Source organism: Cellulomonas pakistanensis, assembly GCF_016862755.1.
GTDB classification, from domain to species: Bacteria; Actinomycetota; Actinomycetes; order Actinomycetales; family Cellulomonadaceae; genus Cellulomonas; species Cellulomonas pakistanensis.
Genome location: NZ_BONO01000002.1, coordinates 1 through 108,132 on the forward strand (window position 1 = coordinate 1; position 108,132 = coordinate 108,132).

The window sequence follows — 108,132 nt, forward strand, 5'->3', positions numbered from 1 at the left end:
GGTGCGGCGGACGCCGGCGCCGCGGCGCAGGCCGACGCCCCGGCGCCGGCCCCCGCTCCCGCGGACGGCTCGGCCGCCGGTGCCCCCGACGCCGCGGTCCCGACCCCCACGGACGGCTCCGCGGTCACCGCACCCGCCGACACGCCTGGCATGCTGGGCGCATGAGCGACGAGACCTCGCCGATCACCGTCCCCCACGGCATCCCCGCGATCGAGGCGGCCACCGAGGCCCCCCGGGTCCGGCAGCCCCACGTCCTGATCATCACCGGCATGTCCGGCGCGGGCCGCACCCGCGCGGGCGCCGTGCTGGAGGACATGGGCTGGTACGTCGTCGACAACCTGCCCGCGCAGATGCTCACGCACCTCGTCGGCATGCTGACCCACGGGGGGCCGCCGAGCGCCGACCTGCGGATCGCCGCGGTGGTCGACGTGCGCGGCCGGGAGTTCTTCGCCGACCTGCTGGCCGTGCTCGCGCAGCTCCGCGAGTCGGGCATCGACTACCGGATCCTGTTCCTCGACGCCTCGGACGAGGTGCTGGTCCGCCGGTACGAGCAGGTCCGCCGCCCGCACCCGCTGCAGGGCGAGGGCCGGATCCTCGACGGCATCGCCGCCGAGCGCACGCTGCTGGCGGACATCCGCGAGCGGGCGGACGTGCTGATCGACTCCTCCGAGACGAACGTGCACGAGCTCGGCCGGATCGTCCGCGCGGCCGTGTCGTCCGAGCAGGAGGCGGACGCGCTGCGCGTGAACGTGCTGTCGTTCGGGTTCAAGTACGGCATCCCGCTGGACGCCGACCACGTCGTCGACGTGCGGTTCCTCGCGAACCCGTACTGGATCACGGAGCTGCGGCACATGTCGGGCCGGGACGCCCCGGTGCGCGAGTACGTGCTCGGCCTGCCCGGCGCGGTCGACTTCGTGGACCGGTACGTCGACGCCCTGGAGCCCGTGCTCGCGGGCTACGTCGCCGAGGAGAAGCGCTACGTGACGATCGCGGTCGGCTGCACCGGCGGCAAGCACCGGTCGGTCGCGATCAGCGAGGCCATCGCTGAGCGGCTCCGGAGCAGGGGCCAGCGCGTGACCGTGGCCGCGCGCGACCTCGGCAAGGAATGAGCCCGTCCCGCGACGGGCACCCCGCGTTCGTCGCCCTGGGCGGCGGTCACGGGCTGTCCGCCTCCCTGTCGGCCCTGCGCCGGGTGACCGACCGGCTCACGGCGGTCGTGACCGTCGCGGACGACGGCGGGTCCTCGGGCCGGCTGCGCGACGAGCTCGACGTGCTGCCGCCCGGCGACCTGCGCATGGCGCTGTCCGCGCTGTGCGACGACTCCGACTGGGGCCGCACCTGGCGCGACGTGCTGCAGCACCGGTTCACCTCGAGCGGCGACCTCGACAACCACGCGGTGGGGAACCTGCTGATCGTGGCGCTCTGGGAGCTGCTGGGCGACACCGTCGACGGCCTCGACTGGGTCGGCCGGCTGCTCGGCGCGCGGGGGCGGGTGCTGCCGATGGCGGCCGTCCCGCTGGGCATCGAGGCGGACGTGCGGCGGCCGGACGGCCGGGTCGAGCTGGTCCGCGGCCAGAGCCACGTCGCCGTCGCGCGCGACCCGATCGAGGCGGTGCGGCTGGTGCCGGACCGCCCGCCGGCGCTCCCGGAGGCGGTGCTCGCCGTCGAGCGCGCGGACTGGGTCGTGCTCGGGCCGGGGTCCTGGTACACCTCCGTGATCCCGCACCTGCTGGTCCCGGACCTCGCCGACGCGCTGCACCACACCTCCGCGCGCCGCATCGCCCTGCTGAACCTCGACCCCGACGACGAGACGGCCGGGATGGGCCCGTGCGAGCACCTGGACGCCCTGCGGCAGCACGCGCCCGGGCTGCGCCTGGACGCGGTGATCGCCGACCCCGGCTCGGTGGAGGACGTCGACGAGCTCGAGGAGCGCACCCGCACCCAGGGCGGCCGGCTGCTGCTGCGCCAGGTGCGCCGCGGGGACGGCACGCCGCGGCACGACCCGCTGCGGCTGGCCGCGGCGATCAGCGACGTGGTCGAGGGCTATCTCGGCGACGTCGGCGCCCCTGACGGGATGGCAGGATGACCGCATGGCTCTGACGGCACAGGTGAAGGACGAGCTTGCGCGGCTCCAGGTCGACAAGACGTCGTGCCGGAAGGCGGAGGTGTCGGCGACGCTCCGGTTCGCGGGCGGGCTGCACATCATCTCGGGGCGGATCGTCATCGAGGCCGAGCTGGACACCGGGATGGCCGCGCGCCGGCTGCGCACGGCCATCGCCGAGGTCTACGGCCACCAGTCCGAGGTGATCGTCGTGTCCGGCGGCGGCCTGCGACGCGGCAACCGGTACGTGGTGCGGGTCGTCAAGGACGGGGAGTCGCTCGCGCGGCAGACCGGCCTGCTCGACAACCGCGGCCGCCCGGTGCGCGGCCTGCCCCCGCAGATCGTGTCCGCGGGCGTCCAGGAGGCCGAGGCGGCGTGGCGCGGGGCGTTCCTCGCGCACGGCTCGCTCACGGAGCCCGGGCGGTCGTCCGCGCTCGAGGTGACCTGCCCGGGTCCCGAGGCCGCGCTGGCGCTGGTCGGCGCGGCGCGGCGGATGCAGATCCCGGCGAAGGCGCGCGAGGTGCGCAACGTCGACCGCGTGGTGATCCGCGACGGCGACGCGATCGCCGCGATGCTCGCCCGGCTCGGCGCGCACGAGACGCTGCTGGTCTGGGAGGAGCGCCGGGTGCGGCGCGAGGTGCGCGGCACCGCGAACCGCCTGGCCAACTTCGACGACGCCAACCTGCGCCGGTCCGCCCGCGCGGCGGTGGCGGCGGGCGCCCGGGTCGAGCGCGCGTTCGAGATCCTCGGCCCCGACGTGCCCGAGCACCTGCGCGAGGCGGGGGAGCTGCGGCTCGCCCACAAGGAGGCCTCGCTGGAGGAGCTCGGCAAGCTCGCCGACCCCGTGCTCACCAAGGACGCCGTGGCCGGCCGGATCCGCCGCCTGCTGGCGACGGCCGACAAGAAGGCGGCCGACCTGGGCATCCCGGACACCGAGTCCGGGCTGAGCCCCGACCTGCTGGACCTCTAGCAGCCGTCGGGGCGGGGGAGCGGCCGCCCGCACCACGGACCACGGTCCCCCCGGCCTGACCTAGGTCCCTGCGCCACCCTGCGCTCGGGTATAGGCTCTAGGCCATCCGGAGATGTTCTGAGGGTCAAGATCGTGTGACCGCGGCGTTTCCGGAGCGCACACCGGCGTGCGCAGTCCATCACCGCAACAGTGTGCGCTGGCCTGTGCCGGCGCGTGCCGAGGAGGGCAAGTGACCATCAAGGTCGGCATCAACGGCTTCGGCCGCATCGGGCGCAACTTCTACCGGGCCATCGTGGCGTCGGGCGCCGACATCGAGATCGTCGGCGTCAACGACCTGACGGACAACCAGACGCTGGCTCACCTGCTCAAGTACGACACCGTGCTGGGCCGCTTCCCGCTGAGCGTCGACTTCGACGACGACAACATCATCGTCGACGGCAAGAACATCCGCGCCCTCGCGGAGCGCGACCCGGCCAACCTCCCCTGGGCCGAGCTCGGCGCCGACATCGTCATCGAGTCGACCGGCTTCTTCACGGACGCCGAGAAGGCCAAGGCGCACATCACCGCCGGTGCCAAGAAGGTCATCATCTCCGCCCCGGCGAAGAACGAGGACGGCACGTTCGTCGTCGGCGTGAACCACGAGTCGTACGACCCGGCCACGCAGCACATCATCTCGAACGCGTCGTGCACCACGAACTGCCTCGCCCCGCTCGCGAAGGCGCTCAACGACTCGATCGGCATCGAGCGTGGCCTCATGACCACGATCCACGCCTACACGGGTGACCAGAACCTGCAGGACGGCCCGCACCGCGACCTCCGCCGTGCCCGCGCCGCCGCGCAGAACATCGTCCCGACCTCGACCGGCGCCGCCAAGGCCGTCGCGCTCGTGCTGCCGGAGCTCAAGGGCAAGCTGGACGGCTACGCCCTGCGCGTCCCGACCATCACCGGCTCGGCCACCGACCTCACCTTCACCGCCTCCCGCGAGGTCACGGTGGACGAGGTCAACGCCGCGGTGAAGGCCGCCGCCGAGGGCCCGCTCAAGGGCGTCCTGGCGTACGTCACCGACGAGATCGTGTCCTCGGACATCGTCACCGACCCGCACCAGAGCATCTTCGACTCGAAGCTGACCAAGGTGATCGGCGACCAGGTGAAGGTCGTCTCCTGGTACGACAACGAGTGGGGCTACTCCAACTCGCTCGTCACCCTCACCTCCTACGTCGGCGAGCGTCTCTGACACCCGTCCGTCCGTAGCGACGGTCATGCGTCCGCGCACCGCCGGGGTCGGTCACTCGACCCCGGCGTGGCGCGGACGCTGCCATGTGGAGACCCTGACGCAAGCGAGGTAGGAGACGTTATGAAGACCATCGAGGACCTCGGCGACCTGCGCGGCAAGCGCGTGCTCGTCCGTTCCGACTTCAACGTGCCGCTCGACGGCACGACCATCACCGACGACGGCCGCATCCGCGCGGCGCTGCCGACGCTGCAGCGGCTCACGCAGGCCGGCGCCCGCGTCGTCGTGACCGCGCACCTCGGCCGCCCCAAGGGCGAGCCGGACGCGAAGTACTCCCTGGCGCCCGTCGCCGCCCGCCTCGGCGAGCTGCTCGGCCAGGACGTGACGCTGGCGGAGGACGTCGTCGGCGAGTCCGCCAAGGCGACCGTCGCCGCGCTCGAGGACGGCCAGGTGGCCCTGCTCGAGAACATCCGGTTCGACGCCCGCGAGACCTCCAAGGACGACGCCGTGCGCGGCGAGCTCGCGGACGAGCTGGCCCAGCTCGCCGACGCGTTCGTCTCCGACGGCTTCGGCGTCGTGCACCGCAAGCAGGCGTCGGTCTACGACGTCGCGCTGCGCCTGCCGCACGCCGCGGGCACGCTCGTGCTCGCCGAGGTCGAGGCCCTGCGCAAGGCCGTCGAGGACCCGGAGCGCCCCTACGTCGTCGTGCTCGGCGGCTCGAAGGTCTCCGACAAGCTCGGCGTGATCGCGAACCTGCTGACCAAGGCCGACAAGCTGCTCATCGGCGGCGGCATGGTCTTCACGTTCCTCAAGGCCCAGGGCCACGAGGTCGGCTCCTCGCTGCTCGAGGAGGACCAGGTCGAGACGGTCAAGGGCTACCTCGCCCAGGCGCAGGAGTCCGGCGTCGAGATCGTGCTGCCCGTCGACATCGTCGCGGCCGACGGCTTCGCCGCCGACGCCCCGCACGAGACCGTCGACGCGGACCAGATCCCGGCCGGCAAGATGGGCCTGGACATCGGCCCGCGGTCGGGCGAGCTGTTCCGCGACGCCATCCTCGGCGCGAAGACCATCGCCTGGAACGGCCCCATGGGCGTGTTCGAGTTCCCGGCGTTCGCCGAGGGCACCAAGGCCGTCGCGCAGGCGCTCGTCGACACCGACGGCTTCTCCATCGTCGGCGGCGGCGACTCGGCCGCGGCGGTCCGCCGCCTCGGCTTCGACGAGGCCGGCTTCGGCCACATCTCGACCGGCGGCGGCGCGTCGCTGGAGCTCCTCGAGGGCAAGACCCTCCCCGGCATCGCGGTCCTGGAGGACTGATCCACATGGCACGTACCCCCCTCATCGCGGGCAACTGGAAGCTCAACCTCGACCACCACGAGGCCGTGCACCTGGTGCAGAAGCTCGCGTGGACCCTGAAGGACGCCAAGCACGACTTCGGCACCGCCGAGGTCGTCGTCCTGCCGTCGTTCACCAACATCCGCTCCGTGCAGACCCTGGTCGACGCGGACAAGCTGGAGATCGGCTACGGCGCGCAGGACGTGTCCGCGCACGCCTCCGGCGCGTACACCGGCGAGGTCTCGGCGGCGCAGCTCGCCAAGCTCGGCGTCACCTACGTCGCGACCGGCCACTCGGAGCGCCGGGAGTACCACGGCGAGTCCGACGCGGTCGTGGCCGCCAAGACGGTCGCCGCGCTCGGCGCGGGCATCACCCCGATCGTCTGCGTCGGCGAGGGCCTGGAGATCCGCAAGGCGGGCACCCACGTCGAGTACACGCTGACCCAGCTCGAGGGCTCCCTGGCCGGCGTCACCGCCGAGCAGGCGCCGACCGTCGTCATCGCCTACGAGCCCGTCTGGGCCATCGGCACCGGCGAGGTCGCGACCCCCGAGGACGCGCAGGAGGTCTGCGAGGCCATCCGCGGCAAGCTCGCCGAGCTGTACTCGGCCGAGGTCGCCGACGCCGTCCGCGTGCTCTACGGCGGCTCGGTGAAGTCCGGCAACGCCGCGCAGATCATCGGCAAGCCCGACGTCGACGGCGCGCTCGTCGGCGGCGCCTCGCTCGACGCCGAGGAGTTCGCGAAGATCGCGCGCTTCCAGGAGCACGCCGGCGCCTGAGCCGGGCCCGGGGCGGGGCGCGCGGCGGCAGCACGCCGGCGCGCGCCCGGCCGACCGGGTGACGCGCCGCGGCGATCCGGCCTGTCGTGCTGGATTCCTGCGCCGCGCGTCGCCTACCCTGGACCGCGGTCCACCCGACGGACCCCGGCCGGGGTCCCCGACAGCTGAGAAGAGCCAGACACGCCGTGACAGCCCTCACCATCGCCCTCCAGGTCCTCCTGGTGGTCACGAGCCTGCTGCTCGTCCCGCTCGTCCTGCTGCACAAGGGCAAGGGTGGCGGCCTCTCCGACATGTTCGGCGGCGGCATCACCAGCAGCGCCGGGTCCTCCGGCGTGGCCGAGCGGAACCTGAACCGCATCACCGTGGGCGTCGCCCTGGTGTGGGCGGTCATCATCGTCCTGCTCGGTCTCATCGAGCGCGTGAGCTGAGGGAGACGACCTCATGGCGAGCGGAAGTGCGATCCGGGGGTCCCGCGTCGGCGCGGGCCCCATGGGCGAGGCCGAGCGCGGCGACGCCGCGCCCCGGGTGTGGATCTCCTACTGGTGCGCGAACGGCCACGAGACCCGTCCGAGCTTCGCGGAGGAGGCCGCTGCTGAGGCCCCCGAGACCTGGGACTGCCCGCGCTGCGGGTTCCCGGCCGGGCAGGACCAGGAGAACCCGCCGTCCCCGATGCGGAACGAGCCCTACAAGACCCACCTGGCCTACGTGAAGGAGCGCCGGTCCGCCGAGGACGGCGAGGCGATCCTGGACGAGGCGCTGGCCGCGCTCCGCGCCCGCCGGCGCGGCGGGGTGCGCTGACCCGCACCCGCACGCACGCACGACCCGCGAGGGCCCCGCAGCACGCGCTGCGGGGCCCTCGGCGCGTGAGCGCCCGCCCGGGCGCGCGGTGCAGCGCCCCGCGGCGAGGTCGAGGGCTTCCGCCGAGGTCGAGGGTTTCGAACCGCCTCGGACCGGTAAACCCTCGACCTCGGCGAGCGCGCGGGGCGCACTCCCGCCCGGCAGCCGCGCGAGGTCTCGGTTCCGCCCGAGGTCGACGGTTCCGCCGACCCTCTGGTGGCCGGAACCGACGACGTCGGCGGTACTGGTCCGCGGTTGGCGAGAGGGGCCGCGGGCGAAGCAGGGAGCGGGGGAGGCGGAGATGCGCGAGGGCCCCGCAGCCGGCGGCTGCGGGGCCCTCGCGCGTGCGGGTCGGAGCGCCCGGCTACGCCGCCCCGGGGGTGGCGCCGACCTCGGCCACCGCCGCGGCGTCGACCAGCCAGAGCGTCGCCTCCGTGCCGCGGGCGCCCGCGGCCGGGGTGGTCGACACGGGCGCGTCGGACAGCGCCGACGCGACCGCCGGGGCCTTCTCGGCGCCGGCCGCGACCACCCACACCTCGCGCGCCGCGCGGATCGACTCGAACGTGAGCGACACGCGCTCCGGCGGCGGCTTGGGGGAGCCGTGGATCCCGACGGTGGGGACGCCGGTGACGTCCACGCCCTCGTGCCCGGGGAACAGCGAGGCCACGTGCCCGTCCGGGCCCATGCCGAGCACGAGCACGTCGAACGTCGGGACGTCGGCCCCCTCGGGCGCGAACGCGGCGAGCTCGGCGGCGTAGGCCGCGGCCGAGTCCTCCGGGGTCGCGATGCCCGCGGCGGGGTCGAGCGGCCGCATCGGGTGCACGTTGGCCGCGGGGAGGGCGTCGCCGAGCGCGTCGATCAGCGCCTCGCGTGCCTGTGTCTCGTTCCGGTCGGCGTCGCCGTCGGCGAGGAACCGCTCGTCGCCCCACCACAGGTGCACGCCGGTCCAGTCGACGGCCCCGCGCGCGGGCGACCCCGCGACGGCGGCGAGCGTCTTGATGCCCACCGTCCCGCCGGTCAGCACGACGTGCACCGGAGCGGCGGCGGACTGCAGGTCGACGAGCCGGGTGATCAGCCGCGCGGCCGTGGCCTCCGCCAGGGTGTCCGCGTCCGGGTGCACGAGCACCGTGCGCGGGGCGCCGGTCACGCGCCCACCTTGGTCAGGCCCTTGCGCAGGACCTCGCCGTACACCTCGTCGGCGTCGAGCCGGCGGAGCTCCTCGGCCAGGCACTCCCGCAGCTGGCGGATCGGCAGCGCGATCCGGTGCTCGGGCTGGTCGGGCTGGCGCAGCGCGGCGGTCTTGCCGTCGGGCCGGTCCAGCACGATCGGGCCGGACCGGCGCTCGAGCCGGACCTGGGTGATCGCCGGGGCGTCGGCCTGCCGCTCGATGTCGACCGGGCAGTTGAGCGCCCAGCCCAGCCACGCCGCCATGAGGTCGACGGACGGGTGGGTGCTCTCGCCGGACACGACCGCGCGGGTGACGGGCTCGAACGGCGGCTGGTCCAGCGTCGCCGCGATGAGCCCGCGCCACAGGGTGGTCCGGGTCCACGCCAGGTCGGTGTCGCCCTCGGCGTAGCCGCCGGCGAGCCGGTGCAGGGCGTCGGACGGGTCGGTGCACTCGGTGCTGTCGGTGATCCGGCGGCGCGCGAGCTGGCCCAGCGGGTGCTGCGACGGGTCGTCGGGCACCTGGTACGGCCACCACGCCACGATCGGCGCGTCCGGCAGCAGCAGGGGGAGCACCAGGGTGTCCAGGTGCGCGGCCTGCGCGGCCGACGGGTGCAGGAGCACGACCTCGCTCGCGCCGGCGTCGCCGCCGAGCCGGATCTGCGCGTCGAGCTCGGAGTCGTCGCCCGAGGGGCGGGACTCGGTGAGCACGATCACGCGGCACGGGTGCTCGCGGCTGGCGTCGTTCGCCGCCTCGATCGCCGCCTCGGGGTCGTTGCTGCCGACGTCGATGATGAGGGTGAGCACGCGCCCGAGGGCGACGGCGCCGCCCTCCTCGCGCTCGGTGACCAGCCGCTTGTTGATGTCGCGGGTGGTCGTCTTGGGCAGGTCGATGATCACGGTCGCCTCCAGGTCCGTCCGTCGCGCTCCATCATGCGGTCGGCCGAATCCGGCCCCCAGGTCCCGGCGCGGTACGGCTCCGGCTTGCCCTTCGACGCCCAGTACTGGGTGATCGGGTCGAGGATCTTCCAGGAGAGCTCGACCTCCTCGTGCCGCGGGAAGAGCGGCGGGTCGCCGAGCAGGACGTCGAGGATGAGGCGCTCGTAGGCCTCCGGGGACGCCTCGGTGAACGAGTGGCCGTAGCCGAAGTCCATCGTGACGTCGCGGACCTCCATCGCCGTGCCCGGCACCTTGGCGCCGAACCGGAGGGTGACGCCCTCGTCGGGCTGCACGCGGATGACGAGCGCGTTCTTGCCGAGCTCCTCGGTCGCGGTCGACTCGAACGGCAGGTGCGGCGCCTTCTTGAACACGACGGCGATCTCGGTGACGCGGCGGCCGAGGCGCTTGCCGGTGCGCAGGTAGAACGGGACGCCGGCCCAGCGGCGGGTGTCCACGTCCACGCGGATGGCGGCGTAGGTCTCGGTGGTGGAGTTCGGGTCGAAGCCGCCCTCGTCCAGGTAGCCGACGACCTTCTCGCCGCCCTGCCAGCCCTCGGCGTACTGCCCGCGGGCGGTGTGCTTGCCGATGTCCTTGGGCACGCGCACCGCGGAGAGGACCTTGATCTTCTCGGCGGTGAGGTCCTGGGCGTCGAACGTGACCGGCTCCTCCATGGCCGTGAGGGCCAGGAGCTGCAGCAGGTGGTTCTGGATGACGTCGCGCGCGGCGCCGATCCCGTCGTAGTACCCGGCGCGGCCGCCGACGCCGATGTCCTCGGCCATCGTGATCTGCACGTGGTCGACGTAGTTCGCGTTCCAGATCGGCTCGAACATCTGGTTGGCGAACCGGAGGGCCAGCAGGTTCTGGACCGTCTCCTTGCCGAGGTAGTGGTCGATGCGGAACACGTCGTCCGGGTGGAACACCGAGGACACGACGTCGTTCAGCTCGCGCGCCGACTTCAGGTCGTGCCCGAACGGCTTCTCGATGACGACGCGGCGCCAGGCGTCCTCGACCGACTCGGACAGGCCGGAGCGGGCGAGCTGCTTGCAGACGACGGGGAACGCGCTCGGCGGGACCGACAGGTAGAACGCGTGGTTGCCGCCGGTGCCGCGCGACACGTCGAGGTCCTCGACGGTCTGCCGCAGCCGGTCGAACGCGTCGTCGTCGTCGAAGGTGCCCTGGACGAACCGGATGCCCTCGGACAGCTGGCGCCAGGTCGACTCGCGGAACGGGGTGCGCGCGTGCTCCTTCACGGAGTCGTGCACGATCTGCGCGAAGTCCTGGTCCTCCCAGTCGCGCCGGGCGAACCCGGTGAGCGCGAAGCCGGGCGGGAGCAGGCCGCGGTTGGTGAGGTCGTACACCGCGGGCATGAGCTTCTTGCGGGCGAGGTCGCCGGTCACCCCGAAGATCACCAGGCCCGAGGGCCCGGCGATCCGGGGGAGCCGGCGGTCGCGCGGGTCGCGGAGCGGGTTGTGCTCCGCGGTGACCTTCGCCGGCCTCACTCGCCCACCTGCTCCAGGCCGCCGCGGACGGTGTCGAGGAGCTCGGCCCAGGACTTCTCGAACTTGTCGACGCCCTCGCGCTCGAGCGCGTCGGTGACCTCGTCGATGTGGATGCCCAGGCCGGCCAGGCGGTCGATGACGTCCTGCGCCTCGGCCTGCGTGCCCGTGACGGTGTCGCCGCGGAAGTCGCCGTGGTCGAACACCGCCTGCAGCGTGGCCTCGGGCATCGTGTTGACGACGCCGGCGACGACGAGCTCGTCGACGTACCGGGTGTCGGGGTACGCCTTGTCCTTGACGCCGGTGGACGCCCAGAGCGGGCGCTGCGGCTTGGCGCCGGCGGCGGCGAGGGCCTGCCAGCGCTCGCCGGCGACGACCTCCTCGTAGACGCGGTAGGCGAGGCGGGCGTTGGCGATGGCCGCCTTGCCGCGCAGCTCGGCGGCCTCGGGCGAGCCGATCTCGTCCAGGCGCGGGTCGATCGCCGCGTCCACGCGGGACACGAAGAACGACGCGACCGAGGCGATCGGGGCGAGGTCGTGGCCGTTGGCCCGCGCCCGCTCGAGGCCCTCGACGAACGCGTCCAGCACGGCGCGGTACCGCTCGAGCGAGAAGATCAGCGTGACGTTGACGCTGATGCCGTCCGCGAGCACCTCGGTGATGGCCTGCAGGCCGTCGAGGGTCGCGGGGATCTTGATGAACAGGTTCGGGCGGTCGATGGTCGACCACAGCGCGCGCGCCGAGTCGACGGTGGCCTGCGCGTCGCGGGCGAGGCGCGGGTCGACCTCGATCGACACCCGGCCGTCCACGCCGTCGGTGGCGTCGTACACGGGGCGCAGCACGTCGGCCGCCTCGCGCACGTCGTCGGTCGTGATCGCGAAGACCGCGCCGTCCACGTCGGTGCCCTGCGCCCGCAGCTGCGCCAGCTGCTCGTCGTAGGACTCGCCCTTGGCCAGCGCGCTCGCGAAGATCGTCGGGTTGGTCGTGACCCCGACCACGCGGCGCTCGGCCACGAGGTCCTTCAGGTTCCCGGTGCGCAGCCGCTCCCGGGACAGGTCGTCCAGCCATACGGCGACGCCCGCGTCGGCCACCTGGTCGAGCGGCGTGATGCCCTCTGTCATCGTCGTGCCACCTCACTTCTCGCCCCGGACTCCGGGCCGGGACGTCGACGGTCGGGCCCGTCCTGACCAGGGCGGGCGCCGCTCACGCCCGGTCCTGTCTCCCCCGGAACCGGGCGTGCCGTTCGAGCCTAGACCCGCGGGGCGGGGGAGCGCCGGTCGGTCCGGCCCGCGACGCGCCGGGGCGACGGACGTCACACGACCGGGACCACGGTCCCAGGCGGTTCACGGCCGCATCTGCCGTCGAGGGGGCCGTACGATGGTCACCGATCATCCGCGGGGCCGTCGGGCCGGCGCGGCCGAGCGACGGGCGGAGGACCGGAGCGTGCGCACGATGAGCCCAGCCGCTCCCGCCGGGGCCTCGTCGCGACCCCGGTCCCAGGCCGGCACCCCGGCCGAGGGCGGCCGGAGCCCGTGGCGCCGTCGGCTCGCGGCGTACGTCGCGCTCACCAAGCCGCGCGTCATCGAGCTGCTGCTCGTCACCACGCTGCCGACGATGATCCTGGCCGAGGGCGGCTTCCCGTCCATCGGACTCGTGCTCGCCACGCTCGTCGGCGGCGCGGCCGCGGCCGGCTCGGCGAACGTCCTCAACTGCTACCTGGACCGCGACATCGACCAGGTGATGAACCGCACCAAGCGCCGGCCGCTCGTCACGGGGGAGATCACCCCGCGCGCCGCGCTGCTGTTCGGGCTCGGGCTGGGCGTCGCGTCGCTGCTGTGGCTCGCGCTGGTCGTGAACGTGCCGTCCGCCCTGCTGACCGGCGGCGCCATCCTCATCTACGTCGTCGGCTACACGATGATCCTCAAGCGGCGCACGCCGCAGAACATCGTGTGGGGCGGCGCGGCCGGCTGCATGCCCGTCCTGATCGGGTGGTCGTCGGTGACCGGCGGGCTGTCCTGGTCCGCGGTGCTGCTGTTCGGCGTGATCTTCTTCTGGACGCCGCCGCACTACTGGCCGCTGTCGATGAAGTTCCGCAAGGACTACGCCGCCGCCGGCGTGCCGATGCTGCCGGTCGTCGAGGCCGACACGAAGGTCGCGCGGCAGATGATCGCCTACACGCTGGCGATGATCGCGTGCTCGCTCCTGCTGGTCCCCGTCGCCGGGATGACCTGGGTGTACGCGCTCGTCGCGACCGTCCTCGGCGTGTGGTTCCTCTGGTCGAACATCGCGCTGTACCGTCGCGCCCAGGACCCGAGCCGCGGCAAGCTCCGCGCGATGTCGGTGTTCCACGGGTCGATCACGTACCTGTCGCTGCTGTCGGTCGCGGTGGCGGTCGACGTGTTCCTCCCGCTCTGACCCACCGAGCCGGCCGCGGGGAGGCGCCCGCATGACGGACGAGCAGCCGTCCGCGCCCGCGCTGCGCGCCGCCCTGGACGGGTACCTCGCGCACCTCGCCGTCGAGCGCGGGCTGTCCGCGAACACGCTGGCCGCCTACCGGCGGGACCTGACCCGGTACGTCGAGCACCTGGCCGCCGCCGGCCGCGCGTCCGTCGCCGACGTCGCGGAAGCCGACGTCGAGGACTTCCTCACCGCGGTGCGCACCGGCTCGGACGGCCGGGCGGTGCTGTCGGCGTCCTCCGCGAAGCGCGCCGTCGTCGCGGTGCGCGGGTGGCACAGGTTCGCCGTGCTGGAGGGCCTCACGGCCGCCGACCCCGCCCGCGCCGTGCGCCCGCCCAAGCAGTCCCAGGTGCTGCCCAAGGCCATCGGCACCGCCGAGGTGGAGCGGCTGCTCGAGGCCGCGTCGCTCGGCGACGGGCCCGTGCCGCTGCGGGACCGCGCGCTGCTCGAGCTCGTGTACTCGACGGGGGCTCGGATCTCCGAGGCGGTCGGGCTCGACGTCGACGACCTGGACCTGACCGAGGGCCGCGCCGCCGTCCGGCTGTTCGGCAAGGGCAGCAAGGAGCGGGTCGTCCCGGTCGGCGCGTACGCCGTCGAGGCGCTGGAGGCCTACCTGGTCCGCGCGCGCCCGGCGCTCGCCGCCGCGGGTCGCGGGGGAGCGGCGGTGTTCCTCAACAGCCGCGGCGCGCGGCTGTCGCGGCAGAGCGCCTGGGCGGTGCTGCGCACGGCCGCCGAGCGCGCCGGGCTGCCGGGCGCCGAGCACGTGTCGCCGCACACTCTGCGGCACTCGTTCGCCACCCACCTGCTGGCCGGCGGCGCGGACGTCCGGGTGGTCCAGGAGCTGCTCGGGCACGCCTCGGTGACGACCACGCAGATCTACACGAAGGTGACGCCGGACACGCTGCGGGAGGTCTACGCGACCAGCCACCCGCGCGCCAGGCGGGCCGGTGCCGCGCGGGCCGTCGCGGGCGCCGCGCGCACCGGCGCGGGAGACGGCTGACCGCCGCGCCGCTCCGGTAGGTTGTGCGGGTGGCACGCGAGGAGACGACCGAGATCGCAACCGACCCGGTGGGCAGGCCCCTGCCCGACTTCCCCGTCCCCGCGCCGCTCGCCGCCCACGGTCCTGCCCGCGTCATCGCGATGTGCAACCAGAAGGGCGGCGTCGGCAAGACGACCACCACGATCAACCTCGCCGCGGCCCTGGCCGAGTACGGCCGCCGGGTCCTGATCGTCGACTTCGACCCGCAGGGCGCGGCGTCGGTCGGCCTCGGCGCGAACCCGCACGAGCTCGACCGCACGGTCTACGACCTGCTCGTCGACCGGCACGCGCGCGTCCAGGACCTGATCCGGGCGACCGAGATCCCCGGGCTCGACCTGCTGCCGGCCAACATCGACCTGTCGGCCGCCGAGGTGCAGCTGGTCAGCGAGGTGGCGCGCGAGTCGATCCTGTCCCGCGTGCTGCGCCCGGTGCTCGACGACTACGACGTCGTGCTGGTCGACTGCCAGCCGTCGCTCGGCCTGCTGACGGTCAACGCGCTCACCGCGGCGCACGGCGTGCTCATCCCGCTGGAGTGCGAGTTCTTCGCGCTGCGCGGCGTGGCGCTGCTCGTCGAGACCATCGAGAAGGTCCGCGACCGGCTGAACCCCCGCCTCGAGGTCGACGGCATCCTGGCGACCATGTACGACCCCCGCACGCTGCACGCCCGCGAGGTCGTCGCCCGCGTGTACGAGGCGTTCGGCGACACGCTGCTGCACACGGTCATCGGCCGCACGGTGAAGTTCCCGGACGCGTCCGTCGCCGCGGAGCCGATCACCACGTACGCGCCGACGCACGCCGGGGCGCACGCGTACCGGCAGCTCGCGCGGGAGCTCGTCGCCCGTGGCGACGCCGCCTGAGACGGCGCCGACCGCCGGGGCCGACGCCGTCGCTGCCGCGCCCGAGGGAGCGCCCGCCGGGGACGCGCCCCGGGCCGGGTCGGGCGCGTTCGAGGTGCACCTGGAGAACTTCTCCGGGCCGTTCGACCTGCTGCTGGGGCTGATCTCCAAGCACAAGCTCGACATCACCGAGGTCGCGCTGGCCGCGGTGACGGACGAGTTCATCGCCTACATCCGCGCCGCCGAGCGCGCCGAGGCCGAGGGCGGCCGCCCGTGGGACCTCGGGCAGGCCTCGGAGTTCCTGCTGGTGGCCGCGACGCTGCTCGACCTCAAGGCCGCGCGGCTGCTGCCCGCCGGCGAGGTCGAGGACGCCGAGGACCTGGAGCTGCTCGAGGCGCGCGACCTGCTGTTCGCGCGGCTGCTGCAGTACCGGGCGTACAAGGTCGTGGCCGGCGACATCGGCACCCGGCTCACCGAGCAGGGCCGGCGGCTGCCGCGCACCGTGCAGCTGGAGCCGCACCTGGCCGCGATGCTGCCGGAGCTCATCTGGCAGATCGGGCCCCAGGAGCTCGCCGCGCTGGCCGCGAAGGCGCTCGCGCCGCCGCCGCCTCCGCCGGGGGTGGACATCAGCCACCTGCACGCACCCGCCGTCAGCGTGCGCGAGCAGGCCGCGGTGCTCGCGGACCGGCTGCGGCACGGCGGGGCGGCGTCGTTCCGCGCGCTCACGGCCGACGCGGACACCACGCTGCTGGTCGTGGCCCGGTTCCTCGCGCTGCTCGAGCTGTTCCGGGAGGGCGCTGTGGCGTTCGACCAGGTCACGCCGCTCGGTGAGCTGACCGTGCGGTGGACCGGGGCCGAGGTCGGGGACGTGGCGGTGGCGTCGGACTTCGACGAGGCGGACGACGGGGCAGGGCCGGTGCTGCCGGCGACGCCGGAGGACGAGGGGGACGGGGCATGACCGACGACACGACGGCCGCGGCACCCGCGGACCTGGCGCCGGACGACCTGGCGCCGGACGACCTGGCGCCCGACGGGCTCGGCGAGGGCGAGCTGCCCCCGGAGCCCGAGGCCGACGCGCCCGACGTGCACGACCTCCCCGGCGGCGCCCTCGCCGCGCTGGAGGCCGTGCTGATGGTGGCCGACGAGCCGATCCCGGCTGTGCGCCTCGCCACGGTGCTGGGCCTGCCGACCGGCGAGGTCGTCGACCTGCTGCGCACCCTCGCGGAGGAGTACCGCGGCGAGCACGGCGGCCGACCGCGCGGGTTCGAGCTGCGCCAGGCCGGGGAGGGCTGGCGGATCTACTCGGCGCCGGCGTTCCACCAGGTCGTCGGGCAGTTCGTGCTGGACGGGCAGACCGCCCGGCTCACCCAGGCGGCGCTGGAGACCCTGGCCGTGATCGCGTACCGGCAGCCGGTCACGCGCGGGCAGGTCTCGGGCGTGCGCGGGGTCAACGTGGACGGCGTGGTGCGCACGCTCACGGCCCGCGGTCTGGTCGCCGAGGCCGGCACCGACCCGGGGTCGGGTGCGCTGCTGTACCGGACCACGGGATACTTCCTCGAGCGGATGGGCCTCACGAGCCTCGACGAGCTGCCCCCGCTCGCCCCGTACCTGCCCGAGATCGACGCGTTCGACGGGCTGGACGGGGCCGCAGTGACGACAGGAGACGTGTGATGAGTGCAGCAGGGCAGGGCGGCCGCGGCCGCGGCGGCGCCGGTGGTGGCGGCCGCGGGACCGGCGGGGCCGGCGGTCGGTCGGGGGCCGGGCGCGGCGGCGCCGGGCGGTCCGGCGGCGGCGCCGGCCAGGGCGGTGGCCGCTCGGGCGGCGCCGGGTACGGCGGCGGGCGCTCCGGGTCCGGCGGCCAGGGCGGCGGCTACGGCGGCGGGCGCGCCGGGTCGGGTGGCCCGGGCCAGGGCGGCGGCCGGCCGTCCTCCGGCGGCGGCTACGGCCAGGGTGGCGGGCGCCCCGGCGCGGGTCGCCCCGGCGCGGCATCGGGTCGCCCTGGCGCGTCCTCGTCGGGTCGTCCCGGCGGCGGCTCGTCCGGCCGCGTCGCGGGCGCGTCCCGCCCGGGCGCGTCGCGCTCCGGCACCGGCGGCACGCGCGCACCTCGCGGCGCGGACCTCGGCCGCCCGGGCTCGGCCTGGCCGTCCCGGCCGCCGCAGTCGCGCCGGACGCCCCCGCGCGGCCCGCAGCCGACCGACCTCGACGTGCACGACCCCGAGGGCGTCCGGCTGCAGAAGGTGCTCGCGCAGGCGGGCCTCGGGTCGCGCCGCGCGTGCGAGGAGCTGATCTCGTCCGGTCGCGTGACGGTCGACGAGCAGGTGGTGCTGGAGCTCGGCGTGCGCGTGGACCCGCGTAGCGCGGTCATCCACGTCGACGGCCTGCGGCTGCAGCTCGACAAGGACGTCATCACGTTGGCGCTGAACAAGCCGCTGGGCGTCGTGTCGACCATGCACGACCCCGAGGGCCGCCCGTCGCTCGAGCAGTTCGTGCAGAACCGCGAGGAGCGCCTGTTCCACGTCGGCCGCCTGGACGCCGACTCGGAGGGCCTGCTGCTGCTCACGAACGACGGCGAGCTGGCCAACCGGCTGTCGCACCCGTCGCACGGCGTGACGAAGACCTACCTGGCCACGGTCGACGGCCGCGTCGCGCCCGGCGTCGGCACGCGCCTCAAGAAGGGCGTCGAGCTCGAGGACGGCGTCGTGGCGGTGGACGCGTTCCGCGTCGTCGACGCGACCCCGCAGCAGAGCATGATCGAGATCGTGATCCACGAGGGCCGCAACCGCGTCGTCCGCCGGCTGCTGGAGGAGGTCGGGCACCCCGTGACCCGGCTGCTCCGCACCCAGATCGGCCCGATCAAGCTCGGCGACCTGCGCCCGGGGCGCACCCGCGTGCTGGGGAAGGCGGAGGTCGGCTCGCTGATGACGTCGGTGGGCATGTGAGCACGAACGGCACGGCCGCGGTGGTGACCCGCGGCCCCGTCCGCGTCGTCGGCACGGGCCTGCTGGGCGCGTCGGTCGGCCTCGCGCTCACCGCGCGGGGCGTCGACGTGACGCTGCACGACCCGTCCCGCACGGCGCTCGCGCTCGCGCGCGACGTCGGCGCGGGCCGGCCCGCGGCGGACGGCGACCACGAGCCCGCGCTGGTCGTGGTCGCCGCGCCGCCGGACGTCACGGCCGACGTGGTGCGCGCGGAGCTGGCCGCGCACCCGGGCGCCGTCGTCACGGACGTGGCGAGCGTGAAGGGCTACGTGCTGAACGAGCTGCGGGCCGCGGGCGCGGACCTCGCCCGGTACGTCGGGTCGCACCCGATGGCCGGGCGGGAGCGCTCCGGCCCGGCCGCGGCGGTGCCGGACCTGTTCGTCGGGCGGCCCTGGGTGGTCGTCGACTCGGGGGAGTCCCGGCCGGACGCGCTGCTCGCGGTGCGGGCGCTGGCGACGGACCTCGGCAGCCTGCCGGTGACGATGGACGCCGCGGAGCACGACGCCGCGGTGGCGGTGGTGTCGCACGTGCCGCAGGTCGCCGCCAGCCTGGTGGCCGCCCGGCTGCGCGGCGCCGAGCCGGACGCGCTCGGCCTCGCGGGCCAGGGCCTGCGCGACGTGACCCGCATCGCGTCGTCGGACCCCGCGCTGTGGACCTCGATCCTCGCGGCGAACGCCGCGGCGGTGCGCGGGGTGCTTGCGGGGCTGCGGGACGACCTGGACGAGGTCCTGGGCGCGCTGGACAGCGCCGCCCGGGCGAGCGGGCCGGAGGACGTCGAGCTCGGCGCCCTGGCCCGCGTGGCGCGGCTGATCGCGGACGGCAACGCCGGCGTGGCGCTCGTGCCCGGCAAGCACGGCGGGGCCCCCCGCGCCTACGCCGTCGTGACGGCGCTGGTGCCGGACCGGCCCGGCGAGCTCGCGCGGCTGCTGACGGACGTCGGCGCGGCGGGCGTGAACCTGGAGGATCTGCAGCTCGAGCACGCGGCGGGGCGACCCGTCGGCATGGCGTCGGTGTCCGTCGACCCCGCCCGCTCGGCGCACCTGGAGGCGGAGCTGACGGCCCGCGGTTGGAGGTTGGTCCGGTGACTGCGACTGGCACGCGCCGTTCCGTGGTGGTGGCGATCGACGGGCCCTCGGGCTCGGGGAAGTCGACGGTGTCCCGGCGGGTCGCCGAGCGGCTCGGGCTCGCCTACCTGGACACGGGGGCGATGTACCGCGCCGCGACCTGGTGGGCGCTGCACCGCGGGGTCGACCTCACGGACACCGGCGCGGTCGCCGCGCTGGTCCGGGACATGCCGCTCGTCATGGGCGTCGACCCGCGGGAGCCCGGGGTCCACGTGGACGGGCAGGACATCGGCGAGGCCATCCGCGAGACCGCCATCTCGGCGGCGGTGAGCGCCGTCGCGACCAACCTCGAGGTCCGCGCCGAGCTCGGCCGCCGGCAGCGCGCGGAGATCGCGGCGCAGGAGGCGTCCTCGGCGTTCTCGCAGGGCCGCGGCATCGTCGCGGAGGGCCGGGACATCACGACCGTGATCGCGCCCGACGCCGACGTGCGGTTGCTGCTCACCGCCAGCGAGCAGGCCCGGCTGGCCCGGCGCGCCCGCGAGGTGCACGGCTCCGACGACGCCGCCGCCGTCGAGGCGACCCGGGACCAGGTCGTGCGCCGCGACGCCGACGACTCGACGGTGTCGCAGTTCCTCGTGGCCGCCGACGGCGTGGTGACGATCGACTCCTCGGACCTCGATCTCGAGCAGACCGTGCAGGCGGTGCTCGACGTCGTCGCGCGCACCGCGGACCTGCACGCGTGACCGGCCGGGGCCGCGGGGACGCTCCCGCCACGGCCGTCGCCGGGCGGCCGGTGCCCGGCTGGGCGCGCGCGCTCGGGAAGACGATCGCGCACGGGATCTGGGACGCCCGGGTCGTCGGCGCGGAGCACGCGCCGGCCACGGGCCCGGTGCTGTTCGCGGCCAACCACACGAGCATCGTCGACGGGCCGCTGCTGCAGGGCGTCACCCCGCGGCCGGTGCACATCCTCGTCAAGCACGAGATGTTCGTCGGCCCGCTGGGGGCGCTGCTGCGCGCGGCCCAGCAGATCCCCGTCGACCGGTCGGGCGGGCGCGAGGCGCTCGTCACCGCCCTCGCGGTGCTGCACCGCGGCGACGCGGTCGGCGTGTTCCCCGAGGGCAACCGGGGACGTGGCGACGCGGCGTCCGCGCGCGCCGGGGTGGCGTGGCTGGCCGTCCACGGCGGCGCGCCGGTGGTCCCGGTGGCGATCCTCGGGACCCGGCGCACGGGCGAGTCGGTGGGGCACATCCCGTTCCCGCGACGCCGGCTGCACGTGGAGCTCGGGGCGCCGCTGGACCTGTCGCCGGCGCCGGGGCGGTCCCGGCGCGAGGCGATCGGCGCGGGCACGGAGGCGGTGCGCGTGGCGCTCTCGGCGCTCGTGCGCGACGCCGCGGCCCGCACCGGCGCGGCCCTGCCGACGGACTGACCGCGGGGCGCGGCGGGGCGCGGTTCGTCGCCGGGCGCTCGGTCAGGGAGAATGGTGCCCATGCGTGACAGCGAGCCGGCCCAGCCGACCACCTCCGAGCCCGACGGCGTGGAGCTCGACGACCTCGAGTCCGACGGCGTCGAGGCCGAGCCCTTCGACGGCACCGACGTGACCGCGGAGGCGGAGGACGACGAGGCGCGTGAGCGCGCCCTGCGGGCCGGCCTCGACGACTACGAGCTCGAGGACGAGGACGTCGCCCTGCTCTCGGGCGACGCCGACGACCTCGACGAGGACGGCTCGCACCTGGCGCTGCCGGTGCTCGCCGTCGTCGGGCGCCCGAACGTCGGCAAGTCGACGCTGGTCAACCGCATCCTCGGCCGCCGCGAGGCCGTCGTCGAGGACAAGCCGGGCGTGACCCGCGACCGCGTCTCGTACCCGGCCGAGTGGGCCGGCCGGCGGTTCACGCTGGTCGACACCGGCGGCTGGGAGGTCGACGTCGCCGGCATCGAGGCGCGGGTCGCCGAGCAGGCCGAGGTGGCGATCTCCCTGGCCGACGCCGTGCTGTTCGTCGTGGACGCCACGGTCGGCCCGACGGCCACGGACGAGCGCGTCGTCCGCCTGCTCCGCAAGTCGGGCAAGCCGGTCGTCCTGTGCGCCAACAAGGTGGACGGGCCCCGGGTGGAGGCGGACGCCGCCGAGCTCTGGAGCCTCGGCCTGGGCGAGCCGCACCCCGTCTCGGCCCTGCACGGCCGCGGCACCGGCGACCTGCTGGACGCCGCGGTCGCCGCGCTGCCGACCGTCTCGCAGCACGCCACCGCCCGGCCCGGCGGCCCCCGCCGCGTCGCGCTCGTCGGCCGGCCGAACGTCGGCAAGTCGTCCCTGCTGAACAAGGTGCTCGGCACCGAGCGCGTCGTCGTGGACGACACCGCCGGCACCACCCGCGACCCGGTCGACGAGCTCGTCGAGCTCAAGGGCGTGCCGTGGTGGTTCGTCGACACCGCCGGCATCCGCCGCCGCGTGCACCAGACGTCCGGCGCCGACTTCTACGCGTCCCTGCGCACGCAGGCCGCGATCGAGAAGGCCGAGGTCGCCGTCGTGCTGCTCGACGCGTCCCAGCCGCTCACCGAGCAGGACACGCGCGTCATCCAGCAGGTCATCGACGCGGGCCGCGCGCTGGTCATCGCGTACAACAAGTGGGACCTCATGGACGAGGACCGCCGCCCCTACCTCGAGCGCGAGATCGAGAAGGAGCTCGTCCAGATCCAGTGGGCGCCGCGGGTGAACATCTCCGCGCGCACCGGCTGGCACACGGACCGGCTCGTCCCGGCGCTCACCCGGTCGCTCGAGTCGTGGGACACCCGCGTCCCGACCGGCAAGCTCAACGCGTTCCTCGGCGAGCTCGTCGCGGCGCACCCGCACCCGCTGCGCGGCGGCAAGCAGCCCCGCATCCTGTTCGCGACCCAGGCGTCGACGCGCCCGCCGCGGTTCGTCATCTTCGCGACCGGGTTCCTCGAGGCCGGCTACCGCCGGTTCATCGAGCGCCGCCTGCGCGAGACGTTCGGCTTCGAGGGCTCGCCGATCTCGATCTCCGTCCGGGTGCGGGAGAAGCGCAAGCGGTGACCCGCGGGGCGGAGGTCGAGCGACGGGGCGACCGGACGGCCGCGGCGGAGCGGCACCACGTGCGGCGTCGTTCGCCCGTGCTGGTCCTGGGGCTGCCGCGCGACCCCGCCGGCCCGCGGCACGTCGCGGGGTTCCTCGCGGTCACCGTGCTGACGGTGCTGGTGACCCGCGGCGCGCTCGCGCTGACCGGGTTCCCGCAGCTGGGCGGCGGCGGCCTGCACATCGCGCACGTCCTGTGGGGCGGGCTGCTCATGGCGGTCGCCGTCGTGGGCGTCCTGTCCTGGGCGGGGCCCGTCGTGCGGCCGCTCGCCGCGCTGGTGGGCGGCATCGGGTTCGGCCTGTTCATCGACGAGATCGGCAAGTTCGTCACGTCGGACAACGACTACTTCTACGAGCCGACCGCGTCGCTGATCTACGTCGTGGTCGTCGTGCTCGTCCTGGTGGGCGAGGCCATCCACGGCCGGCGCCGCGACCCGCACGAGACGCTCGCCGCCGCCGCGGACCTGGCTGTCGCGGGCCTGGCGGGCGGCTTCTCGTCGCGCGCCCGGCGGCAGGCGCGGGAGCTGGTCGACGGGGCCGGGGACGTGCGCGGTGCGGCCGAGGTGCGGGCGCTGCTCGACGTGGTCGAGGACGACGCGCGCGAGCTGCCCGACCCGATCAGCGCGGTGTCCCGCGCGGTCGTGACCGCGTCGCGGCGGGTCGCGCGGGTGCGCTGGCTGCCGCGGCTGACCGTCGGCCTGCTCGCCGTGGTCACCGTGTACACGGTCGTGCGCGCGACCGTCCTGGTGGCGACCGGTGCCGACCTGCCGTGGTGGGCGATGGTCGGGCTGCTGGCGAGCGGCGCCGCGTCGCTGGTGTGCTCACTGGTCGGCCTGCGGCTCGTGGGGCGGGACCGGCGGCGCGGGTACGAGTGGTTCCGGCGCGCGGTGCTGGTCAACCTGCTGCTCAGCCAGATCTTCCTGTTCCGGATCGACCAGTGGAGCGCGGTCACGGGGCTCGTCGTCGACCTCGTGCTGCTCGGCGTCGTGGCGGCGGAGCTCGACGTGCTCCGCGGGCGCTCCGGGGCCGACGACCTCGCGCGCGACGCTGCGGAGGACACGGCCCCGGCGCGCTGACGCGGGTCGGCGCAGCCCTCCGGATACGGTAGAGTTTCCGAGGCTCCTGCGGGGGCCGCCGAGGTCCCTCGTCGGGACCATCGGGCTGTGGCGCAGCTTGGTAGCGCACTTGACTGGGGGTCAAGGGGTCGCAGGTTCAAATCCTGTCAGCCCGACGTGGAAGCCCTGGTGGGAGAGCATCCCACCAGGGCTTCGTCGTTCCCGGGTCGCCCGGGTCACTCCAGGACGGCCGTCGCCTCGATCTCCACGACGAACTCCGGCGAGAACAGCGCCTGCACGCCGATGATCGTCAGCGGCGGGACGGGCGAGGGCAGCCCCTCGGACTCCTGCGCCCGGGCGATGCCCGCCAGGACGTCGTCCCACTTCTCCGGGACCCAGTCCACGACGTAGCAGGTCAGCCGCGCGAGGTTCCCGACGTCGCCGCCGGCGCCCCGGACGCCGACGACGATGTTGCGCAGGGCGGCGTGCACCTGGCCGGCGAGGTCGGGTGCGGCCGGTCGGAAGTCCGGGGTGACGCCGGCCTGGCCGGCCAGCAGGACCAACCGGGACCCGGTCGCCACGGCGACGGGGGCGTAGTCGGTCTGCCGGAGCATCCCGTCGGGGTGGGTGAGGCGGACGGTCATCGGGTCTCCCTGTCGGCTCACGGGCTCGGCCCGTCGGCGGACCGTCGTCCCGCGAGGATCGTCGCCCGACCGCGCGGTGCGTGTCCACGGTCCGTCCAGGGTTTACGCCGGCAGCCGCGCGAGCCGCCGCAGCGCGGCCAGCCCGTCCGCCGTCCCGGGCCAGTGCCGGTCCAGCGCCGCCGGCCCGGCGTGCCGGACCACCGACCGCAGGACGAGCACCACGACCACCGCGTCGTCCGCCCACCCGAGCACCGGGATGACGTCCGGCACGAGGTCGAACGGCAGCGCCAGGTAGCCGAGCAGCAGCCACAGCCGCACCCGAGCGCCGCGCGGGGTGGCCCGGTCGGCTGCGAGCCGGCGGACCAGGCGCACGACGTCGGGCAGGAGGCGGACCACCTCGCGCAGGCGGACGGCGTCGGGACGGGTGGCCCACAGCGCGACGACGAGCCCGGCCCAGAGCAGCAGGACGCCAGCCGCCATGCCGACGACCGCCCAGGCCCAGTCCGGCACGTGCCCGCCTCCCGTCGCCGAGCGACTCGGGGGCTCGGACGGGGCCCGACGCTACCGGCCCGGTACGGACGACGGAGGCGCGCCACCGGCGGTTGCCTTAGTGTTCGCTGGGTCTCGCCTGTGCATGCACCAGGCACTCGTCTCCCCGGAAGGTCGTCCTCGTGCGCCTGCAGTCCCTCGCCGTGCCCGCCACCACCCTCGCGATCGCGATGGTCCTGACCGGCTGCTCCGGCGGTGCGGGCGGGTCGGGCGGTGAGGTCAAGGAGCGCAAGGGCTCGGACGCGGCGGCGCCGACCCAGGCGACCGAGACGGGACCGCTCGAGGTCGACTACGAGGTCGAGGCCGTCGACTTCGGCGCCCCGGGCGCGGTCACCGGCCCCGGCACGGCCCTCGCGCTCGGCCAGCCCGCGTGGCTGAACCAGACCGAGACGTACGGGGAGGAGGAGGTCAGCGGTGGCGTGGGCGTCGCCGTGCTCCAGGTGAGCGAGCTCGACGCGTCGCTGTTCGACCAGTTCAGCAACGCCTCGGAGTTCGAGGGCTACACCCCCTACGCGGTGATCACCCAGCACCAGTGGCTGTACGACACCCCCGAGGGCTACGACCCGGCCACCGTGGACCTGTTCCCGCTCGACGCGGCCGGCGCCGACACCGAGTACCTGACGAGCGGCTTCTCGCTGAACTCGCCCGGCGACTCCTGCGGCCTGCTGCTGCCCGAGTACGACGAGGAGGCCCGCGTGCTGGTGTCCTGCTTCGTCGCGCTCGCCAAGGACGGCGCCGTCGTCACGTCCGCCGAGTACAACGGCGAGTCGTACCAGTCGTTCATCGCGTCCTCCGACAACCCCTACTTCCCGTCGCCGGTCGTCTGGAAGTGACCCGGCGGAACGGGTCCGGGGTCGTAGCGTGAGGCCGTGACCCCGGACCCGGCCGCCGCGCCCGCCGCCCTGCTGCTCACCGGCACCGTCGGAGCCGGCAAGAGCACCACCGCCGCGCACGTGGGCGAGCTGCTCGCCGGACGCGGCGTCCCGCACGCGGTCGTCGACCTCGACGAGCTGCGCCGGTCGTGGCCCGCGCCGCCCGGCGACCCGTTCCAGCAGGACCTCGAGCTGGAGAACCTGGCCGCCGTCGCGGCGGTCTACCGGCGGCGGGGCGCGGTGCGGTTCGTGCTCGCGGGGGTGCTGGAGGACGCCGCCTCCCGTGCCGCCTACGCGGCGGCGGTCGGCGTCCCGCTCGTCGTCTGCCGGCTGCGGCTCGCGGTCCCCGCCGTGCGCGACCGCCTGAACGCGCGGCACGCCGGGTACCCGTCGGTGCTGGAGTGGCACCGGCACCGGGCCGGCGAGCTGCACGACATCCTCGAGCGGGCCAGGGTCGAGGACCACGTGGTCGACGTCGCCGGGCTCGCTCCGGCGGCGGTGGCGGCGGCGGTGCTGCGGGCCGTGGGTTGGGACGCGTAGCCGGGCGGCGCGGGCGCGGCTCGGGTCGCCGGCGCGCCGACCCGGCCGGTCCGTGGTCGACTGGCCAGGTCAGCACCCGCCGACCGAGAGGACGCAGCACCGTGGCCGAGTCGATCCACGTCGGGGACCGGGTGTCCTGGAACACCTCGCAGGGCCGCACGCAGGGGAAGGTCGTCGAGCGGAAGACGTCCGACTTCCAGCACGACGGCCAGAAGTTCACCGCGTCCGAGGACGAGCCCGCCTACCTGGTGGAGTCCGAGAAGACCGGGGCCCGCGCGGCGCACAAGGGCTCGGCGCTCCGCCGGCTCGCGTCGGACTGACGCGCGGGCCGGTGCACCCGCGGGCGGCGACGCCCCTGCCCCGGCGACCTGCTCGCGGTGTCAGACGGCGGGGCGGTGCTGGTCCGCGAGGCCGAGCGGCTCGCGGGGAAGGGCTAGCCCCCGTCGAGCGGGCTACCGGCACGTCGGGCGAGGGTTCGGCGGACGCTCTCTCGCCGTGTCGGTTGCACGGTCGGCGCTGAGAGGGACGCGGCGCGCGTCAGCGGCGCAGGCGGCGCTGCTGCGACGCGACGTAGGCCCGCGCCCGACGCTGGCCGCCACGCTCCGCGATCGCCTCCTCCAGGGCGTCGAGCGCGCGCTCCACCGCGCCGGCGTCCGGGTCCCAGCCGCGCCGGCCGCACTCCTCGAGCCACTCGACGACCCCGCGGTGGCCGCGCTCGGCGTTGCACCGGCGGCAGGCGGGCACCTCGTTCTCCAGCCACGACGGCCCGCCCTTGACGCGGGGGACCAGGTGGTCGCGCGTCGGCGGCACGAGCGGTCCGAACGCGCGCCCGCACCACACGCACCGCGCGCCGTCCCGCTCGACGGCGAGGCGCAGCCGCTCGGCGCGGGGCGCCCGGCGCGGGCCGGCGGTGGTCATGCGCCGACGCTACGTCGGCCGGCGCGCCGCGGCGCGGGCGGCAGCGGAGGCAGCGGGGCGTGGTGCGACCCGCGCGTCAGGCTCGGCCGCCCAGCCCCTCGACGATCGCGTGCACGGTCGCGGCGACCAGCGCCCGGTCCGTCGGGGCCGCGTCGAAGCTGCGGTGGATCGGCCACCCCTCGACGAGCACGTCGAGCGCCCGGCACACGTCGTCGGGGAAGTGCCGGGACAGGGTCTCCCGGCTGCGGAGCACCCAGTCCCGGGCCAGCGCCCGGACCGCCGCGTCGTGGTTCGCGTACGCGTACATCTCGAAGATCAGCGTCATCTCGCGGTCGGTCGCGTACGCCGGGCCGCAGATCAGGTCGACGACCGCGGCCTCCGCCTCGTCGCGGCTCCGCGCGTCCGCGAGGGTGCGCCGGTAGGACGCGGACATGCCGTCCGCGAGCCGGGCGAACGCCTCCGCGAGGATCTCGTCGATCCCGGAGAAGTAGTACGTGAGCGACCCGAGGGGCACACCCGCGCGTGCGGCGATCCGCCGGTGCGTCGTGCCGTGCACGCCCTGCTCGGCGACCACGTCGAGGGCCGCGTCCAGGATGCGCTCGCGCCGCCCGGGGTCGTTCGGCACCTCCCGCCGCGTTCCGCTCATGCGCCCATCCTGCCCGGCGGCGCGAACGGGAGTGTGTACGCTCGTACAGACTCGTCAGCCGCCCCACCGAGGAGCCCCTGTGCCCGCCGACCTCCGCGCGCGCCGGAACGCCCTGTTCCTGCTGTTCTTCCTACCCGGCCTCACCATCGCGTCCTGGGTGACCCGCACCCCGGACGTCCGGGACCTGGTGGGCGCGTCGACCGCCGAGATGGGCCTGATCCTGTTCGGCCTGTCCGCGGGGTCGATGGTCGGCATCCTGTCGTCGGGCGCCCTGGTGGCCCGCCGGGGGACCCGCCCCGTGATGCTCGCGGGCACGCTGGCGGTGGCGGCCGGCGCCGCGGTGATCGGCACCGGCGCGGCCCTCGGCTCCGGGCCGGTGGTCGCGCTCGGCCTGGCGCTGTTCGGGCTCGGGATGGGCGGCGGCGAGATCGCGCTCAACGTGGAGGGCGCCGAGGTCGAGCGCGGGCTGGGCCGGTCGACGATGCCCGCCATGCACGGGTGCTTCAGCCTGGGCACGGTCGTCGGCGCGGTCGCCGGCATGGTGCTGACGGCGGTCGAGTTCCCGGTCGTGGCGCACCTGGCGGTCGTCGCGGTCGCCGTGGTGCTGGCGCTGATCCCGACCATCCGCGTCATCCCGTCCGGCGTCGGCCTCCGGACCGCCTCCACCGCCGTGGCTGCCGACGCCGCAGGTGCCGACGTCGTCGCGACCGGCACCGCGCCGACCGGCCCGCGCCGGCCCGTCTGGCGGGACACCCGCCTGCTCCTGATCGGCGGCGTGATCCTGGCGCTCGCGATGGCGGAGGGCACCGCGAACGACTGGCTGCCGCTCGTCATGGTCGACGGCCACGGCTTCGACCCCGCGCTGGGCTCCGCCGTGTACGCCGCGTTCGCCGCCGCGATGACGCTCGGCCGGTTCGTCGGCGGGCGGTTCGTCGACCGCTTCGGGCGCGCGGCCGTGCTCGCGGTGAGCGCCGTGGTCGGCGCGATCGGGCTGGCGCTGGTGATCTTCGTCGACCACCAGGCCGTGGCCGGCGCCGCGGCGATCCTGTGGGGCCTGGGTGCGTCGCTCGGCTTCCCGGTCGCGCTGTCGGCCGCCGGCGACACGGCCGCGCCAGGGGAGGACGCCACCGCGCGGGTGTCCCTCGCCGCGACGATCGGCTACATCGCGTTCCTCGTCGGCCCGCCGGCGCTCGGGTTCCTCGGCGACCACTACGGGCTGCGGCAGGCTCTGGTCCTCGTCCTCGTCCTGGTGGCGGCCGCGGCGTTCCTGACGCCCGCCGCACGGACGCCCGCCCGCGTCGAGCCCGAGCGGGCGGCGCAGCCCGCCTGACCGGGCCGACGCGACAATCACCCGGGCGCGGCGGGCCGGGGGCGCGCCGGACCGCGGGCCCGGCGGCTAGCGTGCCGTGATGACCAGGCCCTTCGTCTCCCGTCCCGCCGCTGCGCTCGTCGTCGGCCTGGCCGTGGCCGGGTGCTCGGCGCCCACCGGTGCGGACGACGAGGCCGTCACGGCCTGGATGGACGAGCGGGCCGCGGAGCCGGCGCCCGACGACCTGCTGGGCACCGCCGCCGCCCGGGTGGGCCCCGAGGACCCCGCGCCCGCGGACTCGTCCGGCGCGGTCGCCCTGCGGTTCGCCGCGGCAGCGCACCTCGACGGCGTCCGGCTGTCCTGCCTGGGCGACGGCGCCCTCGACTTCCACGTGTACGTGACGACCGAGGCGAACGCCGGGATCACGCAGACCGACGTGCTGACGTTCCCGGACGTGCCCTGCGGCGCCGAGGCGCGCGAGAAGGCGCTCGACCTCACCGGGGTCGTCGGGGTGGGCGTGACCGGTGCCGGCGCGGACCGCCGCGGCGCGTGGCACGCGCTGGTGCTGGGCACGCCGGCCTGACCGACCGTCCCTCGCCCGGCGCGGCGGCCGGCGACCCGGGCGGACCCCCGTCGTGGCGGTCGTCGGGGTCGAGCACAGGCCCGGTGCCGGGCAAGCGGGAGGGCGCGCGGCTACGGTGGGCGTCGGGCGCGGACCGGTCCGCGCGACGGCGCCCAGCAGGGGGACGACCATGGCGGAGGGCAGGCGCGTCGCGCTCACGCACTACGCGGGCACGGCGGGGGACCGCACCGTCGACGGCGCGGCTGGCGCGCGCGTGCTGGCCCGGGCGCTCCAGGAGCGGCTCGGCGTGCCGGCCGTGGCGGTCGGGACCGAGCGGCCCCTGCTCGGTGCCGCCTGGGACGCCGAGCTGACCGCCGCACGCGCGGACCTCGAGGCGGTCGCCGAGCGGTACCGCGCCGTGCTCGCCACGGGCGCCGCGCCGGTCGCCGCGATCAACCGCTGCGCGGTCGCGCTCGCCACGCTGCCGGTCGTGGCGCAGGCGCGGCCGGACGCCGTCGTGGTCTGGTTCGACGCGCACGGCGACGTCCACACGCCGGCGACCACCACGTCCGGCTACCTCGGCGGGCTGGCGCTGGCCGGGCCGCTCGGGCTGTGGGCCTCGGGGCTCGGTGCCGGGCTGACCCCGGACCGCGTCGTGCTCGTCGGGGCGCGCGACCTCGACCCGCCGGAGCGCGCGCTCGTCGACGGGACGGCGCTGACGATGGTGCCGCCGGGTCCCGCTGTCGCCGAGGAGCTGGCCGCCGTCGTCGCCGGCCGACCCGTCTACGTCCACCTCGACGCCGACGCCCTCGAGCCCGGGATCGTCCCGACGGAGTATCACGTGCCCGGCGGGCTCTCGCTCGACGACCTGCGACGGTGCTGCGCGGAGCTGGCGCGCAGCGAGGTCGTCGGCGTCGAGGTGGGGGAGGTCGAGTCCCGGACCGGGGACGAGGACCTCACGCCGCTCCTCGACGCCCTGGGCCCGGTGCTGGACGCTACTGGCCGCGCCGGGCCCGGTTGACGCACGGCACCGCCGCACCGACCGCCTGCGAAGCCGTGCCTGCGCGACCACGGAGCCCGTCCGCCTGCGTGGCGCCGGCGTGGCTACGGGATCTCCGGGTGCTCCGCGAGGTAGACCTCCGCGGCGGCGACCGCTGCCCGCTGGTGGGCGAGGCGCGCCTCGAGCTCGTCGCGGAACACAGCCAGCACCGGTGCCTGCGCCGCCGCCCGGGCGTCGGCCATCCTCGGGACGAAGTCGACGGCTGTCTTGCACCGGACGTCCGCGACGGCCATCGCCACGCTGTCCCGGTCCCACCGGCTCGTCGACGCACCGGCCACGGCGTAGCCGCTGTCCCCGCCCGCCGGCTCCAGGTCGTGCTCAGCGAGGCACGCGGTCCAGTCCGCGACCGCCGCCCGGCTCGCCTCGGACGCGGCCGCCGCGTCGGACGCGTCCCTGAGCGCGGCGGCCAGCTCGTAGCTCCCGTCGACCTCCGGGCTCATCGCCTGCACGGCCGGCGACGCGTTGCACCCGTCCCACACCGCCGAGGGGACGTCCGGGGCGACCGCGCCCGCGCTGCGACCGCCCTGGGGCGGCACCGCGTAGCCGTACTCCTCCGCCTCCGCGAGGTCCCACACGCCGAACGTCCGGTCGCTGTGCGGGTCGCCGGGGACGGCGGTCTCCCACCGGAGCGGCTTCCCGACCTCGGCCTCGGCGCAGCGCTTCATCTCCCACGACCGAGCGAGGAACGTCGTCGACCACTCCTCGGCGGTGAGGTCGTACCGGGCCAGGGGGAACGTGATCGTCCCCGCCACCGGGTCCACCTGCGCGTGCAGGTCCGCCTCGGCGGGCGTCGGCGCGGGTGACGGCGTGCCGGCGGGCTGAAGGTCCTGCGGCGCGGCGTCGAGCGCCTGGACCCCGGACCAGGCGCCGGTGACGGCGATCGCCGTCATCGCGAGCACCGCGCCCCCGCGGACCAGGCGGCGGCGCCGGCCCGCCCGCACCACGGTGGCCAGGTCGACGGACATGGCGGGGGCCTCGGCATCCGCGCGTGCCCGGAGGACGCGGGCGAAGTCGTCGTCGTGCGGGTTCATCGGTCGCTCCCGTGCCGGGCGTCGCCCGCGTCGGTCTGGTCGAGGGAGAGGGCTGTCCGCAGCGCCGCCATGGCGCGGGACGCCGTCGACTTCACGGTCCCGGCGCTGACGCCGAGGTCCGCGGCGACCTCCGCCTCGGACAGGTCGAGGAAGTGACGCAGGACGACGACCCGGCGCTGTCGAGGCGTGAGCGTCGCGAGCGCTCGGACGAGCTGGTCGCGGTCGCCGGTCCGGTCCGCGGACGACCGGGCGTGCAGCGGCGTGCTGTCGGGCGAGACGTCCTCGGGAGGGACCAGGACCTCGCGCCGACGTCGACGCCAGTGGTCGACGCGCAGGTTCGCGAGCACGCGGCGGGTGTAGCCGAGCGGGTCGCGCTGCCGCACATGGCCCCACCGGCTGTAAGTGCGGACGAGCGCCTGCTGCACGAGCTCCTCGGCCTGGTGCCGGTCTCCGCACAGCAGCCACGCGGTGCGGAGCAGCTCGGCCTGGTGGTGCCGGACGCATTCGGTGAACTGGCCGTCGCGGTCGACGGCGACGGGCGCGACCTCGTCCGCGGCGCCCCCGGGGGACTGCCGCGTCCGCTGGTGGGCGCTCGGCGGCCTCGAACCTCTCGCGCAGGAAGTCCACCCCGTCCGCGCTGCTCATCGTGGTCACACCGGAGAAGACGCAGCGGCGCGTGGATCGGTTGCGTCAGCGGGCCTGCCGGTTCAGGACGCGATCCGCGCGCCCCCGTCGCCGGCGCCCGCCAGCGCCGGCTCGCCCGGGCCGCGGACCTCCGCCCACACCTCGTCCAGCGACAGCCCCAGGGCGTCCGCGACCGCCGCGATCGTCGGGAACGCCGGGGTGGCCACCCGGCCGGACTCGATCTTCCGCAGCGTCTCGGGAGACACCCCGGCGTCCAGCGCGACCGCCAGCACGGTGCGCTCGCCCCGCGCGCGCCGGAGCAGCGCGCCGAGCCGCCGACCGCGGTCGACGTCGTCGGGGGTGAGAGGGAGCCTGACCATGTCCGGGATTCTAGTACCGGGATAGTATGACCGGGATAGTTATCGGACGGGCGCTGGAAGGCCGCACCATGATCGAGATCCTCAACCCCACCGAGCTGGCGCGCGCCCGCGAGACCGGCGCCCTGGTCGCCGACATCCTCCGCACGATGCAGGCTCGGGCCACGGTGGGCACCAACCTGCTCGACGTCGACGCCTGGACGAAGGGGATGATCGCCGACGCCGGCGCCGAGTCCTGCTACGTCGACTACGCGCCGTCGTTCGGGCGCGGCCCGTTCGGGCACTACATCTGCACCTCGGTCAACGACGCGGTGCTGCACGGCAAGCCGCACGACTACGTCCTCGCCGACGGCGACCTGCTGACGCTGGACCTGGCGGTGTCGCTCGGCGGGGTCGTCGCCGACTCGGCCGTGAGCTTCGTGGTGGGGACGACGCAGCCCGCCGAGAGCCTCGCGCTGATCGACGCCACCGAGCGCGCGCTCGCCGCCGGGATCGAGGCCGCCGGGCCCGGCGCACGCATCGGCGACCTGTCGCACGCGATCGGGACCGTCCTCACCGGCGCCGGGTACACGGTGAACACCGAGTTCGGCGGGCACGGCGTCGGCTCCACGATGCACCAGGACCCGCACATCGCGAACGCCGGCCGGCCCGGCCGCGGGTACACGCTCCGCCCCGGGCTGCTGCTCGCGATCGAGCCGTGGGTGATGGCCGACACCGACGAGCTCGTCACGGATGCGGACGGCTGGACGCTGCGCAGCGCGACCGGCGCCCGGACGGCGCACAGCGAGCACACCGTCGCGATCACCGAGGACGGCGTCGAGGTGCTGACGCTGCGCTGAGCCGGCACCGCCCCGGACACGCCGAGGCCCGGCCGTCGATCGCGACGGCCGGGCCTCGACGTGCGGGTGACGTCAGGCGGCGTGGGTCGGGTAGTCCGTGTACCCCTCGGCGCCGGCGGCGTAGAACGTCGCCGGATTCGGCGCGTTCTCGCCCAGGTCCCGCGCCCAGCGCGCGACCAGGTCCGGGTTCGCGATCGCGGCGCGGCCGACGGCGGCGAGGTCGACGACGCCCTCCTCGACCAGGCCGACGGCCTCGTCGCGGGTCGTGTTCACGGCGAAGCCGGAGTTGCCGATCAGCGGCGCGCCGACGCGGCGGCGGATGCCCTGGACGAGCTCGCCGCGCAGGTCCCGGTGCAGCACGTCGACGAACGCGAGGCCGAGCGGCGCCAGGCCGTCCGCGAGCGCCGCGTACGTCGCCGCGGTGACCTCGGGGTCGGTCTCCACGGCGCCCTGGATGTCGTGCTGCGGGGACAGCCGGATGCCCGTGCGGTCGGCGCCGATCTCCGCGGCGACCGCGGTGACGACCTCGACGGCGAGCCGCGCCCGGCCCTCGGGGGTCACGCCGTAGGCGTCGGTGCGCAGGTTGCTGGCGGGGGAGAGGAACTGGTGCAGCAGGTAGCCGTTGGCTCCGTGCACCTCGACGGCGTCGAGCCCGGCGTCGACCGCGCGCCGCGCGGCGGCCGCGAAACCCCGGACGACCTCGGCGATCTCGTCGGCCTCGAGCGCGTGCGGGACGGGGTGCTCCGCCTTGCCGGACGGCGTGCGGATCTCGCCCGGGGCGGCGACGGCGCTGGCCGAGACGACCCGCACGCCGGTGATCTCGGGGTGCGCGATGCGCCCGCCGTGCATGATCTGCATCGCGATGCGGCCGCCGGCGGCGTGCACGGCGTCGGCGACGCGCGCCCAGCCCGCGGCCTGCTCGTCGGTCTCGATGCCGGGCTGTCCGGTCCAGGTGCGGCCCTCGAGGACCGGGTAGGTGCCCTCGGTGAGGATGAGGCCCATGCCGGCGCGCTGCCGGTAGTGCTCGACGAGCAGGTCGCCGGGAACACCGTGCTCGCCGGCGCGCAGCCGGGTGAGCGGGGCCATCACGACGCGGTTGGCGAGCGGGACGCCGCCGAGGGTGGTGGGGTCGAAGATCTTCACGCAGGTCCCAGCGCTCCGTGGGCCATGCGGATTCCGTGACGCGCGCCACGCGGCAGGCCGGCCGTCGGCCGAGACCGGCACTCCACGCGCCGACTCGGCACCTCGAGCTGCCGAGCTCGCACCGCGGGTGCCGACCTCGGCGAGGCTCCGGCACCGTGCCGGGGACAGGGCACGTCGACGCCCGCGCGGACGCCGCGGGAGCCGTCAGGCGAGATCGCGCGAGGACAACACCCTGTCGACGGCGACCCGCAGCACGACCCGCTCGATCGTGGGGTCCGGCGTCCGGTAGCGCGCCGCGTACCGATCCAGGGCCCCGGCGATCTCGACGGGGTCGTCCGACACCTCGACGGTCCCCTCCAGCGTGAGCCAGCGCCGCCCGTCGACCTGGCAGAGCACCGCGCGGCCCGGCCGCCCGTCGACCCGGCGGCGGGCGTTCACGGCCTTCTGGGTCGTCGGTCTGGTCGTGACGCGCGCGACGGCCGCGTCGGCGTCCCAGGTGAAGGCGACGGGGACCACGTGCGGGGTGCCGTCGCCGCGCAGGGTCGTGAGCGTCGCGAGGTGGCGCTCCGTGACGAAGGCGGTCCGGGCGGCGTTGAGGAGGAGCACGCCGGGAAGCGTACGGGCCGCCGCCGGCGCGGGCGCGCTACGCGAGCGCGACGCGGTCGTGCGGCTCCGCGGCGTACCGGCGACCGGGATAGCGCAGGCCCCGGAAGTACATCGTCGTGTGCGCGACGATCTGCTCCCCGCTGATGCGGACGCCGTCGTGCTCCGCGTCGGTCGTCGTGTGGGCGTCGCTGACCAGCGTCACGTCGAACCCGCGCACCGCCGCCGCCTGCGTCGTGGTGCGGATGCAGTAGTCGCTCTGAGCGCCCGCGACGACCAGGTGCGTCGTGCCGAGGTCCGCCAGGATCCCCGGCAGGTCCGTACCGGCGAACGCGTCGCGGTACTCCTTGCGCACCAGCGGCTCGTCGGGGCGCGGGGCGAGCGGCGGCGCCAGGTGCCAGCCGGGGGAGTCCTCGGGGAAGTCGCCGTGGTCCTGCACCCACACCACGGGGACGCCCTCGGCGCGGGCGCGGTCGACCAGGGCGGCGGTGCGCGCGACGACGCCTGCGGCGTCCACGCAGCCGTCCAGGACGCCCGTCTGCAGGTCGATGACGAGGAGCGCGGTGCGGGAGGTCACCCGGGCATGCTGCCAGACGCGAGGCGCTGACCCGGTCAGCGCGTGAGCCGCTCCGACCCCTCGGACAGGTCGGCGCTGCGCTCCGGCCGCGGGACGCACAGCTCGAGCGCCTGCGGCCGCACCGTCACGGTCATCGTGCGGCCCGGCTCGATCACGTCGCCGTCGACCTGCCGCCGCTCCTCGCGGTCGCTGACGACGCGGATCCGCTCCGCGCGGAGGACGTCCATGTGCGCGACGCGGTGGGGGTGCCGCAGCACGCCCCAGACGGTCTGCACCCAGTGCCCGATCGTGCGGGGGGCGAGCACCGCCACGTCCATCTGCCCGTTGTCGGGCTCGGCGTCGGCGAGCAGCCGGACGCCGCCCTGGAGCCGCCCGACGTTGCCGATGATCACCGAGCGCGCGCGCCGGCGGACCGGCGGGCGGTCGTCCAGGTGGATCTCGAGGTGCATGCTGCGGTCGCGCAGGTGCTTGAGCGCCGAGAGGGCGTACGCGACCGGTCCGGCCTTGGCCTTGAGCTCGGTCGACGCGTCGTCCAGCAGCGCGGCGTCGAAGCCCATTCCGGCCATCACGGCGAACGTCATGCCGTCCGCCTCGCCGACGTCGATCCGCCGCCGGCCGTGCTCCGTCGCGATCCGGACCGCCGCCGCCGGGTCGTCGGGCACGCCGAGGTTCGCCGCGAGCAGGTTCCCCGTGCCCGCGGGGAGGACGGAAAGGGCGACGTCGGTCCCGGCCAGGCCCTCGATGCAGGAGCGCACGGTGCCGTCGCCGCCGCAGGCGAACACCACCTGCATGCCGTCCTCGACGGCCTGCCGCGACTGGCCCGCGCCCGGGTCGTCCGCGGTGGTCTCCACCCACTCCGGCAGCGGCCACCCGGCCTCGGACAGCGCGGACTCGACCGCGGCGCGCCGCGCCTCGAGCCCGTCGACCCGCACCGGGTTGTAGATCACGACCGAGCGCATCGGGCCGGCGTCGCGGGCGAGCGAGGCGTCGCCCGCGGCGCGGTCGCGCGGGTCGTCGGTCGCGTCAGCGGGGCCGGGGGTGCTGGTCGGGGTGGTCATGGCGGGCGTTCCTCCACTGCTGCGGGTGCTGGGGCGGGCGCCCCGTGCGGTCACACGACCCGAAGTCGACCACGACATCTGCGATCCGGCGCGCCGAGCCGACTCGCGGCGGCGGTCACGCCGCGAGGTGGAACGTCCGGGCGAACCGGTCGAGCAGCACCGCCGGCCCCTGCAGCACGAGGTGACACCTGCCGCACGCTCGGCGACCGGGATCACTTCTCGGGACCGTCGGCGATCCGGCGCACCGCCTGCTCCGCGGTGAAAGACGTGGTGTCGACGACCTCGGCGTCGGCGTGCAGCCACGTCCGCGCGGCTTCGGCGTAGGGCTCCAGGTACCGCAGCCGGAACGGGGAGGGGATCGCGTGCGCGCCCTCGATCCGGCCGCGGATGGTGCCGGTGTCGGCGAGCGGTGTCGACGACCAACGGGCGCCAAGGTGGCGGCCGTAGGGCCGCCCTGCCCGGATCGGGTGGGCTCGGCGTGCTCGTCCCGTGCAGGACGCGGGCGCTACGTCCGACCGACGCCGGCTCGACGGCCGCGGTCACACCTCCGTGAACGCCGCGAGCACCCGGTCGTCGACCGCGCGGTCCGCGTAGACCAGGCGCACGGCGCCGGGGTCCGGGTTGCCGGCGTCGGGACCGCGCCAGACGCGCGTGAGCCCGGTCCGCTCGGCGGTGCGCCGCGAGCCCTCGTTCACCTCGAGGAGGTAGGCGAGCACGGGCAGGTCGGGCCGCACCTCGCCCGCGGCCGCCCGGGCCACCGCGACCACCTCCTGCGCGTAGCCGCGGCCCCACTCCGCGGGGTCGAGCCGGTAGTACAGGTTCCAGCCGACGCCGCCCCGGACGCTGCACCCGCCCATGCCGACCAGCCGCCCGTCGTCGGCGGCGCGCACCACCCAGGCGCCCAGCCCGTACCGGTCCCACGAGTCCGTGTACCCCGCGACCAGCCGCGCGGTCTGCTCGGGCGTGGTGTGCCGCCCGTGCGGCCAGTGCCGGTACGCGCGCGGGTCGGCGTGCAGGCGGTGCAGCTCGGGCAGGTCGCCCGGCACCGGGGCGGTGAGGACGAGTCGGTCGGTGGTGACGTGGCGGTGGTCGGTCACGGGGCGAGTGTGGCAGGCACGGGCGCCGTGAGCGGGTCCGGCGACCGGCGCGACCGGCCGGCGTCGGACACGACCGCGAGCCCCTCGCGCGCCCAGTACTCGAACCCGCCGATGAGCTCCCGCACCCGGGTGTACCCGAGGGCCGCGAGGGTCAGCGCACCGCGCGTGGAGCCGTTGCACCCCGGTCCCCAGCAGTACACGACGACCTCGGCGTCCTTGTCGGGCGCGACCTCGGCGGCGCGGGCGGCCAGGTCGGCGTTCGGCACGTGCAGCGCGCTGGGGATCCGTCCCTGGCGCCACGCGTCCTCGGCCCGGACGTCCAGGACGATCGGCGGGGTGCCCGCGGCCCGGGCGGCGGCGAGGTCGGAGGGGTCGGTCTCGTACGCGAGCTTGGCGGCGAAGAAGTCGGCGGCGGTGATGGTGGTCTGCATACCTCCATCCCAGCCCCGGAGCGGTGCCGGCGGAACAGGCGACCACGGGTGGACCGGCCCGGCGACCGTGGATCGCCCGGTACTGTCCGCCACATGCCGTCGAATCCACGCCTCGACCTCGACGCCACCGACCACGCCATCGTGGCGCGGCTCCAGGAGGACGGGCGGATCAGCGTCGCGGAGCTGGCCCGCGCCATCAACCTGTCGGCCAGCGCGACCGCCGACCGGCTGCGCCGGCTGACGGACGGGGGAGTGATCACCGGCTACACCGCGACGGTCGATCCCGAGGCGCTCGGGTACGCGATCACCGCGTTCGTCCGGCTCGCGTACCCGTCCGGGAACTACCGGCCGTTCCACGACCTCGTCGCGACGACGCCGGAGATCGTCGAGGCGCACCACGTCACCGGCGCCGACTGCTTCATCATCAAGGTGCTGGCGCGGTCGATGCGCGACCTGGAGCGGATCACGGGCCGGCTCGCGACGCTCGGCGGGATCACGACGAACGTCGTGTACTCGAGCCCGGTGCCGTCGCGGCACCTGACGCCGGCGTAGCGCGAGGCGCGCCGCCGCGCGCGGCCCTACGGTGGAGCGATGCGCCGCGCCGGCGTCGCCGTCCTCTGCCTGACCCAGTTCGTCGACGTCCTGGGCGTCACGAGCGCGACCACGGCGATCCCGGCGGTCGTCGACGGTCTGGGCGCGGACGAGTCCGCTGCGGGGCCGCTGGCGACGACGTACGCGATGTTCTTCGGCGGGCTGCTGGTCGTCGGGGCGCGCCTCGGGGACCGGTTCGGCCACCGGCGGGTGCTGGCCGCCGGGCTGATCGGGTTCATGGCGGTCTCCCTGGTGGGGGGCCTCGCGACGTCCGTCCCGCAGGTGCTCGCCGCGCGTGCGCTGCAGGGGGCGGCGGCCGCGGTGTCGGTGCCGTCGGCGCTCCGGCTGCTGATCCACCTGACGCCGGACGACCGGGACCGGAGGACCGCGCTGGCGGCGTGGAGCGCCGCCGGGGCGGCCGCGGGTGCCGCGGGGTTCGTCGTCGGCGGGGTGCTGGTCGGGGCGTGGGGCTGGCCCGCCGTGTTCTGGGTGAACGCGCCGGTCGGGGCAGGCTTGCTGGTGGCCCTCCTCGCGAGCGTCCCGGAGGCGCCCCGGGAGCGCGACCGGGTGCCGGTCGACGCGCTCGGCGCCGCCCTGCTGGTGCTCGCGGTGATGCTCCTGGTGGCGGGCGCGTCCGGCGCCGAGCGGGGCGGGGCCGGCGGGGCGGCGCTCGGGCTCGCCGCCGGCGGGCTGGTCGCCGGGGTCGCGTTCGCCGCGCGGATGCGGTGGGCGGCGCACCCGCTGATCCCGGTCGCGGCGGTCCGGTCCGTGAACCTGCGGCACGGGACGGTGCTGTCGTTCGTCAACACGGCGACCACCAGCAGCGCGGGGGTGCTGGCGACCCTCGTCCTCCAGGACCGGCTCGGCCTCTCGGCGCTGGGGGCGGGGCTCACCCTGCTGTCGACCAGCCTCCTGGCGATCGCGGGGTCCGCCGCGGCGCGGCCGGTGCTCGAGCGCCTCTCGCCCCGCCGTGCGGCGTCCGCGGGCATCGCGCTGATCGCGCTCGGCGACCTCGGGCTGGTCGTCGCGGGCGGGACGGCGGTCGGCATCGCCTGCGCCTCCGGCGTGCTCGGGTTCGGGCTCGGCGCGGCGTCGGTCGCGGCGAACCACCTCGGCACGACGGTGCCGGGGCCGATCGCGGGCAGCGCGAGCGGGGTGCTCAACACCGGGGCGCAGCTCGGCACGGCGCTCGGCACCGCCGCGGTGGTGATGATCGCCGCCCTCGGGTCGCCCGCGTGGGGCTGGGGGACCGCCGCCGTGCTCGCGGCGGCGACCGCCGTCTGGGCGGCGCTGGCCGGGTCGCAGGCGGCCTCGGCGAACCCCGCCCCCGAGCGCGCCGGGGGCGACGCCCGGGCCGCGGACCCCGCCTGAACCGTGCCCGGGCGGGCTGCCCCGACGGCCTGAGGCGCGGGCGAATACCGACCCGACGTGCGGATTCACCCGCGGGTCCCGGACAGGACCCGGCCGCGACCGCCGATGAACCGGGCGTGACCACCGCACCACCCTCGACGACGACCGCGGGGCGTGCAGCCCACGCGGCGTTCGCCCTGACCGCGATCGGCCTCTCGGCGGCGTACGGGCTCACGGACGGCGCGGCGCGGGGTGTGGTGTTCCTCGCCGCCGCGCTCGTGCCCGGCCTCGCCGTGCTCGGCGTGCTGGCCTTCCGGCGCCCGCCCCGCCCGCAGCCCTGGTGGTGCGCCGCCGTCGCGCTGCTCCTGCTGGCGACCGACGGCGTGGCGTGGCTGGTGCAGGTCGGGATCGGGGGCGCGGAGACCGCCCACGGCCTCGTGACCGCGGTCGTCGTCCCGCTCGGCTACCTCGGGCTGCTCGCCGCCAGCGTGTTCGTCGTCATGCCGACGGCGCGGGTCGACGGCGGCCGGGTGATCGACTCGGCGATCATGGCGATCGGCGGCGCGGGCCTGCTGTGGTCGCTCGTGCTGTTCCCCGTGCTCGCGGAGCGCGGCGCCGGCGCGGGGGAGCGCGGGTACACGCTGCTGACGGTGCTGCTCATCAGCGGGACCGTCGGCGCCATGCTGCGGACCTGGGCCGACGCCGGCCGCGGGCGTCCCACCGTGGGCTACCTGGTCCTCGCGAGCGTCAGCGCGCTCGTGGGGAACGTGGGCAACGTCGTGGCGGTCGACCCGGGCACCGGCGCCGCGGCGCACTGGGTGGGCGTCACGTGGGTCGTCGCCTACGCGGCGACCGGCGCGGCGGCGGTGCACCCGGCGGCGGCGCACCTGGCCGCGCCCGCGCCACGCCCGGCGCGCCGCCTGGGCCCGCGCGCGCTCGCCTTCCTGGGCGCCGCCCTCGCCCTGAACCCGGCCCTCGCCGCGGTCCGGGAGCTCGCCGGTGGCCAGGCCGACCTGCTGTCGCTCAGCCTGGGGTCGCTGGTCCTCGTCCCGCTCGTGCTCACCCGGGTGTCGCAGCTGGCGCTCCTGCACGCGCGCGCCGAGCAGGACCTGGTGCACCAGGCGACGCACGACGAGCTGACCGGCCTCCCGAACCGGCGCGCGGTCGACCGCCGGGTGGCGGAGGTCGTCGACCAGGTGCGCACGGGCGAGGCCCCGGGCGGCCTGGTGTGCTTCCTCGACCTGGACGGCTTCAAGGAGGTCAACGACCGGTTCGGTCACCACGTCGGCGACCGGCTGCTCGTGCACGTCGCGCAGCGCCTGCGCGCGGCGGTGCGCAGCGACGACTTCGTCGCGCGGTTCGGCGGCGACGAGTTCGTCGTCGTCCTCGTCGGCGACCCCGACCGGCTCGAGGCCGAGACGGTCGGACGCCTCGACGCCGCGCTCACGCAGGGCGTCGACCTGGGCCCGCTCGTCACCGTCGCGCGGGCGAGCATCGGGTCGGTGGTCCTGCGCCCGGGGGCGACGACCACGCCGGAGAAGGTGCTGTCCGCGGCGGACACCCGGATGTACGAGACGAAACGCGGGCGCGCGCCGGTCGCGGGCCTCCGGCTGCTCACCGCCGCGGCGGTGCGCCCCGTCTGACGCGCGGACAGCTCAGGCCGGCCGCAGCTCCTGCGCCAGCATCACGATGATGCCGCTCGGCCCGCGGACGTAGGTCAGCCGGTAGACGTCCTGGTACGTCGCGACGCCGCGCAGCGGGTGGCAGCCGTGCCGTGCGGCGATCGCCAAGGCCTCGTCCAGATCGTCGACCGAGAACGCGACGCGGTGCATGCCGATCTCGTTCGGCTGCGTCGGCTCCGTCTCGATCGCCGCGGGGTGCAGGTACTCGAACAGCTCGAGCCGCCCGTGCCCGTCCGGCGTCTGCAGCATGGCGAGCCGGACGTGGTTGCCGTCGAGACCGACGGCCGTCTCGGCCCACTCGCCGCTGACCTCGTCCCGGCCGAGCACGGTCAGGCCCAGGTCGGTGAAGAAGGCGACGGTGGCCTCCAGGTCGCGGACCGCGATCGCGACGTTCTCCATCCTGATCGGCATGCGCCGCACGCTACCGGCGGGCGCTCACGGCGTCAGCAGGTCCGCCCGGTCCTCGAGCCAGGCCGCGTCGGCGAGGTAGAGGTCGACGTGGCGCAGCAGCTCGGCGTCCCCGCCGGCGCGTGCCGCGGTGAACCGGGCGAGCTCGCGCAGGCGCACGACGGCGGTCGCCAGGACGGTGGACGCGTCGACGCCGCCGTACGCGCCGCAGAGCAGGGCGAGCCGCCGGCGCCGCTCCGGGTCGTCGACCGGGCCGGGGTCCGCGCCGGCGGGCCCGAGCGGGACGAGCCGGTAGGCCAGGTACGCCAGGTCCCACACCCGCGGGCCGGGGGCGGCGGTGTCCCAGTCGATCAGGCCCACCGGACGGCCGTCGCGGAACACCATGTTGTACGGGGCGGCGTCGTCGTGGCAGATCACCTCGGCGGGCTCCCGGACCGGCAGCCGCCACACGGCGCCGGCCCGGTCGAACGACGCCGTGGCGTCGTGCACCCGGCGCAGCAACGCCGCCGCGTCGAGCAGCACCCGGTCGTCCCACACCCACGCGGGCATCGGGTACGCCGGCACCTCGCCGTCGAGGTACTCGGTGACGTCGCGGCCGCGCTCGTCGGTGCCGAGCGGCCGCGGGACCTCGCCGACCCCGTGCGCGCGCAGGTGTCGCAGCAGCCGCTGGATGGTCGGCGTCCAGGGGCCGGGGGCGCGACGCACGGTGCCCGCGGACAGGACGGCGCCGCCCATGCCGCCGCCGGGCAGCGGGACCTCGGGAGCGTCGTCGGCGGTCACGCGAACCGCTGGCTGATCTCGCGGGTGCCTCCGTCGACCGTCACGGACGCCAGGGCGCCGTTCACCAGCGGCAGGTGCGGCGGCACGTGCCCGATCTCGACGTCGAACACGATCGGGAGCCTGAGGCGCCCCAGGGCGTCCAGGACCGCCTCGCGCTGCGTCAGCCGAGGGTGGTCGGGCGCGCGGGTCCGCCCGACGAGGACCGCCCGGGCGTCGTCGAACCACCCGGCGAGGCGCAGACCGTGCAGACTGCGGCAGACCGAGGCGGCGTCGTCGCCGGCGACCTCCAGGTACACGATCAGCCCGTCGCCGGCGTGCCGCCGCCCGAACTCCGCGACGTCGCCGAACGGCGTGCCGGCGATGTGCCGCATCGTCTCCACGCACCCGCCGACGAGGCGCCCGGTCACGTGCAGCGCGTCCGCCCCGTGCAGGTCCCACCGCCCGCGGCCGATGTCCTTCCAGCGGGTGGCGCGGCTGTCCTCGGCGAAGCCCCACCAGTCGGCGACCAGCCCGGAGTCGCGCTGCCGGTGCGGCCCCGGCCCACCGACCAGGTCGAGCCAGCCCAGCAGGCCGTCGGGCGTCTCGTACGGTGTGTCGGCGAGGTTGTCGCCGTGGACGGTGGCCCAGCCGAGCCGGGTGGTGATCGGCACCAGCAGCGTCGACAGGTCGGAGTAGCCGACCAGCCAGGTGGGCTCGGCGGCGGCGAGCGCGTCCCAGTCGAGCAGGTCGACGACGTCGATCCCGGTCTCGCCGCCCCACGGCGGGACGACGCACCGGATCGCGGGGTCGCAGAGCATCGCGGTGAGCTCGGCCGCCCGCTTCGCCGCGGGCCCGGCGGTGATGCCCGAGCCGTCCATGGCGTCGCCGACGACCACCTCGTAGCCGGCACGGCGCAGCCACCCGACGGCGAAGTCGATCCGCTCCGACTCGTGCGCCTGGACGCCGGCCGACGGCGACGTCACGCCGATGCGGTCGCCGGGTCGCAGCGGGGCGGGGAACCGGAGCATGCCGAGCATCCTGCCAGCGGCGACGCCCGACGCGTCGGGCGTCGGGCATCCGGAAATCGGCTTGCTACGCCCCGCTACGGTCACCGGATGCACCTCGACGTCGAGCTCCCGCTGGCCGGCCGCACCGCACTCGTCACCGGCGTCTCGCGCCGCCGGGGGATCGGGTACGCGGTCGCGCGCGAGCTGGCCCGGCTGGGGGCGAGCGTGTTCACGCACGACTTCGCGCCGCACGACGCCGACCAGCCGTGGGGCGGGGACGACGTCGAGGCGGTGGCGGACGGGGTGCGCGAGGCGCTCCGCGGGGACGCGGTCTCCGGCCGTGCGAGCGCGGACCTGCGGGACCCGGCGCAGGTGGACGCGCTGTTCGCGGCGGCTCGCAGCCTCACCGGCACCGTGGACGCGCTCGTGTGCAACCACGCCCGCAGCGGCGGCGACGGGTCGATCCTCGACATGACGCCCGCGGTGCTGGACGCGTTCTGGCAGGCGAACACGCGGTCCACGATCCAGCTGACGCAGCGTTTCGCGGCGCAGTTCGCCCAGCCCCCCGCGGGGACGAGGCCGGGGGAGCGGCACGAGCGCCGGTCCCCGGCGGACCCCGCCCGCGCGCCGAAGGTGATCTGGATGACGTCCGGCCAGCAGCACGGGCCGATGCGCGGCGAGGTCGCGTACGCCGCGTCGAAGGCCGCCCTCGCCGGGGTGACGGCGACCGTCGCTGCGGAGCTGCTGGACGTCGGGATCGTCCTGAACACGGTCAACCCGGGGCCGGTGAACACCGGGTACCTCGACCCGGGGTCGACGGACCGGCCGCTCGCCGAGCTCGAGGCGCTGCGGGCGGCGACGCCGTTCGGGCGGTGGGGCGAGCCCGCCGACCCGGCACGGCTGATCGGGTGGCTGGTGAGCCCGGCGGGGTCGTGGGTGGTGGGGCAGGTGCTGACGACGGACGGCGGGTTCGGGCTGAGCTGAACGCCCGAGGGCAGCGCGGTCCGCCGCGGGCCGCCGTCGCCGCGGTCGTCAACGGGTCGTCAGGTCCCCGATCCCGGCGCCTGTCCGGCGCACGTCCGCGACCGCGGCCGGCCACGCTGCGTCGTCGAGCCCGAGCCGGAACCGCAGCCAGGCCGTCGTCACGCGCTGCACGAGGGCGACCCGCTCCGGGCTCGCGTCCGTGGTCTCGGCCACCTCGTGCCCGACCACGCCGCCGAGCGAGTGCTCGCCCCCGGACAAGGTCAGCAGCGCCTCCGCGCCGGGGCTCAGGTGGTAGGCGTCGGTGAACCAGTCGGGGCCGCGAGTCGACAGCGCGGAGTCGTCGGCGTCGCCCGTCACTACCAGCGTCGGCGTGGTGAGTTGCGCGTACGCGGGCCGCATGAACGGCAGGTGCTCCGCGGCGAACGGCGTGAGGCTGTCGCCCGTGCCCGTCGCGGCGAGCAGGACGCCGGCGCGGACGCGCGGGTCGGCGAACGACTCCTCGAGGGCGCCGTCCGCGCTGAGCACGCCGGCGCCGAGCAGCGCACCGGCCGTCTGCGCACCCCAGGAGTGCCCTGCGATCGCGACCCGCTCCCGGTCGACGCGACCGGCCAGCCCGGGCAGCGCGGCCTCGACGACGTCGAGGTGGTCGAGCACGGCGGTGAGGTCGGCGATCCGCCACCGCCAGACGTCGCTGAACGCCGGGTCGTCGTGGCCGAGTCCGCCGGCACGGGAGTCGAGGTGCGTCGGCTGCACGACGACGAAGCCGGCGCCGGCCCAGTGCTCGGCGAGGGGGGCGTAGCCGTCCATCGACCAGCCGTTGCCGTGGGAGAGGACGACGACGGGCAGCCGCTCGCCGTGCAGGGGAGCGGTGACCCGCGCCAGCAGGGGAGCGGGCCGACCCGGGACGGGGACCACGACCGGCTTGACGGAGCTGATGGGCGCTGCGGGGATGGTGCTGGTGCTCATGACGGTGACCTCTGGTCCGGGGGATCTGGCAGACTGGCGTAGACGGAACCACGTTCCGCAGACCATACGGAACACGGTTCCGGTTAGCAAGCAGTGCGAGGTGCGACGGATGCCCGACCCTGAGAGCGCCCCGGCGTCGTCGCGACGGCGCGCGGACGCCGAGCGGAACATCGCCGCGCTGCTGGAGGCCGCCGCCGCCGAGTTCGTGCGAGCCGGCGTCGACGTGCCCGTGCGGGACGTCGCCACCCGGGCCGGCGTCGGGGTCGGCACGATCTACCGGCATTTCCCGACGCGCGCCGACCTGGTGATCGCCGTGTACCGGCACCAGATCGACTCACTGGCGCAGCGCGGGCCCGAGCTGCTGCGGACGGCCTCCTCGCCGTCGGCGGCCCTGACGACCTGGGTGGACGAGTTCGTCGACTTCCTCGTGACGAAGCACGGGCTCGCCGGGGCGCTGCGGTCCACGGACCCGTCGTTCGACGCGCTGCACACGTCGTTCGTCAGCCGGCTGGTGCCGGTGTGCGGCGAGCTGCTGGCCGCCGGGCGCGGCACCGGCGAGCTCACCGACGCGCTGGGCGCCTACGAGCTCATGCGCAGCGTCGGCAATCTGTGCATCGGCGCCGAGACCGACGAGCGGTACGACGCGCGCGCCGCGGTGGCGGTGCTGCTGGCCGGGCTCCGGAGTGGCGACCACTGAGGGCGCTGTGCGGCGCCTGAGCCGCTCTGCGCACGTTCTACTCTGCAACGCCGATAATGCACGTTATGTCAGAACGCGGTCGTCGATGCCGCGTCTGGTGCGCCACGCCGACGGGGTCGCCCACGCAGGTTCGGCGGGCACGAGGACCCCGATCACGGCAGCACGACCATGCGAGCCCGGATCGACCACCACAGCGCGGCGGCGACGAGGACCGCCGCGGCGGACGCCGCTCCGCCGACCTTCGCAGCACCGGACAGCGCAGCCTCGAGCCCGGAGCCGGCCGCACCGGAAGCGCCGATCGCCGCCCCCGCGAGACCGACGACGACGAGGGCGATCACGACCGCGACCCGGGATCGGTCGAGCAGCACCCGCACACCGTCGCGGCGCCACGCGCGGATGGCCCGCCCGGCCCACACGGCCAGGACCAGCAGCCCGATCGCGGTGCTCAGGTGCTGGAGGACCCGGCCCGCGGGCACGTCGCCGACCAGCGGCTCCCGGAACCACGCCACGTGTCGCACGACTGCGCCGTCGCCGTGGGTGACGGCGTCCCACATCACGTGGGTGAGCACGCCCAGCAGGAGGGAGGTGGCGACCCAGGCGGACCGGGTGACGGTCCTGGCCCGCGACGTGCGCTCCCCCGTCGGGCGCTCCCCCGTCGGGCGCTCCCCCGTCGGGCGCGCGTCCCGCTCGATCAGGGTGCGTGCGGGCGCCCGGACGAGGAACCACAGCCCGAGCAGGGCTGCGGCGGTCGGCACCGCCACCGTCAGCGCCCCGGGCCACGTGTGGGTGGTCGTGGCGTTGACGAAGGGCTCGTACCAGGCGTCGGCCGACCTGGGCAGCGGGAGGAAGTAGGGCACGTCCGGGCTCAGGGCGCCGGCGACCAGCGCGGCGGGGACGAGCGGACGACGCGCCAGCGGGAGGACGGCGGCGGGGTGGGCGAGCGTGAACGGCACCGGGTCATGGTGCCCGTCGGCGCACACGCCGTCGTCCACCTGCGGTCGGACCCGCGGTCGGCCGCACGAGCCGCCGGCCTCCGGCACGGCATCCACGCCCGCGGCCGTCCGCGGGACGGGGTCGGCCGACGCGCCCGGCGGACCTCAGCGGGCCCGGAGGCGAGCGATCTCGGCCCGTGACCGGATGACGTCCGGGGTCTCCGCTCCCCCGCTCTCGCTGAGGTCGTGCACGAGGTCGAGCGCCCCGGCCAGCACGTGCTTCTCCCGGCGTCGCGCGGCGCGGTCGAGCCCCTCGCGGCGCGCGGCCCTGCGGTCGCGTCGGCGGTGCCGCTTCCCCGTGAGCGCCGCGAGCTCCCGGTCGGTGAGCACGCCGGCCTCCGCCTCGGGCGCGAGCACGTCCCGCAGGTAGCCGCGCTCCCTGGCCGAGCCCCAGCGCAGGGCGAGCAGGAGGATGGCGACGCTGGTCGCGGTGATGAGGAGCATCAGGCCGGTGACGGCGAATCCGTTGCCGTCGGCGAGCGCGGCCATCGAGTCCCAGGAGCCGTGCACGACCATCGCCCCCAGGCTCAGCAGCAGCCCGCGGCCCACGCGGCGCGGCTGCGCCGGGGTGCCCACGAGGTAGATGACGCCGGCGGCGAAGATCGCGGTGTACATCGCGTGCGAGGCGACGCCGGGGACCGAGCGCAGGACGAAGGTGCGCAGGACCGACCCCACCTGGTCGACCCCCAAGCTGGCGTAGGCGGCGTTCTGCCCGACGAGCATGTCCTCCAGCACCTGGAAGTTCCAGGCCCACGAACGCCCCCACGACGAGGCCGTCGTAGACGGTACGGATCACGACGGGAGCCAGGCCCAGGAGCAGGACGAAGACGAGACCCTTGGCGGTCTCCTCGACGTTTGCTGCGGTCAGACCGGCCTGCCACGGGTGACCGGCAGCCTGTGGGCAGCCGTGCTGCTGCACGAACTGTACGACCCGACCGGGTTCCTGTCGGCGGGCGGAATCGACCGGTCGGCCTCGGCCGGCGACGTGAACGTCGCCCTGACGCTCGCCGGACCGGCCAACCTCCTGTGCATCGTGATCGCCGTGGTCGCGCTGTTCCTGGTCCGGGGCCGGGTGCAGGACCGGCCGGCCGCGTGACGTCGGGTCCGCTCTTCGGGTGCTCACCGGCGCACCGGCGGTGACGGACGCCGAGCGCGGAGCTCACGGCGCCACCGGGACCCCCGCGCCGGCGCGCACCCGCGCCCGCCACCCGAGCACCGCGTCGACCACGAGGAACGCCGCGAGCGTGAGCCCCATGAGCGGGAGCAGCACGCCGACCGCGGCGGCCACGAGCAGCGCTGCCACGCGGCCCCACCACGGGACCGCGGCGAGCGCGCCGCGCGCGGGGGCGTCGCCCGGCCCGCGACTGTCGTGGGTCGGCCGACGGCGCCACCACATCAGGTAGCCCCACACCACCATCGCGGCGATCCCGGAGGCCAGGACGAGCAGCACGATCTGGTTGGGCAGGCCGAACATCGAGCCCATGTGCAGGTCGATGCCCCAGCGCGCGAGCTTGGCGATCAGCCCGAACTCGGCGAAGTCGACGCGGTCCGTCACGGTCATCGTGCTGCCGTCGACCGCGACCGCGTCCACCTGGGTCGGGTAGCTGCGCTGGATCTCCTGGACGACCCAGGCGGTGCCGGGCTCGGCGGGCGGCGTGATCTCCACCAGGGCGGTGTTCACGTTGACCTCCTGCGCCACCGCGAGCACCGAGTCGAACGCGCCGGCGGCGTACTCCGTGGTGTCGCGCGCCTCCGCGGCACCACTACCGCCGTGGTGGCCGGCGTGCTCGTCACCGCCGCCGGCGGTGCCGCCGTCGAGCGCGGTGCTCACGGCCGGGGTGCCCCAGCCGAGCGCGGCGCGCAGGTCGGTGACATTCGCGCCGGCGTAGGTGGACCAGGTGATGCCGGTAGCGGACAGGAACAGCGCGCCGGCCATGATCCAGATGCCGAACCCGAGGTGCCGGCTGCGGGTGCGCGCGTACGGGGTGGGTCCGGACCCGGGCCGGAGCAGCTGCTGCCGGGCCTTCTTCCTCCCGCGGGAGCGGCGCAGCTGGATCAGCCACATCGCCAGGCCCGACAGGGCGATGACGCCCAGCCAGGACGCGGCGAGCTCGCTGTAGAGCCGGCCGGGGTCCCCGAGGTGCAGGTTGCGGTGCAGGTGGTCCAGCCAGGTGCGCAGCGGCAGCGCCCCGCTGGTGCCGTAGGCGGTGAGGTCGCCGCGGATCTCCGCGGTGCCGGGGTCGACGAACACCGCGCGGGTCTCGCTCTCACCCAGGTCGGCGCCGGAGAACATGACGCGGGTGGTGTCGCCGGGCTCGGGCGCGGGTCGCACCGCGACGAGGGTGGCGTCGGGGCCGGCGTACGCGCGGGCGGCGGTGACCTGCTCGCCGAGGCTGACCGGCGGCGCGTCGGCGTACGCGGCGGTGAGCTCGTCGGCGTACACCGCGCGCTCGACGGGCTCTGCCACCGCGTACAGGGCGCCGCTGAGGGCGGCGACCAGGATGAACGGGCCGACGAAGATCCCCGCATAGAAGTGCAGCCGCAGCAGCAGGGGCGACAGCCAGCAGGTGCGGCGCCGGGCGGGCCGCGGCGCGCCCGGAGCCGTCGGGGTGGTGCGCGGGGCGTCGTCGACCGTCATGCTCCCGGGTTCGGAGCCGACCGCGCCGCGGACGGGTGCGGGCTCGTCGGCGGTCATGCGAGCACCGTCTCCCCCACGTAGCCGCCCTCGGCGCAGCCGGGCGGGATCGCGAACACGGCCGACCCCACGGGGGTGGTCCACTCGTTGAGCAGGTCGAGCTCGTCGAGGCGCTGCTGCAGCGGCACGAACTGGGCGTCGACGTCCGCCTGGTAGGAGATGAACAGCAGGCCCGAGTTCGACACCTCACCACCCGTGGGGGCGTCGTCGTAGTTGTACGCGCGCCGGTAGATCCGCTGGCCGGTGTCCTCCGAGCGCGCCCGGCGCAGGTGCGAGAACTCCGCGATCACCGGGAAGCCGATGGCGGTCGTCGCCTCGAAGTCGGGCTCGTCGTGCTCGTGCGTCCCGGTCAGCGGGGCACCGTTCGACAGCGTGCGGCCGACCGACTGCTCGCGGCCGCCGCGGTCCAGGCGGTCCCATGTGTCGAGGTCCATGCGGATGCGGCGCAGCACCAGGCTGGTGCCGCCGGCGAGCCAGCCGTCGCGCACCCAGACCAGGTCCTCGAAGTCGGCGGTGCCGGGCTCGAGGTTCACGGTCCCGTCGACCTGGCCGAACAGGTTCCGCATCGTGGTCCCGGACGCCTCGGAGCCGCGGGCGCGGCGGAACCCGGGCTGGGTCCAGCGCACCGTGGCGAACGACCGGGTGTCCTTGAGCAGCATCCGCTGGGCGTGCGCGACGGTCACCGGGTCGTCGGCGGCGATCTGCAGCAGCAGGTCGCCTGCGGACCACGCCGCCTCGAGGCGGTCGACGGTGAACGCCGGCAGCGCCCGCAGCCACGACGGCGCGGCCGCCGACCCGGTCAGGGCGCGGCGGACGAGCTCGGGACCGAACCCGAACGTCACCGTGAGGTTCGCCGGGACGAGGGCGAGCTCGGGCTCGGAGTCGGCCAGCGCGGCGACGCCCTGGGTGAGGCGGGCGGCGTCGTCGGACAGCAGCCGCATCATCCGGCGCAGCGCGTCCCGGTCGGTGACCTCGTGCAGGTCGAGCGCCACCAGCGTGGCGTGCGCCTGCGGGGCCGTCGCGATCCCCGCCTGGTGGGTGCCGTGGAACGGGACCGTGCCGGCGCCGGCGAGCGGCTCGGGCGCCGACGGCGGGGCCACGCCGGGGCGGGTCAGGGCGTCGGCGCCGGCGGCGACGGCCGCCCCCGCCCCGGCGACAGCCCCTCCCAGGAGGAGCTGCCGCCGGGTGGGGCCGCCGCGACCGGGCTCGCGCCTTCGGTCGCGGGCCATCAGTGGCCGCCCGCGTCCGCGTCGTCGCCACCCATGTCCATGCCCTCGTGGCCCTCGCCCCCGGCGTAGGTCTCGTTGGCGCCGGAGTAGTCCTTGGCGGGCGCGGTGAGCTCGAGCGTGGAGTCGTCGGAGAACGTCAGCGTGAACGTGACCTCGTCGCCGGCCACGGCGGGCGCGGTCAGGCCCATCAGCATGATGTGGTTCGCGCCGGGCTCCAGGGCCAGCACGCCGCCGGCCGGGATGGTGAACCCGCCGTCCTTCTCGCGCATGACCATCTCGCCGGACTCGTTCTCGACCGTCTCGTGCAGCTCGAGCATCGTCGAGGCGGGCGAGGCGACGGACACGACGGTCACGTCGGCGTCGCCGGTGTTCTCGATCTGGCCGAACGCGGCCGACATGCCGCACTCGGCGGACTTCACCCAGGCGTCCTCGACCGTGACGGACTCGGCGGCCGGGCCACCGGAAGACGGCGAGGCGGGGGTGTCGGCCTCGGCGGCGCCGCTGCAGGCGGCGAGGGCGAGGACCGAGACGACGGCCAGGGCGGGGAGGAACGTGCGTGCGTGCATGAGGAAGCTCGGCTCTCGTGGAGAAGGAAGAAGGAAGGTGGTGCGGCCCGGTCAGCGGGACGTGCGGGCGGACCGCCGGCCGCGCAGGACGACGGCCAGCGCGTAGACGCCCAGGGCCAGGAGGGCCCCGCCGCCGGCGACGGCGAGGGTGCGCCAGGGCGCGCCGTCCGTCGACCCGGTGGCGGACGCCCCGGCGGCGTCCTGCTCGTCGGGCGCCGGCTCGGACCTCGCGTCGGACTCCGCGTCGGACCTGGCGGGCTCGTCCGACGACGCCGCCGCTGCGACAGCGTCCCCGACCGTGAACGGCACCAGGCCGGTGATCGGGTGGCCGTCGGAGGACACCACCCGCCAGCGGACCTCGTAGGAGCCGTCCGGCAGGGCCGGGTCCAGCGCGACCGAGACCGACGGCCCGTCGAGGACCGGCTCGCCGGTCTGCCAGGTGTCGTCCGCGGCGTCGGCCACGACGATCGCCGCACCGAACGTCAGGACGTCCGCGGAGAGGTCGAGCCGGACCGCGGCCGGGGCCGCGTCGAGCGCGGCGCCGGGTGCGGGGTCGCTGCCGACCAGCTCGTCGTGCGCCGAGGCCGCCGTGGCGGCGGGCAGGAGCAGCAGGCCGGCCAGCGCCGAGCCCGCCGTCAGGCGCGCCAGGGCGCGCCGGTGTGCAGGGGACATGTCGATCGGAGCCCTCCGGGCAGGGCCCGCCGGGCGCACGATCGCCTCGGGGTGCGACCGGGTGCCGGCGGGGACGTCGGGCAGCGCCCCGACGACCACGCGGGCTCGGTGCCCGCGCCGCGGAGCGCTACGTGAAGAGGGGGACGACGAAGGCCGGAGGCCCGCGCCGGACCACGCTGGCGGAGGTGAGCACGCGGGCGACCGGGCGCCAGGCGTGCTCGTCGCGGAGCGGCGCCGCGGGGGCGTGCGGCAGGACGGGCAGCGCGGGGACCCGCACCACCAGGACACGGTGCGCCGCGCGGCGCACAGCCGCCACCACGCGTGCCAGAGCCGCCTCGCCGTGGCGCAGCGCGAGGACCGTCACGACGGCGGCGCCGGCGTGGGCGAGCCACATCGAGCCCGAGGCGTGACCGGAGTGCGCCATCGCGTCCGCGTCGGGGACGAGGGTGGTCGCCCCGGCGTGCTGGTGGGCACCGTCGGCCGCCGGCGCCGCCCGGCCCACCGCGCCCAGCGAGAACAGGGTGTGGAACAGCAGCTGGCTGATGCCGACCGAGCACGCGAGGCGCAGCCAGCCGAGCCGCACCTGCGCCAGGACGAGGCAGACCGGCGTCGCGAGCACCAGCGGCAGCACGATGCCGAGCGGGCCGGGCACAGCACCGCCGCCGAGCACGTGGGACATCAGGGCGGCGAACGTCGCGACGCCGGAGGCCATCAGCGCCCGCGCGAGGCGCTGGGCGGGGCGATGCGTTCGGGCTGCGGGGTCGCCGACGGGGTCACCACGTCAGTGACCGGCGCGCCCATGACGTTGATCCTAAGCGGCGGCGCTGGGCGGGCGGCGCGACCACGCCCGCACGAGTGCACCCCTCCCCGGTGACCACACCGCCCTCGGACCTGACCGGCGCACTCGCGACGAGACCACCGTGCTGCTTCGACCGCGTACCCGATCTCCCCCGTGCCGCCTGCTCCGGGCCGCTACCGTCGAGGCATGACCCTCCCGGAGCTCACGTCGGTGCCCGGCGGCACGATCGAGCTCTCGGACGCCCGCCGCGGGACGTCGCGAGACGTGGCGCTGTTCGCGTTCGAGATCGGGCGCGTGCCCGTGACGCAGGCGCAGTACGCCGCCGTGCTGGGGCGCGCGGACCCGCCGGCCGCCGGAGCCGCGGCGCCGGCGCACGGGGTGCGCTGGGTCGACGCCGTCGCGTGGTGCAACGCCGCGTCCTCGCGGGCCGGTCTGCGCCCGGCCTACGACGTGCGCGGGGGCACCGTGCGCTGAGACGTCGCCGCGGACGGGTACCGCCTCCCCACCGAGGCCGAGTGGGAGCACGCGTGCCGTGCGGGGACGACGGGAGCCACGTACGGGTCGCTCGCCACCACCGCGTGGACCGCGCTGGACGGCGTCGAGGGTCCCCAGCCGACCGGGTCGAAGGTGCCGAACGCCTGGGGCCTGCACGACATGCTCGGCAACGTGTGGGAGTGGTGCTGGGACTTCGCCGACACCGCTCGCTACGGCGACTACCGTGTGCTGCGCGGTGGCGGCTGGGCCGACGCGAGGTGGAGCGTGCGGGCCTCGGTCCGGCGCGGCAGCGCGCCGGACGCCGTGATCGAGGACGTCGGGTTCCGGGTGGCTCGCGGAGGCGCTCCGCCCGGTGACGGGGACGCGTCCCAGGGGTGGTCGGCCGACGCCGACCGCCGTCGCGCCGATGTGCGCGGCCCCCTCCCGCCAGGATGGACGCCGCTCCGGGGGCTGTGAGGCGGAGGCCGCGGCGTGGTCGTCCCGGGCGCGTGGGACGTCGAGCGGGTCGCCGGGCCGGTCAGCAGCCGAGGTCGGCGACGAGGTCCTCGCGGGCGGTGGCGACCTGCGACGCCTCGTCGCGCAGGGAGTCGACCGCCTCTGGCACGGTCTCGTCGCCGTCGACGTCGTCGACCGCCTCGCTCAGGTCCGACCACGCCTGGTCCACGGCGTCGGCCCGGTCCTCGGCCACGTCATCCGCGGCCTCGGTGAGCTGGTCGACGGCGTCGGCCACCTGGCTGCGCGCCTGGCGGATCTCGTCGATCGTCGCGTCGGGGCCGACCACGCTGTCGAAGTTCTCGAGCGCGGACTCGAGCTGCACCTCCGCGTCGCACGCCTGCGCCGTGTTCTCCTCGGGATCCTCCGAGCACGCCGCGAGCCCGACCACCAGCACCGCCACGACGACCAGCCGCTGAGCGCGCATCGCTGTCCCCCCTCTCGGGGCGCCGCGCGTCGGCGCCCCGCTCATCGTCATCGCACGCGTCCGACCTCGGCGTCACCCGACCCGAGTGATCGACGCGCACGCGCGGAGCGCACCACCCGCACGGCCCCGTGAGGCTGCCCGGAGGCCCGCGGCGGCCCAGGCGGCGCGCGCCGGCACGGCCCGGAGAGCGCCGCGCCCGCCTGACCACTACCGTCGGCGGCATGCTGCCGGAGGCGCCGTCGAGCGACTACGCCCTGCTCACGCTGATCATCGTCGTGACCGGCGTCGTGCCCTTCGTCGTGACTCTCGCGGCTCCGCGTCTCCTGCGCCGCGATCGCGGCACGGCCGCTCCGCGCAGGCCGGTCCCGGCGTGGGCCCTGGTGGCGGTGCCGGTTGTCCTCGTCGCGTGGTGGTTCGTGGCGGCGTGGCTCTTCCTCGCGGACTGATCCGCGTCGCGCGCCGAGCGGCTCCTACCTGGACCAGCGGACCGCCGAGCGCTCGTCCGACGATCTCGACGACGCCACGCTCGAGAGCGAGCTGTGGGCAGCCCTCGGAAGCCGCACCGTGCGGACGGCGGGATCGCGGCAGCGGGTCAGACGCGGCCGGCCGCGGCGCCCGGGACCAGGTCGGCCGCGGCGCGCCCTGCCAGGTCGATCCCGAACGACTCCCGCAGCAGCGTCTCCCCCGCGGGCGTCACCGTCAGCCCGCGGCCCGACCGGTGCCGGACCACCCAGCCCGCGTCGAGGAACCGGGTGCCCACCGCGGCGCCGACCGCGCCGCCCAGGTGCGGCCGGCGCTCCGTCCAGTCGAGGCACGCCCGGGTGGTCGCGCGGCGCCCGGCGACCGCCGCGTCGACCGCCACCCCGAGGCCACGGAGCCCGGCCGCGCCCCGCGGGGTCAGGGCGAGCGCGTCCGGGTCGGCGAGCCAGCCGGCTGCCAGCCAGGCGTCCGTGAGGGCGGTGCCGAGCGCCCCGGCGAGGTGGTCGTAGCAGAACCGCGCGGCCGCCAGGTGCTCAGCCCGCCGGGTCCCGCGGAGGCCCGAGACGGGCGCGGGCGGCGCGATCAGCCCGAGCGCCTCCAGCGCCGAACCCACCTCGGGCCCGGCGAGCGCGTAGAACCGGTGCCGGCCGTGCACGTGGCAGCGCAGCAGCCCGGCCGCGACCAGGACGCCCAGGTGGTCCGAGGCGGTGGACGCGCTGACGCCGGCCAGGCGCGCGAGCTCGCCCGCCGGGCGCCGCGATCCGTCCATCAGCAGGTTGCAGATGGTGGAGCGCGCCGGCACCGCGAGCGCGCGCCCGACGGCGGTGAAGTCCCGGTCCCTGCCCACGCGCCGAGCGTACGACGGCGACGGTTCGGTCCCGGCCGGAACGTCCCAGCCCTAGCGTCGCGGCATGCACACCTACCTCACCCGGCTCCGCTGGGACGGCTCGACCGCCGGCGGCGTCCGGTCCTACTCCCGTGACCACGCGGTCACCGCTCCCCCGGCGCTCGCCGCGCTGGACCTGAGCGCCGATCCCGGGTTCCGCGGTGACGCCGGGCGGCTCAACCCCGAGCAGCTCGTGGTCGCCGCTGCGTCGTCCTGCCAGATGCTGTCCTTCCTGGGCGCCGCCGCCCGCGCCGGTGTCGACGTGCGCGGGTACGAGGACGAGGCGACGTCCGCTCTCGACCTGTCCGGCCCGGCCCCGCGGCTCGGCGCGGTCCGCATCGCGGCGACCGTCCGGGTCGCGACCGGGACGGACCCCGACGCGGTGCTTGCTCTCGCGGAGCAGGCGCACCGCGAGTGCTACGTCGCCAACAGCCTGTCGGTGCCCGTGGAGGTCAGCACCGCGGTGGTGACGGTGTGACCGGCCGGCCGCAGGACCTGGAGGTCGAGCTGCCCGATCGACCGGGCGCCCTGGCCGACCTGGGCGAGGCGCTCGGGGCCGCCGGCGTCAGCCTCGAGGGCGGCGGGGTGACGACGGTCGGCGACCGGGCCGTGGCGCACTTCCTCGTGCTGGGCGGCGAGGCGGCCGTGGCCGCGGTCGCGGGCGCGGGCCTCGGGCGGGCCGTCGCGCGCGACGTGCTGACCGCCCGCCTCGCGCAGGACGTGCCCGGGCAGCTCGGGGCGCTCGCGCGGCGGCTCGGCGACGCCGACGTGTCCGTGCGCGTCCAGTACAGCGACCACGCGGGCAACCTCGTGCTGCTGGTGGACGACGCGGACCGTGAGCGGGCGCGCGCGGTGGTCGCGCGGTGGCGCCCAGGGGACGCCTGACGGAGCGGGAGAGCTGGCTCAGCGCCGCTGGAGGACGAGGCGCGGTCGCCAGCCCACCACCGCCGCGAGCGCGGCGACCAGCAGGAGGGCGAGGCCGCTGACCAGCGCTCCGTGCGCGTGCGCGACCATCGCGTTCCCCCAGTCGACGTCGGACCGCGCGAACTGCGTGGCGACGTACCAACGGTTGCCCCACCGGAACCCGTCCGCCACGGCGAGCGCGAGCGCGACCACGGCGACCACCTTGGCCGCGACGCGGACCCGCGCACCGAGCACCCGTCCGCGCTGTCCCGGCCTCGTCGCCACGTGGTCCCCCTCGCGTCCGTCCCTCGCCCAGCGCCCGCCACGCTAGCGAACGACGCGTTCGTCCGCGTCCGCGGTTCCGCCGACCGGTTCGACCTCGGCGGCGCTCCGCCGGCTCGTCGGGTCCGACCATGAGCGACGACGTGCGCGACAGCGGCGCGACCGCGACGTCGTCCTCGGCCGGCACGACGTGTTCGTCGTGCCGAAGGGGTGAAGCACTGCCTGAGGGCGACCGAGGAGGTCGACGCGGTGCCCTCGAGCCGAGGGGCACGGTCAACACGGGCGACGCGGGCGGGGACATGACGGCTCCGCTCCGGGAGCTCGGCTAGTCCCCGCCCGCACCAGGCGCCGAGCGACGCGGCCGACGAGGAGGCGGCGGACTTCGACCGGGTGAACGGCATCAACCTCCGCGGGGTGTGGGCGGCGCGGAAGCACGAGCTGAGGCAGATGCGTCGGCACGGCAGCGGCGCGGTGGTCAACTGCTCGTCGCTCGGCGGCCTCGTCGGCCTGCCGCAGCGCGCGGCGGACCACTCGAGCAAGCACGGCGTGATCGGCCTGACGCGCAGCGCCGCGGTCGAGTACGCGCCCCGCGGGATCCGGGTCAACGCGGTCTGCCCGGGCACGTTCGACACACCGATGGTGTCGACCATGCTCGAGACCCCGGCCGATGCCCTGGGTGAGCTACCCCAGCGCCACGACCGCACCGACGAGCGGCCCGATCACCACCAGGTGCATCAGCCCGAAGAAGGCCCCGCAGACCACCGTGAACCCGGCCGCCTGTGCGAGCCGGCCCGGCCCGCGCAGGTGCGCCACGATGCGCGCCACGAGCCGCCACGGCCGCAGCACGTCCCAGCTGTTCACCCGGATGTTCCGTCCGAGGTAGATGCCGAACGCGGCGAGCAGCAGCACGGCGACGGTGAGCCAGCGCACCTCGGCCGAGAGCAGCATGTCCACGTCGTTCGACCGCAGCGCCACGTACGCGAGCTGGACGAAGAACACGTTGATCAGCATGTTCAGCACGCCGGACACGGCGAGCGACAGGACGAGCAGGATGTCGTACCACTCCGGCACCCGCTCGCCCGGCTTCCGGTGCGACTGGTTCAGCTCGGTGACGAGGTAGCCCGCGTTCGGCAGCAGGAGCAGCCAGACGAGGACGACGAGCACCTCCGCCGCCACGCCCACGCCGCGCGGGGCGCCGGCGGCGAGCAGCACCCCGACGGCCAGCACCCCCACCCCGAGGACCACGACCGGGGCGATCGACAGCCCGACGTTCAGCAGCATCGGCCGGTAGAGCGTCGTGCCGAACACGGGCGCCCGCGCGATCACCAGCAGCACCGCGAGCGCGTTCATCCCGACGATGCCCAGCACCGTGTCCTGCAGCAGCACGTCTCCCCCGGTCCCGCGGCGCCCGCCACGTCCAGGACGAACCCTGTCACGTCGGCGGACGCCGCACCCGCGGTTCCGGCGGCTGCGTCCACGTCACCCCGGGCGGTGCCGCCCCGGTCAGGCCCCCAGGAACCGTGCGTAGAACCCGCGCGGGTCCTCGGCCAGCGAGGCCTTGACCATGGCGCTCCACTCGTCGACGACGACCTCGAGGTCCCCGGCCGCGACGGCGTCGAGCGTGCGACGGACGACGTCGACCGGGTCGGCTTTCGGCCCGTCGATCCCCCGGGCCATGTCGGTGTCCGCCAGGCCGAGGTGCACGGACGTGACCTGGGTGCCCTGCCCGGCGAGCTCGAGGCGGAGCGCGTTGCTCATGTTCCAGTTCGCGGCCTTGGACACGGCGTACGCGCCGGATCCCGGGAAGGCGAACCAGGACAGCGCGGACGCGACGTTCACGATCGCGCCGCCGCCGTTGGCCGCCAGGACCGGGGCGAAGGCACGGACCATCGACAGCGTGCCCCAGAAGTTGACGTCCATCTCGGCGCGCACGGCGTCCAGGTCGCCGAGCAGCGGCGCCCCGGTGGAGATCCCCGCGTTGTTGACGAGCAGGTCGACGTCGCCGGCCAGCGCGGCCGCGGCGGCCACGGCGTCGGGGTCGGTGATGTCGAGGGCGACGGGGCGGGCCCCGGGCAGGTCGATGGACGCGGGCTCGCGGGCGGCGGCGTAGACCGTCGCGCCCCGGGCGAGCAGCTCGGCGGCGAAGTGGCGACCGAGGCCGCGGTTGGCCCCGGTGATCAGTGCGGTTGTCATATCTGGCACGCTAGGACCTGACGTTGACGTCAGAGGCAAGTCCGGGACGAGTGATCAGGAGCACGGGGTGCGCATCGGAGAGGTCGCCGCGCAGGCGGGCGTCAGCGTGCGGGCGCTGCGGTACTACGAGGAGCAGGGGCTGCTGCACGCCGAGCGGAGCGCGAGCGGGCAGCGGCACTACTCCCCGGAGGCGGTCGCCCGCGTCCGGTTCATCCAGAGCCTCTACGCCGCCGGGCTCGGCAGCAGGGCCGTCCTGCGGATCCTGCCGTGCATGGAGCGGGGCGTCCTCACCGACGAGATGCACGAGCGGCTGCTGGCCGAGCGGGCCCGGGTGCAGGCCCAGCTGGAGGAGCTGACCGCGACCCGCGACAAGCTCGACGACGTGATCCGCATCGGGCAGGCGCACCGCGCCGGGCAGGAGCAGCACGAGGGCACCGCCCTGTGCGGGGTCGCCTCGTGAGGTCGCGGCGGCCGTAGGCACGCTCAGGCGGGCGCGACCGTCGTCCGCATGACCGTCTTGCTCTTCCCGATGCGCCGCTCGAAGACGAACCCGGCCTCCTCGAACATGCTGCGCGTGACGTTGTGCAGGAACGACGACGACGTCCGCTTCCCCGGCTCCAGCTCGTTCGGGAACGAGACGACCTCGCCTCCCCCGGCCTCCGCGATCAGCGCCAGCGCGCCCCGCAGGGCCTCGAGCGCCACGCCCTGCCGGCGGTGGTCCCGGTCGACGAAGAAGCAGGTGATCCGCCACGGCGCCGGGCGGGTCTCGCCGGCGTCGTACTGCTTGCGGTGGTAGATCCCGGGCAGCTCCTCGGGGCTGCCGTACTGGCACCACGCGATCGCCTGCTCCCCGTCGAGCACCAGCGCCGCGTGGGCGACCCCCTCCTCGACGAGGCGCCGCTTGAAGGTGGGCCCGTCGTGGTCGCGCTTGGCGGTGGTCGGGGTGTCGCCGTGGAAGTAGCTGCACCAGCAGCCGCCCCACACGCCGTTGTGCTTCTGTGCCAGCGCGAGCCAGGCGGGGAACGTCTCCGGCGTCAGCGGCTTGATGACGTGGTCGGCCATGTCCCGATGGTGCTCCCCGACGGCGTCCGGCGGAAGAGGAGCGCGACGACGCCCCGCCCGCGTCACGCCGGGAGCTCGGGCGCGGGCTCGTCCGCCGGCCGCGGGGGCACCCCCGGGGGCGTCCGGTTGGGGCCGGCCGCCGCGGGACGCGGCTCGTCCTGGCGGTGCAGCCGGACGCCGACGAGGGCGATGTCGTCCTCGCCGGGACCCGCGGGCAGCTCCTCGACGAGGGTGTCGCAGAGCTCGTCGAGGTCGAGGTGGCCGTGCTTCTCGAGCGCGGCCTGCAGCTCGAGCAGCCCGTCGCGCAGGGACCGGTCGCGCCGCTCGATCAGGCCGTCGGTGTACAGCAGGACCGTCGAACCGCGGTCGAGCACGACCTCGCTGTCGGTCCGCGCCCGATCCGGCACCAGGCCGATCAGCGGACCGGGCCCGAGGGAGCTGAGGGCGACGACGGTGCCGTCGGGGTGCCGCGCCATGGGCGGCGGGTGACCGGCGCTGGCCCAGCGCACGCGGGTCAGGCCGCGCCGGCGCTCGTCCTCGGTCTGCTCGATGCGGGCGACGACGACGGTCGCCATCGTCGTCACCTGCAGGGTGCGCGCGGCGGCGTCCAGGTGCTCCAGGAGCCGGGCGGGCGACGCCTGGGTCACGACCGCGATCCCCCGCAGCATCGACCGCAGCTGGGACATCTGCGCGGCCGCGGCGATGTCGTGCCCGACCACGTCGCCGATGACGACGACGGTGGCGCCGTCGGGCTGCATGAACGCGTCGTACCAGTCGCCGCCGACCCGCTCGGCCTCAGCGGCGGGCCGGTAGCGCACGGCGACCTCGACGTGGTCGGGCTCGACCGGGGACGTGAGGAGCGTCTGCTGGAAGGTCAGCGCGACGTCCCGCTGGCGCCGGAACAGGCGCGCGTTGTCCAGCGCCAGCGCCGCCGACCTGGCGACCTCCACGAGCGTGGCGACGCCGGCCGGGTCCAACCCGTCCCGGTCGGGGCCGGTGAACAGCGTCAGGGCGCCGAGCGTCCGGCCCCGGCTCATGAGGGGGGCGACGGTCACCGAGGTCGGGTCGAGCTGCTCGACGAGGTCGCGGGCGCGCCCGGGCTTGAGCACGCGGTCCAGCGCGGGCACGGCCCCGGTCGCCTGGTGCACCACCTCGCCGGAGTCGATCGCGGACATGAGGATCGAGCTCTGCTCGAGCGCGGCGATGCGCTCGGCCGCGTACTCGGTCACCAGGTCCTGGAGCGCCTGGTCGCGGTGCCACGCACCGACGTCGCGCAGGCGCCGGTGCCGGGCGCGGGACTCGTCGTCCTCGACCAGCGTGACCACGCACCAGTCGGCCAGCGCCGGGACGAGCAGGCGTGCCAGGCGGGCGACGGCGACCTCGACGTCCAGGGTCTCCGCGAGCTGGGTCAGGACCTCCGAGACGATGCGCTCGCGGTCGGGCTGAGCCGGTTCGTGCAACGTGAGGCCCTCCGCCTGGACGCGTCGGGCCCAGCGGCACCGGGCTCACCGACGGCACGAGGATATGCGCTCGGACGGCGCGCCCGGCGCGGCCCGGCATCGCGGGGCCCACGGCCGCGGTCAGTTGATGATCTCGCCCCGCGCGTCCGCCCGCAGGACTGCCAGCCGGGCGCGCCACGCGGCCAGCGCCTCGGCGCTCAGACGCGGCCAGTCGTCGACCACGCGCACCACGCGCAGCGGCTCGGAGCTCCGGAAGGACCGCGTCGGGTTGCCGGGGAACTTCTTGTCGGTGACGTTCGGGTCGTCCTCGTACGGCCCGGTCGGCTCGACCTCGTAGACCCGGGGCTCGGCGTCACCCGCCGCGAGCTCGGCGGCGAGCCCGGCGCCGTCCACCCGCGCGGTGAAGTACACGTGGTTCATGGTGACCTCGGGCCGGTAGTTCGACCGGAACCCCGCCGTCAGCAGGTCGCCCGGGCGCAGGTCCGCCCTGGTGCCGTGGAAGAACGGGCCCGCGTCCGTCGGCTGCGCGCCCGGGGCGGCCCCGCCCGTCTCGGCGCGGCTCACGGCGCGTCCCCGTGGCGGCAGACGACGGAGCCCAGCGGGCGGTGCTCGCGCCCGGTGCGGCGGTAGGACGCGGTCACCTCGAACCCGTGCTCCCGCAGCACCGCGTGCAGCTCGTGCTCCGGCCACCGGTACGCCGGGACCACGGCGTGGTCGAACACCTCGACCGCCGACTCCCCGGCGAAGTACCCGAGCAGCAGGCTCCCCCCGGGCCGGAGGATCCGGGCGAACTCGGCCAGCGGCACCCCGATCCGGTCGGGCGCGTGGTGGATGGTGGAGTACCAGGCCAGGACCCCGCCGAGCGACCCGTCGACCTCGTCGATCGCGTCGATGCTCCCGACGTCGAACCGCACGCCCGGGTAGGCCGCGCGGGCGCGGTCCACGAACGCGGGCACCAGGTCGATCCCGTGCACCTCGCGCCCGCGCCGGGCCAGGTGGTCCGTCCAGTGCCCCGGTCCGCACCCGGCGTCGAGGACGCGTCCGCGGACGCCGTCGGCCCAGGTCTCGACGAGGCGCCGGTCCGTGGGGTGCGCGGCGCCCACCGAGCCGAACAGGTCCGCGTACTCCGCTGCCCGGGACGCGTAGGCCGACTCGACGGTGGTCACCCCGCCGACGGTAGCCCCTGCGCTCGCGCCGGACCGCGGGCGTCGCCCGCCGGGCCGGGCCCGCCGCCGCGCGCGGGCTGCCCGGTCCGTCACCCCGGGAGGCGGACGACCCCGTAGCGCGCCGCGACGGTGCGCGCCGCCTCGTCGACGGCCGCGAGCCGCTCCTCGTCGGTGATGGTCCACGTTCCGTGCACCAGGTGCGGCCAGAACACGGCGGAGGCGATCATCCCGAGGAACTGCGTGGCCGCGACCTCGGGGTCGACGTCCCGACCCACGGCCCCCTCCCGTGCGTCCACGAGGTGCTGCCGGAGCGCACGCAGCACCGGCAGGGTGCCGAAGTCGAAGGTCCGCTCGCGCAGCTCGGGGAACCGCGGCGACTCGGCGATGATCGTGCGCATCAGCCTCGCCATCCGCGGGCGGGCCAGCACGTCGGCGTAGGCCCGGCCCAGCTGGACGAGCCCGGCGACGAGGTCGCCGGAGCGCGCCGCGGGCAGCTCGCCTTCGGGCGGTCCGCCCGCCGCGAGCACCGTCGCCTCGAACAGCGCCGCCTTCGACGGGAACTGCTTGAACAGCGTCGCGCGGGACACGCCCGCGGCCGTGGCCACCCGGGCCAGCGAGGTCCGGTCGTAGCCGGCCTCGAGGAACAGGTCGGCGGCGGCGTCGAGGATCGCCGCGCGGTTCCGGTCGGCGACGCCCCGGTGGTAGTCGGTCAGCGGGCTCATGCTGCCAGCATCGCACAGTGGTGAGTCCCTTGACTCACCTCACGTCTGGTGCCACGGTGGACGAGGTGAGTCGACCGACTCACCTCGGATCGCACGGGAGGCAGGACGATGGCGACCACCTTCATCCACGCGACGGTGACCCTCGACGGGTACATGGCCGACCCCGACGGCGGGATCGACTGGATGCTCGGGACCCCGACGGTGCCCGAGGACGAGCGGGTCGTGCAGGACGTCATGGCGCGGATCGGCGCCGTGGTCGGCGGGGCGAACCGGACCCGGACGATCGAGGACGACGGGCAGCCGTACGGCGGCACGCTGCAGGTCCCGGTCTTCCTCATGACCCACGCCGAGCACGAGCCGATCGAGAAGGACGGGACGACGTACACGTTCGTGGTCGACGACATCGCGCGGGGCGTCGGGCTCGCCCGGGCCGCGGCCGGCGACCGGTGGGTCGCCCTGCTGGGCGGGTCGATCGGGCGCCAGTGCCTGCGGCTCGGCCTCGTCGACGAGATCCACCTGGACGTCGTGCCGCTCCTGCTCGGCGACGGCATCTCGCTGTTCGCCGGCCTCGGGCAGCGCGTCGGGCTCGAGCGGCTCGAGACGTCCGGCTACGCCGCCGAGGCGCACCTGCGGTACCGCGTGCTGCGCTGACGGTGCCGTCAGCCCCGGGTCGTCGGGGCGATCAGCACCATGGGACCGTGCTCTCCCCGGGGCTCCGCGAACCCGAGCAGGGCGAGGTCGGCCTGCTCCCGGTCCGACCGTGCGTACGCGTGCACGGCGTCCCCCGCCGGGACCACGGCGTCCAGGAGGTCGCCGATCGCCGGCACCGCCGCGCCGCGGGCGGTCTCGTCGGCACGGATCCTCCCGACGGACCAGCCGTGCTGCGTGAGCGCCGGGCCCCGAACCGGACCCCACCGCTCGGGGACCGGCCGCTCCGACCGGTCACGGACGCCCTGGCACGCGGACACCCCGAGCGCGTAGAGCTGGAGGACGGCCCCGGTGATCAGGACCGGCCAGTACGCGACCTCCGCCAGCGTCCCGAGCCCGAACGCCACGACGGGGAACGCGGCCACCCCGAGCACGAACGTCCGGCGCGACGAGTGCGGGCGGGCCAGCGCGACGCAGACCAGCCCGCCGTCGTCCTGGACGCGGTGGTAGAGCGGCGTCAGCAGCGCCGTGAGCACCGCCGCCGGGCGGCACCACGCGACGAGCACCCGGTACCGGCGTCCGGTCCCCGGCGCCATCGACGCCGCGACCGTGCGCGACACCGCCCACGCGTCCCGGAACCCGGTGCGCGTCCAGCCGGCCCGGCGCGCGGCCTCGCGGCGCTCGGCTGTCGGCGTGGGCACGTGCCGAGCCTGCCACCACGGGGCGACGCGCGCAGGCGTTCCGCGCCGTGACCTGCGCGCCGCCGTGACGGACGAACGCCCGTACCGTGGGCGAGGTGCACCCTCCCGTGGAACCGTCCGACTCCGGCTGGCTCGACCGGCCCGGTGGCGTCCGGCTGTACTGGGAGGCGTCCGGCGACCCGGCGGGCCGCCCGGCGCTGTACCTGCACGGCGGGCCGGGGAGCGGCCTCGGTGCCGGCGGCTACCGGCGCCGGTTCGACCCCGAGCGGTACCGGGTGGTCGGACTGGACCAGCGCGGGTGCGGGCGCAGCACCCCGTGGGCGGCCGACGACCTGGACCGGCTCGACGACAACGCCACGCCGGCGCTGATCGCCGACATCGAGGCGCTGCGCGCGCACCTCGGCGTCGACGCGTGGCTCGTGCACGGCGTGTCGTGGGGCTCGACCCTGGCCCTCGCGTACGCGCTCGCGCACCCGGACCGCGTCTCCGCGCTGGTGCTGACCGCGGTGACGACCGGCGCCCGCGACGAGATCGACTGGATCACGGAGGGCGTCGGGCGGGTGTTCCCGGAGGCGTGGCACCGGTTCGCGGCCGGCGTCCCGGACGGCGTGCGGGTCGTCGAGCACTACGCGCGTCTGCTCCGCGACCCCGACCCGGTCGTCCGGGCCGCGGCGGCGGACGCGTGGGACGCGTGGGAGTCGACGCACGTCTCCCTCGACCCCGGGTGGCGGCCCGGCCCGCTGCACGCCGAGCCCCGCGAGCGACTCAACTTCGCCACGCTCGTGACGCACTACTGGGCGCACGACTGCTTCCTCGCGGGCGGCGACGCCGTGCTCGCCCGCGCGCACGAGCTCACGGTGCCGGGCGTGCTCGTCCACGGGCGCCGCGACATCAGCGGGCCGGTCGTGACCCCGTGGCGGCTGCACCGGGCGTGGCCCGGGAGCGAGCTCCACGTCGTCGAGTCGGAGGGCCACGGCGGCGCCGAGGAGATGGAGGTCACGCGCCGGGCGATCGACGCCCTCGCCCGTGGGTGAGCGCCCGGCGCCTCCGCCGGCGCAGCGACAGCAGGCCCGCGCCCTGGCCGACGGCCGCCGCGGCGAACCCGCCGGCAGCGGCCCAGTGGTCGGACCCGGCGCCGCGGGCGGCGAGCACCGCGAACACGACCGCCGCGCCGACGAAGACCACCACGGAGACGCGGAGCACCAGCAGCCACCCGGGCGTGAGCTCGGGCGTGCTGCGCATCCCCGCGGTCGGCATGCGGCGATCCTCGTCAGCCATCACAGGTCCAGCGCGGCCGTCACGAGCATGGACACCCCGGCGACGACGAGCACGACGCCGGGCACCCACCCGGGGACGGCGAACCGGATCGAGCTCGCATCGGGGAAGAACACCAGCAGGGCGACCCCGGACGCGAGGAAGACCAGCCCGAGGCATGCGAGCAACCAGCGCCCGCCGGTGCGCCCGTCCCCGACGTCGACCTCCGGGCCCTGTTCGTCCACGCGCCGATCGTGGCAGATCGCGCCCGCCGGTGCCCGCGATCGGCCGGACTCCTCACGTGCGCACGGTGGGCGGACGCACCTCGTGCCGGTGTCGTGGACCCGGCAGTCCCAGGACGCGTCTCACGTGGTCGGCCTGAGCCCGAGGGAGGCGTGGAGCGCGTGCACCTCGCGGCGCCGGCGACCCGACTCGGCCGGCCCGGGAGACATGTCTCAGGCCGGCACCGCCGCGCCCGCGTCGGCCTCCGCGGCGCCCAGCGCCAGCCACGCCCGCGGCGACCGCCCGAGCCGTTGCGTGAACGCCCGCGAGAACGCCGCCGGCGTCGCGTACCCGAGCTCCCGGGCGGTCTGCTGCACGGAGGCGCCGCCGCGCAGCCGCTCCTGCCCGAGGGTCACCCGCCACGCGGTCAGGTAGTCCGCGGGCGGCTGCCCCACGACCTCGCGGAACCGGGCCGCGAACGCGCTGCGCGACAGCCCGGCCTCGCGGGCCATCGACGCGAGCGTCCAGGGCCGGCCCGGGTCGCGGTGCAGGGCGGACAGCGCGGGCGCGAGCCGCTCGTCCGCCAGGCCGGTCAGCAGGCCCGCGCTCAGCCCGAGCGACGGCGCGTGGTCCAGCACCCAGCGGAACAGCTGAATCAGCACGACCTCGAACAGCCGGTCCGCGAGCAGCCGGCGACCGCACCGGACGTCGTCGATCTCGGCGAACAGCAGGTCGAGAGCGGGCGCCAGGCCCGGCACCTCGGCGAGCGGGACCACCAGCACCGGCGGCAGCGTGCGGACCAGCGGGTGCGTGACTCCCCCGCCGAAGTCGAGCGTCGCGCACGCGAAGTCGGACTCCTCGGTCGGCGCGTTGTGGAACGCGTGCTCCAGGGGCCGGGGGTAGAGCAGCAGGCTCGGCTCGGTGATCCGGCGGCGATCCAGCCGGCCGTCGACCTGGTGCGCCACCTCCATCTCCCCGGCACGCAGCACGTGGAGGAACCCGCGGCCGGGCTGCGCCCCGAACGTGGTGACGCCGCACAGCGGGCCGGTGTGGAACAGCCGGGTGCTGATGCGGAACCGGTCGAGCACCGGGTCGAGCCGGTCGACGAAGGCCATGCCGCCAGTGTGCCGGACGATCCGACGCATCCGGAAGACGAAACGCACCTTCTCGTCCATCGACCGCCGCCAGGCTGGACTCACGTCGGCGGGACCTCCGCCGGCGGACCCACTCCCAGACCCAGGAGCCGTCATGTCCCGTGTCCCGCTCGTCGACCCCACCACCACCACCGGCGCCGTGGCCGAGCAGCTCGACCAGATCCGCGGCGCCTTCGGCGGCGTCCCCGCGATGTTCCGCGCCGTCGCCAACTCCCCCGCCGCGCTCACGAGCATGTGGGCCGCGTTCGGTGCGCTGGGCGGGGGCACCCTCGGCGCGCCGCTCGGCGAGCAGATCGCCGTCGCCGTGGCCGACCGCAACGCGTGCGCGTACTGCCTCGCCGCGCACACCGCGCTGGGTCGCAAGGCCGGCGTGCCCCGGGAGGCGATGGCCGCCGCCCAGTCCGGCGAGTCGGACGACCCCCGGACCGCCGCGGTGCTGGCGTTCGCGCTCCGCCTGGTCGAGGAGCGCGGGCACGTGACGGAGGAGGACGTCAGCGCCCTGCGCGCGCAGGGCGTCACCGACGAGCAGGTCGTGGAGATCGTCGCGCACGTCGCGCTCAACCTGTTCACGAACTACGTCAACGTGGCGCTCGAGGTCCCCGTCGACTTCCCGACCGTCGGGCTGCGGCGCGCGGCCTGACCCAGCCCGGGAGCCGCGGCAGCCCGGCCACGTCCGCGTGGCCGGGCTCCCGCGCGGGGCCTCGACGTCAGGCCGGGACCATCGCGCCGCGCACCTGCGCGACCAGCTCGTCGGGGACCTCGGTCAGCCCGTGGTCCTGCTGGGCGTGCGCCGCGACCGCACCGAGGATCTCGTCCTCGGTGCCGGTGAACGCGCGGGCGCAGCCCGGGACGACGTCGCCGCAACGGAAAGCCTTCATGGTGGTGTCCTCTCGATGTCGGCCCCCGGCGGGGGCCCGTCCTGTGTCGGTCTCGGTCAGGTGCCCGGGGAGTCGCAGACGGCGAGCACGAGCGCGTCCACCGGGACGGTGCCCAGGACGACCCCGCTGCCGTCGGTGCACACCAGCGGGTCCCACCGCCGGCTCTCCGGTCGCAGCATGGCGCGGCGCGCCACCTCGGTCACCGAGGCGCTGGGGGCGACCGTCATGGCCGGCGCCCACCGCCCGGACGCGCCCCGGACCTCGGCGACGAGGCCGTTGTCGGCCAGGAGCACGTCGTCGTCCGCGCGGCTGCGCCCCGCCCGGGCGGGCCGCACGACGCTCGCCACGTTCCCCGTGAGGGAGGTGCGCGCCGCGGTGGCGCGGATGCGCGCGGCCTCCTCGGCCGGCAGGGCGGCCAGCATCTCCGGCTGCGGCCGGCCCAGCGCCCAGCCCTGGGCGAGCGGCACGCCCAGGCCGATGAGCGCGTCGAGCTCGCCCCGGGTCTCGACGCCCTCCGCGAGGATCCAGCCGTCCATCCGCCCGACGAGGTCGCCGAACACCTCGACGAGCGCGCGCTTCACCGGGTCGGAGTCGACGCCCGTGACGAGCGCCCGGTCCAGCTTGACGATGTCCGGGCGGAGCGAGATCAGCAGCTCGAGGCCGGCGTACCCGGTGCCCGCGTCGTCCATCGCCACGAGCGCACCGGCGGCGCGGACACGGCGCAGGACTTCCGCGGCACTCCCCTCGGCGTCGACGCGGGTGTGCTCGGTCAGCTCGAGCACGACCCGCGACAGGTCCGTGTGCTCCAGGAGGGCGCCGGCCACCAGGTCGTCGGACAGCAGGTGCGGGTCGACGTTCACGGTGAGGAAGGTGTTCGGCGGCAGGTCCGCCCGCGCGGCGACCGCCTTCTGCAGCACCCGCGCCTGCAGCCGCGGGTTGGCGCCCCACCGCTGCGCCGCCGCGAACCAGACGTCCGGGGACGCGCGCCACGGCCCCTGGAAGCGCGACAGCAGCTCGTAGCCGGCGACCATCCCCGTCGCGAGCTCCACGACCGGCTGCGCGTGCAGCGCGTGCGCCGCCGGGTCGTCGAGCGCGTCCTGCAGCGCCGCGCGCCAGGCCGGGTCGTCGACCGGGGGCGCGGTGCTGTCGGCGTCGATGACGACTCCCCTCGGGCCGGGTGCGGACGAGCCGACGGACCGCGACCCGGTGCCGACGCTACGCCCGGCCCCGCGGCGCACCGGCCGGGAACGGGGGCTCACGTGCGGTTTCACCCTCCGCCGCGGGCGGGTTCACCCCCGGCGGCACGCCCTCGCCGCGGCCCGGGCGTCCGGTGCGCTCCGGGTAGGCGCCGCACGCCTCCCCCTCGGCCGCGAGCCCGGCGTGATCCGCGCGCGCGGCCGGGCCGTCGCCCGGCGGGAGGCCGCGGAGCTCGAACCCGGCCGGTGCCGAGGGTGCGCTCACGCCGGCTGCCACAGCTCCACCCGGTTGCCCTCCGGGTCGGTCACCCACCCGAACCGCCCGACGCCCGGCTCGTCCTCGGTCTCCGGCGCGACGTCCGCGCCGCCGGCGCGCAGCTGGGCGAGCATCGCGTCCAGGTCCCGGACGCGGAAGTTCAGCATCGTCGCCTGCCGCGCGGAGCCGAAGTACTCGGTGTCGTGGTCGAACGCGGCGAACACGGTGGGTCCGGCCTCCTGCTGCCACGGGCGCTCGGTGTCGTCGGCGACGCCGAGCAGGTCGCGGTACCAGGCCTGCAGCGCCGCCGGGTCCCGCGCCCGCAGGAAGTACCCGCCGATGCCGAGGACGCGCTCCACGGCGGTCACCGTCCCGCGACGACCAGGACCACGACGCCCGCCAGCAGCAGGAACGGCGCGGTCTCCAGCAGCAGCGTCACGGTGGACCGGGGCGCGCGGCGCGGCGCGTCGCGGACGCTCGGGGCCAGCGGGTTCCCGTTCAGGCCCGCCCGCTCGCCGACCGGCCGGGTGTCGGTCCCGTCGCGCTCGCTCATCGCTTCCCCCGTCCCGGTCGTCGTCCCCGAGCGTGCCAGGGCCCCGGCACCGCGTCCAGGATGATCCCGGCGGGGCGGGCCTTCAGCCCCCGCCCGCCAGCGCCGCGATCTTGTCCTGCAGCAGCCGCCGCTCCTGCGCGTTCCCGCACCGGGCCGCCGCGCGGCCGAGCTCGTCGCGCGCCTCCGCGTCCCGGCCGAGCCGGCGGAGCAGCTCGCCCCGCACGGCGGGCAGCTGGTGCGACCCGGCGAGCGCGCCGCGCCGCGCCAGGTCGTCGACCACCGCGAGCCCGGCCGCCGGGCCCCGAGCCATCCCGAGGGCGACCGCCCGGTTGAGGTCGACCACGGGTGAGGGCGCGAGCCTCCCGAGCGCCTCGTACAGCAGGACGACGCGCTCCCAGTCCGTCGCCGCGACCGACGGCGCGACCGCGTGGCACTCCGCGACGGCCGCCTGCAACCCGTAGGCGCCCAGCCCGCGCCCCCCTCCCGCGGCGGCGGCGAGCGCGGCCCGGCCGCGGCGGATCGCCGCGCGGTCCCACCGGCGGCGGTCCTGGTCCTCGAGCAGCACGGGCGACCCGTCGGGCGCGACCCGCGCGGGGAACCGCGCCGCGGTGAGCTCCAGCAGCGCGAGCAGGCCCAGCGCCTCCGGCTCGTCCGGGACCAGGTGCGCGAGCACGCGCGCCAGCCGCACCGCCTCGCGCGCGAGGTCCGGCCGCAGCCAGTCGTCGCCGGAGGTCGCCGACGACCCCTCGGTGAACACCGAGTACACGACCGCGAGCACGGCACCGAGCCGCTCGCGCCGGTCGGTGCCTTCCGGGACCGCGAACGGCACGCGCGCCGCGGTGAGCGTCCGCTTCGCCCGGGTGATCCGCGCCTGCACGGTCGCGGTCGGGACGAGGAACGCCCGGGCGATCTCGTCGCTGGTCAGGCCGCCGACGACCCGCAGCGTGAGCGCGACCTGCGCCTCGGGCGACAGCACCGGGTGGCACGCGACGAACATGAGCGCCAGCACGTCGTCGTCGATCGTGTCGGGGTCGGCGAGCAGGTCGGCGTCCGGTGCTCCGTCCTCGCGGGCGGTGTCGTGCGCGAGGGCCGCGTACCGGTCGTCGAGCGCGACGCGCCGCCGGATCGCGTCCACCGCGCGCCGGCGGCCGACGGTGACCAGCCAGCCGGCCGGGTTCGACGGGACCCCGGCGCGCGGCCAGGCCACGAGCGCCTCGGCCAGCGCCTCCTGCGCGGCGTCCTCGGCGAGCGCGACGTCGCCGGCGGACCGCGCCAGGGTCGCGACGATCCGGGCGGAGTGCATCCGCCAGGCCGTCTCGACCGCGGCGCGGCCCGCGTCCGGCGCGACGGCGCCGCTCAGAGCTGGCCCGTCGCCTCGCGCCACGCCCGCTCTCGCAGGATCCACGGGTTGTCCTGGGGGAACTCGTCGATCGTCGCCACCCGCCGGAGCTCGACCCGCGTGCCCGGGCCGAGCGGCGCGCGCCGGGCCCACGCGACCGCCTCCTCCCGCGAGGCGACGTCGAGCACCCAGTAGCCGCCGAACAGCTCCTTCGCCTCGCCGTACGGCCCGTCCGTGACCACGGGCGGCGTCTGCGCGTAGTCGATGACGACGGCCTCGGCGGGATCGTCCGAGAGCCCTTCCATCGCGAGGAGCACGCCGGCCGCGACCAGCTCCTCGTTGAACCGGCTCATCGACTCGATCGACTCCTCGTAGGTGACGTCGGCGCCACCCGGCTGCTGCGTCCCGGTCGAGCGCATGATCAGCATGTACTTCATGGCCGTGCCTCCCTGCTCGCGGGCCCCGTCCGGACCCTCTCACCCCGGTGTCGAACGGGGAACCCCCCGGATCGACACGGCGGGCCGTCGAGGTGCGCACCCCCTCACGCGTTCCCGGCGTGCTCCCCCACGAACGCGACCACGTCGGCGACCTCCCGGTCGTCCATCGTGTGGGCCAGCCCCTCGTACCACCGCGTCGTCGCCGCCGCGTTCCGGGCCGCCCAGGCCGCCAGCCGCGCGGCCCACGGCTCCGGGACCACGTCGTCGCGGTCGCCGTGGCACACCAGGACGGGCGGCCGGACCGCCGCCACGGCGGCGTCGCGCCGGTCCCGCACCCGCGCGAGGAACGCCGACAGCGTCACGGCGTAGCGGAACCGGCCCGGGTCGGCGCGCAGCATCTGCACCGCCACCGCGCCGCCCTGGGAGAACCCGACCAGGCCGACCGAGGGCCAGCCGCCCTGCCCCGCGAGCCACCCGGCCACCGCGGCAGCCGACTCCTCGAACCCCGGTGCGTCGGAGCGGGCGACGTCGGCCCACGCCCACCGGTCCCGGAGCACGAGCCGGCCGGCGAGCGACACCCCGACGACCCCGGCGGGCAGGGCGTCGAGGACCGGCGCCAGGTCGCCGGGGACGCCGCCCGCGCCGTGCAGCAGCACCACGAGGTGCCGCCCGCGCGGGTCGGCCGCGGCCGAGGCGTCCGACCAGAGCGCGCCCGCGGCGACCGGCCTGGTCACGCCGCCGCCCGCGCCAGCACCACGTGCTCCCGGCCCGGGCGGTCCGGCGCGTCCCGCACGTCCACGACGTCGAACCCGGCGCCGGCGAGCGACGCCCGCATCTCGTCGAGCGACCGGAACCGCAGGGTCGACGACGACGCCACCTCGGTGCCGTCCGGGAACCGGAACACCGACCGGAAGGACACGAGCGGCTGGGACACCTCGGTCACCTCGAACGACTCCTCGACCCGCCCGACCCCCGGCACGTCGCGCGCGCCGCCGCCGTCGCCCGCCGCCCAGTCCTCCCACGCGCGGGCCTCGGGCCGGCGGGTCTCGAGGACGAGGTGGCCGCCCGGCGCGAGCGCGCCGCGGATCCCGCGGAGCGCGGCCGACCAGTCCGCGTCCCCCAGGAACACCTGCGCGACGTTGCCGGTCATGGTCGCGAGGTCGACCGCCAGCGGCGGCAGCGTCGTGGCGTACCCACGCAGCCACGTCACCCGGTCGGCGCCGGGCTTGGCACGGGCCACGTCGAGGGACGCCGCCGCGGGGTCGACGCCCGTCACCGCCAGCCCGTCGTCCGCGAGCAGCAGCGCCAGCGTGCCGGTGCCGCAGCCGACGTCGAGCACCCGGCGGGCGCCGACCTCGCGGGCCACGCCGCGGTACAGGTCGAGGTCGGACCGGTCGTCGTCGAACACGTCGTAGAGCCGGGCCAGCCGGGGGTCGGCGAAGATCGCGTCGGGCACGTGCGTCAGGCTACGGAGGCGGGTCCGGACCGGGCGAGGCCATTGTGCGCGGCCCGTGCCGCGCCCGTCAGCCGTGCGACGGCTGGCCCGTCCCGGTGACGGTCGTGAGCAGGATCGCCGCGTCGCTCAGCGCCTCGACGCCGTGCCGGTCGTGGGTCAGCGTCGCGAGGAACCCGGTCGGCATCGTGTCGACGCGGTCGGCGGACGACACGGCCACGGTCCCGCGCAGCACGAGGACGCTGCCCGCCGGCGGCGAGTTGTGCTCGGCGAGCTTCGTCCCGGTGGTCAGCGCGATGACGGTCTGCCGCAGCGGCCCGTCGTGCACGACGATCTGGGCGCTGCGCCCGTGCGGGTCCTGGTGGGCGAGGCTGATCTGCTGCTGCGCGAGCTGGTGCACGTCCATGCGGGGGTCCTCCCGGCGTCGTCGGCGGTCAGGTCCTACTCAACACGGCACGGCGCCCGACCGCTATTCACCTGGCACGGCGCGTCCGCCCGGTGGCAGCCTCGGTGGCGTGCCGGACGAAGGACATCTGGACGGCGCCCGGCCGGGTACCGGGCCGGGCGCCGGGCGGACTCCACCGAGGCCCCGTTCACCGCGGGACAGCCCGTCCCCCGTCTCGGTCTGGCGCACCTGACGCCCGTCGAGGTCGTCACATCGCGACGAGGTCGTCACTCGTTCATGACGACCTCGCGCGGATGTGACGACCTCGTCTCCCCCCGGGGCGTCAGCGACCCTCGGCCACCTCGCGCCGCTTCTGCTGCGCGGGTCGCGCCGGCTCGTGCGGGCCGTTCCAGACCTGGATCACGCCCCAGATGGAGGCCGCGATCGGCACCGCCAGCACGGCGCCGGTGATGCCGGCGAGCACCGTGCCGACGGTCAGGGCGACCAGGATGACCAGCGGGTGCAGCGCCAGCGACCGGGCCATGACGACCGGCTGCAGGAAGTTGCCCTCGAGCTGGTTCACCAGGACCACGATCCCGACGACGATCAGCGCCTCCACCGGGCCGAGCGCGACGAGCGTCACGAGCGCCGCGAAGACGCCGGCCAGGGTCGCGCCCACCAGCGGGATGAACGCCAGCAGGAACACCAGCACCGCCAGCGGGATCGCGAGCGGCACGCCCATGATCACCAGGCCGATCCCGATGCCGATCGCGTCCACGGCGGCGACGATCGCGGTGCCCCGCACGTAGCCGCCCATGGTCGTGACGACGCGGTGCCCGACCCGCTGGCCGCGCTCGTACCGCGTGCCCTCGAACGGCCGGAGCAGGAACTCCCAGATCCTCGGCCCGTCCTTGAGGAAGAAGAACAGCACGACGACCATCAGGACGAACCCGGTGAGGAAGTTCGCGGTGGCGGACACGCCGGCGATCGCGCCGGCGCCGAAGCTGCTCGACGTCAGGAACTCCGTGACCGCCGTGCGCGCGTCCTCGATCTGCTGGTCGGAGATCTCGATCGGCAGGCCGGAGAGCGACTCCTGCAGCTCGCCGACGCCGGCGACCGCCTGGTCGACCAGGTCGTCCCACTGGTGGATCACCGCGTACACCACGGCGGCCAGGACCCCGCCCAGCACGCCGACCACCAGGAACAGCGCGACCCAGGTCGCGAGGATCGACGGCATGCGGTGCCTGCGGAACCAGGACACGAGCGGGTGCATCGCGCTCGCCAGCACCAGCGCGATCAGCACCGGGATCACCACGAGCGTCAGCCGGGTGAGGGCGAACACCGCCACGGTGACCAGGGCCAGCAGCGCCAGCGTCTGCACCGAGCGCGTGCCCACGCGCCCGAAGCCGTCGGCCCACAGCGCGCCCGCCCCCGGCGTGCGGCGCGCCTCGTCCCGGGCGACCTCGGCCGCCCGCACGACTGCCGCGCCCGTCGGCGCACTCGTCCGTCGTCGGAACCACATGTACCCGTCCCACCCCTTCCGGTGTCCGTCTGCCGGGGACGGTACGGGCCGGGGACCCGCCCCGCGAGCGGGCGCGCCGTCCACCGGACGGCGTACCCGGGTCTCCGACCGCAGACCGATGCCCCAGGCCACGGCCCCGGTGCAGGCTGGGAGCATGGCCCAGGACCGACCGCACCGCCTCGACGACGACCGCGCCCGGCAGCGCGCGGCGCTGCTGGCGCGCCGGAGCCGGGCCCGGACCCGGCTCCCGCTCGACGTGGCCCTGCGGCTCGCGATGGACCCCGCGGCGCACGCGGCGACGGCGTACGCGCGGCGGCGCTGACCCGGCGGCGCCCGGGGGCGACGGCCCAGCCCCGGCGCGGCGCCCGCGGAACGGCCCGGGGGGGACCCCCGCGCGCGGCTACGATCCCCGGCATGGGGCAGCGAGTGACCATCACCGACGTGGCGCGGGACGCGGGCGTCTCCGTCGCGACGGTGTCGAAGGTCATCAACGGCCGGTACGGCGTCGCCCAGGCCACGTCCACCCGCGTGATGGAGGTCATCGACCGGCTCGGGTACGAGTCGAGCCTGGTCGCGCGCAGCCTCCGGTCGCACCGGACGCACGTGCTCGGCATCCTCGTCGCGGAGTTCGAGCCGTTCTCCGCCGAGATCCTCAAGGGCGCCGCCGCCGCGCTGGCCGACTCCGACTCCGGCTACGAGCTGCTCGCCTACACCGGCGGGCTGCACGGCCGCGGCGCCGGCTGGGAGCGCCGGTACCTGTCCCGGCTGAGCGGCACGCTGATCGACGGCGCCGTGCTCGTGACGCCCACCGTGGTCGAGGCCGACGCCGGCGTGCCCGTCGTGGCGATCGACCCGCACACCGGGCCGACGGGGCTGCCCACGGTCGACTCGGACAACCTCGCCGGCGCCGTCCTGGGCACGGAGCACCTGCTCGGCCTCGGTCACCGGCGGATCGCGTTCGTCGGCGGTCGACCGGACCTGGAGTCGTCGCGCCTGCGCGAGCAGGGGTTCCGCCGGGCGATGGCGGCCGCGGGGGTCGCCGTGGACGAGGTGCTCGTCCGCGAGGGCGACTACCGCAAGGAGTCCACCCGGGAGCCCGTGCACGAGCTGCTGACCCTGCCGGACCGCCCCACCGCCGTGTTCGCCGCGAACGACCTGTCCGCGATCGCGACCATCGAGGTCGCCCGCGAGCTCGGGCTGCGGGTGCCGGCCGACCTGTCGGTGATCGGGTTCGACGACATCCCGGAGTCGGCGCAGACCGACCCGCCCCTCACGACGGTGCACCAGCCGATCCAGCGGATGGGCGCCGCGGCGATCGGCCTGCTCACCGCGCTCCTGGACGGGGGCGACGTGCCGGACCCGCACGTCCGCCTGCCCACGTCGCTGGTGCGGCGCGGGTCCACCGCCGCGCTCTGACCCCGCGCGCCGCCCGCGCGAGCCCGCACGACCCGCACGAAGGAGTGCCCATGCCGGACGTCCGCGTCCCCCGGCCCGCCCACCTCGACCACCGCGGCGCCCGGGCCGTCGTCACCGTGCTCGACCCGGCGGGGCGGCCGCTCGCCGACGCGTCGGTGGAGGTCGCGCAGGCCCGGCACGCGTTCGGCTTCGGCTGCACGGCGTTCGAGGTGATCGCCCCGGCGAACGGCGAGCCGCCCGGTCCCGGGGACCCGGCGCCCGACGTCCTGCCCGGCGTGCTGGACCGGTGGCTGGCGCTGTTCGACACCGCGACGCTCCCGTTCTACTGGTCGCAGTTCGAGCCCGAGCGCGGGCGCCCCGACACGGACCGGCTGCTCGCCGCCGCGCGCTGGCTCGCGGAGCGCGGCGTGCGCGTGAAGGGCCACCCGCTCGCCTGGCACACGCTCGCGCCGGCGTGGCTGCGCGACCTGCCCGAGGACGACGTCGCGGCGGCCGTCCGGGACCGGATCACCCGGGACGTCACCGCGTTCCGCGGCGTCGTCGGCACCTGGGACGCGATCAACGAGGTCGTGATCATGCCGGTGTTCGACAAGGAGCCCAACGGGCTCACCCGGCTGTGCGCCCGGGACGGCCGCGTGCCCACCGTCCGCCTGGCGTTCGACGCGGCCCGCGCGGCGGACCCCACCGCCACGCTGCTGCTCAACGACTTCGACCTCTCCGCGGACTACGAGCGGCTCGTCGAGGACTGCCTGGACGCCGGCGTCCGGATCGACGCGCTCGGGCTCCAGACGCACATGCACCAGGGCTACCGCGGCGAGGAGTGGACGCTCGGGGTGCTCGACCGGTTCGCGCGGTTCGGCCTGCCGCTGCACCTCACGGAGACGACGCTCGTCTCGGGCGCCCTGATGCCGCCGCACGTGGCGGACCTCAACGACTGGCAGGTGCCGTCCTGGCCGTCGACGCCGGACGGCGAGGCGCGGCAGGCCGACGAGGTCGTGCGGCACTACACGACCCTGTTCGGACACCCCGCGGTGCACGCGGCGACGTACTGGGGCCTGTGCGACGCCGGCGCGTGGCTCGGCGCTCCGGCCGGGCTGCTGCGGGCCGACGGGACGCCGAAGCCGGCGTACGACGCGCTGCGCGCGCTGGTGCGGGGAGCCTGGTGGCTGGACCCGGCGCCCGCCCGCACCGACGCGGAGGGCCGGTTCGTGCTGGACGCGTACCTCGGCGACTACCGGGTGACGGCGGGCGGGCGGGCGGCGACCGTGACGCTCGCGCGCGACGCCGCGACGGCCGAGGCGCGCCTGGCCTGACCGCTCTCGACGCCCGCGGACCTCCCGCGCCCCGCGCCGGCTCGGCGAGAGTGCAGAAGGTGCGGGGTTCGCGCGCGAGAAACCCCGCATCTGCTGCACTCTCGGCGCGGTCTCGCCCGGCGGTCCCCGCCGCGACGGCCCTGGACGCCCGCGCTCAGGCGGCCGGCGTCCAGGTGTAGGGCGACCCCGCGGCGATGCGGACGTACTCCCCGGCGCCGCCCAGGCCGCCCACCAGGCGGTCGGCGAGCGCGCGGCCCGGCTCGGACAGGATCGCGTCGTGGATCGGCGCCGCGACCCGCGGGTGCACCGCCCGCACGTAGTCGATCGCCTCGGCGAGCTTGAGCCACGGCGCGGCGACGGGCACGAGCAGCACCTCGACCCGCGTCCCGGCGGGCGGCTCGGTGAACGCGTCGCCCGGGTGCAGCAGGCCACCGTCCACCAGGTACCCCACGTTTCGCGGGCGCGGCACGTCCGGGTGGATCAGCGCGTGCTGCTCCCCGACCGCCCGGACCTCGAACCCCGCCGCCTCGAACACGTCCCCGGCGACGACGGCCCGCACGCGCGCCGCCGGTGCGCCGGCCTCGACCAGCTGCGCGACCACATCGGCCGGCGCCCACGCCGCGAGCCCGTGGCGCCCGGCGAGCGCCGCCGCGAGGCGCGCGACGTCGACGTGGTCGACGTGCTCGTGCGTGACGAGCACGGCCTCGGCGTCGTCGAGGACGGTCAGGTCGCTGAACGACCCGGGGTCGAGCACGAGCCGCCGCCCCGCGCGCTCGAGGCGGACGCAGGCGTGGCCGTGGTGCGTGATCGTCGTGTCGGTCATGCCAGCAGCATCGCCCCAGGTCGGTGCCGCGTCGACCCGGCACCCGGGCGGGTGCGGACGCGATTCCGCGAACCCGTGCCGTCCCGCTACGGTGTGCCCGTGCTGGTGCTGGGAGTGTGCTCGCTCAAGGGCGGCGTGGGGAAGACGTCCGTGACCCTCGGGCTGGCGTCGGCGGCGCTGGAGCGCGGGCTGCGGACGCTCGTGGTCGACCTCGACCCGCAGGGCGACAGCACGCTCGCGCTGGCGACCGGGCGGGCCGACGCCGACGTCGCCGCGGTGCTCGACTCCCCCACCGCGGAGAGCATCGCCGCCGCCACCGCGCCGAGCGCGTGGGCCGACGCCGGGCTGGACGTGCTGGTCGGCTCCGCCGCGTCGTCCCGGCACGACGCGTACGACGGCGCGGACCAGGACGTCGACCGGCTGCGGTTCGCGCTGGCCTGGGTGCACGACTACGACCTGGTGCTGGTCGACTGCCCGCCGTCGCTCGGCGGGCTGACCCGGACGGGCCTGACGGCGTGCGACCGCGCCGTCGTCGTCACGGAGCCCGGCCTGTTCTCGGTCACCGCCGTCGGCCGCGCGATGAAGACGATCGACGACCTGCGCCGCGGGCCCGCCGGGCAGCTGCAGCCGCTCGGCGTCGTCGTGAACCGGGTCAAGGCACGCTCGACCGAGCAGGCGTTCCGCCTCGAGGAGCTGCGCGGGCTGTACGGCCCGCTGGTGCTCACCCCGTTCGTGCCCGAGCGCGCCGCCCTGCAGCAGGCGCAGGGCGCCGCCCAGCCGGTGCACGCGTGGCCCGGCGCCGGCGCGCGCGAGGTGGCCGGGGCGTTCGAGGACCTGCTGGACCGGGCCCTGCGGGCGCCGCGCGCCTGACGCCGCCCCGGCCCGCCCGCGGGCTCTGGGCCTGACCGGGCTCGACCGGGCTCGACCGGGCTCGACCGGGCTCGACCGGAGCGTTCTGCCCGACACGCACCGGCGTGTCGGGCGGGACGCTCCACCCGAGGCCCGCGTGACCCGCGCCGCGCACGCAGGACGGCCCGGACCCCGCGCGGGGTCCGGGCCGTCCCGGTGTCGTGGTGGCGTCAGCCGGCGTTGCGCGCCCGGCGGCGCTCGGCGAGCTCGTCGTGCGCGTGGGCGGCGACGCCCTCGTCCTCGGCGCGCTCGGTCGGCATCTCCGCGAGCGTGCCCTCGACCTCGCGCCAGACCCGGCCGACCGCGATGCCGAACACGCCCTGACCGCCCTGGACCAGGTCGATGACCTCGTCGGCGGAGGTGCACTCGTACACGCTCGCGCCGTCGGACATCAGGGTGATCTGCGCGAGGTCGTCGACGCCGCGCTCGCGCAGGTGGCCGACCGCCGCGCGGATCTGCTGCAGGGACACCCCGGTGTCGAGCAGCCGCTTCACGACCTTGAGCACGAGGATGTCGCGGAACGAGTACAGCCGCTGCGTGCCGGAGCCGGTCGCGGGGCGGACGGACGGCTCGACGAGCCCGGTGCGGGCCCAGTAGTCGAGCTGCCGGTAGGTGATCCCCGCGGCGCGGCACGCGGTCGGGCCGCGGTACCCGGTGGTGACGTCGAGGTCGGGGAGGTCGTCGCCGAACAGGAGGCCCTGCGCGCGCTGCGGGACGCCGCCCGTCGCCTCCGCTGTCTGCTCGGTGCCGGTCACGGGGTCCTCCACTCGTCGCGCCCGCGCGCCGGGGGCGGCGTGTCGGGAATGCAGTGCTCTGCTGTTCTGGGTGCAACGCTAGGGCCGCCACCAGGGGTGGTCAACGACCGCCGCGCCAGCGGCTCTCGGCGTGTCGCGCGCGGCGTGTCTTACCCTCCACCTGAGGTTGAACCTCGGTCCCTGCCGCCCGGCTCCCCGCGCTCGAAGTCGTCCGGCGACACGTGGTCCAGGAACTCCCGGAACTGGGCGACCTGCTCGTCCGGGTTGCCGCCCGCGGCCGCCTCGTCGGCCTCCTCCGGCGTGGCGGGCGCCGCCTCGACGCCGACCTCCGCCAGCACGTCCGTGGCGCACAGCACCGGGCAGCCCACCCGCACGGCCAGGGCGATCGCGTCCGACGCGCGGGCGTCGACCCGGGTCCGCCGGTCCCCCAGCACGAGCGCCGCGTGGAACACGCCGCCGACCAGCTCGGTGATCTCGACCTGCCGCACGCGGACGTCCAGGGCGATCAGGACGTCGCGGAGCAGGTCGTGCGTCATCGGCCGCGGCGGCACCACACCGGCCTGCGCGGTGGCGATCGCGCCCGCCTCGGTCGGCCCGATCGCGATCGGCACGATCAGCTCGCCGACGGGCTCGAGCAGCAGCACGACGAGCTCGTCGTCACCCGGGTGGCGGCGCACCCCGAGCACCTCGAGCTGGACCAGGTCGTCCTCGTGCATGCGCCCACGCTACGACGAGCGGGCGCACCGTGCACCGGGCCGCGCGGGCCCGTCCGGCGCGCGCCCCGACGCGCCGGGCGACGCGCCGGCCGTCAGGGCGCGAGGTCCGCCACGCCCGCCCGGACCAGCGCGGTGTTCAGCCGGGCGCACAGCTCGCCGACCTCGGCCGCGACCGTGCTCGCGCGCCCGCGGGCGGACGGCGACGACTGCCCCCGCCACGGCGCGACGACCGCCTCGACCATGTCCAGCTGCCGGTCGGCGGCGCTGCGGAACGCCCGCAGGTGCCGCGGCTCCAGCCCGTGCTCCGCGAGGGCGGCCGCGGCGAGCACGACCTCCTTCGCCCAGGCGTCCAGGTGGCCCGACGCCGACGGGCGCAGCACGCCCGCCTGCACGAGGTCGACCACGACCTGCTCGTCGACGCCGGCCTCCCGGGCCAGGGCGGCGGTCGTGAACCGCGCGTCGTTGGCGCCGGAGCGCGGCACCCCGTCCTCGGTCACGACGAGGGAGACCGGCTCGGTCTCCTCGCCGGCGTCCAGGGCGGCCAGCCGCTCGCCGATCACCTTGAGCGGCACGTAGCGGTCCCGCTGCTCGCGCAGCACGTAGCGCAGGCGCTCCAGGTCGGCCGGGCTGTACTGCCGGTACCCGGACGGCGTCCGCACCGGCTCCACCAGGCCCTGCTCCTCGAGGAACCGGAGCTTGGAGTTGGTCACGGCCGGGAACTCGATGCGCAGCGCGGCGAGCACGTCGGAGATCCGCATGCTGGCCTGCCGGGACAGCCCGCGCGGCCACGGCCCCTCGGCGACGACGGCCTCCGCGGCCCGCGCGTCCGCGCCGCGCGGGTCACCGGGCGCGGCTGCGCCGTCGGCTGCCGGGCCCGTCCCCGCGCGCCGCGCGGCCCGGGCCGCGCTCACTGCGCGGGGCCGGACGGCTGCGCGCCGGCCCGGGCCGCCGGGCTCGGGTGGAACGTCATCCGGAACTTGCCGATCTGCACCTCGTCGCCGGCGCGGAGCACCGCGGAGTCGATCCGCTCGCGGTTCACGTACGTGCCGTTGAGCGAGCCCACGTCCCGCACGACGAAGTCGTCCAGCTCGCGCACAAACTCGGCGTGCTTGCGGGAGACCGTGACGTCGTCGAGGAAGATGTCCGCGCTCGGGCTCCGCCCCGCGACCGTGCGGTCGGCGTCCAGCAGGAACCGCGCGCCCGAGCTCGGGCCGCGCTGCATGACGAGCAGCGCGGACGTGCGCGGCAGCGCCTGGACGGCGGCGGCCTGCTCGGGGGTGAGGCCCACCGGGCCCGCGGGCTCGGTCTCCAGCGCGCCGAGCGAGCCGAAGCTGATCGTCGTGTCGGGAGCCGCCGAGATGGGCGCACCCTCGTGCGCCACCGGGCGCGGCTCGCCGCCCGGCACCTGCTGCTCGTCGCTCATGACACCCTCCCAGACCTGCTGCTGCGCGCCCCCGACCTGCACCGGGGTCCCGGACAGCCTAAGCGCCCGGACCACCTGCGCACACCCCACCGTCCGGGTGTCGGCACCCGGGTCGGGAGCGTCACTGGTCGCCGGAGGCCTCCGGCTGCGCGTGCTGCGGGTCGGCGACCTCGCGCGTGGCGGTGACCTCGACCCGGTCCTGCGACGACACGGAGGCCGTGCCGCCGTCGATCTGCACCTTCGCCAGCGCCCCGCCGGGGATCGCCAGCGCGGTCGCCATCGTCTCCGGCTCCCCCACGGCGACCCACCGGTACGGCGGCGCGACGGGCGCGCCGTCCACCTCGATGCCGCCGTCGGTGCCGAGCACGTAGCTGGACGCCGTCAGCCGCCGGTCGTTGAGCTGCACGGCCTCGGCGCCGGCGTTGCGGAGCTCCTCGAGCAGGTTGAGCAGCGTCAGCGCCGACACCGCGCGGTCCGGGTCCGAGATCGTCACGGTGACGCCCGGGCCCTCGGCGGGCAGCCGGCCGGACAGGATGCCCTGGGCGGCGGCGCTGCGGGTCGCGGCCTCGAGCGCGGCCTCGCGGCTCGTCCCGGCGGACTGCAGGTCCTGGCGGGTGCGCTCGAGCTCGGCGACCTGGTCCTGCAGGTCGTCCGCCTGCCGGGTCGTCTGGTCCAGCAGCGACACCAGCTCGGACTCCCGCATCACCGACAGGCTCTCGGTGTCGGTCTGCCGCACCTGCACGGCGATCGCGAAGCCCAGCAGGACGCACAGCACGCCGGTGAGCGCCTGGGCGCGGGTGGCGCGCGGGCGCAGGGCGCGGCCCAGCGCGCGCCAGCCGACGACCGGCGCCGGCTGCCGCTGCGGCTCGGGCCCGCTCACGCCCGTCACGCCTTGAACAGGTGCCGCCGGATCGCGGCGACGTTGGAGAAGATCCGGATGCCGAGCACGACGACCACGCCGGTGGACAGCTGCGAGCCGACGCCGAGCTGGTCGCCCAGGAACACGATGAGCGCGGCCACGACCACGTTGGACAGGAACGACACCAGGAACACCCGGTCGTCGAACAGCCCGTCGAGGACCGCGCGGAAGCCGCCGAACAGCGCGTCCAGCGCCGCCACCACCGCGATGGGCAGGTACGGCTGCAGCGCCGCCGGCACCGTGGGCTCCAGGACCAGTCCCGCCACCACGCCGACGATCAGGCCGATCACCGCGATCAACTCAGTCCCCCTCGCTCACGTCGTCCCCGGACAGTGTGCCCGACGACTCCCCCGTCGCCGCGGGGCCGGTCGTCCCGGCGTCCGGCAGGACGGGCACGCCCTCCGGCAGCTCCGCCGACCGCAGCGTCACGGTCCCCGCCGCCGGCAGGTGCAGCTCCCGCTGCGACGACACCTGGGTCGGGATGCCGTAGGTCGACTGCAGGACGGCGAGCAGCTGCCCGCCCGACGTGCGCGTGAGCGCCGTCTGCATGCCCTGCGGGTCGCCGATCGCCTCGACCGCGTACGGCCCGACCAGCGGCACGACGTCCACCAGGATCGCGTCGCCCGCGGTGCGGATGGCGGTCGTCGGGCCGAGGCGCTGCCCGTTCACCGCGATCGCCTCCGCACCCGACGCCCACAGGCCGTTGACCACCAGCTGCAGGTCGGAGTCGCGCACCCGTCCGTCCGGGTCGTCCTGGTCGGTGCCGGTGTCCGCGTCCTGGAGCGTGATCCGCAGGCCGTCGCCGGTGACCGCCGTCGCCCCGGACGCGATCGAGTCGACCGCCAGCCGGTCGAGCAGCGGGGAGTCGACGGCGGACAGCCCCTGCTCCTGCAGGTCGGCGATCTCGTCCGACAGCGCGGCGCTGCGGTCGCGCAGCCGCTCCAGCTCGGCGCTCCGCTCGGTGATCTGGTCGGCGAGCACCTCCCGCGCGGCGAGCGCCGACGGCTGCGGGGCGCGCAGGGCGAGCACGGACCACGTCGTCGCCGCGCCGAGGACCACCGCCAGCGCGGCGACCGCCACCGTCCCGCGCCCGCCGCGCCGCCGCGGGGTGCCGGCCCGCGCGCGCCGCTCGGCGGCGTCCTGGTACTCGGGGTCGAGGGGGTGCTGGGTGACCTCGGTCAGCAGCGACATCGAGGCGTCGGGGCGGCGCCACGCGGGGGCGCGCCCGGGCCGGGCGGAGCCGGACGGCTCCGTCACACGGCCACCGTGCGGGGCTCGCCCGCGTCGGCGCCGCCGCGCCGGCCGACCAGCACCCACGCCTGGCGCACGTACAGCGCGCCGGCGAACCAGTACAGGGCGACGCCCCACCACGCGCAGGCCCAGCCGAGCACCGACGCCAGGTCGCCCACGATCCCGCCCCAGTGCGCCAGCAGGAGCAGCGGGAACGCGTACAGCAGGGCGAACGTGCCGGCCTTGCCGGCCAGGTGCACCTGCAGCGGGCCGTACCCGTGCCGGGCCAGGACGACGAGCATGACGAGCAGCATCGCCTCGCGCGCCAGGAGCACGGCGACGAGCCACCACGGCACGACGCCGCGCGCGGCGAGGCCGAGCAGCGTCACGAAGATGAACAGGCGGTCCGCCGCGGGGTCGAGGACCTGGCCGAGGCGCGACACCTGCCCGAGCCGGCGCGCGAGGACGCCGTCGAGCCAGTCGCTGGCCCCGGAGCCGGCGAGGACCACGAGGGCCCACCCGTCGTGCCCGGCGACGATCAGCACGGCGAACACCGGCACCATCAGCAGCCGGACGAGGCTGATGGCGTTCGGCACGGTGAGGACGCGGTCGCTCACCACGTCCCGCTCCGCCACAGCTCTCCCGCCTCGTTCGCCCTGCTCGACGCCGCACATCCTACGCAGGTGGCGACCGCTTCCCGGGCCACCTCGCCCCCCGGCCGCGTCGCCGGCCGAAGGTGCGCGCCCCGCGGCTGTGGTTCGCTGGCCGCATGGCCCACGTCAACGACCCCGCCGTGATCCGCCGCCTGCTCACCACGCCCGGCACCTGGGCCGTCGTCGGGCTGTCGACCAACCGCGCGCGGGCCGCGTACGGCGTGGCCGCGTACCTGCAGGACCTCGGCCAGACGATCGTGCCCGTGCACCCGCGCGCCGAGACGGTGCACGGCGCCGCCGGCGTGCGCACGGTCGCGGAGGTGGCCGGGCCGGTCGACGTGGTCGACGTGTTCGTGAACTCGGGACTCGCGGGCGACGTGGTGGACCAGGCGATCGCGTGCGGGGCCCGGGCGGTCTGGCTGCAGCTCGGGGTCGTCGACGAGGACGCCGCCGCGCGGGCCGCCGCCGCGGGGCTCGACGTCGTGATGGACACCTGCCCGGCGATCGAGGGCCGGCGGCTCGGGCTGGGCTGACGGGCCCTCCGGCGAGGCGGGGCCGCCGTGTGCCCGAGGTCACCGCACGACCGCCCCGCGTTCCGGGCCCCGCGCCGCTAGACTGGTGGCACTCGGAGTTCAGTCGCAGTGTCCCGTGATGTGCGTGCCGAGGCCCCCTCCTCTGACGTGGCGGCCTCGTGATGTGTGGGTGTGGGAGTGCGACCGCGTGGCCGACCGGAGACCCGGGCGGCGCACAGCTCCCCCCAGCGACACGAAACGGTGCTGTCCTCCATGACGTCTGTGCTCGACCCTGCCCTGCCCTCGTCCGACGCGACCGCCGCGACGACCACCACCTTCGCCGACCTCGACCTCCCCGCGCCGCTGCGCGAGGCCGTCCTGGAGCTCGGCTTCACCACCCCGACGGCGATCCAGGCCGAGGCCATCCCGGCGCTGCTCGCCGGCCGCGACATCACCGGCGTCGCCCAGACCGGCACCGGCAAGACCGCCGCGTTCGGCCTGCCGCTGCTCGCCGCGGTCGACCCGGAGCTCCGCGAGGTCCAGGCGATCGTCCTGGCCCCGACCCGCGAGCTCGCCATGCAGGTCGCCGAGGCGCTCGAGTCGTTCGCGTCGAAGATGCCCGGCCTCGAGGTCGTCCCGGTGTACGGCGGCTCGCCGTACCTGCCGCAGCAGCGCGCGCTGCGCGGCGGCGCCCAGGTCGTCGTCGGCACGCCGGGTCGCGTCATCGACCACCTCGACCGCGGCTCGCTCAAGCTCGACGCCGTGCGGTTCCTCGCGCTGGACGAGGCCGACGAGATGCTCCGCATGGGCTTCGTCGACGACGTCGACCGCATCGCCTCCGCGACGCCGGCCTCCAAGCAGGTCGCGCTGTTCTCCGCGACCATGCCGCCGGCCATCCGGCGGGTCGCCGCGCAGCACCTGACCGACCCGGTCGAGATCACCGTCGCCCGCCAGTCCTCGACCGTGTCCAGCGTCCGGCAGACCTACGCGGTCGTGCCGTTCCGCCACAAGGCCGGCGCCCTGGCCCGCGTGCTCGCGGTGTCCGACGCCGACGCGGCGATCGTGTTCGTCCGCACCCGCAGCGCCGCCGAGGACGTCGCGGTCTCGCTCGTCGAGCGCGGCGTGGCCGCCGCCTACATCTCGGGCGACGTGGCGCAGGGCGACCGCGAGAAGATCGTCGAGCGGGTCCGCTCCGGCGCGATCAACGTGCTGGTCGCCACCGACGTCGCCGCCCGCGGCCTCGACATCGACCGCATCGGGCTCGTCGTGAACTTCGACGTCCCGGGCGAGCCCGAGGCCTACGTGCACCGCATCGGCCGCACCGGCCGCGCCGGCCGCACCGGCGAGGCGCTCACGTTCGTCACCCCGAACGAGAACGGCAAGCTCCGCGCGATCGAGCGGACCACCCGTCAGCAGCTCGAGCAGATCCAGATCCCGTCCCCCGCGGACGTGTCGGCGCACCGCGTCGCCGCGCTGCTCGCCCGGGTCCCGGCCCGCCGCGACGTCGGCCGCCTGGACCTGTACCGCACGGCCGCCGCGGAGTTCCTGGCCGCGCACCCGGAGACGGACGCCGCCGAGCTCGTCGCGGTGCTCGCCGCGCTGGCCGTCGGCGACGAGGGCCCGGCGCCCCGCCCGACCGAGGGCGACGACCTGGACGACGCCCTGTCCCGCGCACATCTCGCGCCGGAGCGCGGCCCGCGCCGCGACGGTGCCGAGGGCGGGCGCCCGCGCAGCGCCGCCCGCACCAGCAGCGGCGGCCCGCGCTACCGCCTCGCGGTCGGCTCGAAGGACGGCGTGCAGCCCGGCGGCATCGTCGGCGCGCTCACCAACGAGGGCGGCCTGACCGGCAAGGACCTCGGGAAGATCGACATCTTCTCGACGTTCTCGCTCGTCGAGATCCCCGCGGGCCTGTCCCCCGAGGCGTTCGACCGCATCGGCCGCGCCCGCGTCGCCGGCCGCCCGCTGCGCATCCGCGTGGACGAGGGCCCGCGCGCGGCCGCCCGTCCGGACCGCGGCGCGTCCCGCGGGCCGGCTCACCACGGCCCGCGCACCGGCCGGGACGGCGCCCGCGAGGGCGGCTACGGCTCGCGCGAGGGCTACGGCTCCCGCGACGGCGGCCGGGACTTCGGCGGCCGCGACGCGCGCACCCGCCGCCCGTCCACCCCGCGCTGACCCGCGCGGCGGGGCGCCCCTGAGGCGCCCGCGCCGACGCGAAGGGCCCGGCACCGATCACGGTGCCGGGCCCTTCCGTCGTCTCCGGAGGCGGGGGGCTCCCCGAGGCGGGGGCTCCCCGAGGCGGGGGTTCCGGAGGCGGGGCTCGCCGAGGCGGGGGCTCCCCGAGGCGGGGGTTCCGGAGGCGGGGCTCGCCGAGGCGGGGGCTCCCGAGATAGGACCTCCGGGCCGAGGTAGGACCGGAAGCGGTCCTACCTCGGCGGAACGGTCCTACCTCGGCGACGTCGCCCGGGAGCGCACGGCGGAACGGACGGACGCCGGGGCGCGCGCCGGGGCCGGGCGGCGGGAACGTCGCGCCCGGTCAGGCCGCGCGGGCCGCCGCGGACGCGACCGCCGCGACGAACGCGTCCACGTCCGCCTCGGTGGTGTCGAACGCGCACATCCACCGGACCTCGCCGGTGGCGCGGTTCCAGTCGTAGAACCGCCGCACCTCGCGCAGCGCGTCGGCCACGCCGGGCGGCAGCGCCGCGAACACCGCGTTGGCGTCCGTGGCCTGCGTGACGCGCACGCCGGGGACCGCCTCGACGCCGGCCCGCAGCCGCTGCGCCATGGCGTTGGCGTGCCGCGCGGAGCGCAGCCACAGGTCGCCCTCGTACAGCGCGATCAGCTGCGCGGACACGAACCGCATCTTGGACGCGAGCTGCATGTCGACCTTGCGCTGGAACGCGATGCCGGGCGTCGACCCGGGGGTCAGCTCGAGGACCGCCTCGCCGAACAGGATGCCGTTCTTGGTGCCGCCCAGGGACACGACGTCGACGCCGACGTCGGTGGTCAGCGCGCGCATCGGCAGGTCGAGCCCCGCGGCGGCGTTGCCGAGCCGGGAGCCGTCCAGGTGCACCCGCAGGCCGAGCGCGTGCGCGTGCGTGGTGATCGCGAGGATCTCGTCCGGCGTGTACACGGTGCCGAGCTCGGTGGCCTGGGTGATCGACACGACGCCGGGCTGGGCGCGGTGCTGGTCGCCGAAGCCGTGCGCGTGCCGGTCGACGAGCTCGGGCGTGAGCTTGCCGTCGGGCGTCGGCACGGTGAGCAGCTTGATGCCGCCGACCCGCTCGGGCGCGGCGTTCTCGTCGGTGTTGATGTGCGCGGTCTCCGCGCAGATGACGGCCCCCCAGCGCGGCAGCATCGTCTGCAGCGCGACGACGTTCGCGCCGGTGCCGTTGAACACCGGGTACGCGGTCGCGTCGGCGCCGAAGTGGCCGCGCAGCACGTCCTGCAGGTGCTCGGTGTACGGGTCGGCGCCGTAGCCGGCGACGTGCCCGTCGTTGGCGGCGGCGAGGGCCGCGAGGATCTCGGGGTGCACCCCGGCGTAGTTGTCGGAGGCGAAGTCGTGCCGGGCGGGGTCGTGCAGTCTGTCCACCCGCCCATCCTCCCCCACCGGAGCGGATGCCCCGGTCAGGGGGTCAGCGGGTCACCGCGCCGCCGCGGCCTCGGCGGCGTGCCGGGCCCGGCACTCGGCGCAGGTCCCGAGCAGCTCGATCGTGTGCTCGACGTCGGAGAAGTCGTGCGCGGCGCCGACCTGCTCGGCCCACGCCTCGGCGCCGGGGCCGTCGATCTCGACCGCCTTGCCGCAGGAGCGGCAGACCAGGTGGTGGTGGTGGCTGCGCCGGACGCACCGGCGGTACACCGCCTCGCCGTCGGGCGAGCGCAGCACGTCGACCTCGCCGGCGTCGGCGAGCGTCTGGACGGCGCGGTAGACGGTCGCGAGGCCGGTGGTGGAGCCCTGCGACTTCAGCAGGTCGTGCAGCTGCTGGGCGGAGCGGAACTCGTCGAGGTCGTCGAGCAGCCCGAGGATCTCGGTGCGCTGCTTCGTGGTGCGCTGCGTGACGGCCATCGTGCGTGCTCCCTCCTGCCGGTCGCCCCTCGTGCGGGGCGGCGGACCATGCTACTCAACGCACGAGCACCCGCGATCCGTTCCCCGGTGCCGCGCGCGCCGCGAGCCGGGGACCCGTCGGGTCCCCGGCTCGCGCGGTGGTGCGGGGTCGCTCAGTTGGCGACGGCGCGCTTGAGGGCGCTGCCGGCGGTCAGCTTGACGCGGTAGCCGGCCGGGATGTCCAGCTTCTCGCCGGTCTGCGGGTTGATGCCGGTGCGCGCGGCACGGTCGGCACGCGACACCGCGAGCAGACCCGGGATGGTCACGCTCTCGCCGGCGCTGAGCTGCTCGACCAGGACCTCCTGGAAGGCCTTGAGGGCCGCGTCGGCAGCGGTGTTGGTGAGCCCGGCCTTGGCGGCGATGGCCTGGACGAGCTCGGTGCGGTTCACGCTCACGGATGTGCTCCTATGTGTTCGAACTGGGTGCGCGGGCCGCTCGGCGCCCCGCGAGGGCGTCAGCTTCCGGCGGACCGTCGCGGACGACCATAACGGCAGGCAGCGCGCTTCCGCGCATCGCCACGCGGGCGGTGTGTCGCTCAGGCAGCGACTCTCCGGCCCTCGAGGTGCCCGAGCAGCCGGTCCAGCGGCCAGGCGTCGAGCACCCGGTCGGGCCCGATCCCGTGCGCGGCGGCCCGGTCGCAGCCCACCGGCTGCCAGGACAGCTGCCCCGGCGCGTGCGCGTCGGTGTCGACGGTGAACAGGCAGCCGGCGTCGACCGCGACGTCGAGCAGCGCGTGCGGGGGGTCCAGGCGGTCGGGCCGGCAGTTCACCTCGACGGCCACGCCGTGCTCCGCGCAGTCGGCGAACACGGCGGCCGCGTCGAACTCGCTCTGCGGCCGCTGCCGCTTCCCCGTGAGCTGCCGGCCGGTGCAGTGGCCGAGCACGTCGACCCGCGGGTTCGCCACGGCGGCGCGCATCCGCCGGGTCATCGCCGCGGAGTCCATCCGGAGCTTGGAGTGGACCGACGCCACGACGACGTCGAGCCGGTCCAGCAGCTCGGGCTCCTGGTCGATCGACCCGTCGTCCAGGATGTCGACCTCGATGCCGGTGAGCACCCGGAACGGCGCGATCGCCCGGTTCAGCGCCTCGATCTGCTCGATCTGCGCCCGGAGCCGCGCCGGGGACAGGCCGTTCGCGACGGTCAGCCGCGGCGAGTGGTCCGTGATCGCGAGGTACTCGTGCCCGAGCTCCATCGCGGCCAGCACCATCTCCTGCGCCGTCGTCGACCCGTCGCTGGCCTCGGTGTGCGCGTGCAGGTCGCCGCGCAGGGCCGCCCGCAGCGCGGCCCCGTCGCCCGAGGCCTCCGCCGCCGGGTACCGCTGCTCCAGGTCGAGCAGGTAGGGCACGGGCCCGCCCGCCGCCGCGGCCGCGGCGACCTCGGCGGTGCGCGCGCCGACGCCGGGCAGGTCGGTCAGCGTGCCCGCGGCGAGGCGCGCGCGGACCTCGTCGGGGCCCACGCGCTCGATCGACCGCACCGCGGCGCGGAACGCGTCCGCCCGGTACGACGTCGCGCCGCCGCGCTCGAGCAGGAACGCGGCGCGCCGGAGCGCGGCGACGACCGCCTCGTGGACGGCGCCGGGGTCGGAGGTCCCCACGTGTCAGGACGCCCGCTTGCGCCGGGTGCGCGCGGGCTTCTCGTCGGCCGCCTTGTCGTCGGCCGGCTTCTCGTCGTCGGCCTTCTTCGCCCGGGACCGCGTCGACGTCGAGCGCCGCGCGGGCTTCTCGTCCGCCTCACCGTCGTCGTCGCCGGCCTTGGACCGGGACCGCCGGGCCGGGGCCTTCTTCTCGGGCTTCTCCTCGGCCGCGGGCGCCTCGTCCGCCTGGGCACCGCCGCCACCGCGGGCCTTCTCGACGCTCCGCTGCAGCGCGGCGAGCAGGTCGACGACCTCGCCGGCGGCCTGGCCGCCCTCGCCGACCTCCTCCTTCTGCGGCACCGCCTGCGTCCGGCCGGACGACACCTTGGCCTCGATGACCTGCTCGAGCGCCGCGCGGTACCGGTCCTCGAACCCGGACGGGTCGAAGTCGGACGCGAGCGACTCCACCAGCGACGACGCCATCGCCAGCTCCTGCGGCCGCACGGTCACGTCCTGGTCGAGGATCGGGAAGTCGGCCTCGCGCACCTCGTCCGGCCACAGCAGCGTCTGCAGGCAGATCACGTCGTCCCGCACCCGCAGCACGGCCATCGACTCCCGCTGCCGCAGGGCGACCTTGACGACGGCCATCCGGTCGGTGCTGGTCAGCGCCTCGCGCAGCAGCGCGTACGGCTTGGCGGCCGTGCGGTCGGGCTCGAGGTAGTACGTCTTGGCGAGCAGGATCGGGTCCACCTGGTCGGCGGGCACGAACTCGATCACCTCGATCTCGCGCTCGGTGGCCAGCGGCAGCTGGTCGAGGTCCTCGTCGGTGAGCACGACGAGCTGGCCGTCGTCGGTCTCGTAGCCCTTGGCGATCTCGCTGTACTCGACCGGCTCGTCCTCGATCGAGCACACCTTGCGGTACCGGATCCGGCCGCCGTCCTTCTTGTGCACCTGGTGCAGCGGGACCTCGTGCTCCCCCGTGGCGGCGTAGAGCTTGACGGGCACGTTGACCAGCCCGAACGCGACGGCGCCCTTCCAGATCGCGCGCACAGTGACCACCCTCCCCGGCGAGGGAGCCCCCCCGCGACGACTTCGCGTGCTGTGGGCAGGATGGACCCGTGCAGCCCATGCTCGCCACCCCTGTGGCCGTTCCCGGTCGTCTGCCCGAGGGTCCCGGCTGGCGGTTCGAGGTGAAGTGGGACGGCGTGCGCATCCTCGCGGACACCACCGGCGACCGCCTCCGGCTCCCCGGCCGCAACGGCCGGGACGCCGCCCTCGCGTACCCCGAGCTCGCGGGCCTGGCCGCGCTGCCGCCCGGGACCGTGGTCGACGGCGAGGTGGTCGCGATGCGCGACGGGGTCCCCTCCTTCCCGGCGCTCGCCGAGCGGATGCACGTGCGGGACCCGGCCCGGGCCGCCGCCCTGGCCCGGCGCGTGCCGGTGAGCTACCTGGTGTTCGACGCCCCGGTCGTCGCGGGCGAGGACCTGACCCGGCGGCCGTTCACCGAGCGGCGCGCATCCCTGGAGGCCCTGGACCTGCCCGAGCACGTCCAGCTCTCCCCCGTGTACGAGGACGGCGACCTGATCTGGGCGGCGACGCGGGCGCAGGGACTCGAGGGCGTGGTGGCCAAGCGCGCGGCCTCGACCTACCAGCCCGGGCGCCGGTCCGCGGACTGGCTCAAGGCCGTGCACCACCGCACCCGCACCGCCGTGATCGGCGGCTGGCGCCCGGAGACGACGGGCAGCGGGCGGATGGGCGCGGTGCTGCTCGGCGCGCGGGACGCGGCCGGCGACCTGCACTTCCTGTGCCGGGCGGGCAGCGGGCTCGCCGGGGCGCTCGCCCGGGACCTGACGGCCGCGCTGCGGCCGCTGGAGCGCGCCACGTCGCCGTTCGCGGAGCGGCTGGAGCCGGTCGACGCCCGCGGCACGGTCTGGGTCGAGCCCGAGGTGCTCCTGGACGTCCGGTACCTCACCCGGACGCCCTCGGGGCGGCTGCGGCAGCCGGTGCTGCGCGGGCGCCGGGACGACGTCCCGCCCGACCCGTGGGAGGCCTGACCCGGTCCGCCCCGCGCGGGCCCGGGACGCCCGCGCCCCGTCCCACCTGCGATTGCGCGACCTGCGGGGTTGGGGCAGCGTGGGAGCCAGCCGGCGCCGTCGGGCGCCGAGGACCGCAAGGAGGAGACTGATGGTTCGCCGCACGGAGCTGCCGAAGTACACCGTCCCGTCGCTGAGCGTCGAGGACGGCCGCACGATCGCCGCGATCCTCCAGCAGCGCCTGAACGCGCTCAACGACCTCGCGCTCACGCTCAAGCACATCCACTGGAACGTGACGGGCCCGCACTTCATCGCGGTGCACGAGATGATCGACCCGCAGGTCGACGCCGTCCGCGCGATGGTGGACCAGATCGCGGAGCGCATCGCGACCCTGGGCGTCGCCCCCGTCGGCACGCCGGGCGCCCTCGTGCAGGACCGCAGCTGGGACGACTACTCGATCGGCAGGGCCGGTGCGATCGAGCACCTGGGCGCGCTGGACGAGGTCTACATCGGCGTGGTCACCGACCACCGCGAGGCCGCCGCCGCGACCGAGGACCTCGACACGGTCACCAACGACCTGCTGGTCGGCCACCTGCACGAGCTCGAGCTGTTCCACTGGTTCGTGCGCGCGCACCTCGAGAACGCGGGCGGCGAGATCAGCAGCGCCGGCGCCGAGGGCGAGCAGGCGTCCGCCGAGGCGGCCGGCGCCGCCGCGCAGGACCCCGAGACCGTCTGACGGTCCGGCCCGAGCACGCCGAGGCCCCGGTCACCAGGAGGTGGCCGGGGCCTCGTGCTGCGCGGGGAGCCCCGCGGGGGGCCGCCCGGGGCGACGTCGGTCAGAGCCGCTCGGGGTCGTCCCAGTCCTCCGACGCCGCGATCGCCTCGTCGTCGGGCAGCAGCTCGCTGTCCCGCAGGGTGCGCGGCGCGCCGGACGGGTCGCCGCCGGACCGGACGTCGGTCGCGCGCAGCTCGGCCTCGGACGGCATCGCCTCGGCGCGGTGGTTGGCGGCGGTCTCGGAGGTGAGGTCACGGGGGCGGGTCGTCATCCCACGGTTGTACCCCGTCGGCGCGGGCGGCACCAGCCCGGCGGCCGGCCCTCAGCCGCCGAGCAGCGCGCGGGTCCAGTCGCCGAGCGTCCCGCCCGAGGTCAGCACCACCAGCCAGCCGATCGCGAGCTGCGCGGCCGCCGCGACCACGATCACGACCCGCCGTCGCGGCGACGGGTCCCGCGGCGCCAGCAGCAGCACGTACAGCGCCGTCAGCACGATCCACGTCTGGCCCGCGGCCTCCCGCAGGCCCAGCCACAGCGACAGGTACAGCCCGACCAGCGCGATCCCGGGCGCGATCAGCGACCACGGGTCCCGCACCGCCCGCACGGTGGACGCGACCAGCACGAGGGGCGCGGCGAGCAGGGCCAGGGCGATCTGCCGCAGCGCGGCCGCGGCCGACGCGCCCGCGCCGCCGGGGAGCCAGCCGTCGGGGGTGGCCGCCTGCATGCCGCCCAGCGGGTCGGCCGAGAACCACCACGACGCGTACAGCCAGAACCCGACCGCGGCCAGGGCCGGGAACAGCAGGACCGCGACGGTCGCCTCGTGCGCCCGGCGGCCGGACCGGCCCGCGCGGCGGGCGAAGAACGGCGCCACCGCCGCGAGCGTCAGTAGTACAGCGGCGGGGTCAGCACCAGGGTGCCGAGCACGGCGGCGGTGGCCCACGGGCCGAGCCCCTCCCGGACCAGCACCGCGGCGAGCCGCTGCAGGGTGAGCCCGAGCACGACGGCCGCGACCAGGCTCATCGCGAGCGTGCTGCCGCCGAGCAGGGAGGCGAGCGCGGCCGCCAGAGGCGGGAACACCTGCGCGATCCACGCCAGCCCGGTGTCGCCCCACTGCACGAGGTCGCCGCGCGCGGCCAGCGCCTCGTTCGCCGTGGGCACCCAGCCGGCGTCGCGAGACAGCAGCGCGACGACGGCGAACGGCAGGGCCAGCCCGACGCGCAGCGCCCAGCGGGCCGCCGGACCTGCCGGCCAGGTGTCAGCCGCGTACCGCCGCGGGGACGTGCGCAGCTGCGGTGACGCCGGTGAGGCCATGTGCGGTCTTCTCCCAGTAGTGCGGCTTCGTGATGAGCTGCCCGAGCGCCTTGTACGCGGCGACCGAGTGCAGCAGCCAGTAGGCGGGGTTCGCCAGGCCCCACAGGACCAACCCGTACCGGCCGCGCTTGAACGCGCCCATCATCGAGACGTAGATCATGAGGGCGCTGCCGACGCCCAGGTTGAACAGCGAGAGCCAGAGCACCCAGCCCGGGAACAGGAACGACAGCTGCTCGGGCTCGAGGAGCAGGGACGCGAGGAACACCGCGTACAGCAGCGGCACCGCGAGGAACGTCGCCGGGGTGCCGCCGACCAGGAACAGGAACGACAGCGTCTGGCGCAGCCCGGCGACCTTCACCAGCCGGAACGGCTGCCGCAGGTGCACGAGCGTGGTCTGCATGTAGCCCTTGATCCACCGTGACCGCTGCCGGACGAAGTTCGGGTACGAGGTGTTCGCCTCCTCGTACGTGGTCGAGTCGATGACGCCGACCCGCATGCCCTCGGCGGACGCCCGGATGCCCAGGTCGGCGTCCTCCGTGACGTTGTACGGGTCCCAGCCGCCGAGCCGGCGCAGGCCGCTGACCCGGAAGTGGTTCGACGTGCCGCCGAGCGGGATCGCCAGCCGGCCGTACTCCAGCCCCGGCAGCATGTAGTCGAACCAGAACGAGTACTCGAGCGTGAACATCCGCGTGAGCGGGTTCTCGTCGGCGTTGAAGTAGTTGAGCGCGGCCTGGACGCAGACCAGCTCCTCCCCCGCCTGCCGGAAGGCGAGCACCGCCTTCTTCACCTGGTCGGGCTCGGGCTTGTCCTCGGCGTCGTAGATCACCAGGTACTCGCCGGTCGCGAACTCGAGGCCGACGTTGCACGCCTTCGGCTTGGTCTGCGGCGCCCCCGCCGGCACGGTGATGAACCGGAAGTGCGCCGGCGGGTTCGCGGCCTCGGCCGCCGCGCGGGTCTCGGTGTCGTCCTCCTCGACCAGGATCAGCACCTCGAGCAGGTGCGCGGGGTAGTCCAGCGCGCCGAGGTTGCCGATCAGGTTGGCGACGATGTTCGCCTCCTTGTACACGGGCACGAGGACCGTGTACCGGGGCAGCTCGTGGTCCGGCAGCGCCGCCAGCTCCGCCGGGTCGGTGCGGGTGACGTGCTCCATCCGCGCGCCGCGCAGGGACGCCCAGAACTTGAACCCGGTCCCGACCAGGAACGCCAGCCCGACGACGACGGAGAACGTCACCACGACGGCCCGCGGGTCGGCGACGGCGGCCAGCACGACCGCGAGCACCGCGAGCACCAGGGCGACCCGCTGCCACGGCACGAGCACCGTGCGCGCGGACTGCGCCGGCGACCGGCCCCACAGCCCCAGGCTCGCGCGGTCCCGCAGGTCGGCGCCGTACCGGTCGAGCACCGCCTGCTGGAAGTCCCACCGGTCGGCGAGCACCAGGTACGGCTCCTCGCCGAGCGCGGCGGCCACGGCGGCGCGGCGCTCGGGGGTCGGCTCGTCCACCACGGCGACGACCGGGACGCCGTCCGCGCGGCGCTCGAGCGGGAGCCACTGCTCGGTGAGCACCCGGCCGACGTCGACGCCCGGCGCGTCCAGCGCGGCGGTGATCCGCGTGGGCACCACGTACGGCAGGCCCCACAGATCGGCCAGCGCTCGGGTCAGCGCGGCCGAGTCGACCGCGCCGATCGCGATGAGCACCTGGCCGATGTACGCGCCGGACTCGGCGGCGACCCGCTGCGCCGCGTCCAGCGTCTCCTTGGTGACCAGGCCGCGGTCGACCAGGTGGTCCCCGACCCGTCGGTCCTGCTGATGGCGCGCCACGCCCGTCCTCCGTCTGCTCGTGCTGGGCGCCACGGTAACCCGGCCGCACCGGCGGGCGCCGTCGCGCACACGCCGTCCACCAGGACCTTCAACATCGCCGCCCGGGTGCCGATGAGGACGGGGTGACCCTCTTGTCCGCCCCGGAGCACCCCGGCCGGCTCCCCGTGCCCGAGCTGCTCCGCACCGGTGGGGTGCACTGCGCCTACCAGCCCGTCGTGGAGCTGGCGACGGGCGAGGTGCTGGGCCGCGAGGCGCTGCTGCGCACGCCCGAGGGGTCCGGATGGCGGTCGCCGCTCGACGTGCTCGACGCCGCCGAGGAGCACGGCCTGCTCGGCGAGCTGGAGCGGGCGGCGATGTCCCGGGCGCTCGCGGACGCCGAGGCCGCCTCGGGCGGGGCGTCGCACACGCTGTTCCTCAACATCGAGCCGAGGACCCTGTCCCGGCACCTGCCGCTCGTCCTCGAGACGCTCGCGCGGCGCAGCGCCCAGGTGCGCGTGGTCGTCGAGATCACCGAGCGTGCCCTCGCGCTCGACCCGGCCGGCATGCTGGACGCCGCCGCGCGCCTCCGCGCCGCCGGCTGCGCGATCGCGCTCGACGACGTCGGCGCCGTGCCGGAGTCGCTCGCGTTCATCCCGCTGCTCGCGCCGGAGATCATCAAGCTCGACCTCAAGCTGCTCCGCACGCTCGAGGACCCGGAGACCATCACCGTCGCCGGCGCCGTCCGGGCCCGCGCCGAGGCCACCGGCGCGCGCGTCGTCGCCGAGGGCATCGAGACCCAGGACGACCTGACCCGGGCGCTCGTGCTCGGCGCGGACCTGGGGCAGGGCTGGTTCCTCGGGCGCCCGCACCGCGAGCTGCCCGCCGGCGAGCGGCACGGCGGCCGGCTCCCCCGCCCGCACGCGCCGCTGGGCGGCTCGGCGACGCCGTTCGAGGTCGTCGCGACCCGGCGCGCCGTGCGGCTCGCCCCCAAGCGGCTGCTGCTCCCGCTGTCCCGCACGCTCGAGACGGCCGCGGTGACGCACCGGGTGCCGCCGGTCGTCATCGGGGCGTTCCAGGACGAGCGGTTCTTCACGGCGCGCTCCGCCCGGCGGTACGGGCGGCTGGCCGGCGCGCTGCCGTTCGTCGGCGCGCTCGGCACCGGCCGCCCCACGACACTGCCCGCCGGGGTGCGGTGGGCGTCCGTCGACCCCGCGGAGCCGCTCGCGCGCGAGTGGGTCGTGGTGGTGCTCGGGGCGCACGAGTCCGTGGCGCTGGTCGGGCGCGAGGTGGACCGGCCGGACCCGACGGCGGCGATCGGCTCGGCGGCGGACGACGCGCGGGAGTTCGAGTTCGCGGTGACCCACGACCACGGGCTGGTCGCGGAGGCGACGCAGTCGCTGCTCCGCCGCTTCCGCGCGGACCCGCTGGGCTGACGGGCGGGCCCGGCGCTGGGTCCCCCGGCGCGTAGACCCGCGGCGCCGAGCGAGTACCGGACACGTCGAGCGAGCATCCCGTGGGTGCTCGCTCGACGTGTCCGGTGCTCTGTCGGGGCGCGGGGGGGTAGCGCGCGGGGGTCCGGCGCCCGCGGGGCTCGACGCCACGCGGGGCTCGGCGCGCGGGGCCGGCGCGGCGGGCCTAGCGTCCGGAGGGTGACGGGCGACGACGCCGGCCTGGCCGGGCTCGAGGAGGCCGCCCGGCGCCGGCTGCCCGCCGACGCCGAGCGCCTGGAGCGCTACGTGCGCCTCGAGACGCCGACCGGGACCCGCGACGCGCTCGACGCCCTCGCCGACCTGGTGGCGGACGACGCCCACGCGGCGGGCCTGGCCGGCGGGCGGGTGCCGACCGCCGACCACGCCGCCGGCGACGCCCTCGTGCTCGACCTCCCGGGCCGCGGGCCGCGCTCCGCCGACGCACCGGCGCTGCTGCTCGCCCACCACGACACCGTGCACGCCGTCGGCGCCGTCCCCGTGCGCCGGGACGGCGACGTGCTGCACGGCCCGGGCACGTACGACATGAAGGGCGGGCTCGTCGTGGCGCTCGCGGCGGCGGCGCTGCTGCGCGACGCCTCGCTGACCCACCGACCCGTGCGGCTGCTGGTCGTGCCCGACGAGGAGGTCGGCTCCGGCGCCTCCGCCGGGCTGGTCCGCGACGCCGCGCGCGACGCGGCGTACGCGCTCGGGCTGGAGGCGCCCGGCGCGCACGGCGGGCTCAAGACGGCCCGGCGCGGCTCCACCCGGCTGCGGCTGCACGTCACCGGGCTCGCCGCGCACGCCGCGGTCGACCCGGGCGCCGGGGTGTCGGCCACCGAGGAGCTCGTCGACCAGCTCGTCGCCACGCGCCGGTTCCTCGCGGAGCACCCGTCGGTGCTCGCCAACGTCGGGGTGATCGAGGGCGGCACCCGCACCAACGTCGTCGCGGAGCGCGCCCGCGCCGACCTCGGCCTGCGGTTCGAGACCGCCGCCAGCGAGCGCGCCGTGCTGCGCCACCTCACGGACCCCGGCCCGGTGCGCGCCGGCGCCGACGTCCGGGCCGAGGTGCTGTCCCGGCGGCCCGCGTGGGAGCCCGGCGCGGCGGCCGAGCGGCTGCTCGACGCCGTGGCGGTCGCGGCGGCGCGAATCGGGCAGGAGGTCACGGGCGCCCCGGCACCCGGTGCCGCGGACACAAACCTCACGGGCGCGGCCGGGCTGCCCACGCTCGACGGGTTCGGGCCGGCGGGCGGAGGTGCGCACGCCGCGACCGAGCACGTGCGGCTGCCGAGCATCGCCAGGCGGGCCGCGCTGCTCGCGGCGACGCTGCACGGGGTGTGACCACCGCGCGGGCCCCGGCGGCCCGCGGCTCGTGCACCCCGGCCGCGTCCGCGTCAGGGGTCGAGCCGCTCCCGCTGCCGATCGGCGAACACCCGCGCCACCTCACGCGTCACCGGGCCCGCGGTCCCGCCGCCGACCGGGCGCCCGTCCACCGCGACGACCGCCTGCACGTCCCGGGCGGTGGAGGTCAGGAACACCTCGTCGGAGTCGGTGAGCGCGTCGTAGGGCAGCTCGACCTCGCGCCCGCCGGACCACTCGAGGACCAGCGCGCGGGTGACCCCCGCGAGGCACCCGGAGTCGAGCGGCGGGGTCAGCAGCTCCCCGTCCCGCACCACGAACACGTTCGTCCCGGTGCCCTCGCACAGCTGCCCGCGGGTGTTCGCGAACACGGCCTCGGTCGCGCCGGCCGCGTGCGCCCGGGCGAGCGCGACCACGTTCTCGCCGTACGAGGTGGTCTTGAGGCCCGTCAGCGCCCCGAGCTCGTTGCGCCGGTACGGCACGGTGACGACGGCGGTCTCGGGCGCGGGGTCGTGGCCCGGCGTGACGCCCAGCACGAGCGTCGGCGGCCCGTCGACGCGGCCGCTGCCGAGGAGGCCCGGCCCGCCGGTGAACGTGATGCGCAGCAGGTCGTACGCGCTGCCGAGCACGTCGGCGTTGGCCTCCACCACCTCGTGCGCGGCGCGGCGCACGGTCTCGACGTCGAAGCCCGGCAGCCCGATCCCCGCCGCCGACCGCGCCATCCGCGCCAGGTGCCGGGACAGGGCGAAGATCCGGCCCCGGTCGATCTTCACCGCCTCGAACACCCCGTCGCCGACCACGAACCCGTGGTCCCGCGCCGAGGTCGTCGCCTCGGCCTCGGGCACCAGGGCGCCGTTGACCCAGAACACCGTCGACGTCACGTCCGCCACCGCTGCGCTCCCGCGTCCCTCGCGCCCGCGCCGTGCCGCGGGCCGTCCCCGGCAGCGTAGCCGCGGGGGCACCGCACGCAGCGCGGTCAGGTCCGGTTGGCGGCCCCCGTGAGCCCCGCCGCGCACGCGACCTCCCGGGCCCGGGCTGCTGCGGCCCCACCCCGACCGTGCCGTCCGGGCGGCGGGACGTCGCGCCGCCACCCGCGCCACGCCAGGGGCGCGCCGACGGGCCCGACCGGGCCCTCGGTCCCGGGTCGCGGCAGCCGAGCCGGCCCACCAGGCGGGGCCGCCGGGGCCGGCTCGGCTAGCGGGCCGCCTTCGCCGCGCCGCCGAGACCCCCGCGTCTGCCCGGGGTGCGCACCGCGTGCCGCACGACCGACGCCGCCACGGCCTCGAGCGTGCGGCCCTGAGAGGCGCGCAGCACGTCGAGCACCCGCCGCGCCTCGTCCTCGTCCAGCCCGCGCGCCTCCATCAGCACGCCGACCGCGTGGTCCACGGACGCGCGCGTCAGCCGCGCGGCCTCGGCCTCGGACGGCACGGGCTCGCGCGCGGGGATCGTGCTGTGCAGCTCGATGAGCGAGGCCATCTCGCCGGCGAATCCCGCGGCGCGGCGGACCACCTCCGGGTCGCACGCCCCCGCGTCGTCGAGGTACAGCGTGAGGGCCGCGGTACCGCCCCGGGCCAGCGGCGCCGGCAGCCCGACCAGGCAGCGGAAGCCCGCCGTGAGCGCCCTCCGGTGCCACGGGTGCGCCCCGTCGAGGTCGCGCAGGTCGCCGACGACGAGCGGCTCGCCGCCCCCGAGCACCTCGCGCCAGGGTCCTCGCGCGTCGGTGCTCGCCCCGGACCGCGTGAGGCGGTCGCCGGTCGCCGTGATCAGCCAGTCCGCGCCGCGCCGGCGCGCGTGCACCGCGCCCTCCGCGGCGCTCCCGGTCTCCCGGGCCACGACCTGCACCAGGTCGTCGAGCAGCGCCCGCACGCTCCGCGCGGGCTCCGTGCCCGGCCACACCGCACACGACTCAGCCATCGTCCCGCTCCCCCTGCGGCAGCAGATGCGGGCCTCCTCGCCGAGTCCCGTCACCGATCGCGCGCGCTGCCGACGCGCAGGCACATGGTGGCACGGCGACGCGCGCAAGATGCCCGTTTCGTCCCGGATTTCTGCGGATCCCTGCCCGATTACCCCACCCGGGTGACACCCCGCGCGGGGCGCGGCTCGCCCCCGCGCGGGTGCACGCGACACGTCCGCGGTGCCCACACTGAGGGCACCGCGGGGGTGTCTCGTGCACCCCGGGGGACGGCCGCCGGGCGTCAGGCCGGGAGCGGGCCCGCGGTGTCGCCGCCGGAGAACGTCGCCCGGCGCGCGAGCACCGCGTCCTCCAGGTCGGCGACCGCCACGTCCTCCGCCCACGCGCGCGCCCGCAGCAGCGCCGCGGCGTCCTCCGGGGCCAGCCCGGTCTGCGCGACGAGCATGCCGACCGCGCGGTGCCGCCTGCCCCGCGCGCGCACGCCCGACACGGCGGGTCCGACGACCGCGGGCGCGAGCGCGTCCGCCAGCACCTGCCCGTCCGCCTGCGCCTCCGGCGTCGCGCACCCGACGGGACCGTGCACCGTCAGCGCGGCGATCACCTGCCCGCCGTCGCGCACCGGCCAGGACCGGACGGCCACCGTCGCACCCGGGTCGAGCACCTCGCCGGCGAGGACGGCGAACACCGGGGGCACCTCGGGCACGTCGGGCGGCAGGTCGGCGGACCGCCCGGGGGCGCCCGGGCCGAGCACGGTGCCGACGGACCGGCCGTGCCGCACCGCCCGCACCGCGGGGCCGTCGCCGACCAGGTCCTCGACCTCGGCGAGGCGCGCCGCCACCTCGTCGGTCGCGCAGGCGGTGTACCGGGTCGGGTCGGCGGGCGCGCACGTCAGAGCGGCGCCGTCGGCGCCCAGCAGGTCCGCGACCGCGCGGCACACGCGCTCGGCGGCGGGCGGGCGGCCGGCCGGGCCCGTGACGGGACCCGACCGCGCCACGGCCTCCGCGAGGGCACGGAGCAGGTGGAGCGGGTCGGTCACCCGGCCAGTGTCGGATCGGTTCGACCGGCCCGCACGCGGAACGCTCGGCCGGCGCTGCGCCGTCCGGGTGACCGGCCGCTCGCCGAGCGGCACGCCGGTCCTCCGGGCCGGGTCGTCGGCACCCGCGGGCCGGCTCGTCGGCACCCGCGGGCGGGTCGCCGGCGCACGCGGGACCGGATGTCGGCGGCCGTGGGCACACTGGGGACGTGGACGACAAGGCGACCCTGCACCGGTACCTCCGCGAGCAGCGCGACGGGCTGCTCGGCAAGCTCGACGGCCTGGGCGAGTACGACGCCCGGCGGCCCCTCACCGGCACGGGGACCAACCTCGCCGGCCTGGTCAAGCACGTGGCGAGCGTCCAGCTCGACTACTTCGGCGAGGTGTTCGACCGCCCGCACGGCCGGCCGCTGCCCTGGTTCGCCGACGGCGCCGAGACGAACGCCGACATGTGGCTGCCGGCCGACGAGACGCTCGACTCGGTGCGCGAGCTGCACGCCTTCTCGGCGGCGCACGCCGACGCGACCATCGAGGCGCTGCCGCTGGACGCGCCCGGCCGCGTCCCGTGGTGGCGACCGGAGAACGCCGACGTCACGCTGCACCGGATCCTGGTGCACATGATCGCCGAGACCGGCCGGCACGCGGGCCACGCGGACATCCTCCGCGAGCAGCTCGACGGCGCGGTCGGGGACGGTCCGTCCGACCCCAACATCCCGTTCGACGGCGCGGACGCGTGGGCGGCGTACCGCGCGCGGGTCGAGGCGGCGGCCCGGGCAGCGGCGGGGCTCCCCGCGGAGGACTGACGCCGCCGCCGGTCCGGCACCCGGTCAGCGCAGGGGGTCCTCCGCCACCATCGCGTGCCCGAGCACGCCCGCGGGCCCGTCGTACGGGGTCACGTCGCCGGCGTACCGCTCCGCGTCGTCCTCCGGCGCGTACCCGAGCGAGCGCGCGGTCGACAGGTCCCACCACGCCCGCGCGTTCGCCGACACCCCGTAGGCCACCACCGGCCCGTCGACGGGCCCGCGCAGCGCCGCGTCGGCCAGCCGGACGGCGTCACCGGGGCTGAGCCAGATCCCGAGGTCGAACGTCGTGCCGGGCCGGTCCGCGCACAGCCCGATGCGCAGCGACACCACCTCGAGCCCGTACTTGTCGGCGTACAGGCTGCCCAGCGCCTCGACCGCCGCCTTCGACACGCCGTAGAACGAGTCCGGCCGGGGTGCGCGGTCCACGGGCGCCTCGCGGTCGGTCGGGTAGTAGCCGACCGCGTGGTTGGAGCTCGCGAGCACCACCCGCCGCACGCCCGCGCGCCGGGCCGCCTCCAGGACGCGGTAGGTGCCGTCGACGTTCGCGCGGCGGACCCGGGTCCAGGTGTCCTCGGACGGGATGCCCGCCAGGTGCACGACGCCGTCGGCTCCCGCCATCGCCGGCGCGAGCCGCTCGACCGCGAGCTCGTCCGTCAGGTCGACCGCCGTGAACGGCTCGTCCGCCGCCGCCGGCGGGTCGTCCGGCGCGTCCGCGTCGACGAGCCGCAGCCGCCAGCCCCGCGCCGCCAGCCCGCCGCCCGCCGCCGTCCGCAGGTAGCTGCCGATCCGGCCGGCCGCGCCGGTGACCACGACGTCGCGCTGCTCCATGCCCCGCAGTCTGCGGCGGCCGTGGCCCCGCCGCGACCCGTCGACCCTCGGGCCCGGCGGGCGGGCCGGCGAGGCTCCCGGCGCGTCCCGCCGGGGAGCGGTCAGGCCGCGGCCGACGCCACCCGCACCCGGTCCCGGCCGTCGGCCTTCGCCCGGTACAGCGCCGCGTCGGCCCGCGCGAGCAGCCCGGCGACCGGCTCCCCCGCCTGCCGCTCGGCGACGCCGATGCTAACGGTGAGCCGGGCCCCGGGCATGAGGTCGTCCCAGACGAGGCCCGCGACCGTCTCCCGCAGCCGGTCGCACACGTCCTCGGTGCGCGACCCCGACAGCCCGTCGAGCAGCACCGCGAACTCCTCGCCGCCGTACCGCGCGGCCAGGTCGTCCCGGCGCAGCGCGTGCTGCACCGCGGCCGCGACCCGCACCAGCACCGCGTCACCGACCTGGTGGGAGTACGTGTCGTTGACCCGCTTGAAGTGGTCGACGTCGAGGAGCGCGACCGCGAACGTGCCGCGCTCGGCGGTCCACCGGTCCAGCTCGGCGTCGAGGGTCCGGCGGTTCGCCAGGCCGGTGAGCCCGTCATGCGCCGCCTCGTGGGCGAGCGCCGCGTTGCGCTCCTCGAGCGCCTCGGACCGGCGCCGCTCGGCCTCGGCCTGCCGCTCGGCCTGCTCGACCTCCATCCGGGCGCCGAGCAGCGCCGCGCGCCGCTCGGCCTGCGCGTCGCCGAGCCGGACGGTCAGCGCGTGCAGCTCCCGGAGGGCGGCCAGGGCCGCGACGGCGTCGCCCAGCGCCTCGTGCGCGTCGGCGAGCACGCGGAGCAGCTCCATGCGCTCGGCCGGCCGGCGCAGGGCGTCGCAGACGACCATGCCCGCGCCCGCCTCGGCGACCGCGTCGGCGTGCCGGCCGGCGGCGAGCAGCTGCCCGGACCGGATCCGGTGCAGCGAGAGCTGCTGCCCGGCCGACGGGAACCGCGCGAGCATGCCGGCGGCCGCGTCCAGCACCGCGTCCGCGGCCTCGGCGTCGCCGGCCAGCAGGTGCGCGACCGCCGCGGTGAGCCGGGCGTCGACCGCCGTGCGGGTCAGGCCCGCGGCATCGGCCTCGTCGACCGCCTCCAGCGCGAGGCCGAGCGCGCGGCGCGCGGAGGCCCGCGCGCCCCGCGGGTTGTCGGCCGCGAGCCGGCGGCTGGTCTCCACGAACGTGCGCGCCAGGTTCGCCAGCGCGATCGACGCCCGGTCGGGGTCCCCGGCGGCAAGCCACAGCCGGCGCGCCTGGGTGAGCACACCCGCGGCCTGCGGTGCGAAGTGCGGCATCGAGGTGTACACCGAGCCGAGGATCGTCAGCACGTCCGCGGTGCCCGCGACGTCGTCGGCCTCGCGGCGCAGCTCCGCGGCCCGGGTCAGGAGGTCGACGGCGTCCTCGGTGTGCCCGAGGTCGTGGTGCACGACGCCCTGGCGTGCCAGCGCGCGCGACTGCCAGACCAGCGCGCCGCGCTCGCGCGCGAGGTGCTCGGCGCGGATCGCCCGCTCGAGCGCCCGGCGGTCCTCGCCCAGCGCGTGGTGCGCGACCGCGGCGTAGTAGGCCAGGCGCATCTCGGCGCCGCCCGCGCGCTGCTCGGCCGCGGCGGCGATGAGGCCCTCCGCGCGCCGGACGCACGCCGTCGCGTCGGAGTCGGCGAGGAGGGCGAGCTCGTCCACCGCGCCCTCCCAGTCCGTGGGAGCCGCGGGGGCTGCGGGTGCTGCGTCGATCGTGGTGGCCGTCATGGTCCTTCGTCCCGCCCGCGGTCCGTCGCGGGTCTCCTGACTCATCGGGCCTGCGACCTGCGGTGATGAGCCCATCGGCCCGTCTTCACCCGGACCGGGCGCCGGTGTGGCAGCGTGGGCGCGGTGAGCCCCGCCGACCCCCGGTCCCTGTTCCCGGGCAAGCAGTTCATCAGCACCGCCCTGGAGGTGCTGGAGACCAAGACCACGATGTCCGGCGGGCTCGCCCGGCGGTACCTGCAGCGCGCCGCGATGGCGGGCGTGCTCATCGGGCTGCTGTACGCGACGTTCTACGTCGTGCTCGCGGCCTTCGCGGGCATCGGCGACGGCGGGCTGCGCCCGATCGGCCGGCTCGTGGGCTCGGTGGTGTTCGGCTGGGCGCTCGTGTTCATCTACTACTCGCGGTCCGAGCTGCTGACCTCGAACATGATGATCGTCTCGATCGGCGCGTACCACCGGCGCACGAGCTGGCCGCGCGCGCTGCGGATGCTCGGGCTCTGCTACCTCGGCAACCTGGTC

At 76.2% G+C, this 108,132-nt stretch carries 125 protein-coding genes, 1 tRNA gene and 3 pseudogenes (1 of these 129 only partly in view); 53 read left to right on the forward strand and 76 right to left on the reverse strand.

What is annotated here, in order from left to right:
- The first annotated feature begins 161 nt into the window (after positions 1-161).
- From rapZ to Cpa01nite_RS01330, 8 genes are all read left to right on the forward strand, one after another.
- A complete protein-coding gene (gene rapZ / locus Cpa01nite_RS01295) occupies positions 162-1,109 on the forward strand; it encodes an RNase adapter RapZ (protein WP_203666932.1) in 948 nt (315 codons plus the stop codon).
- Positions 1,106-2,086 (forward strand): gluconeogenesis factor YvcK family protein, encoded by a 981-nt coding sequence (locus Cpa01nite_RS01300; protein ID WP_203666933.1) that lies wholly within the window; start codon positions 1,106-1,108, stop codon positions 2,084-2,086. Before rapZ ends, Cpa01nite_RS01300 begins: the two co-directional genes overlap by 4 nt.
- Positions 2,087-2,090: 4 nt before the next feature.
- Positions 2,091-3,071, forward strand: a complete 981-nt coding sequence (whiA, locus tag Cpa01nite_RS01305; protein WP_203666934.1) for a DNA-binding protein WhiA — start codon at positions 2,091-2,093, stop codon at positions 3,069-3,071.
- 229 nt (positions 3,072-3,300) lie between these two features.
- Positions 3,301-4,305 (forward strand): type I glyceraldehyde-3-phosphate dehydrogenase, encoded by a 1,005-nt coding sequence (gene gap / locus Cpa01nite_RS01310; protein WP_203666935.1) that lies wholly within the window; start codon positions 3,301-3,303, stop codon positions 4,303-4,305.
- Positions 4,306-4,425: 120 nt separating this feature from the next.
- Positions 4,426-5,616 (forward strand): phosphoglycerate kinase, encoded by a 1,191-nt coding sequence (locus Cpa01nite_RS01315; protein ID WP_203666936.1) that lies wholly within the window; start codon positions 4,426-4,428, stop codon positions 5,614-5,616.
- Between the two features lie 5 nt (positions 5,617-5,621).
- Positions 5,622-6,410: a triose-phosphate isomerase gene (gene tpiA, locus Cpa01nite_RS01320; RefSeq protein ID WP_203666937.1), complete on the forward strand. Its 789-nt coding sequence runs from the start codon at positions 5,622-5,624 to the stop codon at positions 6,408-6,410.
- 185 nt (positions 6,411-6,595) lie between these two features.
- Positions 6,596-6,838 carry a preprotein translocase subunit SecG gene (gene secG, locus Cpa01nite_RS01325; RefSeq protein ID WP_203666938.1) on the forward strand — a complete coding sequence of 81 codons (243 nt, stop codon included), beginning with the start codon at positions 6,596-6,598 and terminating at the stop codon, positions 6,836-6,838.
- Between the two features lie 13 nt (positions 6,839-6,851).
- Positions 6,852-7,208 carry an RNA polymerase-binding protein RbpA gene (locus Cpa01nite_RS01330; RefSeq protein WP_203666939.1) on the forward strand — a complete coding sequence of 119 codons (357 nt, stop codon included), beginning with the start codon at positions 6,852-6,854 and terminating at the stop codon, positions 7,206-7,208.
- A 403-nt stretch (positions 7,209-7,611) separates the two neighbouring features.
- Here the strand turns inward: Cpa01nite_RS01330 and pgl are convergent, their stop codons facing one another.
- From pgl to tal, 4 genes are read right to left on the reverse strand one after another with little or no spacing between them, the layout of a single operon-like run.
- The gene (gene pgl / locus Cpa01nite_RS01335; protein WP_203666940.1) at positions 7,612-8,394 is read right to left on the reverse strand and encodes a 6-phosphogluconolactonase; all 783 of its coding nucleotides are present in this window, start codon (positions 8,392-8,394) and stop codon (positions 7,612-7,614) included.
- Positions 8,391-9,311, reverse strand: coding sequence for a glucose-6-phosphate dehydrogenase assembly protein OpcA (locus Cpa01nite_RS01340; RefSeq protein ID WP_203666941.1), 921 nt, complete (start codon positions 9,309-9,311; stop codon positions 8,391-8,393). Before Cpa01nite_RS01340 ends, pgl begins: the two co-directional genes overlap by 4 nt.
- A complete protein-coding gene (gene zwf, locus Cpa01nite_RS01345; RefSeq protein WP_203666942.1) occupies positions 9,308-10,849 on the reverse strand; it encodes a glucose-6-phosphate dehydrogenase in 1,542 nt (513 codons plus the stop codon). Before zwf ends, Cpa01nite_RS01340 begins: the two co-directional genes overlap by 4 nt.
- Positions 10,846-11,964, reverse strand: coding sequence for a transaldolase (gene tal, locus Cpa01nite_RS01350; RefSeq protein WP_203666943.1), 1,119 nt, complete (start codon positions 11,962-11,964; stop codon positions 10,846-10,848). The genes zwf and tal overlap by 4 nt, the downstream gene beginning before the upstream one ends.
- Before the next feature lie 331 nt (positions 11,965-12,295).
- Here tal and Cpa01nite_RS01355 point away from each other — a divergent pair, with 331 nt between their 5' ends.
- From Cpa01nite_RS01355 to Cpa01nite_RS01410, 12 genes are all read left to right on the forward strand, one after another.
- Positions 12,296-13,258: a heme o synthase gene (locus Cpa01nite_RS01355; protein WP_203666944.1), complete on the forward strand. Its 963-nt coding sequence runs from the start codon at positions 12,296-12,298 to the stop codon at positions 13,256-13,258.
- Positions 13,259-13,289: 31 nt separating this feature from the next.
- Positions 13,290-14,300 carry a site-specific tyrosine recombinase XerD gene (xerD, locus tag Cpa01nite_RS01360; RefSeq protein WP_203666945.1) on the forward strand — a complete coding sequence of 337 codons (1,011 nt, stop codon included), beginning with the start codon at positions 13,290-13,292 and terminating at the stop codon, positions 14,298-14,300.
- 29 nt (positions 14,301-14,329) lie between these two features.
- Positions 14,330-15,196, forward strand: a complete 867-nt coding sequence (locus Cpa01nite_RS01365) for a ParA family protein (protein ID WP_203666946.1) — start codon at positions 14,330-14,332, stop codon at positions 15,194-15,196.
- Entirely contained in the window at positions 15,180-16,133 is a 954-nt protein-coding gene (locus Cpa01nite_RS01370) for a segregation and condensation protein A (RefSeq protein WP_203666947.1), read from the forward strand. Before Cpa01nite_RS01365 ends, Cpa01nite_RS01370 begins: the two co-directional genes overlap by 17 nt.
- Positions 16,130-16,846: an SMC-Scp complex subunit ScpB gene (scpB, locus tag Cpa01nite_RS01375; RefSeq protein ID WP_203666948.1), complete on the forward strand. Its 717-nt coding sequence runs from the start codon at positions 16,130-16,132 to the stop codon at positions 16,844-16,846. Before Cpa01nite_RS01370 ends, scpB begins: the two co-directional genes overlap by 4 nt.
- Positions 16,847-17,379: 533 nt before the next feature.
- On the forward strand, positions 17,380-18,114 hold the full coding sequence (locus Cpa01nite_RS01380; protein WP_308439335.1) for a pseudouridine synthase: 735 nt from the start codon (positions 17,380-17,382) through the stop codon (positions 18,112-18,114).
- Complete coding sequence (locus tag Cpa01nite_RS01385; RefSeq protein ID WP_239068439.1) at positions 18,111-19,238, forward strand: prephenate dehydrogenase; 1,128 nt, start codon at positions 18,111-18,113, stop codon at positions 19,236-19,238. The genes Cpa01nite_RS01380 and Cpa01nite_RS01385 overlap by 4 nt, the downstream gene beginning before the upstream one ends.
- Entirely contained in the window at positions 19,235-19,960 is a 726-nt protein-coding gene (gene cmk / locus Cpa01nite_RS01390) for a (d)CMP kinase (RefSeq protein WP_239068440.1), read from the forward strand. The genes Cpa01nite_RS01385 and cmk overlap by 4 nt, the downstream gene beginning before the upstream one ends.
- A complete protein-coding gene (locus Cpa01nite_RS01395) occupies positions 19,957-20,643 on the forward strand; it encodes a lysophospholipid acyltransferase family protein (protein ID WP_203666950.1) in 687 nt (228 codons plus the stop codon). Before cmk ends, Cpa01nite_RS01395 begins: the two co-directional genes overlap by 4 nt.
- Positions 20,644-20,703: 60 nt before the next feature.
- Positions 20,704-22,263: a ribosome biogenesis GTPase Der gene (der, locus tag Cpa01nite_RS01400; protein ID WP_203666951.1), complete on the forward strand. Its 1,560-nt coding sequence runs from the start codon at positions 20,704-20,706 to the stop codon at positions 22,261-22,263.
- On the forward strand, positions 22,260-23,378 hold the full coding sequence (locus Cpa01nite_RS01405; RefSeq protein WP_239068441.1) for a hypothetical protein: 1,119 nt from the start codon (positions 22,260-22,262) through the stop codon (positions 23,376-23,378). The genes der and Cpa01nite_RS01405 overlap by 4 nt, the downstream gene beginning before the upstream one ends.
- An 81-nt stretch (positions 23,379-23,459) precedes the next feature.
- Positions 23,460-23,533, forward strand: a tRNA-Pro gene (locus tag Cpa01nite_RS01410).
- A 60-nt stretch (positions 23,534-23,593) separates the two neighbouring features.
- Here the strand turns inward: Cpa01nite_RS01410 and Cpa01nite_RS01415 are convergent.
- Together Cpa01nite_RS01415 and Cpa01nite_RS01420 are read right to left on the reverse strand one after the other, a co-directional pair.
- Positions 23,594-24,001 (reverse strand): RidA family protein, encoded by a 408-nt coding sequence (locus tag Cpa01nite_RS01415; RefSeq protein WP_203666952.1) that lies wholly within the window; start codon positions 23,999-24,001, stop codon positions 23,594-23,596.
- Positions 24,002-24,103: 102 nt separating this feature from the next.
- Positions 24,104-24,481 (reverse strand): YkvA family protein, encoded by a 378-nt coding sequence (locus Cpa01nite_RS01420; protein ID WP_203666953.1) that lies wholly within the window; start codon positions 24,479-24,481, stop codon positions 24,104-24,106.
- Between the two features lie 191 nt (positions 24,482-24,672).
- Between Cpa01nite_RS01420 and Cpa01nite_RS01425 the strand changes: the two genes are divergently transcribed.
- The 3 genes from Cpa01nite_RS01425 (at position 24,673) to Cpa01nite_RS01435 (ending at position 26,282) form a co-directional block, all read left to right on the forward strand.
- Positions 24,673-25,383, forward strand: coding sequence for a hypothetical protein (locus Cpa01nite_RS01425; protein WP_203666954.1), 711 nt, complete (start codon positions 24,673-24,675; stop codon positions 25,381-25,383).
- Positions 25,384-25,419: 36 nt separating this feature from the next.
- A complete protein-coding gene (locus tag Cpa01nite_RS01430; RefSeq protein ID WP_203666955.1) occupies positions 25,420-25,962 on the forward strand; it encodes a zeta toxin family protein in 543 nt (180 codons plus the stop codon).
- 101 nt (positions 25,963-26,063) lie between these two features.
- Positions 26,064-26,282, forward strand: coding sequence for a hypervirulence associated TUDOR domain-containing protein (locus Cpa01nite_RS01435; protein WP_203666956.1), 219 nt, complete (start codon positions 26,064-26,066; stop codon positions 26,280-26,282).
- A 217-nt stretch (positions 26,283-26,499) separates the two neighbouring features.
- On the opposite strand, the gene Cpa01nite_RS01440 is transcribed toward Cpa01nite_RS01435, so the two are convergent.
- Positions 26,500-26,880, reverse strand: a complete 381-nt coding sequence (locus Cpa01nite_RS01440) for an HNH endonuclease (RefSeq protein WP_203666957.1) — start codon at positions 26,878-26,880, stop codon at positions 26,500-26,502.
- Positions 26,881-26,956: 76 nt separating this feature from the next.
- Positions 26,957-27,526: a TetR/AcrR family transcriptional regulator gene (locus Cpa01nite_RS01445; protein WP_203666958.1), complete on the reverse strand. Its 570-nt coding sequence runs from the start codon at positions 27,524-27,526 to the stop codon at positions 26,957-26,959.
- 79 nt (positions 27,527-27,605) lie between these two features.
- Between Cpa01nite_RS01445 and Cpa01nite_RS01450 the strand changes: the two genes are divergently transcribed.
- The 3 genes from Cpa01nite_RS01450 (at position 27,606) to Cpa01nite_RS01460 (ending at position 30,418) form a co-directional block, all read left to right on the forward strand.
- Positions 27,606-28,856 carry an MFS transporter gene (locus Cpa01nite_RS01450; protein ID WP_239068442.1) on the forward strand — a complete coding sequence of 417 codons (1,251 nt, stop codon included), beginning with the start codon at positions 27,606-27,608 and terminating at the stop codon, positions 28,854-28,856.
- Between the two features lie 79 nt (positions 28,857-28,935).
- Positions 28,936-29,418, forward strand: a complete 483-nt coding sequence (locus Cpa01nite_RS01455; RefSeq protein ID WP_203666960.1) for a hypothetical protein — start codon at positions 28,936-28,938, stop codon at positions 29,416-29,418.
- A 169-nt stretch (positions 29,419-29,587) separates the two neighbouring features.
- Complete coding sequence (locus Cpa01nite_RS01460) at positions 29,588-30,418, forward strand: arginase family protein (protein WP_203666961.1); 831 nt, start codon at positions 29,588-29,590, stop codon at positions 30,416-30,418.
- An 83-nt stretch (positions 30,419-30,501) separates the two neighbouring features.
- Here the strand turns inward: Cpa01nite_RS01460 and Cpa01nite_RS01465 are convergent, their stop codons facing one another.
- The 3 genes from Cpa01nite_RS01465 to Cpa01nite_RS01475 form a co-directional block, all read right to left on the reverse strand.
- Entirely contained in the window at positions 30,502-31,488 is a 987-nt protein-coding gene (locus tag Cpa01nite_RS01465; RefSeq protein WP_203666962.1) for a hypothetical protein, read from the reverse strand.
- The gene (locus tag Cpa01nite_RS01470) at positions 31,485-31,967 is read right to left on the reverse strand and encodes a SigE family RNA polymerase sigma factor (RefSeq protein WP_203667152.1); all 483 of its coding nucleotides are present in this window, start codon (positions 31,965-31,967) and stop codon (positions 31,485-31,487) included. Before Cpa01nite_RS01470 ends, Cpa01nite_RS01465 begins: the two co-directional genes overlap by 4 nt.
- A 228-nt stretch (positions 31,968-32,195) precedes the next feature.
- Positions 32,196-32,492: a helix-turn-helix domain-containing protein gene (locus Cpa01nite_RS01475; protein WP_203666963.1), complete on the reverse strand. Its 297-nt coding sequence runs from the start codon at positions 32,490-32,492 to the stop codon at positions 32,196-32,198.
- Positions 32,493-32,560: 68 nt separating this feature from the next.
- On the opposite strand from Cpa01nite_RS01475, the gene map reads away from it, so the two are divergent.
- Positions 32,561-33,328: a type I methionyl aminopeptidase gene (map, locus tag Cpa01nite_RS01480; protein ID WP_203666964.1), complete on the forward strand. Its 768-nt coding sequence runs from the start codon at positions 32,561-32,563 to the stop codon at positions 33,326-33,328.
- Positions 33,329-33,400: 72 nt separating this feature from the next.
- Here map and Cpa01nite_RS01485 read toward each other — a convergent pair whose 3' ends face one another.
- From Cpa01nite_RS01485 to Cpa01nite_RS01510, 6 genes are all read right to left on the reverse strand, one after another.
- Complete coding sequence (locus Cpa01nite_RS01485; protein ID WP_203666965.1) at positions 33,401-34,471, reverse strand: alkene reductase; 1,071 nt, start codon at positions 34,469-34,471, stop codon at positions 33,401-33,403.
- 204 nt (positions 34,472-34,675) lie between these two features.
- Entirely contained in the window at positions 34,676-35,077 is a 402-nt protein-coding gene (locus Cpa01nite_RS01490; protein WP_203666966.1) for a TIGR03618 family F420-dependent PPOX class oxidoreductase, read from the reverse strand.
- A gap of 37 nt (positions 35,078-35,114) precedes the next feature.
- Positions 35,115-35,651, reverse strand: a complete 537-nt coding sequence (locus Cpa01nite_RS01495; RefSeq protein WP_203666967.1) for a cysteine hydrolase family protein — start codon at positions 35,649-35,651, stop codon at positions 35,115-35,117.
- 35 nt (positions 35,652-35,686) lie between these two features.
- The gene (locus Cpa01nite_RS01500; RefSeq protein ID WP_203666968.1) at positions 35,687-36,709 is read right to left on the reverse strand and encodes a diacylglycerol/lipid kinase family protein; all 1,023 of its coding nucleotides are present in this window, start codon (positions 36,707-36,709) and stop codon (positions 35,687-35,689) included.
- Between the two features lie 539 nt (positions 36,710-37,248).
- A complete protein-coding gene (locus Cpa01nite_RS01505) occupies positions 37,249-37,806 on the reverse strand; it encodes a GNAT family N-acetyltransferase (RefSeq protein ID WP_203666969.1) in 558 nt (185 codons plus the stop codon).
- Positions 37,803-38,237, reverse strand: coding sequence for a rhodanese-like domain-containing protein (locus Cpa01nite_RS01510; protein ID WP_203666970.1), 435 nt, complete (start codon positions 38,235-38,237; stop codon positions 37,803-37,805). The genes Cpa01nite_RS01505 and Cpa01nite_RS01510 overlap by 4 nt, the downstream gene beginning before the upstream one ends.
- Before the next feature lie 93 nt (positions 38,238-38,330).
- On the opposite strand from Cpa01nite_RS01510, the gene Cpa01nite_RS01515 reads away from it, so the two are divergent.
- The 3 genes from Cpa01nite_RS01515 to Cpa01nite_RS01525 all read left to right on the forward strand — a co-directional run bounded on the left by Cpa01nite_RS01515 (position 38,331) and on the right by Cpa01nite_RS01525 (position 41,821).
- On the forward strand, positions 38,331-38,789 hold the full coding sequence (locus Cpa01nite_RS01515) for an Lrp/AsnC family transcriptional regulator (protein WP_203666971.1): 459 nt from the start codon (positions 38,331-38,333) through the stop codon (positions 38,787-38,789).
- 39 nt (positions 38,790-38,828) lie between these two features.
- Positions 38,829-40,199, forward strand: coding sequence for an MFS transporter (locus Cpa01nite_RS01520; RefSeq protein WP_203666972.1), 1,371 nt, complete (start codon positions 38,829-38,831; stop codon positions 40,197-40,199).
- A gap of 116 nt (positions 40,200-40,315) precedes the next feature.
- The gene (locus Cpa01nite_RS01525) at positions 40,316-41,821 is read left to right on the forward strand and encodes a GGDEF domain-containing protein (protein ID WP_203666973.1); all 1,506 of its coding nucleotides are present in this window, start codon (positions 40,316-40,318) and stop codon (positions 41,819-41,821) included.
- A gap of 12 nt (positions 41,822-41,833) precedes the next feature.
- On the opposite strand, the gene Cpa01nite_RS01530 is transcribed toward Cpa01nite_RS01525, so the two are convergent.
- Genes Cpa01nite_RS01530 through Cpa01nite_RS01540 form a run of 3 tightly spaced genes read right to left on the reverse strand, consistent with a single transcriptional unit; the run spans position 41,834 to position 44,055 of the window.
- Positions 41,834-42,271, reverse strand: a complete 438-nt coding sequence (locus Cpa01nite_RS01530) for a VOC family protein (RefSeq protein ID WP_203666974.1) — start codon at positions 42,269-42,271, stop codon at positions 41,834-41,836.
- A gap of 24 nt (positions 42,272-42,295) precedes the next feature.
- On the reverse strand, positions 42,296-43,048 hold the full coding sequence (locus tag Cpa01nite_RS01535; protein ID WP_203666975.1) for a phosphotransferase: 753 nt from the start codon (positions 43,046-43,048) through the stop codon (positions 42,296-42,298).
- Positions 43,045-44,055, reverse strand: coding sequence for a S66 family peptidase (locus tag Cpa01nite_RS01540; protein WP_203666976.1), 1,011 nt, complete (start codon positions 44,053-44,055; stop codon positions 43,045-43,047). Before Cpa01nite_RS01540 ends, Cpa01nite_RS01535 begins: the two co-directional genes overlap by 4 nt.
- 87 nt (positions 44,056-44,142) lie before the next feature.
- On the opposite strand from Cpa01nite_RS01540, the gene Cpa01nite_RS01545 reads away from it, so the two are divergent.
- A complete protein-coding gene (locus Cpa01nite_RS01545) occupies positions 44,143-45,018 on the forward strand; it encodes an SDR family oxidoreductase (protein WP_203666977.1) in 876 nt (291 codons plus the stop codon).
- Between the two features lie 48 nt (positions 45,019-45,066).
- On the opposite strand, the gene Cpa01nite_RS01550 is transcribed toward Cpa01nite_RS01545, so the two are convergent.
- The gene (locus Cpa01nite_RS01550; RefSeq protein ID WP_203666978.1) at positions 45,067-45,984 is read right to left on the reverse strand and encodes an alpha/beta hydrolase family protein; all 918 of its coding nucleotides are present in this window, start codon (positions 45,982-45,984) and stop codon (positions 45,067-45,069) included.
- A gap of 109 nt (positions 45,985-46,093) precedes the next feature.
- On the opposite strand from Cpa01nite_RS01550, the gene Cpa01nite_RS01555 reads away from it, so the two are divergent.
- Positions 46,094-46,681, forward strand: a complete 588-nt coding sequence (locus Cpa01nite_RS01555; protein ID WP_203666979.1) for a TetR/AcrR family transcriptional regulator — start codon at positions 46,094-46,096, stop codon at positions 46,679-46,681.
- Between the two features lie 152 nt (positions 46,682-46,833).
- Here the strand turns inward: Cpa01nite_RS01555 and Cpa01nite_RS01560 are convergent, their stop codons facing one another.
- From Cpa01nite_RS01560 to Cpa01nite_RS01595, 8 genes and pseudogenes are all read right to left on the reverse strand, one after another.
- A complete protein-coding gene (locus tag Cpa01nite_RS01560) occupies positions 46,834-47,634 on the reverse strand; it encodes a DUF4184 family protein (RefSeq protein ID WP_203666980.1) in 801 nt (266 codons plus the stop codon).
- A gap of 144 nt (positions 47,635-47,778) precedes the next feature.
- A complete protein-coding gene (locus Cpa01nite_RS01565) occupies positions 47,779-48,396 on the reverse strand; it encodes a PrsW family glutamic-type intramembrane protease (protein WP_203666981.1) in 618 nt (205 codons plus the stop codon).
- Positions 48,397-48,478: 82 nt separating this feature from the next.
- Positions 48,479-48,796, reverse strand: a pseudogene (locus Cpa01nite_RS18955) (hypothetical protein); the annotation flags it as partial.
- 36 nt (positions 48,797-48,832) lie between these two features.
- Positions 48,833-50,311 (reverse strand): PepSY-associated TM helix domain-containing protein, encoded by a 1,479-nt coding sequence (locus tag Cpa01nite_RS01575; protein WP_203667153.1) that lies wholly within the window; start codon positions 50,309-50,311, stop codon positions 48,833-48,835.
- Between the two features lie 53 nt (positions 50,312-50,364).
- Positions 50,365-51,597 (reverse strand): Dyp-type peroxidase, encoded by a 1,233-nt coding sequence (locus tag Cpa01nite_RS01580; protein WP_203666982.1) that lies wholly within the window; start codon positions 51,595-51,597, stop codon positions 50,365-50,367.
- Positions 51,597-52,163 carry a copper chaperone PCu(A)C gene (locus tag Cpa01nite_RS01585; RefSeq protein WP_203666983.1) on the reverse strand — a complete coding sequence of 189 codons (567 nt, stop codon included), beginning with the start codon at positions 52,161-52,163 and terminating at the stop codon, positions 51,597-51,599. The genes Cpa01nite_RS01580 and Cpa01nite_RS01585 overlap by 1 nt, the downstream gene beginning before the upstream one ends.
- 51 nt (positions 52,164-52,214) lie before the next feature.
- Positions 52,215-52,835, reverse strand: coding sequence for a copper resistance CopC family protein (locus tag Cpa01nite_RS01590; protein WP_203666984.1), 621 nt, complete (start codon positions 52,833-52,835; stop codon positions 52,215-52,217).
- 127 nt (positions 52,836-52,962) lie between these two features.
- On the reverse strand, positions 52,963-53,547 hold the full coding sequence (locus Cpa01nite_RS01595) for a hypothetical protein (RefSeq protein ID WP_203666985.1): 585 nt from the start codon (positions 53,545-53,547) through the stop codon (positions 52,963-52,965).
- Positions 53,548-53,820: 273 nt separating this feature from the next.
- On the opposite strand from Cpa01nite_RS01595, the pseudogene Cpa01nite_RS01600 reads away from it, so the two are divergent.
- Positions 53,821-54,585 (forward strand): annotated as a pseudogene (locus Cpa01nite_RS01600) (formylglycine-generating enzyme family protein).
- A 61-nt stretch (positions 54,586-54,646) separates the two neighbouring features.
- Here Cpa01nite_RS01600 and Cpa01nite_RS01605 read toward each other — a convergent pair.
- Positions 54,647-55,048: a hypothetical protein gene (locus Cpa01nite_RS01605; protein WP_203666986.1), complete on the reverse strand. Its 402-nt coding sequence runs from the start codon at positions 55,046-55,048 to the stop codon at positions 54,647-54,649.
- Positions 55,049-55,269: 221 nt separating this feature from the next.
- Between Cpa01nite_RS01605 and Cpa01nite_RS01610 the strand changes: the two genes are divergently transcribed.
- Complete coding sequence (locus tag Cpa01nite_RS01610) at positions 55,270-55,494, forward strand: hypothetical protein (protein WP_203666987.1); 225 nt, start codon at positions 55,270-55,272, stop codon at positions 55,492-55,494.
- A gap of 146 nt (positions 55,495-55,640) precedes the next feature.
- Here Cpa01nite_RS01610 and Cpa01nite_RS01615 read toward each other — a convergent pair whose 3' ends face one another.
- On the reverse strand, positions 55,641-56,375 hold the full coding sequence (locus tag Cpa01nite_RS01615) for an ArsR/SmtB family transcription factor (RefSeq protein ID WP_203666988.1): 735 nt from the start codon (positions 56,373-56,375) through the stop codon (positions 55,641-55,643).
- Between the two features lie 64 nt (positions 56,376-56,439).
- Between Cpa01nite_RS01615 and Cpa01nite_RS01620 the strand changes: the two genes are divergently transcribed.
- Complete coding sequence (locus Cpa01nite_RS01620) at positions 56,440-56,892, forward strand: OsmC family protein (RefSeq protein ID WP_203666989.1); 453 nt, start codon at positions 56,440-56,442, stop codon at positions 56,890-56,892.
- Positions 56,889-57,299, forward strand: a complete 411-nt coding sequence (locus tag Cpa01nite_RS01625; protein ID WP_203666990.1) for an ACT domain-containing protein — start codon at positions 56,889-56,891, stop codon at positions 57,297-57,299. Before Cpa01nite_RS01620 ends, Cpa01nite_RS01625 begins: the two co-directional genes overlap by 4 nt.
- 18 nt (positions 57,300-57,317) lie before the next feature.
- Here Cpa01nite_RS01625 and Cpa01nite_RS01630 read toward each other — a convergent pair whose 3' ends face one another.
- Positions 57,318-57,602, reverse strand: a complete 285-nt coding sequence (locus Cpa01nite_RS01630; RefSeq protein WP_203666991.1) for a hypothetical protein — start codon at positions 57,600-57,602, stop codon at positions 57,318-57,320.
- Between the two features lie 360 nt (positions 57,603-57,962).
- On the opposite strand from Cpa01nite_RS01630, the pseudogene Cpa01nite_RS01635 reads away from it, so the two are divergent.
- Positions 57,963-58,244, forward strand: a pseudogene (locus tag Cpa01nite_RS01635) (SDR family oxidoreductase); the annotation flags it as partial.
- Positions 58,245-58,280: 36 nt separating this feature from the next.
- Here the strand turns inward: Cpa01nite_RS01635 and Cpa01nite_RS01640 are convergent.
- The gene (locus Cpa01nite_RS01640; protein ID WP_203666992.1) at positions 58,281-58,985 is read right to left on the reverse strand and encodes a DUF1361 domain-containing protein; all 705 of its coding nucleotides are present in this window, start codon (positions 58,983-58,985) and stop codon (positions 58,281-58,283) included.
- Positions 58,986-59,102: 117 nt separating this feature from the next.
- The gene (locus Cpa01nite_RS01645; protein WP_203666993.1) at positions 59,103-59,792 is read right to left on the reverse strand and encodes an SDR family oxidoreductase; all 690 of its coding nucleotides are present in this window, start codon (positions 59,790-59,792) and stop codon (positions 59,103-59,105) included.
- A gap of 67 nt (positions 59,793-59,859) precedes the next feature.
- On the opposite strand from Cpa01nite_RS01645, the gene Cpa01nite_RS01650 reads away from it, so the two are divergent.
- Positions 59,860-60,252, forward strand: coding sequence for a MerR family transcriptional regulator (locus Cpa01nite_RS01650; protein WP_239068445.1), 393 nt, complete (start codon positions 59,860-59,862; stop codon positions 60,250-60,252).
- A gap of 23 nt (positions 60,253-60,275) precedes the next feature.
- On the opposite strand, the gene Cpa01nite_RS01655 is transcribed toward Cpa01nite_RS01650, so the two are convergent.
- From Cpa01nite_RS01655 to Cpa01nite_RS01675, 5 genes are all read right to left on the reverse strand, one after another.
- Entirely contained in the window at positions 60,276-60,854 is a 579-nt protein-coding gene (locus Cpa01nite_RS01655) for a GNAT family N-acetyltransferase (protein ID WP_203666994.1), read from the reverse strand.
- Between the two features lie 62 nt (positions 60,855-60,916).
- Complete coding sequence (locus Cpa01nite_RS01660; RefSeq protein WP_203666995.1) at positions 60,917-62,314, reverse strand: PP2C family protein-serine/threonine phosphatase; 1,398 nt, start codon at positions 62,312-62,314, stop codon at positions 60,917-60,919.
- 120 nt (positions 62,315-62,434) lie between these two features.
- Positions 62,435-62,878, reverse strand: a complete 444-nt coding sequence (gene arr, locus Cpa01nite_RS01665) for an NAD(+)--rifampin ADP-ribosyltransferase (RefSeq protein WP_203666996.1) — start codon at positions 62,876-62,878, stop codon at positions 62,435-62,437.
- The gene (locus Cpa01nite_RS01670) at positions 62,875-63,480 is read right to left on the reverse strand and encodes a class I SAM-dependent methyltransferase (RefSeq protein ID WP_203666997.1); all 606 of its coding nucleotides are present in this window, start codon (positions 63,478-63,480) and stop codon (positions 62,875-62,877) included. Before Cpa01nite_RS01670 ends, arr begins: the two co-directional genes overlap by 4 nt.
- Positions 63,481-63,569: 89 nt before the next feature.
- Positions 63,570-64,202 (reverse strand): TetR/AcrR family transcriptional regulator, encoded by a 633-nt coding sequence (locus Cpa01nite_RS01675; protein WP_203666998.1) that lies wholly within the window; start codon positions 64,200-64,202, stop codon positions 63,570-63,572.
- 108 nt (positions 64,203-64,310) lie between these two features.
- Between Cpa01nite_RS01675 and Cpa01nite_RS01680 the strand changes: the two genes are divergently transcribed.
- The gene (locus Cpa01nite_RS01680) at positions 64,311-64,853 is read left to right on the forward strand and encodes a dihydrofolate reductase family protein (protein ID WP_203666999.1); all 543 of its coding nucleotides are present in this window, start codon (positions 64,311-64,313) and stop codon (positions 64,851-64,853) included.
- Positions 64,854-64,861: 8 nt separating this feature from the next.
- Here the strand turns inward: Cpa01nite_RS01680 and Cpa01nite_RS01685 are convergent, their stop codons facing one another.
- Positions 64,862-65,551 carry a hypothetical protein gene (locus tag Cpa01nite_RS01685; RefSeq protein WP_203667000.1) on the reverse strand — a complete coding sequence of 230 codons (690 nt, stop codon included), beginning with the start codon at positions 65,549-65,551 and terminating at the stop codon, positions 64,862-64,864.
- Between the two features lie 107 nt (positions 65,552-65,658).
- Between Cpa01nite_RS01685 and Cpa01nite_RS01690 the strand changes: the two genes are divergently transcribed.
- Positions 65,659-66,585, forward strand: coding sequence for an alpha/beta fold hydrolase (locus Cpa01nite_RS01690; protein WP_239068446.1), 927 nt, complete (start codon positions 65,659-65,661; stop codon positions 66,583-66,585).
- Here the strand turns inward: Cpa01nite_RS01690 and Cpa01nite_RS01695 are convergent.
- The 3 genes from Cpa01nite_RS01695 to Cpa01nite_RS01705 form a co-directional block, all read right to left on the reverse strand.
- Complete coding sequence (locus Cpa01nite_RS01695; RefSeq protein WP_203667002.1) at positions 66,548-66,808, reverse strand: hypothetical protein; 261 nt, start codon at positions 66,806-66,808, stop codon at positions 66,548-66,550. The genes Cpa01nite_RS01690 and Cpa01nite_RS01695 overlap by 38 nt on opposite strands.
- Positions 66,809-66,828: 20 nt before the next feature.
- The gene (locus Cpa01nite_RS01700; RefSeq protein WP_203667003.1) at positions 66,829-67,050 is read right to left on the reverse strand and encodes a hypothetical protein; all 222 of its coding nucleotides are present in this window, start codon (positions 67,048-67,050) and stop codon (positions 66,829-66,831) included.
- 210 nt (positions 67,051-67,260) lie between these two features.
- A complete protein-coding gene (locus tag Cpa01nite_RS01705) occupies positions 67,261-68,142 on the reverse strand; it encodes an AraC family transcriptional regulator (RefSeq protein WP_203667004.1) in 882 nt (293 codons plus the stop codon).
- Between the two features lie 133 nt (positions 68,143-68,275).
- Here Cpa01nite_RS01705 and Cpa01nite_RS01710 point away from each other — a divergent pair, with 133 nt between their 5' ends.
- Positions 68,276-68,821: a carboxymuconolactone decarboxylase family protein gene (locus Cpa01nite_RS01710; protein ID WP_203667005.1), complete on the forward strand. Its 546-nt coding sequence runs from the start codon at positions 68,276-68,278 to the stop codon at positions 68,819-68,821.
- Positions 68,822-68,888: 67 nt separating this feature from the next.
- Here the strand turns inward: Cpa01nite_RS01710 and Cpa01nite_RS01715 are convergent, their stop codons facing one another.
- The 10 genes from Cpa01nite_RS01715 to Cpa01nite_RS01760 form a co-directional block, all read right to left on the reverse strand.
- Positions 68,889-69,059 carry a DUF1059 domain-containing protein gene (locus tag Cpa01nite_RS01715; protein ID WP_203667006.1) on the reverse strand — a complete coding sequence of 57 codons (171 nt, stop codon included), beginning with the start codon at positions 69,057-69,059 and terminating at the stop codon, positions 68,889-68,891.
- A gap of 56 nt (positions 69,060-69,115) precedes the next feature.
- Entirely contained in the window at positions 69,116-70,318 is a 1,203-nt protein-coding gene (locus tag Cpa01nite_RS01720) for an EAL domain-containing protein (protein ID WP_203667007.1), read from the reverse strand.
- Positions 70,319-70,516: 198 nt separating this feature from the next.
- Entirely contained in the window at positions 70,517-70,870 is a 354-nt protein-coding gene (locus Cpa01nite_RS01725; RefSeq protein WP_203667008.1) for a VOC family protein, read from the reverse strand.
- Between the two features lie 5 nt (positions 70,871-70,875).
- A complete protein-coding gene (locus tag Cpa01nite_RS01730; RefSeq protein WP_203667009.1) occupies positions 70,876-71,064 on the reverse strand; it encodes a hypothetical protein in 189 nt (62 codons plus the stop codon).
- Positions 71,065-71,146: 82 nt separating this feature from the next.
- Positions 71,147-72,448 (reverse strand): RNA polymerase sigma factor, encoded by a 1,302-nt coding sequence (locus Cpa01nite_RS01735; protein WP_373307299.1) that lies wholly within the window; start codon positions 72,446-72,448, stop codon positions 71,147-71,149.
- Positions 72,421-72,840: a YciI family protein gene (locus Cpa01nite_RS01740; protein WP_203667010.1), complete on the reverse strand. Its 420-nt coding sequence runs from the start codon at positions 72,838-72,840 to the stop codon at positions 72,421-72,423. Before Cpa01nite_RS01740 ends, Cpa01nite_RS01735 begins: the two co-directional genes overlap by 28 nt.
- 104 nt (positions 72,841-72,944) lie before the next feature.
- Positions 72,945-73,574, reverse strand: coding sequence for an alpha/beta hydrolase (locus Cpa01nite_RS01745; protein ID WP_203667011.1), 630 nt, complete (start codon positions 73,572-73,574; stop codon positions 72,945-72,947).
- Complete coding sequence (locus tag Cpa01nite_RS01750) at positions 73,571-74,296, reverse strand: class I SAM-dependent methyltransferase (RefSeq protein WP_203667012.1); 726 nt, start codon at positions 74,294-74,296, stop codon at positions 73,571-73,573. Before Cpa01nite_RS01750 ends, Cpa01nite_RS01745 begins: the two co-directional genes overlap by 4 nt.
- Before the next feature lie 67 nt (positions 74,297-74,363).
- Positions 74,364-74,699 (reverse strand): cupin domain-containing protein, encoded by a 336-nt coding sequence (locus Cpa01nite_RS01755; RefSeq protein WP_203667013.1) that lies wholly within the window; start codon positions 74,697-74,699, stop codon positions 74,364-74,366.
- A gap of 322 nt (positions 74,700-75,021) precedes the next feature.
- Entirely contained in the window at positions 75,022-76,155 is a 1,134-nt protein-coding gene (locus tag Cpa01nite_RS01760) for an AI-2E family transporter (protein WP_239068447.1), read from the reverse strand.
- Positions 76,156-76,354: 199 nt separating this feature from the next.
- On the opposite strand from Cpa01nite_RS01760, the gene Cpa01nite_RS01765 reads away from it, so the two are divergent.
- The 3 genes from Cpa01nite_RS01765 to Cpa01nite_RS01775 all read left to right on the forward strand — a co-directional run bounded on the left by Cpa01nite_RS01765 (position 76,355) and on the right by Cpa01nite_RS01775 (position 78,929).
- Entirely contained in the window at positions 76,355-76,522 is a 168-nt protein-coding gene (locus Cpa01nite_RS01765; RefSeq protein WP_203667015.1) for a hypothetical protein, read from the forward strand.
- 92 nt (positions 76,523-76,614) lie between these two features.
- Complete coding sequence (locus tag Cpa01nite_RS01770) at positions 76,615-77,616, forward strand: LacI family DNA-binding transcriptional regulator (protein WP_203667016.1); 1,002 nt, start codon at positions 76,615-76,617, stop codon at positions 77,614-77,616.
- A 50-nt stretch (positions 77,617-77,666) separates the two neighbouring features.
- Positions 77,667-78,929 (forward strand): endo-1,4-beta-xylanase, encoded by a 1,263-nt coding sequence (locus Cpa01nite_RS01775; protein ID WP_203667017.1) that lies wholly within the window; start codon positions 77,667-77,669, stop codon positions 78,927-78,929.
- A gap of 154 nt (positions 78,930-79,083) precedes the next feature.
- Here the strand turns inward: Cpa01nite_RS01775 and Cpa01nite_RS01780 are convergent, their stop codons facing one another.
- A complete protein-coding gene (locus Cpa01nite_RS01780; RefSeq protein ID WP_203667018.1) occupies positions 79,084-79,752 on the reverse strand; it encodes an MBL fold metallo-hydrolase in 669 nt (222 codons plus the stop codon).
- 99 nt (positions 79,753-79,851) lie between these two features.
- On the opposite strand from Cpa01nite_RS01780, the gene Cpa01nite_RS01785 reads away from it, so the two are divergent.
- Positions 79,852-80,622 (forward strand): ParA family protein, encoded by a 771-nt coding sequence (locus Cpa01nite_RS01785; protein WP_203667019.1) that lies wholly within the window; start codon positions 79,852-79,854, stop codon positions 80,620-80,622.
- A gap of 209 nt (positions 80,623-80,831) precedes the next feature.
- Here Cpa01nite_RS01785 and Cpa01nite_RS01790 read toward each other — a convergent pair whose 3' ends face one another.
- The 8 genes from Cpa01nite_RS01790 to clsA form a co-directional block, all read right to left on the reverse strand.
- Positions 80,832-81,416: a MerR family transcriptional regulator gene (locus Cpa01nite_RS01790; protein ID WP_203667020.1), complete on the reverse strand. Its 585-nt coding sequence runs from the start codon at positions 81,414-81,416 to the stop codon at positions 80,832-80,834.
- A gap of 149 nt (positions 81,417-81,565) precedes the next feature.
- Complete coding sequence (locus Cpa01nite_RS01795) at positions 81,566-82,132, reverse strand: bifunctional nuclease family protein (RefSeq protein WP_239068448.1); 567 nt, start codon at positions 82,130-82,132, stop codon at positions 81,566-81,568.
- Between the two features lie 92 nt (positions 82,133-82,224).
- The gene (gene ftsR, locus Cpa01nite_RS01800; protein WP_203667021.1) at positions 82,225-82,890 is read right to left on the reverse strand and encodes a transcriptional regulator FtsR; all 666 of its coding nucleotides are present in this window, start codon (positions 82,888-82,890) and stop codon (positions 82,225-82,227) included.
- A gap of 149 nt (positions 82,891-83,039) precedes the next feature.
- Complete coding sequence (locus tag Cpa01nite_RS01805) at positions 83,040-83,555, reverse strand: FHA domain-containing protein (protein WP_203667022.1); 516 nt, start codon at positions 83,553-83,555, stop codon at positions 83,040-83,042.
- A 121-nt stretch (positions 83,556-83,676) separates the two neighbouring features.
- Positions 83,677-84,435 (reverse strand): DUF881 domain-containing protein, encoded by a 759-nt coding sequence (locus tag Cpa01nite_RS01810; RefSeq protein ID WP_203667023.1) that lies wholly within the window; start codon positions 84,433-84,435, stop codon positions 83,677-83,679.
- Between the two features lie 5 nt (positions 84,436-84,440).
- Complete coding sequence (locus Cpa01nite_RS01815; RefSeq protein WP_147796766.1) at positions 84,441-84,773, reverse strand: small basic family protein; 333 nt, start codon at positions 84,771-84,773, stop codon at positions 84,441-84,443.
- Between the two features lies 1 nt (position 84,774).
- A complete protein-coding gene (locus tag Cpa01nite_RS01820; protein ID WP_203667024.1) occupies positions 84,775-85,731 on the reverse strand; it encodes a DUF881 domain-containing protein in 957 nt (318 codons plus the stop codon).
- A complete protein-coding gene (gene clsA, locus Cpa01nite_RS01825) occupies positions 85,728-86,378 on the reverse strand; it encodes a cardiolipin synthase ClsA (RefSeq protein WP_203667025.1) in 651 nt (216 codons plus the stop codon). The genes Cpa01nite_RS01820 and clsA overlap by 4 nt, the downstream gene beginning before the upstream one ends.
- Positions 86,379-86,473: 95 nt before the next feature.
- On the opposite strand from clsA, the gene Cpa01nite_RS01830 reads away from it, so the two are divergent.
- A complete protein-coding gene (locus tag Cpa01nite_RS01830) occupies positions 86,474-86,890 on the forward strand; it encodes a CoA-binding protein (protein WP_203667026.1) in 417 nt (138 codons plus the stop codon).
- Between the two features lie 252 nt (positions 86,891-87,142).
- Positions 87,143-89,041: a DEAD/DEAH box helicase gene (locus Cpa01nite_RS01835; RefSeq protein ID WP_203667027.1), complete on the forward strand. Its 1,899-nt coding sequence runs from the start codon at positions 87,143-87,145 to the stop codon at positions 89,039-89,041.
- A gap of 361 nt (positions 89,042-89,402) precedes the next feature.
- Here Cpa01nite_RS01835 and Cpa01nite_RS01840 read toward each other — a convergent pair whose 3' ends face one another.
- The 5 genes from Cpa01nite_RS01840 to ku form a co-directional block, all read right to left on the reverse strand.
- Positions 89,403-90,458, reverse strand: a complete 1,056-nt coding sequence (locus tag Cpa01nite_RS01840; RefSeq protein WP_239068450.1) for a threonine aldolase family protein — start codon at positions 90,456-90,458, stop codon at positions 89,403-89,405.
- A 51-nt stretch (positions 90,459-90,509) separates the two neighbouring features.
- Positions 90,510-90,932, reverse strand: coding sequence for a Fur family transcriptional regulator (locus Cpa01nite_RS01845; RefSeq protein ID WP_203667029.1), 423 nt, complete (start codon positions 90,930-90,932; stop codon positions 90,510-90,512).
- Between the two features lie 152 nt (positions 90,933-91,084).
- Complete coding sequence (locus Cpa01nite_RS01850; RefSeq protein WP_146840281.1) at positions 91,085-91,366, reverse strand: HU family DNA-binding protein; 282 nt, start codon at positions 91,364-91,366, stop codon at positions 91,085-91,087.
- 140 nt (positions 91,367-91,506) lie between these two features.
- Positions 91,507-92,565 (reverse strand): PHP domain-containing protein, encoded by a 1,059-nt coding sequence (locus tag Cpa01nite_RS01855; RefSeq protein ID WP_203667030.1) that lies wholly within the window; start codon positions 92,563-92,565, stop codon positions 91,507-91,509.
- 3 nt (positions 92,566-92,568) lie between these two features.
- On the reverse strand, positions 92,569-93,594 hold the full coding sequence (gene ku, locus Cpa01nite_RS01860; RefSeq protein ID WP_203667031.1) for a non-homologous end joining protein Ku: 1,026 nt from the start codon (positions 93,592-93,594) through the stop codon (positions 92,569-92,571).
- Positions 93,595-93,671: 77 nt separating this feature from the next.
- Here ku and Cpa01nite_RS01865 point away from each other — a divergent pair, with 77 nt between their 5' ends.
- Together Cpa01nite_RS01865 and Cpa01nite_RS01870 are read left to right on the forward strand one after the other, a co-directional pair.
- Positions 93,672-94,598, forward strand: a complete 927-nt coding sequence (locus Cpa01nite_RS01865) for an ATP-dependent DNA ligase (protein ID WP_239068462.1) — start codon at positions 93,672-93,674, stop codon at positions 94,596-94,598.
- A gap of 130 nt (positions 94,599-94,728) precedes the next feature.
- Positions 94,729-95,313 (forward strand): Dps family protein, encoded by a 585-nt coding sequence (locus tag Cpa01nite_RS01870; RefSeq protein ID WP_203667033.1) that lies wholly within the window; start codon positions 94,729-94,731, stop codon positions 95,311-95,313.
- Between the two features lie 100 nt (positions 95,314-95,413).
- Here the strand turns inward: Cpa01nite_RS01870 and Cpa01nite_RS01875 are convergent, their stop codons facing one another.
- Genes Cpa01nite_RS01875 through Cpa01nite_RS01890 form a run of 4 tightly spaced genes read right to left on the reverse strand, consistent with a single transcriptional unit; the run spans position 95,414 to position 98,479 of the window.
- Positions 95,414-95,623, reverse strand: coding sequence for a hypothetical protein (locus tag Cpa01nite_RS01875; RefSeq protein ID WP_203667034.1), 210 nt, complete (start codon positions 95,621-95,623; stop codon positions 95,414-95,416).
- Between the two features lie 51 nt (positions 95,624-95,674).
- Positions 95,675-96,220, reverse strand: a complete 546-nt coding sequence (locus tag Cpa01nite_RS01880; protein ID WP_203667035.1) for a hypothetical protein — start codon at positions 96,218-96,220, stop codon at positions 95,675-95,677.
- An 11-nt stretch (positions 96,221-96,231) separates the two neighbouring features.
- The gene (locus Cpa01nite_RS01885; protein ID WP_203667036.1) at positions 96,232-96,660 is read right to left on the reverse strand and encodes a hypothetical protein; all 429 of its coding nucleotides are present in this window, start codon (positions 96,658-96,660) and stop codon (positions 96,232-96,234) included.
- A complete protein-coding gene (locus Cpa01nite_RS01890; RefSeq protein ID WP_239068451.1) occupies positions 96,605-98,479 on the reverse strand; it encodes a glycosyltransferase in 1,875 nt (624 codons plus the stop codon). Before Cpa01nite_RS01890 ends, Cpa01nite_RS01885 begins: the two co-directional genes overlap by 56 nt.
- Before the next feature lie 122 nt (positions 98,480-98,601).
- On the opposite strand from Cpa01nite_RS01890, the gene Cpa01nite_RS01895 reads away from it, so the two are divergent.
- A complete protein-coding gene (locus Cpa01nite_RS01895) occupies positions 98,602-99,891 on the forward strand; it encodes a sensor domain-containing phosphodiesterase (RefSeq protein ID WP_203667037.1) in 1,290 nt (429 codons plus the stop codon).
- Positions 99,892-100,107: 216 nt separating this feature from the next.
- A complete protein-coding gene (locus tag Cpa01nite_RS01900; RefSeq protein WP_203667038.1) occupies positions 100,108-101,265 on the forward strand; it encodes a M20/M25/M40 family metallo-hydrolase in 1,158 nt (385 codons plus the stop codon).
- Between the two features lie 53 nt (positions 101,266-101,318).
- On the opposite strand, the gene Cpa01nite_RS01905 is transcribed toward Cpa01nite_RS01900, so the two are convergent.
- The 3 genes from Cpa01nite_RS01905 to Cpa01nite_RS01915 all read right to left on the reverse strand — a co-directional run bounded on the left by Cpa01nite_RS01905 (position 101,319) and on the right by Cpa01nite_RS01915 (position 104,231).
- Positions 101,319-102,164: an aminotransferase class IV gene (locus Cpa01nite_RS01905; RefSeq protein WP_203667039.1), complete on the reverse strand. Its 846-nt coding sequence runs from the start codon at positions 102,162-102,164 to the stop codon at positions 101,319-101,321.
- A gap of 313 nt (positions 102,165-102,477) precedes the next feature.
- Positions 102,478-103,197 (reverse strand): ANTAR domain-containing protein, encoded by a 720-nt coding sequence (locus tag Cpa01nite_RS01910; RefSeq protein ID WP_203667040.1) that lies wholly within the window; start codon positions 103,195-103,197, stop codon positions 102,478-102,480.
- Positions 103,198-103,478: 281 nt separating this feature from the next.
- The gene (locus tag Cpa01nite_RS01915) at positions 103,479-104,231 is read right to left on the reverse strand and encodes a hypothetical protein (protein WP_203667041.1); all 753 of its coding nucleotides are present in this window, start codon (positions 104,229-104,231) and stop codon (positions 103,479-103,481) included.
- Between the two features lie 206 nt (positions 104,232-104,437).
- On the opposite strand from Cpa01nite_RS01915, the gene Cpa01nite_RS01920 reads away from it, so the two are divergent.
- Positions 104,438-105,031, forward strand: coding sequence for a DinB family protein (locus tag Cpa01nite_RS01920; RefSeq protein WP_203667042.1), 594 nt, complete (start codon positions 104,438-104,440; stop codon positions 105,029-105,031).
- 24 nt (positions 105,032-105,055) lie between these two features.
- Here the strand turns inward: Cpa01nite_RS01920 and Cpa01nite_RS01925 are convergent, their stop codons facing one another.
- Positions 105,056-105,859 (reverse strand): NAD-dependent epimerase/dehydratase family protein, encoded by an 804-nt coding sequence (locus Cpa01nite_RS01925; RefSeq protein ID WP_203667043.1) that lies wholly within the window; start codon positions 105,857-105,859, stop codon positions 105,056-105,058.
- A 101-nt stretch (positions 105,860-105,960) separates the two neighbouring features.
- Complete coding sequence (locus Cpa01nite_RS01930; RefSeq protein WP_203667044.1) at positions 105,961-107,616, reverse strand: GGDEF domain-containing protein; 1,656 nt, start codon at positions 107,614-107,616, stop codon at positions 105,961-105,963.
- Positions 107,617-107,739: 123 nt separating this feature from the next.
- Here Cpa01nite_RS01930 and Cpa01nite_RS01935 point away from each other — a divergent pair, with 123 nt between their 5' ends.
- Positions 107,740-108,132, forward strand: the 5' end (the start) of a protein-coding gene (locus tag Cpa01nite_RS01935) for a formate/nitrite transporter family protein (protein ID WP_203667045.1). It continues 483 nt past the right edge of the window; the window shows 393 of its 876 coding nt (coding positions 1-393); it begins with the start codon at positions 107,740-107,742; the stop codon falls past the right edge of the window.

Bases quoted from the DNA above. Each gene is read 5' to 3' on its own strand.
- Cpa01nite_RS01730 (WP_203667009.1), bottom strand. From the start codon at position 71,064: ATGAGCGAGCGCGACGGGACCGACACCCGGCCGGTCGGCGAGCGGGCG.
- Cpa01nite_RS01645 (WP_203666993.1), bottom strand. From the start codon at position 59,792: ATGACAACCGCACTGATCACCGGGGCCAACCGCGGCCTCGGTCGCCAC.
- xerD (WP_203666945.1), top strand. From the start codon at position 13,290: ATGACGGACGAGCAGCCGTCCGCGCCCGCGCTGCGCGCCGCCCTGGAC.
- Cpa01nite_RS01445 (WP_203666958.1), bottom strand. From the start codon at position 27,526: ATGAGCGGAACGCGGCGGGAGGTGCCGAACGACCCCGGGCGGCGCGAG.
- Cpa01nite_RS01355 (WP_203666944.1), top strand. From the start codon at position 12,296: ATGAGCCCAGCCGCTCCCGCCGGGGCCTCGTCGCGACCCCGGTCCCAG.
- Cpa01nite_RS01765 (WP_203667015.1), top strand. From the start codon at position 76,355: ATGGCCCAGGACCGACCGCACCGCCTCGACGACGACCGCGCCCGGCAG.
- Cpa01nite_RS01755 (WP_203667013.1), bottom strand. From the start codon at position 74,699: ATGGACGTGCACCAGCTCGCGCAGCAGCAGATCAGCCTCGCCCACCAG.
- Cpa01nite_RS01510 (WP_203666970.1), bottom strand. From the start codon at position 38,237: ATGCAGACCACCATCACCGCCGCCGACTTCTTCGCCGCCAAGCTCGCG.
- Cpa01nite_RS01575 (WP_203667153.1), bottom strand. From the start codon at position 50,311: ATGACGGTCGACGACGCCCCGCGCACCACCCCGACGGCTCCGGGCGCG.
- Cpa01nite_RS01330 (WP_203666939.1), top strand. From the start codon at position 6,852: ATGGCGAGCGGAAGTGCGATCCGGGGGTCCCGCGTCGGCGCGGGCCCC.
- Cpa01nite_RS01885 (WP_203667036.1), bottom strand. From the start codon at position 96,660: ATGGCCTCACCGGCGTCACCGCAGCTGCGCACGTCCCCGCGGCGGTAC.
- Cpa01nite_RS01465 (WP_203666962.1), bottom strand. From the start codon at position 31,488: ATGAACCCGCACGACGACGACTTCGCCCGCGTCCTCCGGGCACGCGCG.
- Cpa01nite_RS01930 (WP_203667044.1), bottom strand. From the start codon at position 107,616: ATGACGGCCACCACGATCGACGCAGCACCCGCAGCCCCCGCGGCTCCC.
- Cpa01nite_RS01475 (WP_203666963.1), bottom strand. From the start codon at position 32,492: ATGGTCAGGCTCCCTCTCACCCCCGACGACGTCGACCGCGGTCGGCGG.
- Cpa01nite_RS01610 (WP_203666987.1), top strand. From the start codon at position 55,270: ATGCTGCCGGAGGCGCCGTCGAGCGACTACGCCCTGCTCACGCTGATC.
- der (WP_203666951.1), top strand. From the start codon at position 20,704: ATGCGTGACAGCGAGCCGGCCCAGCCGACCACCTCCGAGCCCGACGGC.
- Cpa01nite_RS01910 (WP_203667040.1), bottom strand. From the start codon at position 103,197: ATGGCTGAGTCGTGTGCGGTGTGGCCGGGCACGGAGCCCGCGCGGAGC.
- Cpa01nite_RS01415 (WP_203666952.1), bottom strand. From the start codon at position 24,001: ATGACCGTCCGCCTCACCCACCCCGACGGGATGCTCCGGCAGACCGAC.
- Cpa01nite_RS01655 (WP_203666994.1), bottom strand. From the start codon at position 60,854: ATGGCCGACCACGTCATCAAGCCGCTGACGCCGGAGACGTTCCCCGCC.
- Cpa01nite_RS01440 (WP_203666957.1), bottom strand. From the start codon at position 26,880: ATGACCACCGCCGGCCCGCGCCGGGCGCCCCGCGCCGAGCGGCTGCGC.
- Cpa01nite_RS01420 (WP_203666953.1), bottom strand. From the start codon at position 24,481: ATGGCGGCTGGCGTCCTGCTGCTCTGGGCCGGGCTCGTCGTCGCGCTG.
- Cpa01nite_RS01830 (WP_203667026.1), top strand. From the start codon at position 86,474: ATGGCCCACGTCAACGACCCCGCCGTGATCCGCCGCCTGCTCACCACG.
- Cpa01nite_RS01540 (WP_203666976.1), bottom strand. From the start codon at position 44,055: ATGCTCCGGTTCCCCGCCCCGCTGCGACCCGGCGACCGCATCGGCGTG.
- Cpa01nite_RS01530 (WP_203666974.1), bottom strand. From the start codon at position 42,271: ATGCCGATCAGGATGGAGAACGTCGCGATCGCGGTCCGCGACCTGGAG.
- Cpa01nite_RS01775 (WP_203667017.1), top strand. From the start codon at position 77,667: ATGCCGGACGTCCGCGTCCCCCGGCCCGCCCACCTCGACCACCGCGGC.
- Cpa01nite_RS01545 (WP_203666977.1), top strand. From the start codon at position 44,143: ATGCACCTCGACGTCGAGCTCCCGCTGGCCGGCCGCACCGCACTCGTC.
- Cpa01nite_RS01590 (WP_203666984.1), bottom strand. From the start codon at position 52,835: ATGTCCCCTGCACACCGGCGCGCCCTGGCGCGCCTGACGGCGGGCTCG.
- scpB (WP_203666948.1), top strand. From the start codon at position 16,130: ATGACCGACGACACGACGGCCGCGGCACCCGCGGACCTGGCGCCGGAC.
- Cpa01nite_RS01705 (WP_203667004.1), bottom strand. From the start codon at position 68,142: ATGGCCTTCGTCGACCGGCTCGACCCGGTGCTCGACCGGTTCCGCATC.
- Cpa01nite_RS01605 (WP_203666986.1), bottom strand. From the start codon at position 55,048: ATGCGCGCTCAGCGGCTGGTCGTCGTGGCGGTGCTGGTGGTCGGGCTC.
- Cpa01nite_RS01710 (WP_203667005.1), top strand. From the start codon at position 68,276: ATGTCCCGTGTCCCGCTCGTCGACCCCACCACCACCACCGGCGCCGTG.
- Cpa01nite_RS01500 (WP_203666968.1), bottom strand. From the start codon at position 36,709: ATGACCACCCCGACCAGCACCCCCGGCCCCGCTGACGCGACCGACGAC.
- Cpa01nite_RS01715 (WP_203667006.1), bottom strand. From the start codon at position 69,059: ATGAAGGCTTTCCGTTGCGGCGACGTCGTCCCGGGCTGCGCCCGCGCG.
- Cpa01nite_RS01565 (WP_203666981.1), bottom strand. From the start codon at position 48,396: ATGCTCGTCGGGCAGAACGCCGCCTACGCCAGCTTGGGGGTCGACCAG.
- Cpa01nite_RS01550 (WP_203666978.1), bottom strand. From the start codon at position 45,984: ATGAGCACCAGCACCATCCCCGCAGCGCCCATCAGCTCCGTCAAGCCG.
- Cpa01nite_RS01455 (WP_203666960.1), top strand. From the start codon at position 28,936: ATGACCAGGCCCTTCGTCTCCCGTCCCGCCGCTGCGCTCGTCGTCGGC.
- Cpa01nite_RS01520 (WP_203666972.1), top strand. From the start codon at position 38,829: ATGCGCCGCGCCGGCGTCGCCGTCCTCTGCCTGACCCAGTTCGTCGAC.
- Cpa01nite_RS01795 (WP_239068448.1), bottom strand. From the start codon at position 82,132: ATGCACGAGGACGACCTGGTCCAGCTCGAGGTGCTCGGGGTGCGCCGC.
- Cpa01nite_RS01315 (WP_203666936.1), top strand. From the start codon at position 4,426: ATGAAGACCATCGAGGACCTCGGCGACCTGCGCGGCAAGCGCGTGCTC.
- Cpa01nite_RS01695 (WP_203667002.1), bottom strand. From the start codon at position 66,808: ATGCCGACCGCGGGGATGCGCAGCACGCCCGAGCTCACGCCCGGGTGG.
- Cpa01nite_RS01875 (WP_203667034.1), bottom strand. From the start codon at position 95,623: ATGACGACCCGCCCCCGTGACCTCACCTCCGAGACCGCCGCCAACCAC.
- Cpa01nite_RS01620 (WP_203666989.1), top strand. From the start codon at position 56,440: ATGCACACCTACCTCACCCGGCTCCGCTGGGACGGCTCGACCGCCGGC.
- Cpa01nite_RS01675 (WP_203666998.1), bottom strand. From the start codon at position 64,202: ATGAGCCCGCTGACCGACTACCACCGGGGCGTCGCCGACCGGAACCGC.
- ftsR (WP_203667021.1), bottom strand. From the start codon at position 82,890: ATGCGGATCTCCGACGTGCTCGCCGCGCTGCGCATCGAGTTCCCGGCC.
- whiA (WP_203666934.1), top strand. From the start codon at position 2,091: ATGGCTCTGACGGCACAGGTGAAGGACGAGCTTGCGCGGCTCCAGGTC.
- Cpa01nite_RS01865 (WP_239068462.1), top strand. From the start codon at position 93,672: ATGCTCGCCACCCCTGTGGCCGTTCCCGGTCGTCTGCCCGAGGGTCCC.
- tal (WP_203666943.1), bottom strand. From the start codon at position 11,964: ATGACAGAGGGCATCACGCCGCTCGACCAGGTGGCCGACGCGGGCGTC.
- Cpa01nite_RS01770 (WP_203667016.1), top strand. From the start codon at position 76,615: ATGGGGCAGCGAGTGACCATCACCGACGTGGCGCGGGACGCGGGCGTC.
- Cpa01nite_RS01740 (WP_203667010.1), bottom strand. From the start codon at position 72,840: ATGAAGTACATGCTGATCATGCGCTCGACCGGGACGCAGCAGCCGGGT.
- Cpa01nite_RS01460 (WP_203666961.1), top strand. From the start codon at position 29,588: ATGGCGGAGGGCAGGCGCGTCGCGCTCACGCACTACGCGGGCACGGCG.
- Cpa01nite_RS01835 (WP_203667027.1), top strand. From the start codon at position 87,143: ATGACGTCTGTGCTCGACCCTGCCCTGCCCTCGTCCGACGCGACCGCC.
- tpiA (WP_203666937.1), top strand. From the start codon at position 5,622: ATGGCACGTACCCCCCTCATCGCGGGCAACTGGAAGCTCAACCTCGAC.
- Cpa01nite_RS01680 (WP_203666999.1), top strand. From the start codon at position 64,311: ATGGCGACCACCTTCATCCACGCGACGGTGACCCTCGACGGGTACATG.
- Cpa01nite_RS01925 (WP_203667043.1), bottom strand. From the start codon at position 105,859: ATGGAGCAGCGCGACGTCGTGGTCACCGGCGCGGCCGGCCGGATCGGC.
- Cpa01nite_RS01845 (WP_203667029.1), bottom strand. From the start codon at position 90,932: ATGGCCGTCACGCAGCGCACCACGAAGCAGCGCACCGAGATCCTCGGG.
- clsA (WP_203667025.1), bottom strand. From the start codon at position 86,378: ATGTGCGGCGTCGAGCAGGGCGAACGAGGCGGGAGAGCTGTGGCGGAG.
- Cpa01nite_RS01515 (WP_203666971.1), top strand. From the start codon at position 38,331: ATGCCGTCGAATCCACGCCTCGACCTCGACGCCACCGACCACGCCATC.
- Cpa01nite_RS01870 (WP_203667033.1), top strand. From the start codon at position 94,729: ATGGTTCGCCGCACGGAGCTGCCGAAGTACACCGTCCCGTCGCTGAGC.
- Cpa01nite_RS01555 (WP_203666979.1), top strand. From the start codon at position 46,094: ATGCCCGACCCTGAGAGCGCCCCGGCGTCGTCGCGACGGCGCGCGGAC.
- Cpa01nite_RS01595 (WP_203666985.1), bottom strand. From the start codon at position 53,547: ATGGCCTCCGGCGTCGCGACGTTCGCCGCCCTGATGTCCCACGTGCTC.
- Cpa01nite_RS01300 (WP_203666933.1), top strand. From the start codon at position 1,106: ATGAGCCCGTCCCGCGACGGGCACCCCGCGTTCGTCGCCCTGGGCGGC.
- rapZ (WP_203666932.1), top strand. From the start codon at position 162: ATGAGCGACGAGACCTCGCCGATCACCGTCCCCCACGGCATCCCCGCG.
- map (WP_203666964.1), top strand. From the start codon at position 32,561: ATGATCGAGATCCTCAACCCCACCGAGCTGGCGCGCGCCCGCGAGACC.
- Cpa01nite_RS01805 (WP_203667022.1), bottom strand. From the start codon at position 83,555: ATGAGCGACGAGCAGCAGGTGCCGGGCGGCGAGCCGCGCCCGGTGGCG.
- Cpa01nite_RS01580 (WP_203666982.1), bottom strand. From the start codon at position 51,597: ATGGCCCGCGACCGAAGGCGCGAGCCCGGTCGCGGCGGCCCCACCCGG.
- Cpa01nite_RS01585 (WP_203666983.1), bottom strand. From the start codon at position 52,163: ATGCACGCACGCACGTTCCTCCCCGCCCTGGCCGTCGTCTCGGTCCTC.
- Cpa01nite_RS01780 (WP_203667018.1), bottom strand. From the start codon at position 79,752: ATGACCGACACGACGATCACGCACCACGGCCACGCCTGCGTCCGCCTC.